The 115,343-nt window shown below is 41.2% G+C and carries 103 protein-coding genes, 1 tRNA gene and 3 other annotated features (1 of these 107 running past the window's edge); of the genes, 13 read left to right on the top strand and 91 right to left on the bottom strand.

Annotated features, from left to right (window positions below; genetic code table 11):
* From hemB to hemA, 5 genes are all read right to left on the bottom strand, one after another.
* Positions 1-299, bottom strand: the start of a protein-coding gene (gene hemB / locus BM095_RS08260; protein ID WP_091660149.1) for a porphobilinogen synthase. 688 nt of this gene lie to the left of the window's left edge; 299 of the gene's 987 nt are visible here — the first part of the coding sequence; its start codon is at positions 297-299; its stop codon lies beyond the left edge, outside the window.
* A 76-nt stretch (positions 300-375) separates the two neighbouring features.
* Complete coding sequence (locus BM095_RS08255; RefSeq protein WP_091660146.1) at positions 376-1,170, bottom strand: uroporphyrinogen-III synthase; 795 nt, start codon at positions 1,168-1,170, stop codon at positions 376-378.
* A complete protein-coding gene (gene hemC / locus BM095_RS08250) occupies positions 1,167-2,099 on the bottom strand; it encodes a hydroxymethylbilane synthase (protein ID WP_091660143.1) in 933 nt (310 codons plus the stop codon). The genes BM095_RS08255 and hemC overlap by 4 nt, the downstream gene beginning before the upstream one ends.
* A 165-nt stretch (positions 2,100-2,264) precedes the next feature.
* Complete coding sequence (locus BM095_RS08245; RefSeq protein ID WP_091660140.1) at positions 2,265-3,095, bottom strand: cytochrome C assembly family protein; 831 nt, start codon at positions 3,093-3,095, stop codon at positions 2,265-2,267.
* 20 nt (positions 3,096-3,115) lie between these two features.
* Positions 3,116-4,510: a glutamyl-tRNA reductase gene (gene hemA / locus BM095_RS08240; protein ID WP_091660137.1), complete on the bottom strand. Its 1,395-nt coding sequence runs from the start codon at positions 4,508-4,510 to the stop codon at positions 3,116-3,118.
* Positions 4,511-4,710: 200 nt separating this feature from the next.
* On the opposite strand from hemA, the gene BM095_RS08235 reads away from it, so the two are divergent.
* Positions 4,711-5,193 carry a LiaI-LiaF-like domain-containing protein gene (locus BM095_RS08235; RefSeq protein ID WP_091660134.1) on the top strand — a complete coding sequence of 161 codons (483 nt, stop codon included), beginning with the start codon at positions 4,711-4,713 and terminating at the stop codon, positions 5,191-5,193.
* Position 5,194: 1 nt separating this feature from the next.
* On the opposite strand, the gene yihA is transcribed toward BM095_RS08235, so the two are convergent.
* From yihA to BM095_RS08105, 25 genes are all read right to left on the bottom strand, one after another.
* Positions 5,195-5,776 (bottom strand): ribosome biogenesis GTP-binding protein YihA/YsxC, encoded by a 582-nt coding sequence (gene yihA / locus BM095_RS08230; protein ID WP_091660131.1) that lies wholly within the window; start codon positions 5,774-5,776, stop codon positions 5,195-5,197.
* Positions 5,763-8,096 carry an endopeptidase La gene (gene lon / locus BM095_RS08225; protein ID WP_091660128.1) on the bottom strand — a complete coding sequence of 778 codons (2,334 nt, stop codon included), beginning with the start codon at positions 8,094-8,096 and terminating at the stop codon, positions 5,763-5,765. Before lon ends, yihA begins: the two co-directional genes overlap by 14 nt.
* Before the next feature lie 190 nt (positions 8,097-8,286).
* Positions 8,287-9,987: an ATP-dependent protease LonB gene (lonB, locus tag BM095_RS08220; RefSeq protein WP_091660125.1), complete on the bottom strand. Its 1,701-nt coding sequence runs from the start codon at positions 9,985-9,987 to the stop codon at positions 8,287-8,289.
* Between the two features lie 122 nt (positions 9,988-10,109).
* On the bottom strand, positions 10,110-11,384 hold the full coding sequence (gene clpX / locus BM095_RS08215) for an ATP-dependent protease ATP-binding subunit ClpX (protein ID WP_091660122.1): 1,275 nt from the start codon (positions 11,382-11,384) through the stop codon (positions 10,110-10,112).
* 361 nt (positions 11,385-11,745) lie between these two features.
* Entirely contained in the window at positions 11,746-13,077 is a 1,332-nt protein-coding gene (tig, locus tag BM095_RS08210; protein WP_091660119.1) for a trigger factor, read from the bottom strand.
* Positions 13,078-13,218: 141 nt separating this feature from the next.
* The gene (locus BM095_RS08205; RefSeq protein ID WP_091660116.1) at positions 13,219-14,241 is read right to left on the bottom strand and encodes a tetratricopeptide repeat protein; all 1,023 of its coding nucleotides are present in this window, start codon (positions 14,239-14,241) and stop codon (positions 13,219-13,221) included.
* Positions 14,242-14,531: 290 nt separating this feature from the next.
* A complete protein-coding gene (gene leuD, locus BM095_RS08200; RefSeq protein ID WP_091660113.1) occupies positions 14,532-15,119 on the bottom strand; it encodes a 3-isopropylmalate dehydratase small subunit in 588 nt (195 codons plus the stop codon).
* A 30-nt stretch (positions 15,120-15,149) separates the two neighbouring features.
* Entirely contained in the window at positions 15,150-16,568 is a 1,419-nt protein-coding gene (leuC, locus tag BM095_RS08195) for a 3-isopropylmalate dehydratase large subunit (RefSeq protein ID WP_091660111.1), read from the bottom strand.
* 40 nt (positions 16,569-16,608) lie between these two features.
* Positions 16,609-17,685, bottom strand: coding sequence for a 3-isopropylmalate dehydrogenase (gene leuB / locus BM095_RS08190; protein ID WP_091660108.1), 1,077 nt, complete (start codon positions 17,683-17,685; stop codon positions 16,609-16,611).
* 110 nt (positions 17,686-17,795) lie between these two features.
* A complete protein-coding gene (locus BM095_RS08185) occupies positions 17,796-19,343 on the bottom strand; it encodes a 2-isopropylmalate synthase (protein WP_091660105.1) in 1,548 nt (515 codons plus the stop codon).
* Complete coding sequence (gene ilvC / locus BM095_RS08180; RefSeq protein WP_091660103.1) at positions 19,330-20,352, bottom strand: ketol-acid reductoisomerase; 1,023 nt, start codon at positions 20,350-20,352, stop codon at positions 19,330-19,332. The genes BM095_RS08185 and ilvC overlap by 14 nt, the downstream gene beginning before the upstream one ends.
* 29 nt (positions 20,353-20,381) lie before the next feature.
* Positions 20,382-20,903 (bottom strand): acetolactate synthase small subunit, encoded by a 522-nt coding sequence (gene ilvN / locus BM095_RS08175; RefSeq protein WP_091660100.1) that lies wholly within the window; start codon positions 20,901-20,903, stop codon positions 20,382-20,384.
* Entirely contained in the window at positions 20,900-22,627 is a 1,728-nt protein-coding gene (gene ilvB, locus BM095_RS08170; RefSeq protein ID WP_091660095.1) for an acetolactate synthase large subunit, read from the bottom strand. The genes ilvN and ilvB overlap by 4 nt, the downstream gene beginning before the upstream one ends.
* Before the next feature lie 113 nt (positions 22,628-22,740).
* Positions 22,741-22,999, bottom strand: a binding site (T-box leader).
* Positions 23,000-23,324: 325 nt separating this feature from the next.
* Positions 23,325-23,401, bottom strand: a tRNA-Arg gene (locus tag BM095_RS08160).
* Positions 23,402-23,548: 147 nt separating this feature from the next.
* The gene (locus BM095_RS08155; RefSeq protein ID WP_091660091.1) at positions 23,549-24,067 is read right to left on the bottom strand and encodes a metallophosphoesterase family protein; all 519 of its coding nucleotides are present in this window, start codon (positions 24,065-24,067) and stop codon (positions 23,549-23,551) included.
* A gap of 16 nt (positions 24,068-24,083) precedes the next feature.
* Entirely contained in the window at positions 24,084-24,671 is a 588-nt protein-coding gene (locus BM095_RS08150; protein ID WP_091660087.1) for an XTP/dITP diphosphatase, read from the bottom strand.
* On the bottom strand, positions 24,672-25,433 hold the full coding sequence (gene rph / locus BM095_RS08145; protein ID WP_091660084.1) for a ribonuclease PH: 762 nt from the start codon (positions 25,431-25,433) through the stop codon (positions 24,672-24,674).
* 183 nt (positions 25,434-25,616) lie between these two features.
* Positions 25,617-26,747 (bottom strand): GerMN domain-containing protein, encoded by a 1,131-nt coding sequence (locus BM095_RS08140; RefSeq protein WP_091660082.1) that lies wholly within the window; start codon positions 26,745-26,747, stop codon positions 25,617-25,619.
* 93 nt (positions 26,748-26,840) lie between these two features.
* Entirely contained in the window at positions 26,841-27,662 is an 822-nt protein-coding gene (racE, locus tag BM095_RS08135) for a glutamate racemase (RefSeq protein WP_091660079.1), read from the bottom strand.
* Between the two features lie 236 nt (positions 27,663-27,898).
* Complete coding sequence (locus BM095_RS08130) at positions 27,899-28,114, bottom strand: helix-turn-helix domain-containing protein (RefSeq protein ID WP_177194777.1); 216 nt, start codon at positions 28,112-28,114, stop codon at positions 27,899-27,901.
* A 185-nt stretch (positions 28,115-28,299) separates the two neighbouring features.
* Positions 28,300-28,770, bottom strand: coding sequence for an acyl-CoA thioesterase (locus BM095_RS08125; RefSeq protein ID WP_091660073.1), 471 nt, complete (start codon positions 28,768-28,770; stop codon positions 28,300-28,302).
* 346 nt (positions 28,771-29,116) lie between these two features.
* On the bottom strand, positions 29,117-29,881 hold the full coding sequence (gene sdhB, locus BM095_RS08120; protein WP_091660071.1) for a succinate dehydrogenase iron-sulfur subunit: 765 nt from the start codon (positions 29,879-29,881) through the stop codon (positions 29,117-29,119).
* Complete coding sequence (sdhA, locus tag BM095_RS08115) at positions 29,881-31,653, bottom strand: succinate dehydrogenase flavoprotein subunit (RefSeq protein WP_091660068.1); 1,773 nt, start codon at positions 31,651-31,653, stop codon at positions 29,881-29,883. The genes sdhB and sdhA overlap by 1 nt, the downstream gene beginning before the upstream one ends.
* Before the next feature lie 35 nt (positions 31,654-31,688).
* Complete coding sequence (locus tag BM095_RS08110) at positions 31,689-32,300, bottom strand: succinate dehydrogenase cytochrome b558 subunit (RefSeq protein ID WP_091660065.1); 612 nt, start codon at positions 32,298-32,300, stop codon at positions 31,689-31,691.
* Between the two features lie 433 nt (positions 32,301-32,733).
* The gene (locus BM095_RS08105) at positions 32,734-34,074 is read right to left on the bottom strand and encodes a TrkH family potassium uptake protein (protein ID WP_091660062.1); all 1,341 of its coding nucleotides are present in this window, start codon (positions 34,072-34,074) and stop codon (positions 32,734-32,736) included.
* Between the two features lie 112 nt (positions 34,075-34,186).
* On the opposite strand from BM095_RS08105, the gene BM095_RS08100 reads away from it, so the two are divergent.
* Positions 34,187-34,567, top strand: coding sequence for a DUF2507 domain-containing protein (locus tag BM095_RS08100; protein WP_091660059.1), 381 nt, complete (start codon positions 34,187-34,189; stop codon positions 34,565-34,567).
* A 37-nt stretch (positions 34,568-34,604) separates the two neighbouring features.
* Here the strand turns inward: BM095_RS08100 and uvrC are convergent, their stop codons facing one another.
* The 12 genes from uvrC to BM095_RS08040 form a co-directional block, all read right to left on the bottom strand.
* A complete protein-coding gene (gene uvrC, locus BM095_RS08095) occupies positions 34,605-36,374 on the bottom strand; it encodes an excinuclease ABC subunit UvrC (RefSeq protein WP_218151621.1) in 1,770 nt (589 codons plus the stop codon).
* A 288-nt stretch (positions 36,375-36,662) separates the two neighbouring features.
* Positions 36,663-36,977: a thioredoxin gene (trxA, locus tag BM095_RS08090; protein ID WP_091660053.1), complete on the bottom strand. Its 315-nt coding sequence runs from the start codon at positions 36,975-36,977 to the stop codon at positions 36,663-36,665.
* Between the two features lie 228 nt (positions 36,978-37,205).
* Positions 37,206-38,183, bottom strand: coding sequence for an electron transfer flavoprotein subunit alpha/FixB family protein (locus BM095_RS08085; RefSeq protein ID WP_091660050.1), 978 nt, complete (start codon positions 38,181-38,183; stop codon positions 37,206-37,208).
* Positions 38,180-38,968 carry an electron transfer flavoprotein subunit beta/FixA family protein gene (locus BM095_RS08080; protein ID WP_091660049.1) on the bottom strand — a complete coding sequence of 263 codons (789 nt, stop codon included), beginning with the start codon at positions 38,966-38,968 and terminating at the stop codon, positions 38,180-38,182. The genes BM095_RS08085 and BM095_RS08080 overlap by 4 nt, the downstream gene beginning before the upstream one ends.
* A 129-nt stretch (positions 38,969-39,097) precedes the next feature.
* The gene (locus BM095_RS08075) at positions 39,098-40,774 is read right to left on the bottom strand and encodes an AMP-binding protein (protein WP_091660046.1); all 1,677 of its coding nucleotides are present in this window, start codon (positions 40,772-40,774) and stop codon (positions 39,098-39,100) included.
* 267 nt (positions 40,775-41,041) lie between these two features.
* Positions 41,042-43,399, bottom strand: a complete 2,358-nt coding sequence (locus tag BM095_RS08070) for an endonuclease MutS2 (protein ID WP_091660044.1) — start codon at positions 43,397-43,399, stop codon at positions 41,042-41,044.
* Between the two features lie 22 nt (positions 43,400-43,421).
* Positions 43,422-45,146, bottom strand: a complete 1,725-nt coding sequence (gene polX, locus BM095_RS08065) for a DNA polymerase/3'-5' exonuclease PolX (protein ID WP_091660041.1) — start codon at positions 45,144-45,146, stop codon at positions 43,422-43,424.
* A gap of 339 nt (positions 45,147-45,485) precedes the next feature.
* The gene (locus BM095_RS08060; protein WP_091660039.1) at positions 45,486-46,028 is read right to left on the bottom strand and encodes a CvpA family protein; all 543 of its coding nucleotides are present in this window, start codon (positions 46,026-46,028) and stop codon (positions 45,486-45,488) included.
* Positions 46,029-46,031: 3 nt separating this feature from the next.
* Positions 46,032-46,295, bottom strand: coding sequence for a cell division protein ZapA (zapA, locus tag BM095_RS08055; protein WP_245757851.1), 264 nt, complete (start codon positions 46,293-46,295; stop codon positions 46,032-46,034).
* A gap of 267 nt (positions 46,296-46,562) precedes the next feature.
* Positions 46,563-48,986 (bottom strand): phenylalanine--tRNA ligase subunit beta, encoded by a 2,424-nt coding sequence (gene pheT, locus BM095_RS08050; RefSeq protein ID WP_091660036.1) that lies wholly within the window; start codon positions 48,984-48,986, stop codon positions 46,563-46,565.
* Positions 48,987-48,999: 13 nt separating this feature from the next.
* Entirely contained in the window at positions 49,000-50,034 is a 1,035-nt protein-coding gene (gene pheS / locus BM095_RS08045) for a phenylalanine--tRNA ligase subunit alpha (protein WP_091660033.1), read from the bottom strand.
* Positions 50,035-50,115: 81 nt separating this feature from the next.
* Positions 50,116-50,345: a binding site (T-box leader), on the bottom strand.
* Between the two features lie 62 nt (positions 50,346-50,407).
* On the bottom strand, positions 50,408-51,178 hold the full coding sequence (locus tag BM095_RS08040; protein ID WP_091660031.1) for a TrmH family RNA methyltransferase: 771 nt from the start codon (positions 51,176-51,178) through the stop codon (positions 50,408-50,410).
* A gap of 101 nt (positions 51,179-51,279) precedes the next feature.
* Between BM095_RS08040 and sspI the strand changes: the two genes are divergently transcribed.
* Complete coding sequence (gene sspI / locus BM095_RS08035) at positions 51,280-51,489, top strand: small acid-soluble spore protein SspI (RefSeq protein WP_091660028.1); 210 nt, start codon at positions 51,280-51,282, stop codon at positions 51,487-51,489.
* Between the two features lie 254 nt (positions 51,490-51,743).
* Here sspI and BM095_RS08030 read toward each other — a convergent pair whose 3' ends face one another.
* Both BM095_RS08030 and BM095_RS08025 read right to left on the bottom strand, forming a co-directional pair.
* A complete protein-coding gene (locus BM095_RS08030; protein ID WP_091660025.1) occupies positions 51,744-52,829 on the bottom strand; it encodes a M42 family metallopeptidase in 1,086 nt (361 codons plus the stop codon).
* 111 nt (positions 52,830-52,940) lie between these two features.
* A complete protein-coding gene (locus BM095_RS08025) occupies positions 52,941-53,420 on the bottom strand; it encodes a dUTP diphosphatase (RefSeq protein ID WP_091660023.1) in 480 nt (159 codons plus the stop codon).
* A gap of 76 nt (positions 53,421-53,496) precedes the next feature.
* Here BM095_RS08025 and BM095_RS08020 point away from each other — a divergent pair, with 76 nt between their 5' ends.
* A complete protein-coding gene (locus tag BM095_RS08020) occupies positions 53,497-53,889 on the top strand; it encodes a sigma-w pathway protein ysdB (RefSeq protein ID WP_091660020.1) in 393 nt (130 codons plus the stop codon).
* 247 nt (positions 53,890-54,136) lie between these two features.
* On the opposite strand, the gene rplT is transcribed toward BM095_RS08020, so the two are convergent.
* From rplT to dnaE, 28 genes are all read right to left on the bottom strand, one after another.
* On the bottom strand, positions 54,137-54,493 hold the full coding sequence (gene rplT / locus BM095_RS08015) for a 50S ribosomal protein L20 (RefSeq protein WP_091660018.1): 357 nt from the start codon (positions 54,491-54,493) through the stop codon (positions 54,137-54,139).
* A 28-nt stretch (positions 54,494-54,521) separates the two neighbouring features.
* On the bottom strand, positions 54,522-54,719 hold the full coding sequence (rpmI, locus tag BM095_RS08010) for a 50S ribosomal protein L35 (RefSeq protein WP_091660015.1): 198 nt from the start codon (positions 54,717-54,719) through the stop codon (positions 54,522-54,524).
* Positions 54,720-54,737: 18 nt separating this feature from the next.
* Positions 54,738-55,262: a translation initiation factor IF-3 gene (infC, locus tag BM095_RS08005; protein ID WP_143083203.1), complete on the bottom strand. Its 525-nt coding sequence runs from the start codon at positions 55,260-55,262 to the stop codon at positions 54,738-54,740.
* Between the two features lie 88 nt (positions 55,263-55,350).
* Positions 55,351-55,490, bottom strand: a sequence feature (ribosomal protein L20 leader region).
* A gap of 97 nt (positions 55,491-55,587) precedes the next feature.
* A complete protein-coding gene (gene thrS / locus BM095_RS08000) occupies positions 55,588-57,525 on the bottom strand; it encodes a threonine--tRNA ligase (protein ID WP_091660012.1) in 1,938 nt (645 codons plus the stop codon).
* Positions 57,526-58,008: 483 nt separating this feature from the next.
* Positions 58,009-58,857 carry a sporulation protein YtxC gene (gene ytxC / locus BM095_RS07995; RefSeq protein ID WP_177194750.1) on the bottom strand — a complete coding sequence of 283 codons (849 nt, stop codon included), beginning with the start codon at positions 58,855-58,857 and terminating at the stop codon, positions 58,009-58,011.
* Positions 58,858-59,344: 487 nt separating this feature from the next.
* Positions 59,345-60,289 carry a primosomal protein DnaI gene (dnaI, locus tag BM095_RS07990; protein ID WP_091660007.1) on the bottom strand — a complete coding sequence of 315 codons (945 nt, stop codon included), beginning with the start codon at positions 60,287-60,289 and terminating at the stop codon, positions 59,345-59,347.
* A gap of 11 nt (positions 60,290-60,300) precedes the next feature.
* A complete protein-coding gene (locus BM095_RS07985; RefSeq protein ID WP_091660005.1) occupies positions 60,301-61,713 on the bottom strand; it encodes a replication initiation and membrane attachment family protein in 1,413 nt (470 codons plus the stop codon).
* A 63-nt stretch (positions 61,714-61,776) separates the two neighbouring features.
* A complete protein-coding gene (gene nrdR, locus BM095_RS07980) occupies positions 61,777-62,244 on the bottom strand; it encodes a transcriptional regulator NrdR (RefSeq protein WP_091660002.1) in 468 nt (155 codons plus the stop codon).
* A gap of 247 nt (positions 62,245-62,491) precedes the next feature.
* The gene (locus BM095_RS07975) at positions 62,492-63,520 is read right to left on the bottom strand and encodes a glyceraldehyde-3-phosphate dehydrogenase (RefSeq protein WP_091659999.1); all 1,029 of its coding nucleotides are present in this window, start codon (positions 63,518-63,520) and stop codon (positions 62,492-62,494) included.
* Positions 63,521-63,658: 138 nt separating this feature from the next.
* Positions 63,659-64,258, bottom strand: coding sequence for a dephospho-CoA kinase (gene coaE / locus BM095_RS07970; protein ID WP_091660946.1), 600 nt, complete (start codon positions 64,256-64,258; stop codon positions 63,659-63,661).
* Positions 64,259-64,299: 41 nt separating this feature from the next.
* A complete protein-coding gene (gene ytaF / locus BM095_RS07965; RefSeq protein WP_091660943.1) occupies positions 64,300-64,926 on the bottom strand; it encodes a sporulation membrane protein YtaF in 627 nt (208 codons plus the stop codon).
* Positions 64,927-65,066: 140 nt separating this feature from the next.
* Complete coding sequence (gene mutM / locus BM095_RS07960; RefSeq protein ID WP_091659996.1) at positions 65,067-65,903, bottom strand: DNA-formamidopyrimidine glycosylase; 837 nt, start codon at positions 65,901-65,903, stop codon at positions 65,067-65,069.
* Positions 65,904-65,917: 14 nt separating this feature from the next.
* Complete coding sequence (polA, locus tag BM095_RS07955; protein ID WP_091659993.1) at positions 65,918-68,542, bottom strand: DNA polymerase I; 2,625 nt, start codon at positions 68,540-68,542, stop codon at positions 65,918-65,920.
* Positions 68,543-68,779: 237 nt separating this feature from the next.
* Positions 68,780-69,718: a protease modulator HflC gene (hflC, locus tag BM095_RS07950; RefSeq protein WP_091659991.1), complete on the bottom strand. Its 939-nt coding sequence runs from the start codon at positions 69,716-69,718 to the stop codon at positions 68,780-68,782.
* Positions 69,708-70,721: an FtsH protease activity modulator HflK gene (gene hflK, locus BM095_RS07945; RefSeq protein ID WP_177194776.1), complete on the bottom strand. Its 1,014-nt coding sequence runs from the start codon at positions 70,719-70,721 to the stop codon at positions 69,708-69,710. The genes hflC and hflK overlap by 11 nt, the downstream gene beginning before the upstream one ends.
* Positions 70,722-70,778: 57 nt before the next feature.
* Positions 70,779-72,524, bottom strand: coding sequence for a two-component system histidine kinase PnpS (gene pnpS / locus BM095_RS07940; RefSeq protein ID WP_091659985.1), 1,746 nt, complete (start codon positions 72,522-72,524; stop codon positions 70,779-70,781).
* Positions 72,521-73,234, bottom strand: coding sequence for a response regulator transcription factor (locus BM095_RS07935; RefSeq protein WP_091660941.1), 714 nt, complete (start codon positions 73,232-73,234; stop codon positions 72,521-72,523). The genes pnpS and BM095_RS07935 overlap by 4 nt, the downstream gene beginning before the upstream one ends.
* Positions 73,235-73,546: 312 nt before the next feature.
* The gene (gene mdh, locus BM095_RS07930) at positions 73,547-74,491 is read right to left on the bottom strand and encodes a malate dehydrogenase (RefSeq protein ID WP_091659982.1); all 945 of its coding nucleotides are present in this window, start codon (positions 74,489-74,491) and stop codon (positions 73,547-73,549) included.
* 23 nt (positions 74,492-74,514) lie between these two features.
* On the bottom strand, positions 74,515-75,828 hold the full coding sequence (gene icd, locus BM095_RS07925; RefSeq protein WP_281243881.1) for an NADP-dependent isocitrate dehydrogenase: 1,314 nt from the start codon (positions 75,826-75,828) through the stop codon (positions 74,515-74,517).
* Between the two features lie 69 nt (positions 75,829-75,897).
* A complete protein-coding gene (gene citZ / locus BM095_RS07920; RefSeq protein WP_091659977.1) occupies positions 75,898-77,016 on the bottom strand; it encodes a citrate synthase in 1,119 nt (372 codons plus the stop codon).
* A 267-nt stretch (positions 77,017-77,283) separates the two neighbouring features.
* Positions 77,284-77,757 carry a DUF441 domain-containing protein gene (locus BM095_RS07915; RefSeq protein WP_091659974.1) on the bottom strand — a complete coding sequence of 158 codons (474 nt, stop codon included), beginning with the start codon at positions 77,755-77,757 and terminating at the stop codon, positions 77,284-77,286.
* 84 nt (positions 77,758-77,841) lie between these two features.
* The gene (locus BM095_RS07910) at positions 77,842-78,237 is read right to left on the bottom strand and encodes an FxsA family protein (RefSeq protein ID WP_091659971.1); all 396 of its coding nucleotides are present in this window, start codon (positions 78,235-78,237) and stop codon (positions 77,842-77,844) included.
* A gap of 142 nt (positions 78,238-78,379) precedes the next feature.
* Positions 78,380-80,137 (bottom strand): pyruvate kinase, encoded by a 1,758-nt coding sequence (gene pyk, locus BM095_RS07905; protein ID WP_091659969.1) that lies wholly within the window; start codon positions 80,135-80,137, stop codon positions 78,380-78,382.
* Positions 80,138-80,201: 64 nt separating this feature from the next.
* Positions 80,202-81,161, bottom strand: a complete 960-nt coding sequence (gene pfkA / locus BM095_RS07900; RefSeq protein WP_091659966.1) for a 6-phosphofructokinase — start codon at positions 81,159-81,161, stop codon at positions 80,202-80,204.
* A 55-nt stretch (positions 81,162-81,216) separates the two neighbouring features.
* Positions 81,217-82,200 carry an acetyl-CoA carboxylase carboxyl transferase subunit alpha gene (accA, locus tag BM095_RS07895; protein WP_091659964.1) on the bottom strand — a complete coding sequence of 328 codons (984 nt, stop codon included), beginning with the start codon at positions 82,198-82,200 and terminating at the stop codon, positions 81,217-81,219.
* A gap of 7 nt (positions 82,201-82,207) precedes the next feature.
* Positions 82,208-83,071 carry an acetyl-CoA carboxylase, carboxyltransferase subunit beta gene (accD, locus tag BM095_RS07890; RefSeq protein ID WP_091659961.1) on the bottom strand — a complete coding sequence of 288 codons (864 nt, stop codon included), beginning with the start codon at positions 83,069-83,071 and terminating at the stop codon, positions 82,208-82,210.
* Positions 83,072-83,176: 105 nt separating this feature from the next.
* Entirely contained in the window at positions 83,177-84,412 is a 1,236-nt protein-coding gene (locus tag BM095_RS07885) for an NAD(P)-dependent malic enzyme (protein ID WP_091659959.1), read from the bottom strand.
* A 105-nt stretch (positions 84,413-84,517) separates the two neighbouring features.
* Positions 84,518-87,835: a DNA polymerase III subunit alpha gene (dnaE, locus tag BM095_RS07880; RefSeq protein ID WP_091659956.1), complete on the bottom strand. Its 3,318-nt coding sequence runs from the start codon at positions 87,833-87,835 to the stop codon at positions 84,518-84,520.
* Positions 87,836-88,028: 193 nt separating this feature from the next.
* Here dnaE and BM095_RS07875 point away from each other — a divergent pair, with 193 nt between their 5' ends.
* The 3 genes from BM095_RS07875 (at position 88,029) to BM095_RS07865 (ending at position 89,245) form a co-directional block, all read left to right on the top strand.
* The gene (locus tag BM095_RS07875) at positions 88,029-88,367 is read left to right on the top strand and encodes a YtrH family sporulation protein (protein ID WP_091659951.1); all 339 of its coding nucleotides are present in this window, start codon (positions 88,029-88,031) and stop codon (positions 88,365-88,367) included.
* A complete protein-coding gene (gene ytrI / locus BM095_RS07870; RefSeq protein WP_091659948.1) occupies positions 88,364-88,870 on the top strand; it encodes a sporulation membrane protein YtrI in 507 nt (168 codons plus the stop codon). The genes BM095_RS07875 and ytrI overlap by 4 nt, the downstream gene beginning before the upstream one ends.
* A 174-nt stretch (positions 88,871-89,044) precedes the next feature.
* A complete protein-coding gene (locus tag BM095_RS07865; protein WP_091659945.1) occupies positions 89,045-89,245 on the top strand; it encodes a hypothetical protein in 201 nt (66 codons plus the stop codon).
* Positions 89,246-89,462: 217 nt separating this feature from the next.
* Here the strand turns inward: BM095_RS07865 and BM095_RS07860 are convergent, their stop codons facing one another.
* Positions 89,463-90,416, bottom strand: a complete 954-nt coding sequence (locus BM095_RS07860; protein ID WP_245757849.1) for a DHH family phosphoesterase — start codon at positions 90,414-90,416, stop codon at positions 89,463-89,465.
* Positions 90,417-90,506: 90 nt separating this feature from the next.
* Between BM095_RS07860 and BM095_RS07855 the strand changes: the two genes are divergently transcribed.
* Entirely contained in the window at positions 90,507-90,818 is a 312-nt protein-coding gene (locus BM095_RS07855; protein WP_091659941.1) for a YtpI family protein, read from the top strand.
* Between the two features lie 48 nt (positions 90,819-90,866).
* Here the strand turns inward: BM095_RS07855 and BM095_RS07850 are convergent, their stop codons facing one another.
* From BM095_RS07850 to BM095_RS07835, 4 genes are all read right to left on the bottom strand, one after another.
* On the bottom strand, positions 90,867-92,177 hold the full coding sequence (locus BM095_RS07850) for a CBS domain-containing protein (protein ID WP_091659939.1): 1,311 nt from the start codon (positions 92,175-92,177) through the stop codon (positions 90,867-90,869).
* A gap of 221 nt (positions 92,178-92,398) precedes the next feature.
* On the bottom strand, positions 92,399-93,082 hold the full coding sequence (locus BM095_RS07845; protein ID WP_091659936.1) for a metal-dependent hydrolase: 684 nt from the start codon (positions 93,080-93,082) through the stop codon (positions 92,399-92,401).
* Positions 93,083-93,219: 137 nt separating this feature from the next.
* Positions 93,220-93,594 carry a hypothetical protein gene (locus BM095_RS07840; RefSeq protein WP_091659934.1) on the bottom strand — a complete coding sequence of 125 codons (375 nt, stop codon included), beginning with the start codon at positions 93,592-93,594 and terminating at the stop codon, positions 93,220-93,222.
* A 48-nt stretch (positions 93,595-93,642) separates the two neighbouring features.
* Entirely contained in the window at positions 93,643-94,401 is a 759-nt protein-coding gene (locus tag BM095_RS07835) for an SDR family oxidoreductase (protein ID WP_091659931.1), read from the bottom strand.
* 187 nt (positions 94,402-94,588) lie between these two features.
* Between BM095_RS07835 and BM095_RS07830 the strand changes: the two genes are divergently transcribed.
* Entirely contained in the window at positions 94,589-95,023 is a 435-nt protein-coding gene (locus tag BM095_RS07830; protein WP_091659929.1) for a universal stress protein, read from the top strand.
* 204 nt (positions 95,024-95,227) lie between these two features.
* On the opposite strand, the gene argH is transcribed toward BM095_RS07830, so the two are convergent.
* The 12 genes from argH to BM095_RS07770 all read right to left on the bottom strand — a co-directional run bounded on the left by argH (position 95,228) and on the right by BM095_RS07770 (position 108,534).
* Complete coding sequence (argH, locus tag BM095_RS07825) at positions 95,228-96,622, bottom strand: argininosuccinate lyase (RefSeq protein WP_091659926.1); 1,395 nt, start codon at positions 96,620-96,622, stop codon at positions 95,228-95,230.
* On the bottom strand, positions 96,619-97,824 hold the full coding sequence (locus BM095_RS07820; protein ID WP_091659924.1) for an argininosuccinate synthase: 1,206 nt from the start codon (positions 97,822-97,824) through the stop codon (positions 96,619-96,621). The genes argH and BM095_RS07820 overlap by 4 nt, the downstream gene beginning before the upstream one ends.
* Positions 97,825-98,320: 496 nt before the next feature.
* Positions 98,321-99,310: a class I SAM-dependent methyltransferase gene (locus tag BM095_RS07815; protein WP_091660938.1), complete on the bottom strand. Its 990-nt coding sequence runs from the start codon at positions 99,308-99,310 to the stop codon at positions 98,321-98,323.
* Positions 99,311-99,489: 179 nt separating this feature from the next.
* Positions 99,490-99,912 (bottom strand): GerW family sporulation protein, encoded by a 423-nt coding sequence (gene ytfJ / locus BM095_RS07810; protein WP_091659921.1) that lies wholly within the window; start codon positions 99,910-99,912, stop codon positions 99,490-99,492.
* A complete protein-coding gene (locus BM095_RS07805; RefSeq protein WP_091659919.1) occupies positions 99,912-100,595 on the bottom strand; it encodes a DUF2953 domain-containing protein in 684 nt (227 codons plus the stop codon). Before BM095_RS07805 ends, ytfJ begins: the two co-directional genes overlap by 1 nt.
* A 190-nt stretch (positions 100,596-100,785) precedes the next feature.
* Entirely contained in the window at positions 100,786-101,289 is a 504-nt protein-coding gene (locus BM095_RS07800) for an RDD family protein (protein ID WP_245757848.1), read from the bottom strand.
* Between the two features lie 11 nt (positions 101,290-101,300).
* The gene (gene sppA, locus BM095_RS07795; RefSeq protein WP_322787602.1) at positions 101,301-102,308 is read right to left on the bottom strand and encodes a signal peptide peptidase SppA; all 1,008 of its coding nucleotides are present in this window, start codon (positions 102,306-102,308) and stop codon (positions 101,301-101,303) included.
* A gap of 26 nt (positions 102,309-102,334) precedes the next feature.
* Positions 102,335-103,927, bottom strand: a complete 1,593-nt coding sequence (locus BM095_RS07790) for an amidohydrolase (protein WP_091659915.1) — start codon at positions 103,925-103,927, stop codon at positions 102,335-102,337.
* Positions 103,928-103,954: 27 nt separating this feature from the next.
* Positions 103,955-105,160 (bottom strand): tRNA uracil 4-sulfurtransferase ThiI, encoded by a 1,206-nt coding sequence (gene thiI / locus BM095_RS07785; protein WP_091659912.1) that lies wholly within the window; start codon positions 105,158-105,160, stop codon positions 103,955-103,957.
* The gene (locus tag BM095_RS07780; protein ID WP_091659910.1) at positions 105,157-106,311 is read right to left on the bottom strand and encodes a cysteine desulfurase family protein; all 1,155 of its coding nucleotides are present in this window, start codon (positions 106,309-106,311) and stop codon (positions 105,157-105,159) included. The genes thiI and BM095_RS07780 overlap by 4 nt, the downstream gene beginning before the upstream one ends.
* Positions 106,312-106,465: 154 nt before the next feature.
* Entirely contained in the window at positions 106,466-106,816 is a 351-nt protein-coding gene (locus tag BM095_RS07775) for a hypothetical protein (protein ID WP_091659907.1), read from the bottom strand.
* 35 nt (positions 106,817-106,851) lie between these two features.
* Positions 106,852-108,534: a septation ring formation regulator EzrA gene (locus BM095_RS07770; protein ID WP_091659905.1), complete on the bottom strand. Its 1,683-nt coding sequence runs from the start codon at positions 108,532-108,534 to the stop codon at positions 106,852-106,854.
* Between the two features lie 223 nt (positions 108,535-108,757).
* Between BM095_RS07770 and hisJ the strand changes: the two genes are divergently transcribed.
* The gene (gene hisJ, locus BM095_RS07765) at positions 108,758-109,555 is read left to right on the top strand and encodes a histidinol-phosphatase HisJ (RefSeq protein WP_177194749.1); all 798 of its coding nucleotides are present in this window, start codon (positions 108,758-108,760) and stop codon (positions 109,553-109,555) included.
* On the opposite strand, the gene refZ is transcribed toward hisJ, so the two are convergent.
* Positions 109,552-110,226 carry a forespore capture DNA-binding protein RefZ gene (gene refZ, locus BM095_RS07760; RefSeq protein ID WP_091659902.1) on the bottom strand — a complete coding sequence of 225 codons (675 nt, stop codon included), beginning with the start codon at positions 110,224-110,226 and terminating at the stop codon, positions 109,552-109,554. The genes hisJ and refZ overlap by 4 nt on opposite strands.
* Before the next feature lie 175 nt (positions 110,227-110,401).
* On the opposite strand from refZ, the gene BM095_RS07755 reads away from it, so the two are divergent.
* The 3 genes from BM095_RS07755 (at position 110,402) to BM095_RS07745 (ending at position 113,396) form a co-directional block, all read left to right on the top strand.
* Complete coding sequence (locus tag BM095_RS07755; protein ID WP_091659899.1) at positions 110,402-110,887, top strand: GAF domain-containing protein; 486 nt, start codon at positions 110,402-110,404, stop codon at positions 110,885-110,887.
* A gap of 350 nt (positions 110,888-111,237) precedes the next feature.
* Positions 111,238-111,840, top strand: coding sequence for a 30S ribosomal protein S4 (gene rpsD, locus BM095_RS07750; protein WP_091659897.1), 603 nt, complete (start codon positions 111,238-111,240; stop codon positions 111,838-111,840).
* An 89-nt stretch (positions 111,841-111,929) separates the two neighbouring features.
* Complete coding sequence (locus BM095_RS07745; protein ID WP_091659894.1) at positions 111,930-113,396, top strand: MDR family MFS transporter; 1,467 nt, start codon at positions 111,930-111,932, stop codon at positions 113,394-113,396.
* 72 nt (positions 113,397-113,468) lie between these two features.
* Here the strand turns inward: BM095_RS07745 and BM095_RS07740 are convergent, their stop codons facing one another.
* Positions 113,469-114,995, bottom strand: a complete 1,527-nt coding sequence (locus BM095_RS07740) for a BCCT family transporter (RefSeq protein ID WP_091659891.1) — start codon at positions 114,993-114,995, stop codon at positions 113,469-113,471.
* Positions 114,996-115,343: the final 348 nt, after the last annotated feature.

Below are 115,343 nucleotides of genomic sequence, written 5' to 3'. Positions count from 1 at the left end.
ACGATCCCTTCTCTTGCATATGCTTCACTGCCACAATCATCTTTATGGTCAGGAACTCCGAACACAATGACAGCCAAAATGCCGTTGTCCTCAAGTTTTTTCATTTCTTCTGATAGATTGTCCAATGAGACATGAAACACACCAGGCATAGAAGGGACTTCTTTTCGAATATTTTCCCCTTCTACAACGAAAATGGGATAAATAAAATCCTCTTTTCGGACGACATTTTCTCTAATAAGTGCTCTCATGTTTGCTGTCCGGCGAAGACGGCGGTGTCTTTTAAACTTTATATCACTCATACTGCTCCTCCTTTAACCTATATAAATACGGTAGTGTCTCGATATCGTTAGTCCCCTTATTCCGATGCCAGGATAACTATTTCCGTTTTTTGCCATTTCCGAAATGTGTCATCAATACATTCATCATCCCTTCCATCGTATAAGGACTCGACATATATCGATGTTTAAAACCTTGGTCTGCCGCTTCCTTTTCAGTAACGGGTCCGATACAAACTGCAGGTTTTTCATTCCAAGACGACGGAGGCAGGGCTTCGTTCACAAACGTTGTAAATGTCCTCACAATAGACGGACTGGTGAAAGTAAAAATATCTATCTTTTGTGAAGCAATAACTCGCTGTAACTTTTCTTTATTTTCTTCGAAAGCCGTACTTGTATAAAGCGGCATTTCATCTATAGCGGCTCCTGATTCTCTTAATATGGCAGGAATAACGTCTCTCGCCAACTCGCTTTTTGGGAAAAGGACTTTGTCTCCTGCCTTCACTTTTGTTTTTAAGACGCTTGCTAAATCTTCCGCCACATATTGTTTTGGAACGACTTCTGGTTCCCAGCCTTCTTCTTCTAGAGCGAGCATTGTCTTTTCTCCAATGGCTGCAATTTTTGCGCCTGAAGGAAAAGAAGAGCCGCTTTCTTTTAATGCTTTTTTAAAAAATGCTACAGTATTCACACTCGTAAAAACAATCCAGTCATATCTCAAACTTTCTTGCAGCCGCCTGACTTGATTATCCCACTGAGATGGTAAAGGAACTGTCTTAATAAGCGGAATAGTCTCTGCTGAACCGCCCTCTTCTTCAATCAACCGTACAAAAGAAGGAGCTTGTCGTGACGAGCGTGTTACTAGTATGCTGCGGCCTGCAAGCGGCTTCTCAATCATTGGTCCAGCTCTTCTTTCACCTTATCTAAAATATCCTTCGCTCCTTGAGACAGGAGAGACTTTGCAGCTTCTACTCCTACTTGTTCAGGATCTGTTCCACGCTTCATTTCTTTTAGAATCGTCTTTCCGTCCGGTGTCCCGACAATGGCAGTTAATGTGACTTCATCATTCTTTTCTAACGTGGCATAACCACCTATTGGAACTTGGCAGCCACCTTCTATTTCTTGGAGAAATGCTCTTTCGGCAGTGACTCTCTTGGCTACTTCCGCATCGTTTAAGTGCTGCACCAATTCAATGACTTCCTTGTCATCTGCACGGCATTCCAGTCCTAAAGCTCCCTGACCTACTGCAGGTACGCAAATGTCCTCGTCTAAGTATTCCGTTACAATATCATCGCTCCAACCCATCCGAGAAAGTCCAGCTGCTGCTAAAATAATAGCATCAAAGTTTTCTTCACGAAGTTTGCGGAGTCTTGTTTCTATGTTTCCGCGTATCCATTTTATTTCAATGTCAGGTCGACGGGCCAGTAGCTGTGCGGAGCGTCTGAGACTGCTTGTTCCAACTACAGAACCTGATGGCAGGTCCTCAAATGGAATATTGTCATTAGAGATAAACACATCTCGTGGGTCTTCTCTATTTGTAATCGCACCTAAAGTAAAACCCTCCTGCAGTACTCCTGGAACATCTTTCATACTATGTACTGCGATGTCGATTTCTTTATCAGCCATGGCTTGTTCAATTTCTTTCACAAATAAACCTTTTCCGCCTACTTTGGATAACGTCTTATCCAGAATCTTATCTCCTTTTGTAACGATTTTCTTTATATCGTACTGAAAAGGAAGCCCTAATTTTTCAAGCTCTCCTATCACCCATTCTGTCTGTTTCATGGCAAGGCCGCTCTTTCTCGTCCCAATTACTATCGTACGCATTCTTCATAACCTCCTATTATAGGAAAACGACCTGTCGCAAGCTTTTGTGACATGAGTCTTTTCCTCCTGCAGTTAACATTCCATCGGGTAACATATCTGTTTTATTCCACTTAACCATCCGTCTCAAAGGTTCTACCCCATTCTTGTCCGGTGATTTCCTACGTGCTAAAAATACCAAAAATGGAAATTGGTCAGTTCAGCAGACAAGAAATAATTAATTAACACGAGCAGAAAGCCTGCGATATTTAGCAACGTCATGTTATATCCTCGCTGCTGCTTCACTACCCAAAAATATAAATATACCCCATAGAGCAATAATACAGCCATAGAGCCAAGCACTTTCGCATCGAAAATTGGAAAGAATGGCAGTTGAATAGATGCCCATACAAACCCTAAGATGAGCCCAAGTAGTAAACATGGTACCCCAAGCGTGGTCATCATAAAAGTAAATCGTTCCATTTTAGGAAGGTTTTCCAGTCTCAAGAGTCGTTTCCCCCATTGTTTCCGCTTTAATAACTGATGCTGGAAGAAATAAAGGGCGGAAAATACAAAGGCAAGCGTAAATGCTGCATAGGATAACAAAATTAAAGCGATATGAACGACAAGCAGCTCTGAAATAAGCAGTTCATTCAAAGCTTCCGGTACATCGCCACTCGGTGTGAAGAGACTGAAAGACAACATGATAAACCCTAGCACATTCGTAAAAAAGACAAAAAAATCTACTCGAAAAAAACGATTAATCACTAAAGATAATGTAACCAATAACCAAGCATAAAAAAATAAACCTTCAAATGGTGTAATAACAGGTAAGCGATCAAACTGAAGGGCGCGCAGGATAAAAAATACCGTCTGCAGCACCCAGACAATAGAAAGCAACCAGAAGGCGAATCGATTCACCTTCCGGTTGTTCTGTAAGAAATCAATAAAATAACCAAAAACACTAACACTGTATAACACGATGGTTACAACATATATTATACCAGCCGCGGCAACCATATGTTACAACCACTCCTCTCCTATGAGCGGATTTTTACATCGGTGGCGTAACTGTATGGGAGAAGAGGCTTTTTCTTCTGTTTTCCCCATTTATTTTCCGCTTCCTCCACTCTCACTTGACGTTGTTCTTTTTCCTTTGCTGCTTCTACCTCCTCCTCTAAGGAGAAGATTTCAGTAAATAGCTGTAATGAATCTTCAGCGTCTGGTTCAGCAGCCAATTCCTTTGCTTTCGTAATAGGATCACGCAGCATTTGATTAATGATGCTTTTCGTGTGCTTGCGAAGGACCTTTTTCTCTCGTTCTGTGAGATCGGGCAATTTGCGTTCTATGCTATCCATCGTTTCAGACTGAATGCTTAACGCCTTTGTCCGTAACGCAGTAATGATAGGGACAACTCCTAATGTATGAACCCACTCTTTAAATGCGGCCAATTCCTCTTGCGCCATTTCTTCGATCTTGGCTGCTTCTTTTTTACGCTCTTCTAAATTGGCAGCTACAATCCCTTGTAAGTCATCAATGTCATAAAGGAATACATTATCCAGTGATGCCAATTTCGGATCTAAATCCCTAGGCACAGCAATATCCACCATGAACAGCGGGCGTCCTTTTCGCTTCTTCACAGCTGTGACTGCCATTTCTTTCGTTACTACGTATTGGTCTGCCCCAGTAGAAGAGATAAGAATATCAGCTTCTATCATGTGCTCCTGTAAACGGTCCATGCTCCCCGCTTGTCCAAAAAACTTTTCAGCAAGTTCTACCGCTTTTGTGTATGTTCTATTTAAGACGGTGACCTCGGCAGCTCCATTTGAGTGCAAGTGCTTGGCAGTTAACTCACTCATTTTTCCTGCTCCCAGTATAAGCACTTTCTTGCCATGAAAATCACCAATGATTTTCTTTCCTAATTCAACAGCAGCGTAACTCACTGACACCGCATTATCATTTATTTCTGTTTCACGATGGGCTTTTTTTGCAAAAGTGACTGCTTGCTTAAACAGTTCATTAAATACTGTTCCTGTTGCTCCCTCTTCTTGCGCTCGCAGGAATCCATCTCTGACCTGTCCTAATATTTGTGTTTCTCCAAGCACCATAGAGTCAAGGCCCGTCACGACTCGCAGTAGGTGCTGAATTGCCGCATCATTTTCTCGAATATTTAAAAATGAGCCGAACTCGCTAACTTCTAGTTCGAACCATTCCGATAAGAATTTTTTAACAAAGTGACGTCCCGTGTGGAGTTGATCTACAACCGCATATACTTCTGTACGGTTACAGGTTGATACAATCGTACATTCCAGGACACTTTTCATGTTTCGCAGCTGTTGCAATGCTTCTGAAAGACTGTCTTCCTGAAACGCCAAACGTTCTCTTATTTCCACAGGGGTTGTTTTATAATCTAATCCTGCTACTAAAATATGCACGTTGTGTTCCCCCCACAAAGTAATAGCAACTTACCTATTATGACTTATTCCCAGATCTTCAAGCAATTACTCTGTATTTCCGTCATTTAAACAACCTTTATTATAACACGCCTGCCTGTCAGCGCCAAAAATAATTGTGAATTCCAACTGACATTTATGATAAGATCAATAGTTGAGATCGCATTAACCAGGAGGTATAAATGGGAAAACATCGATTGTTCTATGGTATTTTGTTGTCCGGTTTAGGCCTTATTCTATTAATAGAAAAATGGGATGTAACAGAAACAGCTTGGTGGTATGACTGGCCGACCATTTTAATCATAGTGGGAGCCGCGTTTGTCATAGAATCCATGCGTGCTCATTTTCCTCTATATTTTTTGCCTGGTCTTCTGATGGTGTTTTTCGGTATTCAGTTCCACCTTGCCGATTTTCTAACGAATTGGCCTGATCACACTGCAATGTACATAGCTCTCATTGGGTTAGCTATCCTTACTGATTCTGTAAAAACAAAAAACAGCAGTCTTGTGATTAGTCTTTTCTTAATCTTGGTCAGCCTCTTTTATTTTTTTGAACAGGAGATTTATGAGCTGACCGTGTCTACATTTATCTCTCCTGCCCTTCGGTTCTTACCAATACTATTAATTGGTATTGGTCTATATTATCTCTTAGTTAAGAAAAGATAAATTACATTAAGTTCTGTATCGCACTCCATCCTTCATCCTTACCTTGCCCTGTTTCGGCGGAAAATAGTATCATTTTGTCTTCTTTATCCAGCTGAAGATCATTTTTTGCCTGCTTTACATGCTTGGGACGTTTGTTTTTCGATACTTTATCCGCTTTCGTTGCAATGACAATTACTGGCAGCTCATGATATTTCAAATACTGATACATTTGAATATCATCAGCTGTCGGCGGATGTCTTACATCAATAATTTGAACAACTCCACGGAGCTCCTCTCGTACGGAAATATACTCTTCCATCATTGGTCCCCATGCAGCTCTTTCTTTTTTAGACACTTTAGCATAACCATATCCAGGAACATCCACAAAAATAAGCTCATCATTGATATTATAAAAGTTAAGAGTTCTAGTTTTCCCCGGTTTGGACGAGATACGAGCCAATTTTTTGCGTTGTACCATAGTATTGATAAAAGATGATTTACCAACATTAGAGCGGCCTGCCAGTGCAATTTCTGGCAAGCCATCTTCCGGGTATTGTTTTCGTGAGACTGCACTAATTAGCAGCTCTGCCTTATTCACTTTCATGTTTCTCCTCCAGTGCGTGCTTTAATACCTCATCTAAATGTGACACCGGTATAAATGTTAAGCTTTTCCTAACACTTTCCGGTATTTCTTCTAAGTCTTTTTCATTATCTTTCGGAATAATGACTGTTGTTAGTCCTGCTCGATGGGCACTCATGGATTTTTCTTTTAATCCACCTATTGGCAGCACTCTTCCCCGTAATGTAATTTCTCCAGTCATCCCGACTTCTTTTTTTACTTTTCTACCTGTTAAAGCAGAAATTAAAGCAGTAGCCATGGTGATACCAGCCGAAGGACCATCTTTCGGCGTTGCTCCCTCAGGAACGTGAATATGGATATCGTACTTCTCATGGAAATCCGTATCTATTTCTAACTCGTCAGCCCGTGACCGAATGTAACTAAAAGCGGCTTGTGCGGACTCCTTCATGACATCACCAAGTTTTCCGGTTAACGTAAGTTCTCCTTTTCCTTTCGCTAGAGAGACTTCAATAGAGAGTGTGTCTCCACCGCCTGTCGTATAAGCTAATCCAGTAGCGGCTCCGATTTGGTTTTCTTTTTCGGCAAGCCCGTATCGGAACCGCGGTCTTCCCAGCATATCTTCTACTGTGTTCTCGGTAACAATGACACGTTTCTTGTCTCCGGAGACGATTAACTTTGCTGCTTTTCGGCACACATTCGCAATTTCACGTTCTAAATTCCTTACTCCTGCTTCCCTCGTGTAGTACCTAATTAACTTAAGGAGAGCGTCTTCTTTTACTTGAATTTTTCCTTTGGATAGCCCATGCTCTTCAATTTGTTTTGGAAGCAGGTGACCTTTCGCTATTCCCATCTTTTCTACTTCCGTGTAACCCGCAATTGAGATGATCTCCATGCGGTCTAGCAGTGGCTCTGGTATCATACCTACATTATTCGCAGTAGTGACGAACATTACCTTGGATAGATCATACGGTTCTTCGAGGTAATGGTCACTAAAGCTGTTATTTTGTTCCGGATCCAGAACTTCAAGCATAGCTGCCGATGGATCCCCTCGGAAGCCGCTGGCCATTTTATCTATTTCGTCCAATAGAAATACTGGGTTAACAGATCCTGCTTTCTTCATACCCTGGATGATTCGGCCAGGCATTGCTCCGACATACGTCCGCCGATGGCCGCGAATTTCAGCTTCATCCCGTATCCCCCCCAGGGAAATACGTACAAACTTTCTCTCTAAAGCCCGGGCAACCGAGCGAGCGAGAGAAGTTTTCCCAACTCCAGGAGGGCCGGCTAAACATAGGATTGGTCCTTTTAAGGATTCTGTTAATTCTTGAACGGCTAAGTATTCAAGGACACGCTCTTTGACTTTGTCGAGACCATAGTGATCTTCATCAAGGATTTTCTGTGCATTATTTATATCCAGGCGGTCAGCAGTCTCTTTTTTCCATGGAACCGTTATTAACCACTCAATATAATTACGAAGCACCGAACTTTCTGCAGCAGCCGAAGGCATCTTTTCATATCGATCTAGTTCTTTTAATGCTTTTTCTTCTACATTTTCAGGCATATCTGCTTCTTCTATTTTTTTTCGAAGCTCTTCTACCTCTCCGCCTTTTCCATCCTTGTCCCCAAGTTCCTTTTGAATTGCTTTCATTTGTTCACGCAAATAATACTCTTTTTGCGTCTTTTCCATCGATTTCTTAACACGTTGCCCTATTTTTTGTTCAAGCCCCAGAACTTCTTTTTCATTATTTAATATTTCCAGGATATTCATGAGGCGCTCATGTACAGGGATGGTTTCCAATAGTTTTTGTTTTTCCGACACTTTCAAAGGAAGATGAGAAGCAATGACATCGGCTAATCGGTAAGGTTCTTCTATGTCCTGTACAGTTTGCATTGTTTCCACTGTTACTTTTTTTGAAAGGTTTACATATTGTTCAAATTGATCCAGAACATTTCTCATAAGTGCTTGTACTTCAGGCTCTGGTTCTTGGTCCTCGCCATTTATTACTTCCATTTCTACTTCGAAATAATCATCCCGATCTAAAAAGCGTAACACCTTTGCTCGTGCCAACCCTTCCACAAGCACCCGAATCGTGCCATTTGGCAGCTTTAGCATTTGCTTAATTTTCGCTAGCGTACCGATATGGTAAACATCTTCTTCCGTTGGTTCATCGATAGATAAATCGACTTGACTCGTTAATAAAATTTCGCTGTCATCCACCATTGCCTGCTCAAGCGCCTGTACTGACTTTTCTCTTCCCACATCTAGGTGTAGTACCATCGTCGGGAAAACGAGAAGGCCTCTTAGCGGGAGCAACGGGATATTTCTTTTTTTCTTTTCACCCAACAGCTAACACTCCCATCTATTTAGAATACTATGTATAAAATGTAATGAATGGTAACGGTTAACGAGACGCCAAAACTGTGAGTCTTCACCTACTGGCCATTGACTCCCAGTTTGACGTCTGATTTAACCACTATACTTTATCGCCGATCATGGTTCTTCCATTATTCTATCCTATTGCAAAGTCGTTTGTCTAATGACCGGCATGGAAGGTATCTTCCGGTTCGGATGCAATAAAGGGCAAGTGATAATTCGGAAACACCTGTTCTTTTCGATCGTTTCCATCATAAGCGTAGAGAGCATGCTGCAACAATTCTTCAATTCTCTTAATCGGATGTACTTTTACCTCTCGATAAGAATGAAGTGAAGATTGATCATTTTCTTCAGGGATAAAAATGTGCGAAGCACCAGCTTTCACAGCCGCCTCCACTTTCGCTGTAATTCCTCCTACCGGCTTAATATCTCCATGTATTCCTATTTCTCCCGTTACGGCAGTCCGCTCTTTTACTTTCATTTTCTTGATCGAAGAATATACCGCTAACGCCATAGCGGCCCCCGCTGAAGGTCCATCAATAGGGATTCCTCCAGGGAAATTGACATGAATGTGATATTCCTTCACCGGCAAGTATAAAGATTGCAGCACTGTCATTACATTTTCAAGAGAACTTTTAGCTAAACTCTTTCGCTTGACTGAATAGGAAGGGTTGCCTTGGTTTTCTTCCTCTACAATGCCTGTTACCGTTAGCTCTCCTCCCGACATCACCCTTTTTGCAAACGCTTCAATCTCAAGGATCATACCTGTTCCAGTCCCTGTGACTGCCAGTCCGTTCACAATACCAATGTCTGGTTGTTTTCTTATTTCTTTCTCTAACCTAGGTTGGAGACGACTAGCCCTTACCACCCAGTGTAAATCTTCCTTTGTAATTTCATTCCTGTTATGTTCTGCCGCTAAACCTGCTGCAATTTGCACCATGTTGACTGCCTCTCTACCGTTGCTGGCATATTTTGCAACGAAATCGGCAGTTTCAGGAACAAGCGTCATCTTACTTTTTTCTGCTGCATTTTTGGCAATGCCTTTAATCTCTTCTGCATCCAAACTGCGAAAATATATTTCCATACAGCGTGAACGAAGCGCAGCAGGGAGTTCTTCGGGACTACGGGTAGTTGCACCTACTAACCGAAAATCTGCCGGAAGACCATTCATAAAAATATCATGGATATGGGTAGGGATTTGTTTGTTTTCCTCACTGTAGTAGGCACTCTCTAAAAATACTTTCCGATCTTCCAGCACTTTCAGCAGTTTGTTTAACTGAATAGAGTGCAGTTCACCTATCTCATCAATGAATAACATTCCGCCATGAGCTTTCGTGACAGCGCCCTGTTTAGGCTGTGGAATTCCCGCTTGTCCCATTGCGCCAGCACCTTGATAAATGGGATCATGAACAGACCCAATCAAAGGGTCAGCTATTCCACGATCATCAAATCGAGCCGTCGCTCCATCCATTTCAATGAACGGAGCATGTTCTGTGAAAGGGGAAAGGGGATTGTTTTTAGCTAGTTCCAACATTAATCGTGCCGCTGCGGTTTTTCCTACCCCCGGAGGGCCATAAATCAACACGTGTTGAGGATGTTCTCCGCACAATGCTGCTTGAAGGGCTTTTACTCCTTCTTCCTGTCCCATCACTTCCTTTAAATCAGCAGGACGTACTTTTTCTGAAAGTGGTTCAGACAACGACATAGACCGCAATCGTCTTAATTGCTCAATTTCTTTTTTTGAATCACGTTCTACAACGACTTTTTGTGAACGCTGGTTTCGTAGTAAATTCCAAAAGTACAACCCTATGATGACTCCAAAGAAACCTTGGACTAACAACGCAATGGTCGTAAAATTCATAGTGATCCCCCTTCTCGCATCGTTCCCTTCCTTTTAAAATTAGTATGGATGCTAAAGGGGGAAAACATACAAAAAAGCGTCTGGCTTTCCAAATAAGCCAGACGCTTTCGTGTTTTATAACATTAAGCACTTTCCTTTGGTTTATCTTTTTTCAGTTTGACTTCTTTTCCTTCTTTTGTTTTCAAAATAGGAGAAGCTCCTTCGGTCACACTTTCTGCTGTTATGGTACACGTCGCTACGTCATCTTTTGATGGCAGATCGTACATGACGTCCAGCATGATTCCTTCAATGATAGAACGGAGTCCGCGAGCACCTGTTTTTCTCTCAATGGCTTTGAGAGCTATTTCTTGGAGAGCGTCATCTGTAAATTCGAGCTCTACATCATCAATTTCAAGAAGCTTTTGATACTGCTTCACAAGCGCGTTCTTTGGCTGTGTCAGTATTTCAACCAATGCTTCTTCATCCAATTGATTTAAGCTGGAGATAACAGGTAGACGACCAATAAACTCAGGTATTAACCCGTAGCGAAGAAGGTCTTCGGGTAAAATTTTGCTCATATATTCATCTTTATCTAATTCAGATTTTTCCGCATCTGCTCCGAAGCCGATCACTTTCTTACCTAAGCGTTGCTTTACTATTTGATCAATCCCGTCAAAGGCACCGCCACAAATAAACAACACATTGCTAGTGTCAATTTGAATAAACTCCTGATGAGGATGTTTTCTGCCACCCTGCGGAGGAACACTTGCAGTAGTTCCCTCTAGTATCTTCAAGAGAGCCTGCTGCACACCTTCCCCCGAAACATCGCGTGTGATGGAAGGGTTTTCGGACTTACGAGCTACTTTGTCGATCTCATCAATGTATATGATCCCTTTTTCGGCTTTTTCCACATCAAAGTCAGCCGCTTGAATTAACTTCAGCAAAATATTCTCTACGTCTTCCCCAACATATCCTGCTTCTGTAAGAGACGTGGCATCCGCAATGGCGAAAGGTACGTTTAATATTCTTGCCAATGTCTGAGCCAACAAGGTCTTCCCGCTCCCAGTCGGTCCGATCAAGCAAATATTACTTTTAGAAAGCTCAACATCTTCCGATTTAGAAGCAGAATTCACACGTTTATAATGATTGTACACAGCGACAGCTAGTGACTTCTTCGCGCGCTCCTGCCCAATGACATAGTCATCTAAAATTTCATTAATCTCGTATGGCTTTGGAATGTCCTCAAACTCAATTTCTTCTTCCGTACCTAGTTCTTCTTCTACAATTTCCGTACACAATTCTATACATTCATCACATATATAAACGCCAGGACCGGCCACTAACTTTCGAACCTGATCTTGAGTTTTTCCACAAAAGGAACATTTCAATTGTCCCTTATCTTCGTTAAACTTCAACATGTGATATTCACCCCTTACTTATATATTGTACACAAACACATAGCCTTCAGTACAACAATATGGCTTCTTCATTGATCTTTTTCTTTCCTATCCCCTATTGCCATTCCTTTCAAACAATCATGCTTTGCATTGTACCACACATCCCTCGGGAGACTAAAATAAAAAGTCTTATGTATCCTTCATGCACCACTGCTATCTACTATTCCCTTTTTTACCATATTTATAAAAGAGATTAGCTTTTCATCTGTTTTTATGTAAAAACAGAATTATTATATATACACATTCGATAGGAAGAGTCCATATCCCTTTTTTCATAGAGAAAACCCTAAAAGTACTCCGTCTTTTAGGGTTGTAATACATCCTATTCTTCTTCTGCTTCTTCATTACTCTCTTCTTGTTTTTCAACAGTCTTGCTTTCTTCCACAAGGAAGTCAATCGCTTTCTGAATGCGAAGATCTCCTTTGATAGCCTCCGTGCCACCTTGCATGGCAAGCAAAGAACGAATTTCTTCTTTATCTCTCTGATATGCTTCTGCCATTTTGTCTAGTTCATTCTCAGCGTCTTCATCTGTCGCTTCAACTTCTTCAGCATCAGCAATAGCTTCTAACGTTAAGTTCATTTTTACTCGCTTTTCAGCTTCCGGTTTAAACTGTTCTTTCATACCTGCTTCGTCAGTACCTGCCATTTGATAATACATATCCAAGGACATACCTTGAGCTTGTAGACGCTGATCAAACTCTTGCATCATACGATCTGATTCATTTTCGATCATGACATCCGGAATATCAATAGTGGCATTTTCTGCTGCTTTTTCAACTACGGTATCACGCTCGTGATGTTCTTTAGCGTGTTCTTTATCCTGCTTTAGCTTTTCTTCTTGAGCTTTTTTCAGCTCTTCTAATGTTTCTACTTCTTCGTCCACGTCTTTTGCAAACTCATCATCTAGTTCTGGAAGCTCTTTACGCTTCACGTCATGAACTTTCACTTTAAACGTTGCTTCTTTCCCCGCTAGCTCCTCTGAATGATATTCTTCAGGGAAAGTGACATTTACTTCTTTCTCTTCACCTGACTTCGCACCAACCAATTGTTCTTCAAAGCCAGGAATAAATTGTCCTGATCCAATTTCAATCGTGTAATTTTCTGCTTTTCCGCCTTCAAACGCTTCTCCATCCACAAAGCCTTCGAAGTCCATAACAACTGTATCGCCTTCCTGAGCTTCTCCCTCTTCTACTACAACGAGCTCAGCATGTCTTTCCTGTAAGGACTTCAATTGTTCTTCTACCTCTTCGTCCGTAACAGAAGTATCAAACTCTTCTACTTCAAGTCCTTTATATTCTCCAAGCTCCACTTCTGGCTTCACAGTAACCGTAGCCTTAAACACTAGGTTTTTCCCTTTTTCGATTTCTTCAATGTCAATTTCCGGACGCCCTACAGGTTCAATTCCAGTTTCATCCACCGCACCCGCATAAGCTTCTGGAAGTACAATGTCCACGGCGTCTTGGTAAAGAGATTCTACACCGAAGCGTTGTTCAAAAATCTTACGAGGAACTTTGCCTTTCCGAAAACCCGGCACATTCACTTGTTTTCTAACTTTTTGAAACGCTTGGTCGAGCGCATCGTCAAATTTTCCGGAATCCACTTCTACAGTTAAAACGCCCTCATTTCCTTCGAGCTTTTCCCAATTTGCACTCATTTATATTTCCCTCCATGTAACATAGGTTATGTCCGTTTTTACAACCATTACATTATAACATATCACTATTCCTTTTCAATAAGAAAAGCATAAGCGCCTTTGCAGCGACTCGTTCTCACATGACAGCAACCGTGATACTATTTACAGGTCGAACATATATTTTTTAATCCTTTGGTACTCTTTCATCATGTTTTGTATATACATTTCCTCCGCCTTGTAGGTTGCGACGAGTTCTGACATTGTAATATCATTCCCTGTTTGCAGTGCCGCATCATGATGTATGACTGCAGCTAAGGCTTCCAGTTCTATGGACGGCGGGAATGGGTAATAAAATAAGTATAGCTGCCTCATCAAATGATATGAATTCTTTAGAAGGACAGGGTCTACCTGACCTAGCTTGTCTTCAAGCAGCTGAGATGATTTTATGTACGAAGCACTTTCTTCTATTAAAGACAAGGACACCGGTGAAAATTCTCCTTGTCTGTCCAGCTTATGAACCCAAACATCTTTCTCTATCCGCCAATCTTTTAACAGTAATAATAAAATGCTTTTTAATAAGGGTGAAGCATGGTTGTCGGCCAATACACTTTCGATTGCGGGCAGTACAGTGTCCGGTTCTTGCAAGCGAAGTTCTCTTAAAGCTGCCATCTTTTGATCAGGCGTCCCCCTCATTAATTTATCTTTCCAATCAACACATGTATCAATGGAAGCCTTATCACTATCTACTCTCACATACGGCTCCATGTCAGATCGAATCATGGAATGTGAGAGCTCTAACAGTTCATACAGTTTATCGGCCATATGCGGAGGAAATTTTTCTTCTTCCAGGATTGCTTCGAGGACGGAAACTACCTGCTCATACTCTTCTAGCTGAGCAAGAATAGAAACATACACTTGGAGAACTTCAAAATAATTTGCCTCTCCTGTTCTTAATAGCTTTTCTGCCCACTCTCTCCCTTCCTGAAGTCGTCCGCTGTCAGCGAAAGCTAATAACAAGCCGTAGGATGCCTCTTCATGGTGAGGGTCATGAGCTAAAGCTTCCAGAAAATATTGCAGTGCCTCTTCACAGTCTCCTGCTTTTAATGAACGAAGACCAAGAGTTACCAACTTACCTGCCGATCCAGGAAAAGGAATGATATTATTATCTTTATCTCTTTCGTTCACTATCTGATCTCCTCCTTTACCGGCGACTCACCATAATAAGGACGGGCTTTTACACATGTGAGGGTGAGCTGATGAGATGACATCTATGTTTGGTCTTTACTAATTTCTATAGAAGGAAACGCGTTATTCTTTAGTGTTTATCGGTTGATCCTTACTGCAATACGTCCTTCCACAGCATGCTCTAGAAATATGTACGCTACACCCAAACACTTCCCATGACAGTGAAACGTTTAGCTTCGTATAGAAGAAAGGTACAAAAAGGCGACCTGGTTACAGGCCGCCTTCCTGTTTTACAACGTTACTTTATCCTCGTACTCTGTAATTTTATTCTCGTATTGAAGAGTTAGGCTGATTTCGTCCCATCCATTCAACAACATTTCTTTCCAATAAGAGTCGATAGTAAAGCTGGCTTCAAAACCATCCTTGTCTGCTATTTTCTGATTCTCCAAATCAACAGTCAAGTTATATACTTTATCTTTCCCGTTTTCCATTAATTCATAAACCTTTTCTTCCTGTAAACGAATCGGTAAAATCCCATTTTTAAAACAGTTATTGTAAAAAATATCAGCAAAGCTCGGAGCGATAATCACCCGGAAGCCATAATCCTGTAATGCCCATGGCGCGTGCTCTCTCGATGAACCACAACCGAAGTTATGATCCGCGATGAGAATGGTAGCGTTCTCTGCGGAGTCCTGATTTAACTCAAAATCCGGGTTATCTTTCCCATTCGCAAGAAAACGCCAATCAAAGAATAAGAATTGTCCAAAACCACTGCGTTCTACTCTTTTTAAAAATTGTTTTGGAATAATTTGGTCAGTGTCTACGTTGACACGAGGAAGTACAGCTGTATTTCCTTCATGTTTTACTAATGGTTCCATAGTTTCACCCTCTTTACCTACAGGAGTATATTATTGTGTTACAGATGGTTCTTCTAATTTTCGAACGTCGACAAATTTACCTGAAATAGCCGCTGCAGCCGCCATAGCGGGGCTAACAAGGTGAGTTCTCGCTCCTTTTCCTTGTCGACCTTCAAAGTTACGGTTTGATGTTGAAGCACAGCGCTCTCCTTCTGGGACGAAGTCAGGGTTCATGCTAAGACACATACTGCAGCCTGATTCTCTCCAGTCGAATCCTGCTTCAATAAATATCTTATCCAAGCCTTCTTTTTCAGCTGCTATCTTTACTTTTTGAGAACCTGGTACAACCATAGCGCGAACGCCTTCGGCTACTTTTCTTCCTTTGGCTATTTCCGCCGCTGCACGTAAGTCGCTTAGGCGAGAGTTCGTACATGAACCAATAAATACATGTTCAATAGAAATATCTGTCATTTTGGTTCCAGGCTTTAAATCCATATAATCTAACGATTGCTGGATAGCCTTACGACCTGCTTCATTCTCAGCGTCTTCAGGAGATGGCACGGTTCCGTGGATGCCTACCCCTTGTGAAGGGTTCGTACCCCATGTCACCATCGGCTCAATTTCTTCGCTGTCAATCTCAACGACAGCGTCATACTGTGCACCCTCATCGGTAGACAACGCGAGCCATTCAGAAGCTTTTTTATCAAATTCTTCACCAGAAGGTACTTTTTCACGACCTTTTAAGTAGTCCACTGTAACCTGATCGGGGCTGATCAAGCCAGCTCTAGCTCCAGCTTCGATGGACATATTACAGATGGTCATCCGTTCTTCCATCGTAAGTCCACGGATAGCTTCCCCCGTATACTCAAGTACATAACCTGTACCAAAATCAACACCATATTTAGCAATAACGGCTAGGATGATATCTTTTGCTGTCACTCCTGGCGCAAGACGGCCATTCACTTTCACTTCCATTGTTTTTGGTTTGGACTGCCAAATGGTTTGTGTAGCAAGCACATGTTCCACTTCACTTGTTCCTATACCAAACGCTAGCGCTCCAAAAGCTCCGTGAGTAGACGTATGACTATCACCGCACACAATTGTCTTACCTGGCTGTGTCAATCCAAGTTCAGGTCCGATAACATGGACAATTCCATTGTCAGGACTGTCAAGGTCTGCGATTTCAATTCCAAATTCATTACAGTTATTAGATAAAGTTTCCATTTGCTTTCTCGCAATAGCATCTTTAATGGATGTTCTATTATCTGTTGGAACGTTGTGGTCCATCGTCGCAAATGTTAAATCTGGGCGACGTACTTTTCGGTCCGTTAAGCGAAGCCCTTCAAAAGCCTGAGGTGATGTCACCTCGTGTACCATATGCAAGTCAATGTACAATAGATCAGGCTTTCCCTGTTCTGAAAGTACTGTATGCTTTTCCCATATTTTTTCGATAATTGTTTTAGGTTGCATAACCTTCCCCTCGCTTCTCAAAAGCTTTCTTACTTTATGATTATTTCTTGATTGCCTCTACCACCTTAGTGGTCATTTCTTCTGTCGATAGAATATTATCATTGTTCTGTGCAATGTCTCCAGTACGATAACCAGCGTTTAAAACTTCTGAAATCGCAGTGTCAATAGCGTCAGCTTCTTCATGCATATGAAAAGAATATTTTAGCATCATGGCTGCAGATGCGATTGCCGCCAATGGATTGGCTTTCCCTTGTCCTTCAATATCAGGAGCGGAACCGTGGACAGGTTCATATAAACCTGGTGCTTCACTCCCTATACTTGCAGATGGGAGCATCCCAAGTGAACCTGTAAGCATCGAAGCTGCGTCACTAAGGATATCACCAAAAGTGTTTTCTGTAACCATAACATCAAATTGCTTCGGATCACGAATTAACTGCATAGAAGCATTATCTACTAACATATGCTCCACTTCGACCTCTGGATAATCCTGTTTCATTTCTTCTACTGTTTCTCTCCAAAGGCGGCTTGTTTCCAAGACGTTTGCTTTATCAACAGATGTTAGTTTCTTGCGGCGGACTTTTGCCATTTCAAAAGCTTGACGAACTATTCTTTCAATTTCAGATTTCTTATAAATGAGTGAATCAACCGCGCCCTCTTCTCCGTCGATCTCTCGTCGTTCTTTTGGCTCACCGAAGTAAAGGCCGCCTGTGAGTTCCCGAACAATAACAAGGTCTACTCCATCTACTACTTCTTTCTTTAATGTAGAAGCTTCTGTCAAACTCTCATGTCCTGTAACCGGACGTAAATTTGCAAATAACTGCAAGGCCTTTCGAATCCCAAGCAACCCTTGTTCTGGACGGATACCGCCAGGAAGATTATCCCATTTTGGTCCTCCAACTGCACCTAGTAAAACTCCGTCACTTTTAAGGCAAGTATCGATTGTTTCTTGCGGAAGCGGATCATTATGTTTATCAATTGAGTGTCCGCCTATATCGCCATATTGATATTCAAATTGATGTCCGAATAGTTCTGCTGTTTTATCTAAAACGGTAGTTGCTGCTTTTACAACTTCCAAGCCTATTCCATCACCTGGAAGAACTGCAATCTTTTTTTTCATCAAACTCTCTCCCCTATGCTATGAAAACATCAGTGCGTAAGGCCAAAACAACCCACTGATAGGTATGTTTTGGCCGAAACGCTGGTTTTAAGCTACGATATCTTATCTATTTAGACATGTATCTTTTCTATATTCTTTCTCGGCCACTTTTTTTGGTTCAGCACTCGGTTAACCGCATTGATATAAGCTCTTGCGGAAGCTTCCAACACATCATTAGCGGTGCCTCGGCCCGAAGCTTCATCGTTGTCAAACTCAATCTGCACATAAACTTCCGCCAACGCGTCGCGGCCGCCTGTAGTCGATTGAATTCTGTAATCTTTGAGAACAATTTCTTTCCCAATAATTCTTTCTATTGTGTTATAGATAGCCTCCACGCTTCCAGAACCGGTGGCTGCTTCCTGGAGTGTCTCCCCATCTGGGTTAGTCATTGTGATTGTGGCAGTTGGTATATTTGTTGTTCCATAGCTTACTTGTAATGTTTGCAGGTCGTAATGCTTTATCGTTTCTCCCGCTTTTTCTTCCGTCATTAAAGCGAAAATATCATCATCTGTAATCTCTTTCTTCTTGTCAGCCAGTCTCTTGAATTCTTTGAACACCCGGTTAATTTCTTCCTCTGTTGCATTATAACCAAGTGATTGAACTTTTTCTTTAAAGGCATGGCGGCCTGATAATTTGCCAAGCACCATCCGATTTGAGCTGACACCGACAAGTTCTGGAGTGATAATTTCGTAGGTTGTCGTCTCTTTTAAGACACCATCTTGGTGAATTCCAGATTCATGCGCGAAAGCATTATCACCGATAACAGCTTTGTTATTCGGAACGATCATACCAGTCAGCTTACTAACCAAGCTGCTAGTGCGTTTAATTTCGTTCAACGTAAAGCCAGTTTCTGCTTGATAATGATCATTTCTTATCTTGAGCGCAACAGCTATTTCTTCCAAAGCTGCATTTCCAGCCCTTTCACCGATACCGTTAATCGTACCTTCCACTTGACCGGCTCCCGCTTCAATAGCTGCCAATGAGTTAGCAGTAGCCATTCCGAGGTCATCATGGCAGTGGGTGGAAAGGATGGCTTTGTCGATATTCGGCACATTTTCTCTTACGTACGTAAAAATGTGACGAATTTCTTCTTGTGTAATGTAGCCGACCGTATCCGGAAGATTAATAACTTCTGCCCCGGCATCTATTACTTTTTCTATAATCCGAACGAGAAAGTCCAAGTCCGAGCGGCAAGCGTCTTCAGCAGACCACTGAACATGAGGAAATCTTTCACTCGCATATTTAACCGAGTCTACGGCATTTTCGATGACTTGGTCCGGTGTCATACGAAGTTTATGCTCCATATGGATAGGAGACGTTGCAATAAATACATGAATCCTTGGCTCCGTACCAACTTTCAATGCATCCCAGGCGGCATCAATTTCTTTTCTAACAGACCGGGAGAGGCCTGTTACAGAACTGCCTTTTACTGTTTCGGCAATTGTTTTTACTGCCTGGAAATCTCCTTCCGAAGCTGCCGGGAAGCCGGCCTCGATGATGTCAACACCGAGGCGTTCCAGCTGCACCGCGATTTGTAACTTTTCTTCAAAGTTCAAATTTACACCCGGTGTTTGCTCCCCGTCGCGAAGTGTCGTGTCAAAGACATTAATTTTTCGCACCACTCAACACTCCTTTGTGTTTGCCTTTCACAAATGGCATCATTTCACGCAGCTCTCTACCCACCTTTTCGATAAGATGATCATTTTCAATACGGTTGATCGCCTTAAACTCAGGACGGTTTGCCTGGTTTTCAAGAATCCATCCCTTAGCAAATGTTCCTGTTTGGATATCTTTCAATATCTTACGCATTTCTTCTTTTGTATCCTCATTAACAACACGTGGGCCAGCAGTAAAGTCACCCCATTGAGCAGTGTCAGATACAGAATAGCGCATTCCGGCAAGTCCGTCTTCATAGATCAAGTCAACAATCAATTTCATTTCGTGCAAGCACTCAAAGTAAGCCACTTCCGGTTGATAGCCTGCTTCTACGAGAGTTTCAAACCCTGCTTTAATTAAGGAAGAAATACCTCCGCAAAGTACAGCTTGCTCACCAAAGAGATCTGTCTCTGTTTCTTCTTGGAAAGTAGTTTCTAGAATACCAGCGCGTCCGGCACCAATTTGTTTCGCATATGCAAGAGCAATATCTTTAGCGTTACCTGTAGCATCTTGATATACAGCTATAAGTGCTGGTACTCCAGCTCCATCAGTGTATACACGGCGAACAACATGACCTGGTCCTTTTGGTGCAACCATAAATACATCTACGTCAGAAGGTGGCTCAATTTGTTTAAAGTGAACGTTAAATCCATGTGCAAACGCAAGTGTCTTATCTGCATTCAATTCTGGTGCGATTTCATTTTCATATATAGTGATTTGGTGCTCGTCCGGAGTCAAGATCATAATGATGTCTGCTTTTGCTGCAGCTTCTCTTACAGAAACAACTTCAAATCCGTCTTCTACTGCTTGGTCCCAGGAATTACCTTTACGAAGACCTACCACTACCTCATTGCCGCTGTCTCTCAAGTTTTGAGCATGCGCGTGACCTTGTGAACCATAACCAATGATTGCTACCGTCTTTCCTTGAATAATTCCTTCGTTTACGTCTCCATTGTAAAATATCTTTGCCATAGTAAATTCTCTCCTTTAATGAAATTAATTTAATTAATGATTGAATACTTAGGGGTTTCAAAGTCACTCTTCTTAGTACCGCGTTTAAACGCAGTGATGCCTGTACGAGCCAGTTCTTTAATCCCATAAGGCTTCACTAGGTCAATCAGTGCCTCAACTTTTTGCTGATCTCCTGTTACTTGAAGAGTCATGCTTTCCCTGCCCACATCCACAATGGAAGCACGGAAAGGCTCTACTAGTGCCGATATTTCTCCACGATGCTGGGGAGCTGCAACTACTTTAATCAGTGCTAGCTCTCTAGCTATGATCGCTTCATCGGTAATATCACGCACTTTTAATACATCGACTTGTTTGTAAAGCTGCTTTATCACTTGATCAAGCCCGCGTTCATCATCGACGTTAATGACGAATGTCATCCGGGAAATAGCCGGGTTTTCTGTCATGCCTACCGTTATGCTTTCAATGTTGAAATTCCGGCGAGCAAAAAGCCCTGTTATTCGGTTCATTACCCCGGAAGTATTGTTTACTGTTGCGATAATTGTGCGCTTCATGGCTTGATCCCCTCCATTTCATGATGACCTTTACCAGGTGCGATCATTGGATACACATTTTCATCTTTTGTTACTCGACAGTCCATTAATACAGGCCCTTCATGATCAAGTGCTTCTTTTAATGCTGCTTGCATATCATTCGGTTCTTCCACTTTCCATCCCTTGATGTTGTAGGCTTCAGCCATTTTTACAAAATCAGGCTGGATTGGGAACAATGAATTAGAGTATCTTTCTTCATAGAACAATTCCTGCCATTGACGAACCATTCCAAGCGATGCGTTATTAACAAGGATGATTTTAACAGGAAGGTTCAATTCCTGTAGGATAGACATCTCTTGGGCAGTCATTTGAAACCCTGCGTCACCTAGTACAGCAACGACTTGTTTATCAGGTTCTGCAAACTGAGCTCCAATAGCTGCAGGGAACCCAAAGCCCATCGTCCCTAGTCCACCGGAAGTAACCCAATGATCAGGCTGGTCAAATTTATAAAACTGTGCAGCCCACATTTGATGCTGTCCTACATCCGTAGTAACAATCGCTTCTCCACCTGTCTCCTCATATATCATTTCAATTAACCGTTGAGGTTTTAAGGTGTTTTCTTCCTCCTTGTACCACAGAGGATACTCTTTTTTCCATTCATTAACCTGCTGATGCCAGCTTTCGATTTGAGGAGCTTCTCCGTTCTCTTCCACTAACATTCGCAATGCCTCTTTCGCATCCCCAACTACAGGAATAGCAGTTTCGATATTCTTTCCGATTTCGGCAGGATCAATATCGATATGGGCCACCTTAGCGTTTGGTGCAAAATGTTGAAGTGCGCCAGTAACTCGGTCATCAAAACGAGCCCCGATACTGATAAGAAGATCAGCTTCATGCAATGTCATATTCGCTGTGTACGTCCCATGCATGCCTGCCATTCCAAGTGAAAGAGAATGGGTTCCTGGGAAAGACCCTAGTCCCAAAAGGGTATTAGCTACTGGGATCTGCTGCTGTTCCGCGTATTCAAGCAATTCCTTGGAACCGCCCGCATGAAGGATTCCCGCCCCCGCTAAAATAGCAGGTTTTTTCGCTTTTGTTACTGCTTCGGACAATTTTTTAATCTGTAATTTATTTGGAATTACAGTAGGTTGATAACCTGGAAGATCAACCGGCTGATCGTAATTGAAAAAACCACTTGCAATGGATACATCTTTAGGAAGATCAATGAGTACCGGGCCTGGACGTCCTGTTGTCGCAATGTGAAATGCCTCTTTTATAATACGAGGCAACTCATCTACCTCACGAACTTGGAAGTTGTGCTTTGTAATTGGCATCGTTACACCCACTACGTCTGCTTCCTGGAATGCATCAGTACCAATCACTGTTGTCGCAACTTGACCGGTAATAACGACAAGCGGGAGTGAATCTATCATTGCATCGGCAATCCCGGTTACTACGTTCGTCGCTCCCGGCCCGGAAGTCACTACACAAACTCCTGGTTTCCCGGAAATTCTTGCATAGCCTTCTGCTGCGTGAATCGCACCTTGTTCATGGCGAGAAAGAATGTGACGGATTCCCGTACGATAAATTTCATCATATGTGGGAAGGATTGCCCCTCCCGGATAACCAAAGATGACATCCACATTTTCTCTGGCAAGTGCTTGGATGAGCATACTTGACCCTGTCATTTCTTGGTTTTCTACTTTCAATTCGCGCCCATTAACCTCTTTCACTTTTGGACTCATCTTTGCTTCCTCCTTATATCTTATAAATAATGCTATTTTACAGAAAAGTCATTAAAAGTTTTTTGACATAACAAAAAAGTCTTTCCGCCCATATCGGCCGTCGTTAAACTGACCGAAGGGGCGAAAAGACTTCTTTTCACGGTACCACCCTTCTTCACGGCTGGATCAGCCGTCTCCGCGACAGGGAGTCCCTGTCTGTTTTTGATAACGGGTGGGTTCGTGTTGTTCCACCCGGCTTTTGCTACTTTACGTCCATTCACAAAAGCACTCAGAGGTGAGTTCATTCACGGTATCCCACGCTGCATCTCAGCACCTTACAGCTCTCTGTAGTGGTTAAAACCGTAAATTACTTGTCCTCGTCTTCGTATTTCTAGTATAACAAATTTCGTAATTATTTTCACCAATCATTTTATTTTTAAAAATAACAATGCTTTGTTCGTTTGATTATTTTAATTTTCTATTTGAGGTTAATAATACGCCGAAAGATTGTTTTGGTCAACCGTTTTTCAAAAAAATATTAAAACTTAACTGAGGGTCAATACCCCTTGAATACGTTTACATAATCATAACAACGGGAATAGATAGTGTTAAACTTTTCACTCGCCTGAGGACAAACATTAGTGCTTCCCTGACACCGAATGTATTTTTCATCAAAAAAACTCCAAGGCGACATGCCATGGAGTTAGTTTTATATGTATGGCGTCCCAGGAGAGATTCGAACTCCCGACCGACGGCTTAGAAGGCCGTTGCTCTATCCTACTGAGCTACTGGGACAAGTTATATAGTATCTGTGCAGCGACATTTTATATAATATAATATCTTATTCATTTAGTCAATGGTAATACCCAAAAAAGTCCATTTTCTAGTTATTGATAAACAGGTAGACAGCAGGATGTTTCTTCCCCTGTCATACCTGTCATATTATTTCGATAAGGTAAATGTTTTCCCTAGAGAGGAGACTTCCTCCCCAGTTTCAGCGTTATAGTAGCTTACCGTCACAGGACCAGTTCCTGTCATATCCACAATAGCATATGTTTTTTCCAATTGTTGTCTCGGCAGCAACAAACTTCCGGGGTTTACATAGACTACTCCGTTTTCTTCAAATGCTGCAGGGACATGACTGTGACCGAAACAGACAAGCTGTGCCTCTCGTTCCTCTGCTCGGTAAGAAAGCGGAACATACGTCATTTTCACGTTATATAAATGCCCGTGTGTAATGTATATAGATATTCCTTGAATCTTCTCTAAGATTTCTTCAGGGAACTCGGAGCTGTCACAATTTCCTCGGACGACACACACATTTTTGAGTGCAGGGTGATCAATAGAAAGCTCAGAATCACCGCAATGTATGACCCCATCAATATCGGAGGATGCTTGTTCCAACACATTAGTTATTACTTCCGTACTTCCATGACTGTCACTCATTATCAAGCACTTCATTACTTTCACTCCGAACCTATTTAAATATCTCTTTCCAGTGAAGTTTCAATTGATGCATGGCATGGTAACGATGACTGATATGATTTTTCTCATCCGATGTTAATTCTGCCATCGTCCTTCCTTTCTCGGGCAAATAAAAAATCGGATCATACCCGAATCCATTGTCGCCGTTTGGTTCTAACGCTATTTTCCCTTCACACGTACCGCGAAACGTGTATGTATTTCCTGCCACAGCAGCTGCAATAACACATACAAACCTTGCATCTCTCTTTTCAAATGGAACGCCTTGAAGCTCCTTAAGGACTTTTTCTATATTTTTCGTGTCGTCCTTCTCAGGTCCCGCATAACGTGCTGAGAAAATACCAGGCTGCCCGTGCAACGTATCAATTTCCAATCCTGAGTCATCAGCAATGGTTGGTACATCCCAAGCTTTACTTACAGCTTCCGCTTTTAATACAGCATTTTCTTCAAACGTGCTTCCCGTTTCATCAATATCAGGAAATGGACGTTCTAAAAGAGATTGAACAAGGTATTCTCCCCCTACCATGTCTTGAAACTCTCGAATTTTTCCTTTATTTTTTGTTGCAATAATAATTTCCAGCATTTACTTCTCTTCCTTGTCATCTTTTCCAATTTCATTGACTGTGTCACCTAGAACCTGGCGCTGAATCATAAATATTTCCTGAAGCCCTTTCTCCCCTAATGATAGCATACGATCAAGCTGTTCTTTTGAATAAGAAGCTTCCTCGCCGGTTCCTTGCAGCTCTACAAATTTCCCGGTTCCTGTCATTACTATATTCATATCTACTGCTGCAGCGGCATCTTCGGAATAACACAAATCTAACATTTCTTGTTCCTCCAAGTCCATTCCAACAGAGACAGCGGCAAGAAAATCGGTTACAGGCAGTGATTTTATTTTTTGTTTGTCCTTAAAGTTTTTTAATGCCATCACCACAGCTACAAACGCTCCAGTGATTGATGCAGTTCTTGTACCTCCGTCTGCTTGAATAACGTCACAATCCACCCAAATCGTGCGCTCTCCAAACCCTTCTAAATTTACAACAGACCGAAGAGATCTCCCTATTAATCGTTGAATTTCCATCGTCCGGCCGCTTAATTTCCCTTTTGCTGCTTCACGGATATTCCGCTGTTCTGTAGCACGCGGTAGCATAGAATATTCTGCGGCAATCCATCCTTTTCCTTTCCCTCTCATAAAAGGGGGCACCCGGTCTTCAATGCTTGCCGTACAAATCACTTTCGTTTCTCCTACTGTTATTAAAACAGACCCCTCCGGATGCTTTAAGAAATCAGTATCAATTATTACAGGACGTAACTCATCAGCACTTCTTCCGTCATGACGATTCATCAAACTTCCTCCTATCCTATCACTTATACAAACCTTCAAGGTTTTATTTCTGTTAAACGCTAGTTTTTCTCGAGAGCTTTTTTCTTATAAAAAACCCCAATATTGTATACTTCCTAACTTCGTACAAAAAGAGGCAGCAATGCCGCCTCTATAAGTCTCTTGAATTATAGCAGAAATTTCTAGTTAATGCGATGTCTCAGCAGCATTCACAGCTGCCGGTCTTGCGAGAGGCTCCGACAACGTGTCACCACTTACCTCCATCACATTATCCATTCCTTCCACGCTCAAATTAATATTTTCGATTCCTTCCATTTCCGTAGCTGTTAAAGCAATAGCATGAAGAGTCTCTTGTGAGATGGCTGTTCCCTCTTGTTCTGTTAACAACGATTCATTGAATACCAACGATGCCGTATCACCTTCTACCGTAGCAGCAGCTTCTAAAGCTGCTCCCTCACGGATAACACCATGTAATGAACTATTCGCATGAGGTCCTTTCACTAGCTCATTGATAGCCGTATCTAATAAAGACTTCTCTTCTTCAGTATTCACACGACGCGTAACGGGCACAAAATAAGACTCGTCCCCTGCCTGTGTTAAGAAATATAAGGTTACACTGTTACTCTGCATCATGTCTGACACATGAGAGCTTTCCAGGTTAATACCGTTCTCTCTACTGTAAGTTGTTCCTATTGGCGTATCTGCGACTGGCATTGTCTCCTGTTCATATCCATTAATTTGAACTTTCACTTCATCCACGTTCTCAAATTGAGTTAATGTCCAAGTTATAGCCTCTAACATAGCCTGTTCGTGATTTGGATCGTAATCTCTAAATTCGGGAGAAAAATCTGCAATAGCAGTTCCTTCCTCCGTTAAATGAACATCTACTTCTGTACCAGGAGGTAAAACAGCTTGAAATCCGTTAGGAAGCATGGAGGTTAAAGGGCCGTCCTTTACCAAGTATTCGAGCGATTGCTGTAACACCCCTTCTTCCTTGGGGAGAGAAAAAGTGTGTGGTACGACCAATCCAGTTTCACTCATCAAATAAAGTTCCCTTTCCACTGTTCCCTCCTCTGTCTCTTCCTGTTCTGTGGCGGACTTTTCTTTTTCTGCTTCTTCACTTTCTGCTTCTTCATTCGGCAATTCACTTGTATCCGGTTCACCTTCTATTAATTCTTCTTCCCAAAGGGCAGGATCTTCTTGAGGTGGCGGAGCATCCATTTCTTCCGAGCTGCCATCGTTTCCAAACCCGCATCCTTGCAGTAAAAATAATAGGAACAGAAAAGAAGCTGCTCCCAATAATCCTTTTGTTTTCATGGTTAGTCTCCCTCCCAGAGCAGTTTGTACTACTATTTATACGAGCTCTAGGAAGAATTAGACCACAGAATAAAAAAAGGAGATGCATTGCCCTTATGACGAAAAGAAGCTTGCATTTTCACCAAGGTGTATGGTTAATGGATGATCGATGTGTGTGTCAAGCCACCGGTTGGCAATCATGGTAAAGGAATTTGGTGAACCAGTGGTATAAAAAGTATGACAAGGGGTCCGATTTCCTGTAAACAGCATGTCATTGTGATATAAAAGAGTACTTACCTCTCTCGCGGTCTCCGTTCCAGAAGAGATCAGAAACCGTTCACTCCCTATTGCTTTCTGGATCACATCCGCTAATAGCGGATAATGAGTACAACCTAAAATAAGTGTATCAAAACGTTTATTCATTAATGGTTCCAATGTACGCTTTACCATTTGGTATGATTCGAATCCCTCATATTCCCCTCTTTCTACGAGAGGGACAAAAGATGGGCAAGCCAGACTGTGGGCCGTTATGTTTTCGTTAATCTTATAAAGTTCATGAAGATATGCTTTGCTCTTAATCGTACCTTCTGTACCGATGATAGCTACATGTTCATTCTCTGTTGCTTTCAATGCAGCTGCTGCTCCTGGACGAATGACTCCAACGACAGGAATGGACAATGTTTCTCTCACTTCTTCTAGTACGACGGCAGTTGCTGTGTTACAGGCAATAACCAACATCTTTATGTTCTGATGGATTAATCGATCGATCATTTGCCAAGTGAATCGTCTTACTTCTTCTACTGGCCGCGGACCATATGGACAGCGTGCCGTGTCACCTATATATACCAATTCTTCTTTTGGCAATTGACGTTGAATTTCTTTTACTACTGTTAAACCTCCAACTCCTGAATCTATAATACCAATTGGTCGATTCACAATGCGTCCCTCAATTTCTATATGAATTTCACTATAAATCCTTTCTTATTTTCTCTCTTTTCTACCTGTCTGACAAGATGCCGAAAATAATTCCGCTGCTAATATGTCGTTTAAACGATGTAAAAATGCTGCCGTTCAGCATTAAAAAACGGCAGCTATACCATACATATACAGTGAAGAGAACCAAGTGTGAACCATATCTTCACTTGACCCCCTCTTTTCAAAAACACCCTGTATTAAATTTTAATCTCCCCAAGCTTAATTAGTTCAATAACTGCCTGAGAACGCCCCTTAACACCCAGCTTCTGCATCGTATTTGATATATGGTTACGAACTGTTTTTTCACTTATAAATAGCTGAGCTGCTATTTCTTTTGTTGTTTTATCCTGAACTAGTAACTCAAAAACTTCCCGTTCTCGCTTTGTCAGCATCCCACGGGATCCTCTGTCCATCTCCCTCAATGGCTTCACCCTTTCTCGACAAGGCTGATCCCCGTCTTTCACTAATAGGGAAAGGGTCGGAGTATGGAAAGAATATAGTCAGCATCATTGTATGCTTATGACTAGCTTTTTGTGTCCTTCTTCCTACGAAATGAGGGGTACGATACGGCCTATTAAACAGGGCTTGCTTATTGTTTCTATACTGTTCCTTTTTTTTCAAACTCTCGTCGTAATATTGTTCTCTGTTCTTCACTCCATGCTGCTGACTTACCGTTCGCTCGATTGATTTGAACAATAGCCCCTCTAGCCGTTAAACACGCTTCCCCCAACTGGTTTTCGGCTACATAATGAATATCTATTGAAGTCCTGCCAATCCGCACTATTTTCGTATAAATTGTTAATATATCACCATATGTAATCTGTTTTAAATAGTTGCAATGCATATCAGCCACAACACACATATATTTACTATCTGTTTCTTTCAGATCCTCTCTTAAACCAAGAGACTCTAGATACTCTAAACGAGCAACTTCAAAATACACGAAGGCATTTGTATTATTCACATGACCAAAAGCGTCGGTCTCGGAAAAACGAATTTTCACTTCAGTATGAAAGGAAAATCCTTCCCGCCACTCATTCCAGTTCTTAATATATGGAATCTGCGCCATTTTCTCACCACTCTACTATTTCATTGACTTCTCGTGCTCTAATATTAAAACCTTAAAAATAAGGTGCTAAAACAAAAGTTGGGGTGAATAGGATTAGATTCTTCCATTTCTTAAATAAGGTTGATGGCGAACAGGTGAGACGCCTGCGGGACGTCTGCTGAGAAGACTCAGTGAAAGCAAGCGTAGTGTAGCTTGAACTGATGTCGCTCTTGTGCCTGTGGTACAAACGAGCCTTAGAGAGCCATCTAACCTGTAGAGAAAAATGATTAATAACCCCAAAAACTTTTACAGAACCAAAAATAAAATGGCCCCGCAGGAATGCCCTGCGGGACGATATAACCCAAACTTATAGCTTGTCACTTCCAAAGAAGTTTTTAAATGATTGCAATGCAGTGTCACGGTTCAACGCGGCAATGGAAGTTGTCAAAGGAATTCCTTTTGGACAAGATTGCACACAATTTTGCGCGTTACCACAATCGGCAAGTCCACCGTCTCCCATTAAGGCTTCCAGACGTTCTGCTTTATTCATTTCACCAGTAGGATGAGCGTTAAAGAGACGTACTTGAGAGAGAGGTGCCGGTCCAATGAAGTCATTATTATCATTTACATTAGGACAAGCTTCTAGACAAACACCGCAAGTCATACATTTTGAGAGTTCATATGCCCACTGACGCTTATTCTCAGCCATACGTGGACCTGGCCCGAGATCATACGTTCCATCAATCGGAATCCACGCTTTCACTCTCTTCAAGGAATCAAACATTCTGCTTCTGTCAATCATCAAGTCCCTTACGACAGGGAATGTTTTCATTGGTTCAAGACGAATCGGTTGTTCAAGCTGATCTACAAGCGCAGTACATGATTGACGAGCTTTGCCGTTGATTACCATAGAACATGCCCCACATACTTCTTCAAGGCAATTCATATCCCAAATGACAGGGGTTGTTGTTTTACCCTGAGCATTCACCGGATTACGACGAATTTCCATAAGGGCTGAAATGACGTTCATATTGGGACGATATTCAATTTCAAATTCTTCTTTATATGATTCACTTTCCGGGCTGTCTTTACGAGTGATGATAAACCGGACTTTTTTATTTGTGTCAGCCATTATTTATCAGCTCCTTGCTTAGCGACCGCGGACTTCTTAGAGTAGTCACGTTTACGAGGCGGGATTAAAGAAATATCTACATCCTCATACTCGAAGTCGGGACCGCCTTTCGCAGAATTGTATTTTGCTTTTGTTGTTTTAAGGAACTCTTCATCATTACGCTCTGGGAATTCAGGTTTAAAATGAGCACCGCGGCTCTCGTTACGATTGTACGCACCAAGAGTAATGACCCGAGCCAGATTCAACATACCTTTCAACTGACGTGTGAAAGAAGCTGCTTGGTTGCTCCATTTTGCAGTATCAATCATATTGATATTATTCCAGCGCTCCATTAGCTCTTGGATCTTCTCATCAGTCTTGAGAAGAGTTTCGTTATGGCGAACCACTGTTACGTTGTCTGTCATCCACTCGCCAAGCTCTTTGTGAATAACATAAGCGTTTTCTGTGCCGTCCATGTTCATGATATCATCAAAAGCTTCTTGTTCCTTCTTCAGTTCAGCATCATATATGGAAGAAGGCAAGTCCTCAGAAGATTTCTCCAATCCATTTACATATTCGACAGCATTCGGACCAGCTACCATTCCGCCATAAATCGCAGAAACTAAAGAGTTCGCACCTAAACGGTTGGCTCCGTGCTGAGAATAATCACACTCACCTGCTGCAAACAGTCCAGGTATGTTTGTCATTTGATCATAATCAACCCACATACCACCCATAGAATAATGGACAGCAGGGAAGATTTTCATTGGAACTTTACGCGGGTCATCCCCCATAAATTTCTCGTATATTTCCATGATGCCTCCGAGCTTAATATCAAGCTCTTTTGGATCTTTATGGGACAGATCCAGATACACCATGTTCTCTCCGTTGATACCAAGTTTCTGGTTTACACACACATCAAATATTTCACGAGTTGCTATGTCACGAGGAACGAGGTTTCCATAAGCTGGATACTTCTCTTCAAGGAAATACCAAGGTTTACCGTCTTTATATGTCCAAACACGACCACCTTCACCACGAGCAGATTCACTCATTAAACGAAGTTTGTCATCTCCTGGTATAGCAGTCGGATGAATTTGGATAAATTCACCGTTTGCATAATAAACGCCCTGCTCATACAGCTTTGCAGCAGCGTAGCCTGTGTTGATTACGGAGTTCGTTGATTTACCGAAAATGATCCCCGGACCACCAGTCGCCATGATGACAGCATCCGCACGGAAGCTATCCATTTCCATCGTACGAAGGTTTTGAGCAGTAATACCTCGACAACGACCTTCATCATCAATCACTGCAGAAGTAAACTCCCAGCCTTCGTATTTATTAACGAGACCAGCAACCTCGTAACGACGAACTTGTTCATCAAGAGCATATAAGAGCTGCTGACCAGTCGTAGCACCAGCGAAAGCTGTACGGTGATGCTGTGTACCTCCGAAGCGACGGAAATCTAAAAGTCCTTCCGCAGTACGGTTAAACATTACACCCATCCGGTCAAGTAAATTAATAATTCCAGGTGCTGCTTCACACATCGCTTTTACCGGTGGTTGGTTCGCTAAAAAGTCACCGCCGTAAATCGTGTCATCGAAGTGAACCCATGGAGAGTCCCCTTCCCCCTTTGTATTAACAGCTCCGTTAATCCCCCCCTGGGCACAAACAGAGTGTGAACGTTTAACAGGGACAACTGAAAACAAATCTACTTGTTTCCCTGCTTCTGCTGCTTTAATTGTCGACATTAGACCAGCAAGTCCGCCACCGACTACAATAACTTTGCTCATTATGAAACCCACTCCTTAATTATTGGCTAAATGAATCAGGAAACGAAAGCGAACAGTGCTCTCATACCGATAATTGAAAGTACGACAAACACGACTATTGAGACATATGTCATAATATGCTGAGATCGAGGGCTGACGGTAAGTCCCCAAGATACGAAGAAAGACCATAATCCGTTTGCAAAATGGAATGTAGCAGATATTACACCAATAATATAAAAGATAAGCATAAAAGGACTGCTCAATATATCAACCATCATATCATAATTCACTTCCGCACCTAAAGCAGCTTGCACACGGGTTTCCCATACGTGCCAAGCAATAAATACAACAAGAATCACGCCTGTAATGCGCTGCAAAAGGAACATTTGGTTACGAAAGTATCCATACCGTTTCGTATTGTTTTTCGTCTGAAACACAATAAAGAGACCATAAATAGCATGGAATAGAATTGGAATATAGATTAAGATAAATTCAAGGAAAATTACGAAAGGCAAATTTCCCATAAATCCTGCAGCCGAATTAAAGGCGGCTTCTCCTTGCGTTGCAAAGTGATTGATAATAAGATGCTGGGTAAGAAACACCCCTATAGGAATGACGCCCAGCAAGGAATGAAGTCTGCGATTCATAAATTCACGGTTTTCTGCCATGCCAACTTTTCCCCCTAATAATTTTTTTCCTTTTTCTACGTACTTCTTTTAGGTTGCAGTAAATTACTTTATTAAAACGACCTCCCCGTTCTCTTCCAGAGGGTAAGTTTCATGTTCCTCATGCCTTTACCGTACTATTCCCAAAAGAAAAACAGTCTATGTTTGCGCTCGGCAGACTGCTTATCGTAACAAAATTTTATGTATCAGGAACACCCTATCCTCTGGAGCCATTCGTATTCATTTACCCCGCCAACCGGGAAGAATGTCGAAAAAGGAATTGATAGAAGACTGATTGGTCTGACGAATCAGCATTAATCAACGTCCCTTTCATAAATCCGACAAATTTATTGTACTCCCAGTTTTATAGCGAGTCAAGATTCTGTCATCTATTATCATCTTTTCTAAAGCGTTCGTGATCATTCCTTACATCAGATTAGCCAATGATGATTCGCTCGGTAGGGTACCTGTAGTGTGATTCTGTATCCTTCCTTTTCACAGAAAACAAAAACGCTATGATTCCAACACGCCCAATAAACATGAGAGCCATCAACACAAAATGACTTCCGGTGGACAAATTTGCAGTAACCCCAGTAGACAATCCACACGTTCCAAACGCAGAACTAGTCTCAAAAATTATATCTATTAAATCTACAGATTGGTTCCCTTGTTCCAACGCACTGATAACGGTAACTGCTGTGAAAAGACCAAAAATAAAGAAGGAGATAACCATAAAAGCTTTCTGTTTATCTTCCGGATCTATTTCCCTGCCAAATACTTTGACATCGTTCTTACCTAGGGCAAAGCTTTTCAAGGACAAAAACATAACGGCTACTGTCGTTGTCCGTATCCCTCCCCCCACACTAGAAGGGCTTGCTCCTATTACCATTAACGATGACATAAATAGTAAGGTGGGCAGCGTGAATTCCGAGACATCCAACGTTGACAATCCGGCACTTCTCACAGTAGCCGAATTAAACATAGAGTAAAATAACTGCTGGTGCCAGGCCAGGCCGTCAAAATACATGCCATTTTCTAAAAGCCAAATTCCAATGCCTCCAATAATAAAAATGAAGAAATAGGTAGTAACCGTTACTTTCGTAAAAAGACTAAAATTATAATGCCTCTCTTTTGTGATAAAATACTCTCTTACTTCCATAAGTACCGGGAAACCTATCGCACCAAGAAAAATTAACAAGATAACAATAAATTGTACATAATAATCGCTTGCAAATGGAATTAACGATTGACCTGTAATGTCGAAACCAGAATTCGTGAAGGCACTTAACGCTGCAAAACTTCCTTGATAATAAGCATCCCCAGCTGTTTCAAAATATTGCAGATAGTATGTTCCCAAAATGAGGGCGCCGACAAATTCAATCGCCAATGCGAGCAGCATAATTCCCCTCATTAACTTCACCATTCCAGAAAACTGATATTGGTTTTGGTCAACCATGATAAGCAGACGTTGAGATAAATTTATTTTTCTTCCAAATAACATCCACACCAATGTTCCAAGGGTCATAATTCCAATCCCGCCCACTTGCATTGCAAGTGCTAAAAAGATCACTCCTGTGACACTTAGTGATTCTGAAACATTCACAATCGTGAGCCCCGTTACGCTGACAGCTGATACAGAAGTGAAAAGAGCTTCCATGTAAGTTAAATCTATACCTGGCTTGTGTGATACAGGAAGCCATAATAAGATACTAAATAAAAATATTGAAAGAACGTAACTTATAATAATCATTCGAAAAGGTGTCAGCAAATTTTTCATAGCAGTACCTCCGGAAGAATTCGGGCTTAAGTATATCATTTCTTTCCAAGAGAGACCATAGAGTTTTGAGTGATTTGCGGTTATAATAATTTTGGGGAAAGGATGGTCTTTAATGGATTACACCGGGAATGAGGAATCTGATTTTGGTTATAAACTTCTCCGTTACACCTTGCTTCCCGAATTATTTGGGAGCGAGGAAGATGACATATTGTATTGGGGAGGAAAGACAATCGCTCGCAAGTATCCTCTCGAGAAACTGGATGACATTGTTACTTTTTTTAAAAAAGCCGGCTGGGGTGAACTTCGACTTGTAAATGAGAAGAAACGCTCTATTTATTTAGAAATGAAAATTGAAAAATCGAACCAAATTAGTCGTCACTTAGAGGCAGGTTACATTGCAGAGCAGATAGAACAAATCAAAGGCAGACCCGCTGTTACTTACATATCAAGAGAAAAAAACAAAGTGACATTTCATGTCCAATGGGACAAATAATAGTAAAAGCCCTTTCCGCCAATGGAAAAAGGGCTTTTTAATAGCTTTTTTTGAGAGCATCCATAAGATCTTTCGCGACTGTTTCAGGAATCGACAATTTTTGAAAGTCTTCTATTGTAGCTTCTTTCATTTTAGCTACGGATCCGAAATGACGCAGTAATCGTTTTTTTCTTTTCTCGCCGATTCCTGGAATGTCGTCCAAAACAGACGTAAACATACTCTTTTTTCGAGTCTCTCGATGGAATGTAATGGCAAAGCGATGCACTTCGTCTTGAATCCGTTGCAGCAAATAAAAGCCCTGGCTGTTTCGTTCGAGTTCAATCACCTGTACAGGCTCCCCAAATACTAAGTTAGATGTTTTATGCTTGTCATCTTTTGCCATGCCAGCTACAGGAATATGGAGGTTGAGTTCATGAACGAGCACATTTTTGGCTGCGCTTAATTGCCCTTTGCCTCCATCTACAAGAATTAGATCTGGCATAGGCGCATTTTCCTTTAACAGCCGAACATACCTTCTTCGAATCACTTCTTCCATAGAGGCATAATCGTCCGGACCCTTGACGCTCTTCACCCTGTATTTTCGATAATCTTTTTTCGCAGGTTTACCATCAACAAATGCGACCATAGCTGACACCGGATTCGTTCCTTGTATATTTGAATTATCAAAGGCTTCGATACGCCGAGGTGGATCTATCTGCAAAGCTTCACCAAGCTGCTCCACAGCTTTCACTGTTCGCTCTTCATCTCTTTCTATTAAAGCAAACCGCTCACGCAAGGCTTGGTCCGCATTTTTTTCTGCAAGTTGGACTAATTCTTTTTTCTTTCCTCGTTTTGGCTGCAGGACCTTTACATCTAGTAATTGTTCAGCCAATTTAGGATCAATGGATTCCGGAAGCAATACTTCTTTTGGCTTCATGTGCTCTTCCTTCAAATAAAATTGACCGAGAAAAGTTAAAAAGTCATCTTCCGGTTCCTTGTAAAATGGAAAAATCGATACATCTCTTTCTATTAGCTTACCTTGACGAACGAAAAAAACTTGTACACACATCCAGCCTTTATCGTACGTATAAGCGAATATATCACGGCTGACTTGGTCATTCATTGTCATTTTCTGCTTTTCCATAACGGCATCAATATGCTGAATTTGGTCTCTTAATTCTTTTGCTCGTTCAAAATTCAAATCCTCTGAGGCTTCAATCATCTTTTCTTGGAGGTCTTTTTTCACTTTCTGATGGCCATTATTTAAGAACCGTACTAATTGTGCAACCAATTCACTATTTTGTTCTTTCGTTACATTGAACTCACATGGAGCAAGGCATTGTCCAATATGATAATAAAGGCATACTCTATCGGGTAAAGTCCGGCATTTTCGTAGCGGATACAAACGATCCAGAAGCTTTTTTGTTTCATTTGCTGCGCTCGCATTGGGATAGGGACCAAAATATTTCCCGCCATCTTTTTTCACTTTGCGAGTAATAATTAAGCGAGGATGTGTTTCATTGGTAACTTTTAAATAAGGATAAGATTTATCATCCTTTAAAAGTACATTATACTTCGGTTCATACTTCTTAATTAAATTCATTTCTAGGATAAGTGCTTCTAAATTAGAAGAAGTAATTATATAATCAAGATCTGCGATTTCATTTACCAGGCGCTGTGTTTTTCCATCATGAGTTCCTGTGAAATAGGACCGTACACGGTTTTTTAAAACCTTTGCTTTCCCAACGTAGATAACAGTTCCATGTTTATCCTTCATTAAATAACAGCCAGGCTGATCCGGAAGAACAGCCAGCTTCTCTTTCACCATACTAATTTCCCTCTCCTTTTTGACAAGAAAAGCGCAAGCGCCCTGACTCGCACAGGATGTGCTGACTTCTGCGTCGGCTTACGCAGGAGGCATGAACGTTTACATAACAAACACGTAGTTTTGCGCTCTCAGCTGAAAAACCATAAGTGTTAAAAGGTTGCAGCGAAAGGTCCTTTCCTTACGTTGTCTGTGCCGTAATTGAATAGGATAAGAAAAACTGCTGATTTCCTTATCAGCAGCTTTTCTCCATATAGAAACATGCTCAGTCTCGAAGTTTCCAATGATCAATTACATGTGTTTATTGAGTAGCTCGACAAGTTGCTCTTTTGGCTGGAACCCCACTACTTGGTCCACTACTTCCCCATCCTTGAACACTAAAAGCGTGGGAATACTCATAACTCCATACTTTCCAGCTGTTTCTTGATTCTCATCTACATCCAGCTTTGCAATTTTAACCTTGTCACCCATATCAGAATCTATTTCTTCCAACACAGGAGCAATCATTTTACATGGTCCACACCATGGTGCCCAAAAATCTGCAAGTACTACCCCTTGTGAAGTTTCTTCTCCAAAATTCTGATCCGTTACATTGACTATTGCCATTTGAATACCTCCTTTTACATTCTGTACCGAAAACTCATTGCCATTATAGCATCAGGGTGTATTTCATGCGAATAACTTGCTTCATTTAATATTCCCACTCCACCTCCCCTATAAACAAAAGAACTGAAGCCATATATCGACTCCAGTATGAGTGGCTTGCGTATTTTTCCTCTATTTTTGATGGGCCCGCCTCTTCTTCTATTCCTCCTGTGTATCGCATCCTAAGAGTTAACTTTCAGAAGCATCGTCTTTTAAATGTTTTGTTATGTGTGGCACTACATCAAATAAATCTCCCACAATTTTATAATCAGCCACATCAAAGATAGGAGCCTCTGGATCCTTGTTTATGGCGACAATTACTCTTGAATGAGACATTCCCGCTAAGTGTTGAATAGCTCCTGAAATACCTGCAGCAATATAGAGATCCGGAGTCACTACTTTTCCAGTCTGACCAATCTGCAACGCATAATCACAATAACCGGCATCGCAAGCTCCACGAGAGGCTCCCACAGCTCCTCCTAATACATCAGCCAACTCCTCAAGTGGTTTAAATCCCTCCGCACTTTTTACACCTCGCCCTCCTGCAACAATGATTTTAGCCTCTGATAAGTCCGTCCCTCCCCCCGCTTTCTTCATCACATCCTTCACGACTGTCCTTATATCTTTTATGTTCACTTGCACATGACTCTTCTTTCCGTGACGGGATTGGTCCTTTGGTAAAGGTTCTACATTGTTTGGCCGTATCGTTACTAACCCCGATGTTTCTTTAAATGTTTTCTTTTCAAACGCTTTTCCTGCGTAAATAGGTCGGGTAAAAATAGGTTTTCCATTTACCACCTCTAAGGAGACAATATCAGTTATTAAGCCCATACCTATCTTTGCCGCCACTCGGGGTGATAGGTCTTTCCCTATTGCAGTGTGTCCTATTACAAGAACAATCGGCTGGTTATCAGGAAGCACTTGTAATAACGCTTGACTATACCCGTCTGTTGTATATTGACGGAGAGCTTGATGATCGGCAGTGATTACTTCGTCTGCTCCATGTTGTATCATGATATCGCTGTTTTCATTAGCATGCTCTCCAAAAAGAATACCTGTAACTGGATGATTTCCAGCTATTTTCCTGGCTGCGGCTAATGCTTCTATTGACACTGAACGAACGGTCCCGTCTTTCATTTCACCTAAAACAAAAACATGGTGTGTCATGAATCCTCCCCCCGTCCTACCACTTTTATCTCTTTCTTTAATACTCGTGCCAGTTCTTTTGCTTGTTGCTCGGCTTCCCCTTCAATATCTTTCCCTTCTTCTTTTGGAGGAGGAAGAAAACGCTCCACTGTTTCTGTTTTTGGCTTCCACTGACTTTCTCCTATATCTAGGTCCTTCAGCTCTATTCTTTCCAGTGGTTTCTTTTTTGCTTTCATGATCCCTGGAAGAGAAGGATAGCGAGGTTCATTTAATCCTTGTTGGCATGTCATTAATATAGGAAGAGATGTTTCAATCTTCTCTACATTTCCTTCTACATCCCTTTCTATCTGAACATTGTTACCCGCTAACTTCAAACCGGTAATAGCGGTCACTTGGTTTATTCCAAGTTTTTCCGCCACGTGAGAAGCAACTTGGCCTGCTCCATCGTCCACAGATACATTTCCACCAAGTATAATATCTACATCCTGCTTGCTTAAATAAGCTGCCACCAGTTCACTAATCGTATGGTGATCTGCTTCTTGTACGTCTTCTAAATTAATAAGAATAGCTCGGTCTGCCCCCATAGCTAATGAAGTGCGTAATTCTTTTTCGCAACTCTCTGTTCCGGCCGTCACTACGGTTACCGTGCCGCCATGTTTCTCGCGCAGTGTGATGGCTTCCTCAATAGCATATTCATCATAAGGGTTGATAATAAATTCTGCGCCTTCTTCTATCACAAGTCCGTTCTTTATTTCAATATGCTCCTCTGTGTCAAATGTCCGCTTCAGTAAAACGTAAATATTCATTATTATCCCTTCCTAACGTACTATCGTTCCCTGCCATTCACAGAGAAAATAAAAAACAGGTTTGGGATCATTTATATTCATAGGATAATATGTTATTCGTTTTGTATAAGGACATACACATTGTCTTCCTTACTCATTGTGAGATTCTTCCTCTAACAGTTTTCGCTTTAGAACTTTTCCAATTGTCGTTTTCGGTAAACTCTGACGAAATTCGAATAAGCGTGGTATTTTATATACCGCTAAGTGTTCTCTACAAAATGCATCTAATTCTTCTTCTGTAACTGATTCTCCTTTTTTCCTTACAATACATGCTTTTACCGTTTCCCCCCGGTACGGATCCCTCACACCGATCACTGCCGCTTCCTGAACGGAAGGATGTTCATAGAGAACTTCTTCGACTTCGCGAGGAAATATATTAAACCCGCCTGCCACGATCATATCTTTTTTACGATCTGAGATATAGAAATAGCCATCTTCATCCATGTAGCCCATATCCCCCGTTAATAACCAATCATCTATAAAAACGGATGTTGTCTCTTCTGGGTGATTCCAATATCCTTTCATCACTTGAGGTCCTCGAACAGCTAGTTCTCCAATCTCTCCGGCAGGGAGAACCGATGTACCATCGGAAGAGTAGACACATACATCTGTATCCGGCCACGGGATGCCAATGCTTCCTGTTTTTCTTCCCCCCCAAATGGGATTTGCAGTAATCACTGGAGAGCCCTCTGTTAAACCATATCCTTCCACAAGCCTACCGTGCGTTAAAGCTTCAAACGTGTCCTGTACTTCACCTGGCAAGGGGGCTGAACCACTAATACAAGCTTCAATAGAAGACAAATCATACTTTTTCAAGGACGATGTATGAATAAGCCCCACATACATCGTAGGAGCGCCTGGAAATAAAGTAACTTGATGTTTATGAATAGACTTCAACACGAGATCCGCGTCAAATTTAGGAAGAATAATCATTTGACACACATGCATAATAGAAAGATTCATTACTACTGTCAGCCCATACACGTGAAAAAAAGGCAGAACAGCAAGCATTTTTTCTTCCCCTTTTTTCATTTTGGACATCCAAGCCTGACATTGTAGAGCGTTAGCTACTAAATTGTAATGAGTAAGCATGACTCCTTTAGCTGTGCCAGTTGTACCTCCTGTATATTGCAATAAAGCCAAATCTTCCTGTGGATTAATGACCACATTTGTTTTTAAAGTAGTTCCTTGCTTTACCAAGGAGCGAAAAGAATGAACATTCTTATCGTTGTTCGTGTCACGATTCCTATTATTATTTTTCTTCTGAGAAAGTGGGTAGAGGACATTTTTAGGAAAGGGAAGATAGTCTTTCAAACTTGTTATGATGACGTGCTGGAGAGAGGTAACATTACGTATTTTTTTTATTCGAGGATAGAGTAAATCAAGACATATGATCCATTTAGCACCTGAATCTTTCATCTGGTGTTCTAATTCCCGTTCCACGTATAGAGGATTGGTTTGCACCACTATGGCACCTGTCATTAAAGCAGCATAATAACTGATTACTGCCTGGGGTGAATTGGGAAGCATCACAGCTATACGCTCTCCTTTTGTCACTCCAAGCTTTATTAAGTGACCACATAGATTCGATGCCTCCTGGTACACTTGTGAATATGTCATTTTTTTACCCATAAAATGAAGTGCTGTTTTATGAGGATATCGATCAGCTGCCTCCTCCAGATATGAATGAAGCGGTTTCTCGTCATACTGGATAGAAACAGGTACATCCTCAGGATAAGAGTCATGCCACCTCTTTCGTTTCGTCATTTTTTCTCCCCCTTAAGGAAAATGTTCAGCTCAGCTTCCTAAATCTTCCTCCTTCCCCTTATTCCTTTTTTACTCAGTTTATGAAACACGGGGTCAAACATTACGACATATTGTATCTATACTTTATGATCTTCCAATAGAAAAAGCGTAAGCACACAGCTTACGCAAAGAATAGTAAGTAAATCGCTCCAGCCAGCAAGAATAAAATACAGCAAGCGATTAATATTTTAGCTAGTCTTTCCAAAACGCCTCTCCTCCATGTAATGCCTATTTCAAGCGTGCTACTGTATTACCAAGGCCACCCTCGTTCATCCCGCCGTCTCTCGTTTCCTTGACGCTAGGATGCTTCTTCAACAGTTCCTTGACTCCTTTTCTTAAGGCGCCTGTCCCTTTTCCATGGATAATATGGACTTGAGGGTATCCAGCGAGTACAGCATCATCCAAATACTTCTCTACTTGCCTCATTGCATCTTCATAACGAACACCACGTAAATCAAGCTCTGGCTTTACTGCTGGTTTACTGGAGACAGATGTGATTGGACGTGAAGGCTGTTTCACCGGCTCTTCTTTTATTTTCACCATGTCCTCGGCTTTCACATTGACTTTCATTATTCCGAGCTGGACCTGGTACTCACTATCACTAATTTTTTTGAGAACTTGTCCTTTCTGCCCGAAGCTGGTGACTTTCACGTCATCTCCTGGGGCAAAGGTTCGGTTCTTTTCCGCTTGTTTTTTGATTGCTTGTTGACGTTTTGTTAATTCAGGAGATGCCGTTTCCATTCGTTTTTTTGCATCGATTAATTGATGCTCTTTAATGCTTCGTCCTTCTTTTTGAAGCTGACGTAAATCACTGATGATCTCTTCGGCCTCTTTTCTTGCTTTTTCCAGTTCCGCTTCTGCTTTCTCTTCCGCTTGTTTTAAAATGTTCTGCTTGTTCTGTTCTAATTCTTTTAGTTTCTGATCAAGCTCGCGATGAAGTTGTTCCGCTTGCTGTCTGATATCCTTCGATACTTCCATCTCTTGTTCTGCTTCGCGTCTCTTCTCATCAAGAGACGTAATCATATTCTCGATTTGACGACTTTCTGTGTTAATCTCTGCTTCTGCCGATTGGATAATTTTTTCCTCTAACCCGAGGCGTCTTGATATCGCAAAAGCGTTACTTCGTCCTGGAACTCCAATAAGCAGACGATACGTAGGTCGCAAAGTGTCGACATCAAACTCCACACTTGCATTCATTACGCCTTCTCGGTTATAAGCATACCCTTTTAACTCGCTGTAATGGGTGGTAGCAACAATCTTGGCTCCTCGTTCGTACACATCGTCTAATATGGAAATAGCAAGCGCAGCTCCTTCCGTTGGATCAGTGCCTGCTCCTATTTCGTCAAACAATACAAGACTTTCATTGTCTACTTTCTTTAAAATATCTACAATATTTGTCATGTGGGAAGAAAATGTACTTAAGTTTTGTTCAATGGACTGCTCGTCTCCTATATCTGCAAATACGTTTTTGAAAACGGCGGCTTCTGAATCTTCATCTGCAGGAATATATAAACCGGATTGCACCATCAAAGTTAATAGTCCTACTGTTTTTAAGGTAACCGTTTTTCCTCCCGTGTTAGGTCCAGTAATGATTAGTGAAGAAAAGACATCTCCTAATTCTACGTCGATCGGTACAACTTCCTCTTCATTAATCAATGGGTGACGAGCCTGTTTAAAACGAAACCGGCTCTCGTCATTTAAACGAGGGGGTACAGCCTTTTGCTCTTCGGCATAGTATGCTTTTGTAAACAAAAAGTCCAATTCACCTAAGTAGTCTACATTGATAGATAATTCATCCGTGTGACCGGCTACATGTTCAGATAGCTCTTCAAGTATACGTTCTATCTCTTTTCGTTCTTTCACCCTTGCTTCACGCAATGCATTATTTATATTTACTACAGACTGAGGCTCAATAAACAGAGTCGCCCCTGAAGCGGATTGGTCGTGAACAATACCACCAAAAGACGATCGGTATTCTTGCTTAACCGGGATAACGTATCGATCATTACGTATCGTCACGATGGCATCCGAGAGCTTTTTTTGTTGACCTGTAGAACGGATAAGTTGTTCTAGCTTCGAACGCACTTCCGCCTCACTCGTACGTATTTGCTGACGGATGTTTCTTAGCGTATGACTAGCGCTGTCCATGATCTCCCCATGATCGTCGATGCACTGTTTAATAGCACGTTCTATTTCTTGTAACGGTACAATGTAGCTTACCATTTCTCCTAATAACGGCAGCTCAATTTCGTCTTCTATCATTCCTTCGATGAAGGATTTCAAACGTCTTCCCGCGTACAAGGTATCAGCTATTTCTAACAGCTCACCAGCATTCAGCATGCCCCCTATTTGAGCCCGTTTAATATGAGGGGTAATATTACGTATCCCTCCTAAAGGCGCTTTCCCTTTCAACCGTAATACTTTCGCTCCTTCTTGCGTACGGTCTAATTCACGCTTCACGGTTTTATACTCTGTATAAGGGGCTAATTGATCAATTTTTTTTAATCCTAATGAAGAAGCCGCATGTGCCTTCAATTGTTCTTTCATCTTGTCATATTCCAATACACGCAGCACTCGTGCATCCATACACTTCATCCTTCCAAATGACTTATGTTAGCTCTTGTCGTTTATGAGTAAAGAATGCAATCAAGTCTGAATAAGTCCATGTATTTATAACTTGTTCTGGCGTAAGGAGCGCTTTTTTACCAATACTAACTCCAATTTCCATATGATTCATAGTCCCCGTATGATGGGCATCTGTGTTTATCGTTATATTTGTTTGGTGTTCAGAGGCTTTACGCAGCCACTCCGCAGACAGATCGAGACGATTTGGATTAGCATTAAGCTCTAGGGCGGTACCTGTCTCACCGGCTCGTCTGATTAAACTATCGACATTTACTTTATAACCTTCTCGACGGCCTATCAGCCTGCCTGTTGGATGCGCAATTATATTTACATATGGACTGTTCAACGCTGCTTCAAGCCTATTCATGATCTCTGTTTCAGATTGATTAAAGGAGGAATGAATGGATGCAATCACCACATCCAATTCTTTTAACACATATTCGTCAAGATCGAGGGTTCCATCGGGACGGATATCCATCTCAATTCCCGCTAATAAATGAAAATCATCATACTTATTATTGATTCGTTTAATTTCTTCTATTTGACGAAGGACTCTCTCTTCATTAAGGCCATGAGCGACTTGAAGGAATTTCGAATGATCCGTAATCGCCATCCATTCGTATCCTTTTTCCCGACCTGCCTCTGCCATCTCTTCAATCGATTCAGCACCGTCGCTCCACGTTGTATGCATATGAAGATCCCCGCGAATGTGAGATAGAGACAGAAGCTCATAAGGTTTCTCAAAAAGGCGCAACTCATCTTTTCCTATTCGTGCCTCAGGTGGAATATAGTGAAGCCCGAAGTGCGAAAAGAACTCTGACTCTGTCGAAAAAGTATAAAGTTCTCCCGTTTCCGTGTCTTCAATCCCATACTCACTCACTTTTTGGCCAAGTTTTTTTGCCAGCTGTCTTATTTGAACATTATGTTCCTTGGAGCCAGTGAAATGGTGAAGCGTAGTAGCAAAAGATTGATCATCTACTAAGCGAAAGTCAACTTGTACAGGCATACCAAAGTCACACTCAATGGAGACTTTAGATAAACCATCCGCTATTATCTTCTGAGCAAAACGTGACTCGGTTAATGCTTTTCGAACAGGTTCTGGATCATCTACTGCTATAATATAGTCCAAGTCTTTTATCATTTCCTCCATGCGGCGCAGGCTCCCTGCTCTTTCATATCGCTTCACTTCATGAATGTTATTCAATTCTTGTTCCAATTGTCTTGCTGCTTCTAGCATAAAACTAATCGGCAGTCGTTCTGGACGTTTGTTCATTTCTTCGAGAGCTTTTGCTATATTTTCTTCTGTTTTCGCTCCAAAGCCAGCCAATTTCTGTATTTTCTTTTCTTCACAAGCTTTCTGTAAAGTAGCTGCATCAGTAATTTCCAATTCTTTATACAACTTCGCAATCTTTTTACCACCGAGGCCCGGCAACTGTAACAACGGAATTAAACCTGACGGCACTTCAGCTTTTAACGTCTCTAATAAATCTGATGTACCCGTCGTTCTTATCTCTTCAATAATAGCAGCAGTCCCTTTACCTATACCGGATAGCTTTGAAGGGGCTTCGATTTGTGCCAATGAACGCTCATCTTGTTCCAGAGCTTGAGCGGCTTTTCGATAAGCAGAAACTTTAAAAGAATTCTCCCCTTTTATTTCCAAATAGACCGCTATTGTTTCTAAATGTTTGATAAGTTCTTTCTTATTCATTTCCCAGACCTCCTACTGGTCAAGAGAACAAAAATGTATAGATACTATGCGTACAAAGGGTTGTAACAAAGAGGCTGGGACAAAACTAGAATAGTCAACTCTAAAGACGAACGATCACATGTCGAAGGAGTCACCCGTTTCATAAACGCAGTGTATCAGCGTAGTCAAAATACGTAGACTCCAGCGGGAACAGCACGAGCTGAAGATCCCGCAGGAAAGCCGTTTTCGCTTTCCGAGGAAGCTGAAGCCGTGCCCGCGGAAAGCGAAGTATTTTGACAAAGCGACAACATAAGTTGTTCGGATTTATCTTTCATTTAAATACTTTTGTCCCAGCCTCTTTTAAATCCCTTCTGACCATAATTGTTTCAACCAGTCCGATAGAAACGGAGTATGATTCACCATAAGACTGGCAACCCACGACTCATTTATTGTCTGCTGCACATAATCTATAGGTATAAGAGCTGCTGTAATAAGTAAGATAAATAAAATTAAGTACGTCTCTGCTAATCCAAATAGAGCTCCTAGCCACCGGTTCATTGTTCGTAGTACAGGTATATGAGACACAAAGTCCAGCATGGATCCAATAATTTGCAGAAGAATTTTAGCAGCTATAAACAATAGAAAAAAAGATATGCCAGCATAATAAACAGTTTCCATATCGAACGCTTCTATCATCATAGAGATAACATTATCTCCATCTGTTGATATTTGGGGATAAGGAAGCCAGAGGCGCAAGTATTCAGCTACATCCCGATAGAAATAAAAAGCAACAAATAAAGCAATAAAAAAGCTGACAAAATGGATGAGCTGCAAGACAAAGCCTCTTCTTAATCCCACAAAGAAACTTCCAACCAAAATCAAAAGCAGCAATAAACTAAGCATGATTTAACGTTCCCCATCTCTCTTATTACTCTCGTCCTCTTTCAGCTTTTCTCTTAGTGTTATATATTCATCTGCTGTGTTTAACGCAGTCAAGACTGCCAGCTTCGTCGTATCCAGATATGGATTTTTCTTCTTAATCTCTCTCATTTTCGAATCTACGTACTCAGAGACAACTTTCACGTGCTCCGAAGGCGACTCACCCTTTATGGTATATTGTTGTCCATATATGCTAACGGTCGTACGATTTATATTCTTTTCTTCGTCCACCGGAGAAACCCCCCGTCCTCTGCGAAAATACCTACCCATTATCATAGCAGAATCAATCAAGAATGAAAAACGATTTAAGATGTTACGACCAGGACGTATGTACCTCACGTGAAAATGAGTCGCCTCCTGCGGTTTCTCATGCCCGCAAGAGGCGGTAAGCTTTGCATATGACTTATAATCCCATTTCTTCTAGAGGGACACAGAGACAAATTTCTACAAATGATACTTTCTTGTTTCGTATGGTGTATAACCTTCCCTTGATTGGATCTATCTTCTCAATTCCACATCTAGCTTTTCTTTTAGGTCGACAAGTACATTTTCGTGTGTTTTTGTTACTTCTTCATCCGTCAATGTACGCTCAGGATCTAAGTAAACAAGGGAAAACGCTAATGATTTCTTGCCGGCTTCTAATTTTTCCCCTTCATACAGATCAAAGAGAGTTACATTTTTCAGTAGAGTTCCTCCCGCGTTCTCTATTACTTCTTTCACCTCTGCAGCAGGAATATCTTTATTAACTACTAATGCAATGTCTCTGGCAATAGATGGATAACGAGGAAGCGGTTCATATGAAAGAGTATTAGTCTCTTCCGTTAAGAGAAGATCCAAATCTAATTGAAATACATATGTTTCTTTAAGCCCCCATTCCTTCGCTGTTCGTGGGTGAACTTGGCCGATAAACCCAATATTCCGATCGTTGAACAGAATGTCTGCGCTACGTCCCGGGTGAAGCTCACCCTTTTTAGAAGGAGTGAACGAAAGAGCATGGGAGAATTGTAGTTCTTCAAACAATCCTTCAATTATCCCTTTCACTACATAAAAGTCAGTTTCTGTCTTTTCTCCTTGCCATAATTGCACTTCCCATGTACCGCTTATGGCTGCTCCAAGCATTGTTTTTTCTTCCGGCTGTCTTGTTAGTTCGCCTTCTTCTCCAATAAATACTGACCCTAATTCAAATACTGCCGTATCATTCATTTGTCTGTTCTGATTATATTGAACAGCATCCAATAGATGAGGAATCAAACTAGTCCGCATCGTGCTACGTTCTTCGCTCATTGGTAAAGATACTTCGACGGTTCCTGAAACATCATTCAATAAAAATTGTTGTGTCTTTTTCTTACTTGTTAAGGAATAAGTAATGGCTTCGTGTAACCCACTTGCTTCCAAATATCTGCGTACTTTACGTCTTTTTTTCTGCACAGGGGTTAGTGACCCAGGCGTGGTTATTCCCTCTGGCAACGTAACAGGAATACGGTCATAACCATATAACCGTGCCACTTCTTCGGAAAGATCTTCTTCAATTTCTAAATCTGGCCGCCGTGACGGGATGTTTACTACTAAACGATCCTCTGTTTCTGTTTTTGCCTCTAGACGTAAACGCCTGAAGATGGAGAGCATCTCATCCGCTTTTAAATCTGTGCCTAAGATTTGATTCAATCTTTCTGAAGTAGTAGTTATTGTCCGGTGCTCTTTCGGGCGATAATCCTCATGCACTTTTCCTTTTAGGACCACCCCGTCTGCATACTTTTCTAACAATGATACCGCTCGTTCTGCTGCTTCTTCCACCCGTCCTGAGTCAATCCCTTTTTCAAATCGGATACTTGATTCACTACGGAGTCCTAAGTCCTTTGAAGCTTTTCGCACTCTGGATGGGGTAAAATATGCGGCTTCTAATAAAATGGTGGTGGTGTCATTTTGCACTTCCGAGAATGCACCGCCCATGACACCGGCTAAGGCTGTTGGTTCTGTACCATTCGTAATGACCATATGATCTTCCGTTAACGTCCTAACTTCGTCGTCTAAGGTCGTTATTTTTTCTCCGTTCTCTGCTCGCCTAACAACAATCTGGTTGGAGCCGAACCGATGAAGATCGAATGCATGAAGCGGTTGACCGTACTCTAGCAATACATAGTTGGTGATATCCACGACATTATTAATCGGACGAATTCCAGCTGCTGTTAAACGATTTTGTATCCACATTGGAGAAGGCTTAATGGTGACATTTTTAATGACATGTGCGCCATAGTATGGGTTATCTTCCGGTACGTCGATATGAACCGATACCACGTCGGATGCTGCTTCTTCAGACTCGTGAAAATCATTCCCTGGGTGACGTACTTCTCGATCTAATAACGCTGCCATTTCATAGGCAACCCCGATCATGCTAAGACAGTCAGCACGGTTAGGTGTTAAATCTAGCTCTAACACCGTATCGCGGAGACCCAATTGTTCGACAGCATCTTCCCCTACCTTGGCCTCTTCCGGGAAGACATAAATCCCATCTATAAATTCTTTCGTCACTAGTTTTTGCTCAATTCCTAACTCTTGCAGGGAACAAATCATTCCTTCTGAACGTTCCCCTCTTAGTTTTGCCTTCTTTATTTTGATTCCTCCAGGCAGCCGCGCTCCTGGTTTGGCTACAGCAACGCGCTGCCCAGCTGCCACGTTAGGAGCACCGCATATGATCTGTGCCGTTTCTTCCCCTGTATTGACCTGACAAATATTCAATTTATCTGCGTTAGGGTGTTGTTGACACTCTTCTACATAACCGACGACTACGTGATCAAGTCCTTCGCTTCGCGGAATAATCACATCTACTTCTACGCCGCCGCGGGTCAGCTTTTCAGCTACCTCTTCCGGAGTCAAATCCCCTATTTCTACGTATTCTTTCAACCATTCATATGATACAAGCATGTTTTTTGCCTCCTTACACCCGTTTAAATTGATCCAGAAAACGTATATCATTTGTGTAGAAATGACGGATATCATCAATGCCATACTTCAATAATGCAAATCGCTCCACACCCATTCCGAATGCAAATCCACTATATTCTTTCGCATCAAAGCCGCTCATCTCTAATACACGAGGGTGTACCATTCCTGCTCCCAACACTTCAATCCAGCCAGATTGCTTACAGACACGACATCCTTCACCCGCGCAAATACCGCATGAGACGTCCACTTCTACGGAAGGCTCTGTAAAAGGGAAAAAGCTTGGCCGTAGACGTATATTCCTTTCGGCTCCAAAATAGTTCTTAACAAATGTATTCAAGATTCCTTTTAAGTCACTCATTCTTACCCCTTTATCTACGTAAAGCCCCTCTATTTGCATAAATTGATGGGAATGAGTGGCATCATCATCATCCCGACGGTACACTTTGCCGGGGCAGATAATTTTAACCGGTCCCACTCCGTTATGTTTTTCCATCGTCCGCGCTTGTACGGGGGAAGTTTGCGTCCGTAAGAGCATATCATCTGTTACATAAAACGAGTCTTGCATATCACGCGCCGGATGGTCGGGAGGTAAGTTTAAAGCTTCAAAATTATAATAATCAGTCTCCACTTCTGGACCTTCCGTAACCTGAAAGCCAAGACCAATAAATATATCTTCAATTTCCTCTATGACTGCAGTTAGAGGATGACGAGCTCCTCTTTTCACTTCTCGGCCAGGCAGAGTAACATCAATACGTTCCGATGCTAGCTGCGCTTCTAAAGCTGCTGCTTCCATTTCTTCTGTTTTCTCTTCCACTTTCGCTTGTATATCTTCACGTACTTCGTTTGCTAACTGCCCAACTTTTGGTCTTTCCTCTGCCGACAGCTTCCCCATACCACGCAGGACTTCCGTGATTGGTCCTTTTTTTCCTAAGTATTTCACTCGTACTTCATCAATATCTTTAACAGAACTTGCTTTCTCCAATTCTTGTAAAGCTTCTTCTCTCAATTCTTGCAGTCGGTCAATCATAACAATCCTCCTATCGTTGTGATAACGTTATACGAAATATCTGGACTAAAAAAACAGCACAAAAAAACCCTCATCCCAAATAGAAGGGACGAAGGTTCGCGGTACCACCCTTGTTAACTGTCAGCAGATCAGACAGTTCACTTCATTTTTCAATAACGGGACGTCCCGGGTCACCTTTACAGAGATCTGTGTTTCCGGTGCCAGCTCCAGAGCGAATTCGATCAGCTTTTCTATAGAAATGCTTTCAGTCTATGACATTTCTTCCCTGAATAGAACACTACTGATGTACTACTCTCTTTCACAGCCTTTGTACTATAAAATAATTTAATCAACGTTAAGTATAAGAAACTTTCAAGTTGTTTGCAAGCTTCTCTTACAAGGAAGCCTTTAAATGATAAAGCAGTATACCGGTAGCTACAGAAACGTTTAATGATTCCGCCTCACCGTATATGGGGACATAAATAATTTGGTCGCAGCGTTCCAGCCACTCGGAATTGACTCCTGCCCCTTCATTGCCAACTATTAACGCAAACCCTTCTTGAGAAGCAATGGCAGAATGCGTTGTTCCTTCTTCTAACGCACTGCCAAAGACAGGAATTCCACTTTCTTTACAACGTTTGATCCAATCCTCCAAGTCTCCTTTTATTAACGGAATATGAAATAGAGACCCTTGTGTTGCTCGGATGACTTTATCATTATATGGATCAACCGTGCCTTCCCCCAATATGACTGCCGTCATTCCAGCTGCATCTGCCGTACGAATCATCGTTCCGAGATTGCCAGGATCCTGCACACCATCTACAAACAGAAAGCTATCTTCCTTTTGTAATTGGATACTGACAGAGTCATCATCCTTATGCTCACAGACTGCCAAGATTCCTTGCGGCGTTTCCGTCATACTCATTTCTTTCATGACTTGATGGGAGACGAGCGTCAAATGGACATAGGAAAAGTCGAAGCCTCCTGGCAATTCTGCCTCATCTTCGAGAAAAATTTCTTTTACACGGGCATTATGTTTAAGGGCTTCTTCCACTAAATGAAATCCTTCTACAATGAAGAGCTGCTCTTTTTCCCGATATTTTCTTTTATGTAGGCGCTTCACTTTCTTAATCAGTGGGTTTTTAACAGATTCAATTCGATTCACTGGTTTTCCCTTCCCCTAATATACATATATTTCATTTTCACAGCCATACTAGGTCTATAAGTAAGTATTTTATATTTTATCACAATTAGGAGGTTAGCATGATGTCTTTTAACTTAAGAGAAGCGATTTTACAAAATATTTCAGGACATAATGCGCAGCAAGTAGAGGCGACTATTCAAGATGCCATTCAAAGTGGCGAAGAGAAAATGCTCCCGGGTCTAGGGGTTCTCTTTGAAGTATTTTGGAGCCAAGCAGATGAGAATGAAAAAGATAAGGTGATCTCTGAAATAGCACAAGGGTTAAATTCATAGAGAGCCTCTTTTGGACAATACGTATCCTTACACGGCCCAAAAAAAGTGCAAGCTTATTTCTGTGAGAGTAGCGCGTAACAGGGTGGTAAGCATTGCCGCGGTTCCACAGACCGCGGAGTTCTTAAGATATCGTTCGGATACGCTGAAAAATGGATGACGCTTCGTGCTACATTCTGAATACACCCATTTTAAATACGTTAAAAGGGCTGTCAAAAGGTCATGTGTGATGACCTTTTGTTACCAGCCCCTTCTTTTTAATCAAACGTGATTTGTTTTACCTTTTCTTCATCTAGAGATTTCGTCACTTCCACTAGTAATTGAACTGCATTTTCAAAATCATCACGGTGGAGAATAGCAGCATGAGTGTGAATATAACGAGTAGGAACTGTGATTGCTAACGTTGGTACTCCGTCACCAGAAAGATGAATGGAACCGGCGTCTGTTCCACCTCCGCTCATGGCCTCAAACTGATAAGGAATATTGTGTTTATCTGCAATGTCCGTTACAAAATCGCGAAGCCCTTTATGAGACACCATGGAACGGTCGTACACCAAAATCTGAGGGCCTTTTCCTATCTCCGCAGTAGCATCATTATCGGAGATTCCAGGTGTGTCACCTGCTATTCCCACATCTACTGCAAAACCAATATCAGGTTGGATTTTATGAGCTGCCGTTTTCGCACCACGTAATCCGACTTCTTCTTGTACAGCTCCTACTCCATACACTTCATTGGAGTGAGTTTCATTTTCCAGTCTTCTTAGCACTTCAATGGCAATAGCGCAGCCAATTCGATTATCCCACGCTTTCGCCATTAACAGCTTCTCATTATTCATCACTGTAAAATCACAAATTGGAACCACTGAATCTCCTGGACGGACTCCAAACTCTTCAGCCTCTTCTCTGCTGGAAGCACCTATATCAATGAACATGTCTTTAATTTCCACTGCTTTTTTCCGTTGATCTGCCGGCAAAATATGAGGAGGTTTTGAGCCAATCACACCTACTATATTGCCTTTCCTAGTCATGATCGTCACGCGTTGTGCAAGCATCACCTGACTCCACCAGCCACCAACTGTCTCAAACTTCAAAAAACCTTTCTCGTCAATATGGGTAATCATAAAGCCGATTTCATCGAGGTGGCCCGTGATCATTACTTTTGGCCCGCCAGCTTTTCCTGTTTTCTTTGCAATCAAGCTGCCAAGATTATCAGTCGTCATCTCATCAGCAAACGGAGAGATATGTTTATTCATTATTTCACGCGGCTCTTTCTCATTACCTGGAATACCTTTAGCATCTGTTAGTTCTTTAAGCATAGTAAGTGTTTGATCCATTTCTGCCAATGTATACTCCTCCTTTAATGTTCCATTGCTATTTCTTTATTGTAGAATGACAACGCTAAAATAATCAAATGCTTCGAACCGTACCGCTACCATTATTTCTTTGTTCTTCCTTTAATATCCTTCTATTTGTCTCTTATGATTCATTTTATTTTTCGAATAATAGGCCGTTTCTATTTCTTCCATAGTAAACCCTAGTTGTTTTCCTAATTGTAAGTACTCACGGAACACTGTCAAAAACCTCTCTTTTCCGGGCTCTTGTTGGAAGTTCATAATTTCTTGGTGGACGCGGATAAATTGCTCTGTCCACGATATGTTACTTTCCACAGGCTCATCTGGAGTTTCTTCCCAGCCTCCGTCTATCCCAAGAGAGAGAATAAAATGGATACCATCCACGTACTCTTCCAATATCACAGGTTTTTCAGAAGCAGGTTTGTTGCTCCAAAATTTAAAGCAACGCGTCTCGTTTGCAAGTTCTCCCACCTCTGTCAACAAAGCAAGTACTTTTTCAAAAAACAGGTCATCCCGTCTCAATTGGTGTTTTTGTAAGATGCGATCATCCAATTGCTTCTGAATAGAATATAGTTGTTTCATATTATCTTTTCCCTTCTGAGTCATTTTCTATTACAATGTAACTAACAAGAAGTGACGTAAAGAGAGGGGATCATACATGGCGCTTTTGTTTCGTCTTTTAATTCTAATCGCACTAATTATCTTAATATACGCGGTCATTAAATATATTCTGAATCCCAAACGTAAGCTTGAACTGGCACATGAAAAAAAGCAATTTTATTTTTTTGATGAACCGAAAAATGTAAAAAAGAATTTTCTAATCACTTATAAGGGTGTCATGTTTGAAGGAAAAAAATCCTTAGGAACGACAGAGAAGTCATTTGATGTTGTAGCTATAACCATTTGGGTAAAAAACAAACACCATTTGCAAGGATTAGAGGTGCGTGACTTCCGCTTTTTAGAAAGAGAGATTCAAAGGTATTACCCGAATGCCAGACTGGAATGGGAAAGCCCTGTGAAAGAATTTATTGAAACAACGAAGAATAAATAAGAAATCAGGCCTGGAGAAATAAGCTATTCCCCCAGGCCTGATTCATGTTTCCTGTTGTCCGATGCGCTGCTGTTTATATACAGAAACAGATGGTGCGGACGCTTTTATCATAGGTTTTCTCTTCCCTAACACGTACTCGCTTTGCGGCCTCAACACCTATGCTCTCCTAAGAGATAGGATCTGCACTTATCTGTATTCATCTCTGCCTCTTCACTGAACAACCTCTTAGACAACAGTGTATATTTTATTACTTAAGATTCGCTTTCGCCTTTTCAGCTAATTCAGCAAAACCTTTTTCGTCATTTACAGCGAGATCCGCAAGCATTTTTCGATTCATTTGAATGTCCGCTTGCTTCAATCCGTACATAAGACGGCTGTATGAAAGTCCGTTCATGCGAGCAGCAGCATTAATTCTTGTGATCCACAGTTTACGGAAGTCACGCTTACGTTGACGACGGTCACGGTAAGCATATTGAAGTGACTTCATCACTTGTTGATTCGCTGTTTTAAACAGGCTGTGTTTTGAACCTCTGTATCCTTTTGCTAGTTTCAGTATTCTATTACGACGACGACGTGTAACATACCCGCCTTTAACTCTTGCCATCGTCTATCCCTCCTTCATGTTCGTTAAATTAGTCGTTTGGCATTAAGTTTTTGATACGCTTGAAATCTGAGTTATCAACCATTGCTTGCTTGCGAAGGTGACGTTTCTGCTTCTGAGACTTGTTAGCAAACAAGTGACTAGTGTACGCATGGCTGCGCTTTAATTTGCCTGAACCTGTTCTTTTAAATCGTTTTGCTGCACCTCTGTGCGTCTTCATTTTTGGCATAGATGTGTTCCTCCTTATTTACTGTTTGTCATCTTTCGTCTCTTTGTCCGCTTTAGGGGCCAACATTAAAAACATACTGCGGCCTTCCATTTTCGGCTTCGTTTCTACTGCAGCAATATCCTCACATTCCTTCGCAAGACGTTCTAACACATCTCTCCCGATTTCAGAGTGAGTAATCATTCGGCCGCGGAAACGAATCGCTGCTTTCACCTTATCCCCTTTAGAGAGGAATTTACGTGCATTACGTAACTTTGTATTAAAGTCGTGCTCTTCGATGTTCGGGCTCAGGCGCACTTCCTTAACGTTAATAACTTTTTGTTTCTTTCGAGCCTCTTTATCTTTCTTCTGCTGTTCATACCGATATTTCCCGTAGTCCATAATACGGCATACAGGAGGCTTCGCATTGGGAGCCACTAACACTAAATCTAGGTTAGCTTTTTGAGCCAAATCCAGCGCTTCATTTCTTGATTTCACACCAAGCTGGTCGCCATTTGCGTCAATAAGACGAACCTCACGCGCACGGATTCCATCATTCACCTTCATGTCTTTACGAATAATGAGCCACCTCCAAATAAATTTACAAACCCAAGCTAAGCAGTTGATGCTGCCCCTCCGACAGCAGTTGTGCTTCCAGGCACAAAAAAAGCGGGCGCACATAAGGCGCCCACTGGTATTTATCATCGTCATTCCGATAATTAAATAATTACCATCCTACCTGCCAACAGCTATGTGCGTCGATCAGGTGAGAAGCGGGCGCTTCTGCTTGCGTTGGTTTTAGTATTTGATCACTAAACAACTGTATCATACGTCTGCGTCTCTGTCAACTTCCCACCCTGATAGGAAATGAAGCTTCTTAAACGACTTCGTTTTACTGATGATCATTGATTTCTTCTTGTATCTCTTGGATAAAATCACGTAACGAAACGGATTTTGATTCCTGTTGGCCATAGCGACGAACATTAACAGCTTCTTCTTCAATCTCTTTATCACCTAAAATGAGCATATAAGGTATTTTTTTCGTTTGAGCCTCTCGGATTTTATAACCTATCTTTTCGTCACGGACATCTGTTTCCACACGTACTCCTGCTTTACGGAGGTCATCTTCTACTTTACGAGCGTAATCTAAATGTGCTTGAGCAGACACAGGAATAACTTTTACCTGGACAGGAGCCAGCCACGTTGGAAATGCCCCCTTGTATTCCTCGATTAAGAAAGCAATAAAACGTTCCATTGTCGAAACGATTCCACGGTGGATAACAACTGGTCGGTGCTCTTGTCCATCTTCACCGATATACGTGAGATCAAAACGTTCCGGCATATGGAAATCCAGCTGTGCTGTGGATAATGTTTCATCTTTACCGAGAGCTGTTTTTACCTGAACATCAAGCTTTGGTCCATAAAAAGCAGCTTCTCCTTCAGCTTCTACATAATCAACACCCATGTCGTCCATCGCTTCTTTAAGCATCGACTGAGCCTTGTTCCACATTTCATCGTCATCCACGTATTTTTCTTTATCTTCCGGATCCCGGTAAGACAAACGGAAATAATAATCTTCAAGGCCAAAATCTTTGTAAACATGCTGAATTAATTCAACCACTCGGATAAATTCTTCTTTTAATTGGTCGGGGCGAGCGAAAATGTGCGCGTCATTAAGTGTCATAGCACGAACACGTTGCAGCCCGGCCAACGCACCTGATTTCTCATAACGGTGCATTAATCCAAGTTCAGCAATTCGCACAGGCAGATTGCGATAGCTATGCATCTGGCTTTTATACACCATCATATGATGAGGGCAATTCATTGGGCGAATGACTAGAGTTTCATTGTCCATCTCCATCGGTGGAAACATGTCATCCTGATAATGTCCCCAATGGCCAGATGTCTTGTAAAGTTCAGAGCTCCCTAGCACTGGTGTATAAACATGGTCGTAACCAAGTCGTTCTTCTAAGTCAACAATGTAGCGCTCAATGGTACGTCGAATGGTCGCGCCTTTTGGCAACCAGAGCGGAAGACCTTGTCCCACCTTTTGATTCAGCGCAAAGATATCAAGCTCTTTCCCAAGCTTACGATGATCTCGTTCTTTCGCTTCTTCACGTAATCTTAAATACTCGTCTACATCTGATTGTTTAAAGAAAGCTGTTCCATATATACGTTGAAGCATTTTATTATTGCTGTCACCACGCCAATAAGCACCAGAAATATTCAAGAGCTTAAATTTTTTCAGTTTCCCCGTACTTGGTACATGGACGCCACGACAGAGATCAAAAAATTCTCCCTGGGTGTAAATCGATATCTTTTCATCTCCCGGGATATCGTCAATGAGTTCTAACTTCAGGTCGTCCCCTAGGTCGCGATATTCCTGTTTGGCCTCTTCCCGGCTTACTTCTTCTCTTACAATTTCCAAATTCTCATCCATGATCTTCTTCATTTCTTTTTCAATCTTTGGTAAATCTTCCGGGGTTAATTGATGAGGCATATCAATGTCATAATAGAACCCATTTTCAATCACAGGGCCTACCCCCAGTTTCACGTCGCTGTACAATCTTTTTATTGCTTGTGCCATTAAGTGAGCTGTACTATGACGTAATATTTCAAGAGCTTCTTCATTTTTGGGGGTAATGATTTCAATTGCTCCGTCTTCCTTAATAGGTGTTTTTAAATCAATCAACTTCCCATTTAGCTTGCCGGCAAGTGCCTGCTTCTTTAGACCGGGGCTGATGGAAGAAGCGATTTCTTCCGTCGTCACACCTTCGTCGAACGATTTCACGTTTCCATCTGGGAATGTAATATTTACCTGATTAGCCACCAACAATTCCTCCTGCTTATCATAATTTTTACAAAAAGAAAAAACACCCCTTCTCATCGAAGGGGCGTTAAATACACGCGGTTCCACCCTAATTCAGACAAAAAAATCTTAGCTTTCCATTAAAGTCTCTTGGCAAAAGCTTATGTTTGTCTTATACTGTCTTTCTTACTCACAGCATAAGGAATGTCTGATCTTTAAAACCGGGATAACGTCCGGCATCCGTCAACGATTAGTAAGGGAGCATTGGCTGCGTCTACTCATTCCGCTCACCGTTTCCTCGCTGCTGCTCAAAGGTGGTGAGATAGCAATCCCTTCCAGGAAGGCTCTCAGCCTGCGGCCTTCTTCTCTGTGTAAAAGGTGTACTGCTTCTCTTGTCCTCGTCATCGCATCTTCTTCATGTTGTAAGATACTTTACGAATCTAATTATAGAAACATTCCCTTGAAAAATCAAGATCTATTCTTTTTCTTTATACGTATGCCCTATTAGGAAGGCAGCGGCCACTCCTTCATGGGGTGAACTATCACGTTCTCTTGAAAGATCATTCGTAACGTTTCCACAGTCCCTTCTTCCATATCTGTATAAACATGGAGGAGGTCAGGAGCGAAACTGACTAAAGGACTGACCACCATATATTCAAACGGCAAACTTTTTTCAAAAACAAGAGCTGGCTTTAAGTAATGGAGTCTTGTCCATTGATCAATGGGCTCTTTTTTTTCATTCAAAAAAACAGGCTTATCCGTTAATTGGACATGGATCATTGAATAAACCGGAAGATGATGTTTGAGGTAATGGCGACATTCTTCTACCATTGTTTGATACTCTTGCTCCCATTTATACTCATCAATAGCTGCCGCTGCAGCTTTCATCAACAAATGATGGTAGTTGCCGAATCTAAAGGTTAATAGAGGAGCCCAAGCAATTTCTGAACGGTCTTTAATTTCTTCAAGCAGTTCTCTATACACAAAATGTTTTCTTTTTTGCAACAAATTAGCTTCCGGTATTTCCAATCTTTCTCCTTCTAACAGAGAATGGGCAATATCCGTAATGGCCGGTGATTCTTCTTTATATAAAAAAGCGTGTTCTATATATCGTTTCACCCATTTTAGCTCGTGTTTTTGGATTAAATAATCACATAAAGAAGAGGCCAAGTATGGAAGCATGCTTTCCTGCCACTCTGTCTCCGTTCCAGAGAAATCCCACCATATTTTTTTTCTATTTATATATAGGCAGCCAGTTCGAATTCCTTTCTGTTCCCATTCCTGCTTTTCGTTAGAAAACCATTGGAAGACGGCTTCGCTATCCGTTTCACATTCAAAACCTATCGAGAACAATGTTACATTCCTCCCAGCGTCCAAGGTATCTTTCTGCCACCACATTTGTGTCCTTATTTATACCTATGGACTCCCCGCATAAAACATGCATCGATTCATAAACTTCCTTAGTTTGTCTACCCATTTCGTTCCTTTTTCTTAAGGATTTCTCCTCGTTTTCTACTGCGAACTGCACAAAAAGGTCTCTGAAAAAGAACAAAAGCGCAAAACGACGACAAGCGTTAGATCCTGCTGAGGAGGCTTACCGCCACAATGCGGGTTGAAGCTATCTCAAGCCGATGGTGCCTGGAGCAAGACGCAGCTAACCCTTTCACAAAAGTTACACACGCGATTTCCTCCACAATAAAAAACGCTTTCGATTACCGACAGGGGTAATCGAAAGCGTCAGATTGGATCGAGCTGACCGGCTGCGACTGCTTGAACTGTTATTGCGCTAGGACCTCATAGTAAGTAAGGGACTTTTCATTTACCTGGTGTGGAGCGGGCCTCAACTAAATTGATTGTTTTCCCGTCTGTTCTTTCCGTCTAAAAATACAGGAGTGGTTAAATGTTTAATACGCTCCATTATCCGCTTAGCCTTCAATTGCTCAATTCCGCCTTTCTGGGAATATGATAAGTGGGTTTCAAGCTCTTCATAATCATAATTTGATGTATACAATGTAGGCAGCTTTTCCATCATACGGTAGTGTAAAATCACTCCAAGTATATCATCCCTTACCCAAGCTGAAGTCGTTTCCGCTCCAATGTCATCTAGTATAAGGACTTCCACTTTTTTTACCTGGTCGATTTTTTCTTGAACACTTCCATCCGACAAAGCCTGTTTCATCTCTCTAAAGAAATCCGGCACATAAACTAGCATCGTAGATATATCTCTTGCTGCCAGCTCATTTGCAAGGGCTCCCATCATATACGTTTTACCAACACCAAATTTACCATGAAGATATAATCCTTGGCCACTCTCCCCTGGAAGCGTCTGCAATGCAAATTTTAAGCAGAGATTGCTTGCCGATAACCTGCTGGCATGATCCTGCTCTATATCCTCAAACGTCGCGTTTAATATCTCTTTGGGAATATACATGCTTTTAATGAGCTTCTGGTGGCGGATGGTCTCTTCTTCCTTTACTTTTAGGCGACACGGATGATACCGGATAGAAAGTGTGCCGTTATCGGCTGACAATTCCGGTTGATAACCACTCATAATATTAGGGCAGTCTTTTAAGCCAGGACAAGCATCACAATGTTGCCATTCCTGCTTGTACTCAAATAGCTGAGACAAATTTTTGTTGATTTCTTCCTGTTTCACATCTTCGTTTTCTTTTAAGAACGATTGAATTCTTGGATAGTGGAGCACTTCTTGTTTTAATTTTTCATAACGGTTTCGCCATGGCGTGTCTCCCATAAAATGATCCAAGGACGATCGAATAGATTGCATGATCAGTCACCTCATTTTTGACGGATGCTTTTTCGCATTTTTAACATTTCCTCAAATTCCAGCTTTTCTTCCTGTAAGTCAGAATGTTTCTCAAGCGCGGAAGTCTCCTTGCCTTTATTTTCACTTTGCAGCCATTTTGGAAGCTTATCTTTTCTAACATAAGGAGATACTGTTTTAGAGGAAGGAGAAGTTTTCCAGTTGGCTCCTGCTTGTTTTCTGTCCTTTTGTTCCTGATATTCTTTTTTGGCAAGCTCCATTGCGTCTTCTACAGTATGCACTTTTTTCCGTGACCAATGACCAGCAATTTTTTGGACTAAGTTTTTATTTAACTTCATGTTGTTGGTCTGCATAATAAAATCAATCAGCACGTTCACCACACCCGGCGGGAGCTGGTAATCAAACACAAGCATTTCAACAAGCCTCACATCAGGATGGGGGACTTGCGCACCGTCAGAAATGCTTTTCAGGAAAGTGAGAGGTGACGTCTGTTCATAAAACCATTTCATTTTTTCTTTTTCATTTACCGGAGGTTCATTTAATTCTTTGTTTTCTTTGGATGGAGTACGCAGGCCCAAAGCAGGGGGTTCATTGCTATGTTCAAACCGATACCATTCTTGGACTCTTTTACGCAGCTCTTCTTCATCTAACTGGTCATCTCCCGTTAACGATTGTTGTATGAGACGGCTCATATCCAATGGAGCGATGTTATACACAAATGCTAACCGTTGAATGACAGTGCATGCTTTTTTGTTTAATAGCTTTTCTTTATTTATAAATACTGGTAAATCAGCTCTTAACAATGAAAAATCAAAGGAATCCTCATCTATTACAAAAGCATGACTTTGTCCTTGGCCAACCAAGTCTTTTTCCAAATCTGTGGTTTTTTCCATTTCATCATTTGCCATCATTTCCGAGTAATGCAATGACGAAAATACTTCATTAAAGGAAGCTGTTATTTCATCAAACGATTGTAGATCTATTTTATCAATTAAAAAACGACTGCGCAGGTCTCGATAGCGATCTTTTCCTAGTCGATTGTACAAATAGACGCTTAACACATCATCACGAAAAAATTGCGCTGGAGATAGAGGCTTTTGTAATTCATATACAAACGAAGCAGACGTATCACCCGTATGACGAAATGTTCGCAGGAGACCAATTCCTTCTAATATTCGCCGTGCATCAAAGATATCATCTAAAGGCAGGTTCAATAAAACCATCAATTCATGATGGGTGCCCTCATCACTCCAGTAACTATCTCTTTCCAGCCGACTCCAAAATGTGTGATAAAGCGAGATAGCCGCTGTCCCTATTAACGGCTGGTACAGGAGGGTTAATGTCTTATGTTCACGTTCTCCAAGCTGTTCATTCGTACGCACAGAAAAGCGATCCACCGGGAGAAGTTCTGTCCAATGAAGTTTCATTAAAACCCCCTCTTTTCTTTGTCGGACGAGCGGAAAAAGAGCTCAAGTCTGACCTTAAGCTCTTTACTTCGTCTCCTCATCCTTATTAATTAGCTCTTTTAATTCGTTAATAAAAACATTGATGTCTTTAAATTGACGATATACAGAGGCAAACCGCACATAAGCAACATCATCTACATCAGCTAACCGTTCCATCACCAGTTCACCGATTTCTTCACTTTTGATTTCTGACTTACCTTCGCTTCGCAGCTGATGTTCTGTATCACTTACTATGTCTTCTAAAGTTTCTAAAGGGACGGGTCTTTTTTCACAAGCCCGTATCAATCCTCTTAATATTTTTTCCCGACTGAATTCTTCTCGGGTACCATCTTTCTTTACAACAATGAGAGGTGTTTCTTCGACAACCTCAAAGGTAGTAAAACGATAGTTACAGCTTTCACACTCCCGGCGTCTTCTAATGGATCGCCCTTCATTGCTTGGCCGAGAATCCATTACTCTTGTTGTTTGGGAATGACAGGCAGGACATCGCATGAAATCAACTCCACTATTCAAACCGTTAGGCAGTCCGCTTTTTATATTAAATTATACATTCTATACGCCACAAATGAAAGACCTCTTCCCTTGCTATATGGAAAGTTCCCACTCTCCCTTCTGAAATAAGAGCAGGAGAATGCAATAAAAAAATGCCTTCTCATTGTACAGAAGGCCGAGGACTTTTAAATAGATTTCCAGCCTCGACCATGACACTGATCGGCATTTCTTAACAAATATTATTTTTTTATGCGCCTACCATTGATTCCTTGCGAAGTCTTTTTCCTACATATTCTACCAAGTCAACGACTCGACATGAATATCCCCATTCATTATCATACCAGGCAAGCACTTTAACTTGATTGTCATTAATTACCATGGTAGATAATCCATCAATGATAGAAGAATTTTCATTTCCATTGTAATCAACTGACACAAGAGGATCTTCGTTATAGCCTAAAATCCCATCTAATTCTTTTTCAGACGCCTCACGGAAAGCCTTGTTTACATCCTCTGCCGTAACATTTTGTTTCATATCTACAACGAGATCAACGAGTGAGACATTTGGAGTAGGCACGCGAAGCGCCATTCCGTTCATCTTGCCTTCTAACTGGGGCAGCACTTTCGAAAGAGCCTTTGCTGCACCTGTTGATGTTGGAATGATAGATTGACCACATGCACGAGCGCGGCGCAAGTCTTTATGAGGGTTATCAATATTTTTCTGGTCATTGGTATAGGAATGAACAGTAGTCATTAATCCGCTTTCAATGCCAAACGACTGATCCAACACTTTCGCTACTGGCGCGAGACAGTTCGTTGTACAGGAAGCATTGGAGATAATATGGTGATCTGCAGGATTGTAATCCTCCTCATTAACCCCCATCACAATAGTGATATCTTCATCCTTTGCTGGAGCTGTGATAACAACTTTTTTCGCTCCGGCCTCTATATGATAACTAGCTGTTTCTTTTGATTTAAATTTCCCCGTAGCTTCTACAACAATATCGACACCTAATTCTTTCCAAGGTAGATTACGTGGGTCGCGATCACTTAACAGCTGAATTTTTTTTCCATCTACATAAAGGGCATCGTCTTTCCCTTCAATCTCTTTATCAAATAAACCGTGAACAGTATCATATTTTACTAAATGGGCTAATGTCTCTGCAGGATAGCTGGCATTAATAGCTACAACATCTAATGCATCATTGGCTACCGCTTTCCGGAATACCATCCGGCCAATCCGCCCAAATCCGTTCACTGCTACTTTCGCTTTCATATTTGAAAAGCCTCCCCTGCTGTTTGTGATATACTAAATTAACCTTTTTTATATAAATAGTATATCACATTAATTGTTTTTGGTACTATTCATTTTTTATTTTTCATTTCTTTTTCATAAAAAGGCTTGTCCTATATATTACCCGTCTACCCATTTTTCTAACAGTCGTTCAAGTTGATGGATGGCCTGTTCCTTCGTGCCATTGTTGTCAATGATTGCATCGGCGTGATGTTTCTTGTCTTTTAACGGCATTTGTGAAGAAATTCGTTGGAGAGCATCTTCTTCCCCTTGTCCGTCTCGTTTCATTAATCTTTCCTTTTGTATCTCTTCATTTACGTACACAAGGAGTACCTTATCTACCATAAACTGAAGCTTATTTTCAACTAAGAGAGGAATGTCGAAAACAATCGTTTTCACTCCATCTTCGAGCAATTCCTCTTTTCTTTCTAGCATCCGCTTCCGAATAGAGGGGTGCATAATTTGATTTAGTTGCTTTCTTTTTGATTCATCTGTAAAGATAATTTGCCCTAGTTTTTTTCTTGCTATTTCTCCATTTTCCTGAAGGATTTCTTTGCCGAATTTGTTAACGATTTGATGATATGCTTCTTCCCCAGGCTCTACAATTTCCCGGGCAATGTTGTCGGCATCTATAACGGGAAAACCTCGTTGTTTTAACTCTTCGGCGATCATACTCTTACCGCTTGCAATTCCACCAGTTAGCCCTATAACCATAACTATCTCCTTTCTTAAAAAGAGGATAGGGCACGCTGCAGGCTTTATTACAAATTCCATATCCCTAAAGCAATGAGCAGCACACCCGGGAGGATAGATACTTTTTGAATGATGGCAAATTGTGACAGTTTTTGACCACCTTTCATGCCGCCTGCTAAAAATACGGCACACATTACCGCCACAGTACCTGCTAAAAGCCACGTCGATAAACCGATTAAAGCAGCTCCAATACCGGCTCCCAATGCATCAAGAGACAACGCTGTACCAAGTAGAATTGCTTCCTTAGTGGAAATAGTGCCCGATTTGTCTACATCAGCATTGTCAGGTTTTTTTAAAATAGAGATTAATTGAGCTGGCAGCCCTTTTTTTGTGTTCGATTCTGTTACATCTACCTCTTTTTTATTTTCCGTCAGTGTATTAATGAGTGTCCATAAGCCAATGCCTATCAGTAATATGCCACCAATCATTTCTGTAACCATCGCTGGTACATATTCCACCATAAGTACAGCGGCAGCTCCTCCAATTACAACAGATACCGCTGAACAGAGACTAATAAAAATCAGAGAAACCACAGATAGTTCGAGTCCACGTATCCCATAAGCAAGCCCAGTCCCAAAGCTGTCAATACTAACTGCAAACGCTAATAAAAACAGAGTGAATAACGAAGCTGTCATAGGAGATAGCTCCTCCCCGCTAATGCCTTCATCTGCGATAGTATATGGGAGGACCTTATACAGTGTTACCCTGCCTTTTGCGAACAAAAAATAAGATGATCCCCTCACCACCTTCTGTCACATGGAGGGGATCACAGACGTCACAGATAAGATACAGGCTGACAAGTTGGACAATAACGTGTACCTCGGCCCGCCGTGACGGTCTTCTCTATATCACTGCCGCATCGACGGCAAGGTTCTCCTTCACGTCCATAAACGGACAGTTCCAGTTGATAACTTCCTTTGTCACCTGCCCCGTTCACATATGAACGAACAGAACTTCCACCTTTGCTGATAGCTGCAGCAATGGTGTCTGTTATCTGTTTGCTTAACGATATTGTCTGATCTTTATCCAGTGTTGAGGCTCTTATATCAGGTCTTATACCCGCTTTAAACAAAGCCTCGTCCACATAAATATTTCCTAGACCTGCTATCACGCATTGGTCTAATAAGACAGCTTTAATATTTCGAGTCGTCTTCTGAAAAACGCCGTATAAATATTCAGGAGTGAACGATGCATCTCCCACAGGTTCAGGTCCTAATTGTTTAAGGGGAAGAGATTTCATCTCCTCTCCTTTTTCGAATAAATGCATCGTTCCAAACTTCCTAACATCCCGGTATCGTAATTCTGTATCATCTTCAAAAAAGAAGCGAACGTGGGTATGCTTATCAGGCGGTTCTTCTTTTACTACTTCATATTTGCCTTCCATCCGTAAATGAGAAACAAGACTATAGTCATTCAAATAAAAAATTAAAAACTTTCCTCGTCTCCCTATCTTCTGGATGACTTGGCCGCCAAGCAACAGACAAAACATTTCCGTATCATCTGGCTTCTTGATGATTTTTGGCCAAGAGACTAACACTTTCTCCAGCCGTTTACCAATGACCATTTCCTCAAGTGTTTTGCGTACAGTTTCAACCTCCGGAAGTTCCGGCATTTCTCCTTCTCTCCTTACTTTGCATCATACCAAGTTGGACCATAAGCTACGTCTGCTTTTAATGGTACCTCTAAATCGATTGTTTGCTCCATGACTTCTGGGACGAGTTTCTTCATTTCTTCTGTTTCTGACTCAGGTACCTCGAATATTAATTCGTCATGTACCTGAAGCAAAAGCCGGCTCATCAAGGATTTTTCATCTAACGCTTTACTGATGTCAACCATAGCTTTTTTTATAATATCTGCGGCTGTCCCTTGGATAGGAGTATTCATAGCCGTTCTCTCCGCAAAAGAACGCCGGTTAAAGTTTTTACTTGTAATTTCCGGCAAATACCTTCTTCGATGTAAAAGAGTGGTGACATACCCCTTTTCTCTCGCTTCCTCTTTAATAGTATCCATATACTCTCTCACTTTCGGATAACTATCTAAATATTTATCAATAAACTCTTGGGCCTCTTTACGAGTAATTCCGAGACTTTGGGATAAACCATAATCGGATATACCGTACACAATTCCAAAATTAACAGCTTTTGCGCTTCTTCTCATGTTATCTGTCACTTCATCTTCACTGACATGGAAAACATCCATAGCCGTTTTCGTATGAACGTCCATGTTCTTTCGAAACGCCTCACGTAACCCCTCATCTCCTGAAATGTGGGCAAGGACACGTAGTTCTATTTGCGAATAATCTGCCGATACGATAGACCATCCTTCTTCAGAGGGAATAAACGCTTTACGTATTCGTCTACCTTCCTCCAAGCGAATAGGGATGTTTTGTAAATTTGGTTCAGTCGAACTTAATCGTCCGGTTTGAGTAATCGCTTGATTAAACATCGTGTGTATTTTGTTCGTGTCTTTGTGGATCACTTTCAGCAGGCCTTCAATATAAGTTGACTTTAACTTCGATACTTGTCTGTATAAGAGAAGTTTAGGAATAATGTCGTGAGTGCCTTCCAGCTTCTCTAAGACGTCTGCTGCTGTGGAGTACCCTGTTTTCGTTTTTTTGATCACTGGTAAGTTTAATTTCTCAAATAAAATAGGACCCAACTGTTTTGGTGAGTTGATATTAAACGTTGTCCCGGCTAAGTCGTAGATCTCTTTTTCCAGTGTTTCTAATTTCTCATCTAGTTCTTTCCCCATTTGGTTCAATTGTTCTTCGTCCACGTATACCCCTGTCGTTTCCATTTTCCCTAAAATTAAGGAGAGGGGCATTTCTAATTCTGTGAAAAGTTGGAACTGATCATTTTCAATTAATTGATCTTCTAATGACTGTTTCAACTTGTATATCGCCTCTGCCTTTCTGACAAGGTGTTCTGAAAGTACTTCTTCAGAAGGACGGTGTCTTTTTGCCCCTTTCCCATAAACCGCGTCATCCGTGTGAACCAATTGTTCTCCTTGGCGTGTAACGATATCTGCTACTTCATGGGAAGATAAAGATGGATCTATTAAATAAGAGGCGATAAGCATGTCGTGAATGACACCGTTAATATCTACTCCCTGCCATCCTAAGGCAACGACGCCACGCTTTGTATCGAACATGTATTTCTCTTTTGTTTCATCTTTTGCCCATTCATGAAAAACTTCAGAGCGTAATGCAGTTTCTGAGGTCATGTAATATCGTCCCTGGTTGTTAACGATCGCAATACCCCAGATCGACGCTTGATGATAATTCTCTTCTGGAACTTCTACTACAAGAGAAGAAGGACTCTGGAGCATGTCCTCAGTCACCGTATCTACAACTTCAAATTCAATGTCCTCCAGTTTTTGTTTTGTTTCTTCTCCGTGATCGAATCGATTCATTAGAGATTGAAATTCAAGCTCTTTAAAGAGAGAGGTTATTTTTTCCGTGTCGTATTCTTTTGTCGTTACGTTCTCAAGTTTTGTATCTATGGGCACCTCTCTATAGATAACAGCTAAATCTTTGCTCATTAATGCCTGCTGCTTATGTTCTTCAAGGCGCTCCTTCATTTTTTTACCAGAAATCTGATCGATAGATTCTAACACTTTTTCTACCGTTCCATATTCTTTCAGCAGCTTTAAAGCCGTTTTTTCCCCGACCCCGGGAACTCCAGGTATATTATCTGAGCTGTCTCCCATTAGTCCTTTCATATCTACTATTTGTTCGGGAGTAATGCCATACCTGTCCTCTATTTCCTTTTTTCCGTATGCTTCTACATTGGTTATTCCTTTTTTTGTAAGAACAACAGTCGTTTTGTCAGAAACGAGCTGGAGCAAATCCTTGTCACCGGTATATACTTTAATTTCCATGTTTTCTTTCTCTGCCTGTTGCGACAAGGTACCAATAATATCATCCGCTTCATAATTTGGCAGCTCCGTGTGAGTAATTTCAAAAGCATCAAGAATTTCCCTTATTAAAGGAAGCTGCTCCGATAATTCTGTAGGAGTTTTTTGGCGTCCTGATTTGTATTCGTCATAAGTCTCATGGCGGAAAGTGGTTTTCCCTGCATCAAAAGCAACTAAAATGTGACTAGGTTTCTCTTCTTCTAATACTTTTAATAACATGGTAGTAAAGCCATATACCGCATTTGTATATACACCTTTATCATTATTCAACAGCGGTAAAGCAAAAAACGCACGATAAGCAATACTGTTACCATCAATTAATACAAGCTTGCTCAATGAGAAAGCCCCTCTCTGTCCGAATTATTATCCTGTATCATTTTATCATACCCAGCCATCTCTAGCAGATGTGAAAAAGTCAGTTCCCGAGCACACATTGCATCACAACTAAGAAATTGGGTGGCGAAAACGCCAAAAAGTATACATCTCGTACCTTTTAAAAAAGAAATGCCCTACTACTCCAAGCATGGAGCGTCAGGCATTCCTTTTTACGTAAATTTAAGCCGTTGTTTCTAATTAATCAACATATCCCATTAAAATGCGGGCATATGGAGAATCAGATGGCAGAACAATAACCGTTTCGTCATTAATCGTAGTTTCATACGTCTGCAACGTCTTGTACAGTTCGTAGAACTCCGGATCACGGCTAAATGCATCATTATATATTTCTGCTGCTTCTGCTTCTCCTTCCCCGATAATTTCTTCTGCATCCGCTCTTGCTGTCGAAAGCACTTCAGTTACTTCTCTGTCTGTATTCGCACGAATTCGATTTGCCTCCGCGTCCCCTTCTGACAAATATTCTTGTGCCGTAGATTCACGTTCAGAGATCATCCGGCGGTATACTGCCTTCTCGTTATCTTCCGGTAAATCCGTTCTTTTCATACGAACATCCGTTAATTCGATTCCGTAATTACCCTCTACTAACAACTCATTCACTCGTTCTGTCACCATTTGGTTAACATCTCCGCGAGCAGAGTCTTCTTCATTAATAATTTGTTCGAACTCCATTTGACCTAGTTCTGAACGAATCACGGAGTTAATAAAATTGGCCATAATTGATTCTGCATTCTCAATCGTTCTTGCATTCGATATCATCGCATGTGGATCTGCGACTCTCCAAACAGCATAATTATCAATGAGTACTCTCTTTTTATCGAGTGTATTAATCTCCGCTGATGTGATATCGTAGTTCATTTGATACTTAGGAAGAGACATCACTTGCTGAATGAATGGAATCTTCATGTTTAATCCTGGCTCATCTTCAATTCTTACTACTTCCCCAAATTGGGTAACCACTTTGTATTCCCCTTGCTTCACAATAAATATATTCATTAATAAAGCAATAACTAGAAACAGTAAGACAGCGATAATAATACCAGTACGAATCCATTTTGCCCAGTAGCCTACCGATTTTTTGTTTTTCATGTCAAACACGTTATTATTATCATCGGCCATCCGTTTCGCCCCCTTCTCCGCCTTCACCGTTGTCGGAATTAGAGTTTTCTGTTGAGTCTTCGATAGCGGCCTCGCCTCGCTGCCTGTCTAATGGGCGAATCGGTAAATAATTTACCGTGTCTTGCTGACTGTCAATAATATACAATTCAGTATCAGGTAATACATCTTGAAGAGTTTCTAATACAAGGCGTTCTCTTGTAACCTCGGGCTCGTTTACATACTCATCATATAAAGCCGTAAAACGGGAAGCTTCACCACGAGCCGTTTCAACTCTTTCTGCTCTCTGTCCTTCTGCTCTTGAAATGACGGCGTCTTTCTCACCTTCCGCTTCATTCATTTGCTGATTTCTGTACTTTTGGGCTTCATTAATCTTTGTCAATCTTTCCTCACGCGCATCTGTTACAGCTGTAAATGCTTGTCTCACCTCTTCGGTAGGAAGCTCAACGTTTTGAAGCTTAACATCTAATACGGTAACACCTATTTCATACTGTTCCAAAAGAGCAGTGAGTGTCTCTAACACTGTACCTTCAATTTCAGCTCTTTGATCTGTCAGAACATCATCCACCTCAGAATTACCTATGACGCCGCGAAGAGAAGCAGAAGATGCTTGGTATAGTATGTTTTCCGGATCATCGGCATTAAATAAGTATTGCTCTGGGTTCGTAATTCTCCATTGGACCACGAGATCAACGAATAAAATATTTTCATCACCGGTAATCATTTTCGCTTCATCATTATACTCTGTGACTTCTCCGTCTTCGGTCGTTTCATAGCCCACTCGTAAACTATTAGTAGATACCGGCAGTACTTCCGCCGTTTGAATTGGCCATGGCAGCTTAAATTTTAGACCTGGTTCTGTGATTGTCTCATCTACACGCCCAAACGTTATCAAAGCAGCTTGTTCTGACTCGTCTACCGTATACCAGCCCGTTACTAAAAATAACGTTAAAATGGCAATCCCGATTAATGAGAAAAAACCAAGAATTATTTGTTTTATACTTATCAAAAGCTTGTCCTCCTCTATCCTCTATTTACTGCTTATCCTGCTTCTCTTCTTGCTTTAATCTTTCGTTTCTACATAGATAGGAAAAGTGAGTATAAACGTTGTTCCTTCCCCTTCTTCACTTTCCAGTTGAATGACCCCATCGTGAGCTTCTGTTAGGTGCTTGACGATAGCGAGCCCTAACCCGGTCCCGCCCGAGTTCCGGCTTCTATCCTTATTGACACGGTAAAATCTTTCAAAGATACGTGGAAGCTCACTTTCAGGAATTCCAATTCCTGTGTCTTGAACAGTGAGAACCGCTTCATTTGCCTGTTTGCTAATCTCTAATTTTACTACTCCTCCCTCTGGAGTATAAACGATTGCATTGTTTATGAGATTAATAAGTATTTGCTTCAACCGTGCATTATCTCCAATGATATGAACGGTATTTTTCGTGTCGATTTGTAAAGCAATGTTTTTTTCTTCTGCTTTTGGTTGCAGAAGCTCAGTTGTCTCCTTCGCAATGTGGGAAAGGTTAATAACTTGTCTGTTCAGGTGAAAGTGCTGTTGTTCTATTTTTGAGAGCTCAAGCAAATCATGGATCAAATGCTGAAGACGATCACTTTCTTTCCAAATAATTTCAAGAAATTGAGCACTTGCTTTTTCATCCTTCATTGCGCCACCAAGCAAAGTTTCAGCAAATCCTTTTAAAGAAGTAACCGGTGTCTTCAATTCATGAGAAACATTCGCAACAAAATCTTTACGTACTTGCTCTAGATTTTTCAACTCCGTAATATCATGAAAAACTAGCACGATGCCCCTTAGCTTATCATTTCTTCCTAAAATCGGAGCACCATATATTTCATAATGATCCACCGACGACTGGTGCGTGAGCTGTATCTGAGAACGTACTTTGTTTTCAGTTAAAAATATCTCTTGAATCAACTGTATTATTGCTTTATCTTCCATCACTTCATGATACAAATGACCGATCCACTTGTCCGTGTCTGTGTTAAAAATATCTTTGCAATATTGGTTAATTAAAGAAATGTCCCCTCGATTGTCGATGAAAATTAATCCGCTTCCCATGTGATCAATTAAAGCCTCTAACCTCTCATGTTGTGTATTATATTCACTCGTTACTTTCCCTAAATTATAAGCCAATTGGTTAATTGACCATGTTAGCTGACCGATTTCATCTTTGCTGCTCTCTTCTGCGCGAGCACTGAAATTTCCATTAGCTAATTCTTGAGCCACTTCTTTGACTTGTTCAATCGGATATGTGAGTTGGTTGGCAATTCGATAGCTTAGCGTAGTGATCAGAATAAAGGCGAGCGAAAAACTGACACCCAAGAAAGACCATATTTTTCGATTAACTTCATTGATCCTTTCCATAGGTAAAGACAATCTTAGGTAGCCTTCTTCCCCTTCTCCGTACTCAAAGGGATAGGCGTAAAAAAGAAAGTCATCCCCGGAACTTGGATGATACCGTATAATAGAGCCATTCTCCACCTCTGGGAGGTCTTCAAAACTAGATTGCCTGAACTCATCGGAAGTTTCTGTTACGATATCTCCGGTGCTATTAATAACAGCTGCATGGACATCTAAAGTATTGCTTAAACGATGGGCAACACTTTCCCAATTATCTTCACTCTCGGTTTCAAGCATAACCGCACCTAGAGCTGCTTCTTTTCCAATACGCTGCTCTAATTCTTCACTATAAAACCCTTTTAGCAGCTGTCCAATCACAATCCCTAAGGAGGCTAGCACAAAAAAAACCGAGATAAGTATGCCAAATATAAGGCGGGTTCGGAACTTCATCATACGGAGCGTGGTTCCTCAAATTTATATCCCAATCCCCTGACTGTTTTTATATAGGTCGGCTTTTTTGTATTAGGCTCAATTTTCTCACGCAGATGGCTAATATGTACATCCACAATCCGTGTATCTCCTACAAATTCGTAATTCCATACCGCGTTTAGCAACTGATCTCTTCGCAGTACTTTCCCTTCATTGTTCGTTAAATATAATAGCAGTTCAAACTGTTTAGGGGTTAATTCTATCAAGTCTCCATTTATGTATGCTTCATAACTTTCCGGATAAATGGTAAGGTGTCCAATCGAGATTTTTTCTGTATTTTTTTCTTCGGGCACCGGTCTGACTTCATAATCAACACGTCTCAAAATAGCTCTTACCCTTGCTGTTAGTTCTCTTGGACTGAACGGTTTTGTCATATAATCATCAGCCCCTAGTTCAAGACCAAGTACTTTGTCGAACTCTTCATCTTTTGCGGTAAGCATAAGAATCGGTGTTTTCAATTGTTCTTCACGTATTTGCCTGCAAACTTCTAACCCATCCATTTCTGGAAGCATGAGATCTAGGACCACTAAATCGTAATTATTTAATTTAATCAGTTGTATTGCCTCATGCCCATCTGAGGCATTATCGACTTGGAAGCCAGCTTGTTCCAAGTTGTATGTAATCAACGTTACGATTGACTCCTCATCGTCTACAACTAGTACCTTTTGCGGCATACTCATCCAATCCTCCATCCTAAACCTAGAACAAAATGCTGTCCTATCCTTTTCATGTCTTATTATAACATGACTCACCCTTTTTACTTTAGTGAAAAATAAAGAAAGGATAGAAGATCAGAAGTCTTCTTTACGTTGTAAAACGTATTTCCTTTACAAATATCAGGTTACAATATCCAAAATAGAAGCGCTCCCTCTCATTTACTGGTTTTGGAAGATCCTAATGCGACAGTATTTAATACAGGTTGTATTAAGAATAGATATAAAAAAAGACAGCCGTCTGTTCACAAAGAACAATCGGCTGTCTTTTCTTTAATCTTGTGGGAGGGCCTGCATAACACTGCGAACAGAGTTAACAGATTTAGCAAATGATTCTTTTTCATCGTCAGTGAGATCTAACTCAATGATTTTTTCAATGCCATCGCCACCTAATACTGTAGGGACGCCAACATAAATATCTTCATACCCATATTCTCCTTCTAACAGGGCGATGGTGGGCAACACTCGCTTCTTATCTTTTAAAATTGCCTCTGTCATCTGAGTTAGTGAAGCGGCAGGAGCATAGTATGCACTTCCATTTCCAAGAAGCTGTACAATTTCTCCTCCGCCTTTTCTTGTGCGTTCGACAATGGCATCAATTCGATCCTGAGACATTAGCTTCGTTAATGGTACACCACCGACATTTGAATAGCGGATAAGTGGTACCATATCGTCCCCATGTCCTCCAAGCACAAAGCCTTGTACATCTTCGACAGAAAGATTTAATTCTTTGGCTATAAAGGTACGGAAACGAGAAGTATCCAACACTCCTGATTGTCCAATTACACGATTTTTAGGAAATCCTGATTCTTTGTAAACAGCATATGTCATGGCATCGGCCGGGTTTGTGAGCACAATAATATAACAGTCCGGAGAATACTTCACAATCTGTTGGGTGACAGATTTCATAATCTTCGCATTGGTGTTCACGAGATCATCGCGGCTCATTCCTGGCTTTCTGGCAATACCAGCCGTGATAATGACTACATCCGACCCGGCAGTATCTTCATAGTTAGCTGTGCCAGTTACATTGACGTCCGAGCCTTCGACGGGCGTAGACTCAAGCATGTCGAGTGCTTTCCCTTTCGTTGGATCCTCCATATCAGGGATATCCACAAGCACCACATCCCCAAGTTCCTTTTGAGCTGTCATTAGTGCTGTAGTAGCGCCTGTAAAACCGCTGCCAATGATAGATATCTTCCTACGTGTAATTGCCATGTCTATACCCTCCTCATTCTTGCTTACATATTTTTGATAAGCTCATCACCAAACTCGGAACATTTCACTTCTGTTGCACCATCCATTAAACGCGCAAAGTCATAAGTAACTACTTTACTTCCGATTGTCTTATCCATAGAAGCAAGAATAAGATCTGCTGCTTCGTTCCAACCCAAGTGTCTTAACATCAATTCACCGGACAAGATGACAGAGGAAGGGTTTACTTTATCCAACCCGGCATACTTTGGAGCAGTTCCGTGAGTAGCCTCAAAAATCGCGTGACCCGTTTCATAGTTGATGTTTGCTCCCGGAGCAATCCCGATTCCGCCTACTTGAGCTGCGAGCGCATCAGAAATATAGTCACCATTCAAGTTCATAGTTGCTACTACATCAAACTCTTTTGGACGGGTTAAAATCTGTTGTAAGAAAATGTCTGCGATAGCATCTTTAATGATAAGCTTCCCTGCTTCTTCAGCTTTTTGCTGCGCTGCATTTGCCGCGTCTCTTCCTTCTTTTTCTGCAATCTCATCATATTCTCTCCACGTAAATACTTTATCACCGTATTCACGCTCAGCGAGGTCATAACCCCAAGCCTTGAAAGCTCCTTCTGTAAACTTCATAATGTTACCTTTATGAACGAGCGTTACACTTTTTTGCCCTTCTTGAAAAGCATAATCAATAGCGGCACGGACAAGGCGTTCTGTCCCTTCTTTTGAAACTGGTTTTACACCAATACCGGATGTTTCCGGAAAACGGATATTTTCGGATCCCATTTCATTCTGGATGAAGTTAATCACTTTTTTCGCTTCCTCTGTACCTTCCTGGAATTCAATCCCAGCGTAAATATCCTCAGTGTTTTCTCGGAATATAGCCATCTTGACGTCTTCCGGCTTTTTAACTGGGGAAGGAACTCCAGTGAAGTGACGTACCGGACGCAAGCACGTATAAAGATCCAACTTCTGACGCAACGCGACGTTCAGAGAACGGATACCTCCACCAATTGGAGTAGTTAAAGGACCTTTAATAGCAATTAAATATTCGCGAATCGCTTCTAATGATTCTTCTGGAAGCCACTCTCCCGTTTCATTATAAGCTTTTTCACCTACGAGAATTTCTTTCCATTGAATTTTCTTTTTACCGTTATATGCTTTTTCTACAGCAGCATCGAGTACTCTGCTAGCTGCAGCCCAAATGTCCGGTCCTGTTCCATCACCTTCGATAAAAGGGATAATAGGCATATCCGGAACGTTTAGAGCTCCATTGTTTGTTGTAATTTTTTCACCGTTTGCCATAGTAAAAACCTCCTGTATAGTAAAAAGTAATACCGTTTTTTCCATCTGTTATATATAAACAGATGTTGGAGCTAATGCTTGCAGAGAGGGCCCACAAAGTTATTGTTGCACTATTTAGGACCTTTCATCAAGAGGAACGTAATGTTGCTTGTCCGGCCCTACATATTCTGCACGTGGGCGGATGAGACGGTTATCACTGTATTGCTCGAGAATATGAGCCAGCCAACCTGAAACACGGCTCGTTGCAAAAATAGGGGTAAAAAGATCATGATCGATCCCGAGACTATGATATACAGAGGCAGAATAGAAATCAACATTTGGCGGAAGGCCTTTTTCTCCTGTAACCATGTCTTCAATTTTCACTGACATCTCGTACCACTTCGATTCACCGGTAATCTTAGTTAGTTTTCGAGACATTTCACGTAAGTGTTTCGCACGCGGGTCTCCTTTTTTGTATACGCGATGTCCAAATCCCATAATTTTTTCTTTATTATCGAGAGCTTTTCTAATGTATGGCTCTACGTTATCCACTTCGCCAATTTCAGATAGCATAGCCATTACTCGTTCATTCGCTCCACCGTGCAATGGACCTTTCAGAGCTCCAATTGCTGAAGTAATACCAGAATATACATCAGACAGAGTCGCTACACACACACGGGCCGTAAATGTAGAAGCGTTCAGCTCATGGTCTGCATGAAGTACGAGCGCTTTATTGAATGCAGTGATCGATGTTTCATCCGGTTCTTGCCCAGTTAACATATACAAGAAATTTGCTGCAAAGCTCAAATCTTTTTTCGGTGCCACTGGTTCCTCACCATTCCGGATTCGACTGAATCCAGTTACGATAGCAGGTATCCTAGCTTGAAGACGGACAGCTTTTCTTTTGTTCGCCTCTTCACTCATCTCATCTGCTTCATCATCGTATAGAGCGAGCTGTGATACGGCCGTCCTTAGTGCTGCCATAGGATGAACCTTATCTGTCGGATACGCTTTCATGTAATCAAAAATTTCTTTCGGTACATCCATATTGGCAGCCAAGTCTTTCGTTAATTCATCGAGTTCGCTTTTGTTCGGCAGCCGACCATTCCACAGTAAATAAATAACTTCTTCAAACGATGCATTTTCAGCTAAATCATCGATGTTATAGCCTTGATACGTCAATACATCATCGATAATAGAGCTGACACTGGAAGTTGTCGCTACTACACCCTCAAGACCGCGTGTTGTGCTCATAGCAATCTCTCCTTTACCTAATAATTAAAATTCATTTCTTCTCTCGCTAAACGGATATTTTAACTAGAACGAGTAGTCTGTTTCGGGCATAAAACCCCATCCGAATACGAGTATGTTACTTAACTAATCCAATGACTATGTAGGAAGGAAAATATTGAAGCCTTTTTCATTATAAACATTTTCAACAGTTTTGTGAACGATGAAAACTTATAAAAACGCTGGATGTAAAAAATGGCTGGACACGAAGCTTGTAAGGGATTACATTAATTATCCGCCTGAAGCTGAAAATAATTCCACCACTTTCATTACCGCATAAGCAATCCCTGCACCTATGAGTGGACCAACAGCTACTCCATTAAAGAAAGCAACGGCAAGAATTGTACCTATCACCAGAGCCGCAGTGATGTGAGGATCGCTTTGTAATAACTCCACTCCGCCTTTTGCAATTAAGGCTACTAATACACCGGATGCCAAGGCTATCCAAGCATAATATGACTTTAGGGCATCTTTTAGCTGAGTAAAGCCAATTTCCCCCGTAGCAATGGGAACCAATACAGCAACTGTCAAAATCGTGATCGCTATCGGTAATCCTTTCGCTTGCATAAAAGGGAAAACCTTGTCCCCCAGCCCAACCCATTTAACAAGTAAAAGTGCTAGCACCGCAATAATAAGCGAGGAATTTTTCCCAATAAAACCGATCACAAGCAATATCATTAAGAAAAGCGTTGCCTGCGATAACAATGATCGTTTCATCCTTCCCCATAGACTTTATATTCATCCTACCACAATATGACTGTATCTGTCATGTAACACATAAGACAGTGTTCACCTTCTATTGATAAATACAAACCTTCCGCTTTTTACCAATGTATCAAATAGCCTTTGTAATATCGCTTTAAAGAAACTTCGGCTATACGGAATTAACAAGAGAAAACCGATGGCATCAGTTATAAAACCAGGGGTTAATAATACGACACCTCCGACTAAAATGCAGATTCCATCTAATAAAAGACCGCTTGGGACTTCTCCATTTTGCATCCTTAGCTGTGCTGTCCGTATTGCTTGTGTTCCTTCTCTTTTTGCAAGCCAAGCGCCAAGCACACCGGTTATAATAATGAGTAATACAGTTGGCCAAACACCTATTAAATTCCCTGATAAAATAAGTATCCCAATCTCTAGGGCAGGAACAACTATTAATAATAAAACGATCCATTTACCCATGATTTGGCTTACCTCCAATCATAGAAATGTACTGCTTTCCTAACAACCATCTCTAACCAGTTTCCCGTTCTAACATCATTTTACGCCTTTCTGACATAGATTAGGAAACATAACGCCCTGGGATTAACCCAGAGCGCTGCTTTTATAGTACACTAGCGTGGCCTCGGTAAATATCTCCACGAGCCGCGTCCACGGTAATTTCTTCTCCATCTTTCAGCTTATCCATTGCTTGATTGACTCCAACTACCACAGGAATTCCTAGGTTCAAGCCTACGACTGCGGCGTGTGATGTGAGTCCTCCCTCTTCTGTTACGACGGCGGCTGCTTTTTCAAACGCTGGTACCATTTCTTTATCAGTACTGTATGTGACTAGTATTTTCCCTTCCTCCATCTTTTCCATAGCTTCTTGCGGATTCCGAGCTTTAATAACCTTTCCTAGCACTGTTTGACGGCCAATTCCTTGACCTTTACCAATTATTTCTCCAATTACGTGCACTTTCATAATATTGGTTGTTCCCGTTTCGCCTACAGGGACACCAGCTGTAATAACCACAAGATCTCCATGTTTTACGAGCCCTGCTTTTAATGAAGCACGCACGGTACTATCGAGCATTTCGTCTGTGCTTTTTGCTACGGAACCAAGAAGTGGAGTAACACCCCAGACTAAAGATAATCTTCTTTGAACTTTCTCGGTATTAGTTACAGCTATAATAGGAGATTCCGGACGGTATTTGGACACTACCTTTGCCGTGTAACCACTTTCCGTTCCCGTTAGTATAGCGGCAGCATCTAAATGAAAGGCCGTATGAGAAACCGACTGGCTTATTGAATTTGTGATAGAGCGCCGGCTCTCTTTCGTTCTTTGGGATAGTATTTCTTCATATTTAAGAGCAGTTTCCGCTTTTTTTGCTATGTTGCTCATCGTCTGTACTGACTCGACCGGATAATCACCTGCAGCGGTTTCCCCAGAAAGCATGATGGCATCTGTTCCATCGAATATGGCATTAGCAACATCACTTGCCTCTGCTCGAGTAGGGCGTGGATTCCATTGCATCGAATCCAACATTTGAGTAGCTGTGATAACCGGCTTTGCACGTGTGTTACATTTTTTAATAAGTTCTTTTTGAGCTAAAGGAACTTCTTCAGGAGGAATCTCTACTCCTAAATCACCGCGCGCTACCATCAATCCATCAGACACTTCTAATATATCATCAATATTATCAATGCCTTCCTGATTCTCAATCTTAGGTATAATTTGAATATCTTCTGCCTCATTAATTTCCAAAATTTCTCTGATTTCTAAAACGTCAGATGGGCGCCTTACAAAAGAAGCAGCGATGAAGTCAACTTCATTTTCTATTCCAAATTTAATATCATCCGCATCTTTCTCTGTAATTCCAGGCAAGTTGAGTTTAGTGTTTGGTATATTTACACCTTTTCTATTTTTAAGCTCCCCGTTATTCAAAACTTTTGTTCGCACATCCGAACCAACAATCTCGATTACTTCCAATTCAATCAGTCCATCATCTAAAAGTATCAATTTACCCGGCTCTAGGTCGTCAGCTAGATTTGAGTAAGTGACAGATATCTTCTCTTTCGTCCCTTCCACTTCTTCACTGGAAACTATGAGCTCTTGGCCTTTTTCCAGCTGAATGGATCCGTTTGTCATCTGATGTGTGCGAATTTCAGGACCTCTAGTATCAAGCAGGATACCGATGTTTTTTCCTGTCTCTTCGGCAATCTTACGTATCGAAATGATGCGCTCTCGATGCTCCTCGTGAGTCCCATGTGAAAAATTTAAGCGGGCAACATTCATACCAGATTCCATTAGTTCTTTTAGCACACCAGGAGATTCACTTGCGGGACCAATCGTACAGACAATTTTAGTTTTTCGTACCATACTGAATTCACTCCTGTATTATAGTAGTTCCTTTCCTCATCACAGTGACGGGAGGAAAGCGACGCTATATAGAAAGCTCCTGAGACAGCTTGTACATCATATCATTAAAGCGATGATTCCCAGAAAATACATAGGAAAAACTTGTCCGGGCCAATTCATTATTAAGAATCCCCTCCATTTGACCGCTAATCCCTTCTAATAATTGCTCGACAGCAGAACCACCCAATCTACTTGCAAGCACTCGATCAAAGGCCGTTGGCGATCCGCCGCGTTGAATGTGGCCAAGAACTGTCATGCGTGTCTCGATATTCATTTTTTCTTTTAGGAGACGTGCCATTTCGGGAGCCGTTCCCGCACCTTCGGCTATAATTATTATACTATGACGTTTACCTCTATCGCGCCCTCTATTTAAACGGTCGATAATATCCTGCATGTTGTACGAAGATTCAGGAACAATTATTGTTTCTGCCCCGGCAGCTACACCTGCCCAAAGCGCTAAGTCTCCCGATTCTCTCCCCATCACTTCAATCACATACGTACGGTCATGGGAAGTAGCCGTGTCACGAACCTTATCCACTGCCTGAACAACCGTATTCAATGCCGTATCAAAGCCAATTGTAAAATCGGTGCCAGCTACGTCATTGTCTATCGTTCCAGGTATGCCAGCAACAGGAAACCCCATGTTTTCCAACTTTTGTGCCCCGCGAAGCGATCCATCCCCCCCGATGACGATGAGCCCCTCTATACCGCGAGCTTTTAAATTTGATATCGCCTGCTGCTGCCCTTCAACTTCTTTAAATTCTTCACAGCGGGCAGTATATAGAATAGTTCCTCCCCGATGAATAATATCTCCTACATCACCGAGAGACATTTTTTGAATATCATCTTCTATTAATCCAGCAAAACCGTTTTTGACTCCAAAGACTTCGATGTCATGATAAATAGCTTTCCGTACTACCGCTCTGATAGCAGCATTCATTCCAGGTGAGTCCCCTCCACTTGTCAACAAAGCAATTTTTTTCATTATTTACCTCCGTTACATAGGTTAATGAAAAAATGCTTTCCGATATCAGAAAGCATTATTTATTCATATCTTCGGGGTTTTGAGACGCTGTTACCGCTCCGCCAATTCCTTTAAACTTCTCGTAACGATCCAATGTTAATTCTTCTTCACTTTTCTCGCTTAAGAAGGTTAAAGAGGTTAATAGCACCTCGTCTATATAAAGTGCCTGCTGAGAAAGATCCTTATGCGCCCCTCCTCTGACCTCTGGAATAATTTCATCGATAACGCCCAGCTCTTTTAAATCAGGGGCAGTAATCTTCATTGTCTCTGCTGCTTTTCTAGCATGACTTGCATCTTTCCACAATAAAGCAGCCGCGCCTTCAGGGGAAATAACGGAATAAGTAGAGTTTTCCAGCATGTGGATATGGTTGCCCATCCCAAGACCGAGTGCTCCGCCACTTCCCCCTTCACCTATGACAATACTAATTACTGGAGTACGCAAACCTGCCATCTCTATTAAATTACGGGCAATTGCCTCACTCTGCCCTCGTTCCTCAGCGGACTTCCCAGGATATGCTCCTTTTGTATCAATAAAACAAACGATGGGGCGGTGAAATTTCTCGGCTTGTTTCATTAATCTCAATGCTTTTCTGTATCCTTCTGGGTGGGGCATACCAAAATTTCGATGTATGTTCTCTTTTGTATCTCTGCCTCTTTGGTGGCCAATTACAGTTATTGGTTTACCTTTGTATTTCGCTATACCGCCTACGATTGCTGGGTCATCACCATATAACCGGTCTCCATGCATTTCTATAAAATCGGTAAATAAAAGGTCTATATAATTAAGGGTGGTCGGACGCTCATTATGTCTTGCGATCTGCACGCGCTGCCACGGAGTAAGGTGGGCGTATATGTCATCTTCCAATTGTTCCAGACGACCTTCTAGTTTGTTAATTTCCCCTTCAAGGTCCATCTCTTTTTCCTCTGCAAATGCTTTTAGTTCGGCAATTTTTTCACGAAGCTCAATCACCGGTTTTTCAAAAGGCAAATAATTAGGCAAAACTTTGTCACCTCTTTTTGTATCCATGAATGTCGAGTACAGCTGCTATCGTTTCTTTCATTTCCGCACGTGGAACTACACGATCCAGCTGGCCGTGCTTTAATAAAAACTCAGCAGTTTGAAAATCTTCCGGAAGCTCTTGGCGTATTGTCTGTTCTATGATGCGTCTGCCAGCAAATCCAATTAACGCACCTGGCTCAGCGAAATTGTAATCCCCTAAAGAAGCGAAGCTTGCAGACACTCCTCCTGTGGTCGGATGAGTCATAACCGATATATAAAGTAAGCCAGCTTCGTCCATTTTCTTCAAAGCAGCACTCGTTTTTGCCATTTGCATAAGACTAAGGACTCCTTCTTGCATCCTTGCCCCGCCTGACGCTGAAAACATAATAAACGGTCGTTTTTTTTCTAAAGCATGTTCAATAGCCCTTGTAATCTTCTCTCCAGCTGCTGTGCCCATGCTTCCCATCCGAAACCTTGCATCCATCACACCAAGAACGACCGGACTCCCGCCAATGTACCCTTCTCCAGTTACTACCGCTTCATTCAATTGTGTTTTCTCTCGGTCTTTTTCAAGTTTCTCCGGATAATCTGGAAACTGTAAAGGGTCTTGAGCGGTCAAATCTTTATCATACTCAACAAAGGAATCGTCATCACAAAGAGAGTCCATTCGCTCATAGGCTGTTAAATTCATATGGTGGTGACAATTGTTGCAAACCATCAGCTGCTTTTTTAACTCTTTTGTATATAAGATGGTTTTACACTCAGGACATTTTGTCATCACGCCCCCATCTCCATTGAAATTGGCAGGCTGCTGGCGTTCCGCTGGAATTGTCGCATATTTTCTTTTTTTACTAAAAAAATCTTTTAACACGAAAACACCTTCTTTGCTTCAGCTTTTCACACTCGCTCACTTGCAAAGAGAAGCGATCGACTCGAAGACGATCGCTTATCCCTTTGCAGTTATCTATCTAACCTTTTATTCCTTCCCAATGATAGACAAATGACGAGTTTTGTCCGCTACTTCCGCTGGGTCCACTTTCTTTCGGGCCACGCCACTGTCCATGGCTGCTTTTGCTACGGCAGAAGCTACCGCTGGTGCTACTCGCTCATCAAATGGAGCTGGAATAACATAGTCTGCATTCAATTCACTTTCATCAATCAGTTCAGCGATAGCATAAACAGCAGCTTTTTTCATTTCTTCATTAATATCCGTGGCACTTGTATCCAAGGCTCCACGGAAAACACCAGGAAATGCCAGAACGTTATTTACTTGGTTTGGAAAATCAGAACGTCCCGTACCAATTACTTTTGCTCCTGCTTCTTTTGCTTCGTCGGGCATAATTTCAGGGTCAGGGTTAGCCATAGCAAAAATAATAGGGTCCCGATTCATAGAAGCTACCATTTCTTTCGTCAACGCACCAGCAGCTGACACACCAATAAATACATCCACACCAGAAATGACATCTTCCAGCTGACCTTCTGCCTTGTGCTTGTTTGTCCGTTCCGCGATTGTCTCTTTCATACTATTCATCCCATGTGAGCGCCCTTCATAGATCGCTCCTTTTGAATCGCATAAAATAACATCGTTAACCCCAAGTTCTAATAATAACTTGATGATCGCAATTCCTGCCGATCCTGCACCGTTAATTACTACCTTTATATCAGAAATTTTCTTGTTATTTAATTTTAAGGCATTTATCAACCCTGCAGTGGTCACGATAGCTGTTCCATGTTGATCGTCATGGAAGACTGGAACACTTAGTTCTCTCTTTAACTTTTCTTCAATAACGAAGCAATCTGGAGCTGCAATGTCTTCTAAGTTAATACCTCCAAAAGAGGGTTCCATTGTTTTCACTGTCGCTACAAAGTGGTCGATATCTGTAGTATCTAAACAAACCGGAAATGCATCTACACCGGCGAATGATTTAAACAAAACAGCTTTTCCTTCCATAACTGGAAGGGAAGCTTCCGCGCCAATGTTTCCAAGACCTAAAACTGCTGTACCATTCGATACAACTCCGACCATGTTACCTTTCATTGTGTATTCAAATACTTTCTCTTTATCTTCGTGAATTTGCTTACATGGTTCCGCTACTCCCGGCGAGTATGCCAAGCTTAAATCCTGTGCATTTTTTACAGGAACTTTTGATTTCGATTCCAACTTCCCCTGGTTTTCTCTATGAATTCTCAAAGCATCTTCCTTGAGCGTCACAAATCTCCACTCTCCTTCAAAGAATTTCTATTTAGTTTATTTACTAGCTGTTACTAACTCCAAAGCTCATTTTATTATAACAGACGAAAATAACATCTTCACCCTTTATCGCTTTAAAACAACGGATTTTTCAGAAAGAATACGTTTTAATTCTCTTAAACATCCCGCAGAGGCAAAGGTTCGGAACCGATCCGCTAATTGTATTGTTTTATTAAATTTCTCATAATAAATCAACACACGAACGTTACCTGGGTACGCATTTAAAATCTGTTTCACCTTATCAGCACATTGTTTTTCATTCATTTCTTTAGGAATTTTTAAAAAGAGTGTTTGATCTCCCTGTTTAAGCAATTCTTCTAATGACAACACATGATCCGCCAGTATTTTTTTGTCATCCTTTTTATCCTTGCGGCCTTCTAACAATACAGGGACTTGCTCTTCAATATAGGAATGAACTTTTCGATGAACACTCGGAAATATAACAACTTCCGCTTCCCCAGCTCCATCCGTAATGGTAAGAAAAGACATTGCTTCTCCATTCCGTGTCCGTATTGCTTTCACACTGTCAATGATACCTGCTGTCCAAAATGCTCCTTTTTGCGGCAGTTCTTTATGTAGAGGCAAAGGTGAGAACGGCTTCAATACACGTTGAAATTTTTCAAGCGGATGGCCTGTCAAATAATGGCCTGTCGCCTCTTTTTCAGCTTCATAGCGCTCTTGGTCACTAAAAGGCTCGGTATCCACGTAACGAAAGTTATTCTCTACCCCTGTTAATAATCCACCTAAATCTTTTTGAAACTCTGCGTATTCGATTGCCTGGTCTAGGGAAGCTAGTAATTTTGCTCGGTCGTTCTCCAATTCATCAAAAGCCCCTGCTTTGATTAAAGATTCTATCCCTTTTCTTTCTGTCTTATTTATAGAAATTCTCATTAAGAAATCAATAAAACTCTGGTAATATCCATTGTTTCGTTCGGAAACGATGGCACGTGCCAGGGAGATGTTTACATACTTCAGAGCAAGGAATCCATAATATATATCCTTCTCTTTTGCATAGAAACCGACTCGGCTTTTGTTAATTGAGGGCGGTCGTATCTTTACATTTTTATTTGCGGCTTCTCTTTGATAAGACCCTATCTTAAGAGAGTTATTTTGATTCATAGTCAGGAGGGCTGCATAAAAATGAGACGGATAATGAGTTTTTAAATATGCTAATTGATAAGCGATATAACTATACGCTACAGCGTGAGAGCGATTGAATCCATAATTGGCAAACCGGAGAATCAAATCATAAACATTAGAAGCTGTTTCTAGAGTGTACCCTTGCCCCGTTGCTCTATCGATAAAACGAGCACGTTCTTCCTCTAAAACATCATGTTTCTTTTTACTTACCGCTCTTCGGAATAAGTCAGCTTCTCCATAAGAGTATCCAGCCATAACAGCGGCAATTTGCATGATTTGTTCTTGATAAATGATCACCCCGTAAGTAGGAGAAAGTATTTCTTTTAAATCATCATGAAGATAGGTTAATTCTTCCTTCCCATGCTTGCGTCGAGCATAAACAGGAATACTTTCCATCGGTCCTGGCCGATATAAAGCATTAACCGCTGCAATGTCCTCAAAAGCTGTCGGCTTCACTTGTCTTAATGCCTCTCTCATACCAGCTGACTCCAACTGAAATATCCCAGTCGTGTCTCCTGCAGCCAATCTCTTAAACGTCTGCGGATCATCTGTTGGAAGTTGTCTTATATTTATCTTTTTCCCTTCTTCGCGCCTTATAGAAAACATAATGTGCTCTAATAGACTAAGGTTTTTCAGACCTAGAAAATCCATTTTAATTAAACCGATGTCTTCCAGTATATCCATTGGATACTGAGTCAATAGCACATTTTCATTTTTTTTCATTAATGGAACATGAGTAGTAAGCACCTCTTCACTCATGACTAAGCCCGCAGCGTGAACAGAAGTATGTCGCGGAAGTCCTTCTATCTTCGACGCTAATTGCATCAAGAGCTGAGCTTTTGGCTCCTTATCCATAAGTCTTTGCAGAGTAATTTCCGATTCAATTGCTTTCTTTAATGTTACCCCATGGTCTTGGGGGATAAGAGAAGCTAATCTGTCAACTAATGCTGACGGGGCTTCTAAAACTCTTCCTGCATCTCTGACAGCTGCTCTGGCACCGAACGTTCCAAATGTAACAATTCGCGCAACACGTTCATACCCGTACTTTTTCCAAACATATTCAATGACCTCATCGCGCCTGTAATCAGGAAAATCTATATCTATATCTGGTAAACTTACTCTTTCTGGATTTAGAAAGCGTTCAAATAGCAAATGATGAGCGATTGGATCAATATCTGTTATTTCTAACACATATGCTACGAGTGACCCTGCAGCAGACCCTCTTCCGGGCCCTACGAGTATACCTTTTTCCCTGGCATACTTTACAAAGTCGGCAACTATTAAGAAATAGTCTTGAAAACCCATCTGCTCAATAATCTCCAGTTCGTATTCAAGACGTTTCTGAACCGTAGTGTCTATATTTTTATAACGTTTTCTCAGCCCTGAGTCACACCATTTGCGTAACGTATCTTTTGCTGTATTCCCCTCTGTTAACGGGTATTTTGGCATATGAGTATCATTAAATTGAAGCGTAACGTGACACTTGTCTGCTATTTCTGCTGTTAACTTTACAGCCTGTCTATCTTCTGGAAGTTCTTTTTCCATTTCATCCATGCTTAAAAAACTACCATCCAACCCTGAGTCGCTTTGTCTAACATCACTCAAAGATACCCCCTGATCGATGGCTCTTAACGCAGACAGTGGCTGCTTCTCCGTCTTATTCATCATATGAACATTGTTACCTGCGATCATAGGAATTTCATTTTCCACGCTCAGTTGCTTCCATATATTCAAAATGTTAGTGTCTTGACCCACTGATTGTCTCTCCAAAAATAATGGCTTCTGTCCCAGTGCCTGTTTCCATTGATGAAGGACAGCCCTACAATCATTCAGCCTGTCTGTTCTTAACAGGGAAGCTGGTTCACTGTCCGCATAAGGAATAATGACTATGCAGTGTTCTATTTCCTTCATAACAACAGAAAAATCAACATAACCTGTTGTTTGTTTCATTGTTGATAATCTAATAAGTGACATATAACCCGTGTTATTTTCAGCTAACAAAATAACCGGAAAGTCATTATCTAATTTTATTCCCCGCACCCATAATTCCATTCCTATAATTGGCTTTATTTGAAGTGATTTGCATTTTTTATAAAAAGGAATCACACCATGCAATACATCCTTATCCGTAATAGCCAGTGCTCTCATTTTATACTGAAAAGCCTTTTCTACCAGCTCTTCGATTCTAACCGTACTATCAAGCAAACTGTATTCTGTATGTATGTGTAAATGGACGAATTCCATAATGATACTCCTTTGTTTTTAAAGCTCAAGTCGGACTGGACTACCTTTCTCTATTATGAATCTCACGAAATGATAAAACAAGCATATCAGGCTCTCTCTCTTCTTATATTGTTAGTACGGGTTTATTAGCTGGAAGAATAGCTTCTTCTTGCATGACAAACGATAGCTATTTTTTGGAGAGGAGAATCACTTCATGATAAGCCGAGAATTTGCAGGCACGTTAATTATGGATTTCTTTGTTGCATTTGGTGTTATTATTGGCGGCTCTCTTATTGGCGGTATGGGGGCTTTCTTAATCGGCAAACCTCCTCTATCAACTGTCCACGACTTAGCGGCAAGCTTAAAAATATGGGCTTTAGTGGCGGCAATCGGTGGGACTTTTGACGCGATCACCTCCTTAGAAAGAGGGCTGTTTTACGGTACTCACGCGGATGTTTACAAAACAGTAGGTATGATGTGTGCGGCTTTAGCTGGTGCTAATGCTGGCACTCTTCTTATTCAATGGATTACCCAGGAGCAGATTTCTCCATGAGGATACCTCCCTATTACCGCCGGCCAGGTTGGCAGCGTTTTTTTGCCGGTGTGTTTATTGGAGTACTCGGTGGATGGGCGTTCTTTCTCTTTCAATTTGGGGCCGTACACGAAGAGTTAGTAGTAGAGATAAACAAACAAAAACTTCAAATAGAACATCAAAAAGAACAAATTGAAATCTTACGAAGTGAAGAGAAAAAACGAAACGAAGAAAATGAAAAGAAACTAACCGTTCAAGAAATAAAAATACAGTTTGCCAACGAAAAAGAAATGCGATTAAATGAATTAGCCCTTTTTGAATTAAAACAACAGGCAGAAGAAGAAATTAACTTTTTAAAGAACAAAAATATCGAAAGTGTCGTAGACGGAAAGGATTTAATACGGAAAGCCATTGAAAATAAAACGTATGAGGTGGGAGACAATGAATGGAATCTAGTTATTAAAGAAATGTATATATACACTAATTTAGAATTAGTAATTGCAATTAGGACTCCAGGATCGTAAAAAAAGCAATCACCCCGGATTGCTTCTCTGTCCCTGACACATTAAGAAAAGAGGAAACTTTGTCATCCGGTAAGAAAAGGTGACAAAATTTTGTTTTCAAAAGGTTTTGCAAATAATGTATAATGAAGGTATCAATTGTATAGCTACACAACATTCTCCTTAGGAGGCGATTCTATGGATGTAGCAGGAAAAGGAACGCAACATGAACTTGTATCTCAGAAGGTGGAAAAAATAAGGGCAGGGTACTCTGCCTTTGCAGAAACAAAGGACATGATCGACTCTATCCGGTCAGAACTTCACACCGAGAATATACCTGTAACAGAAGAACAAACAGATCAAGGATGCTGGTTCATACCTGTAAACAAAAAAGAATAGGATCAAAAAATGAGTAGGCGCTATAGCTAGACGACAAGAAATGCACAAGGCGCCTGCCTATCGGCGACAGGCGCTGGAGACCCGACGAGGTGGCTTTGCCGCCAAGAGAAGGGTTGAAGCGACCTCGAGCCGATGGCGCCTGTAGCTAGACAAAACTCCATGAATGTTATGCTAAGCACAAAAACAGCCGTACTTTTCCCGGCTGTTTTTGCGTTAGCTACACAGTTTTGCAGACCTTTTCTAGTTCGTCAATAATCGCTTCCGTTTCTTGTTTGTCTTTCGCCTTAGCACCGGCAGCAAGCGGATGACCGCCGCCTCTGTGATTTGCTGCAATGCCATTAACCACTGCTTTTTTCGAGCGGAGTCTCACTCGGTAAGTACCTTCCTCTTCTTCGACGAAAAAGACCCACGCTTTTAACCCCTCTGTATTGGAGAAGGCATTAATTAATGCCGCTGATTCTGCGACAGTGACGTCATGCTCCTCTAGCATGTTTCGCGTTAAATACATAATACCTAAGCCATTTTCTGTTAAAACAAATTCCTGTAACACTTTTCCTTTTAGACGAATGAGTGATTCACTGTTTTCATACAAACTAGTAAATAGTTCTGTCGTGTCAAAGCCATACTGGAGCATGTTGGCAGCAGATCGTAACGTTTTTGGTGTTGTGTTTGAATGTTGGAAGCGACCAGTATCTCCCACTATTCCTGCGTACAATAAACGGGCTGCTTCCTGCGTCCATTCCCACCCAAACTTATCGCTGGCGACAGTTCCCAACTCTATAATCATTTCAGAGGTAGAGCTGGCTTCCGTTTCTACCCATGACAAGTCCCCAAATGTGTCTGTTTCGGGATGGTGATCGATCTTAATCACTTGATCTCCCTTTTCCCATTCCTCACCGTCAATCCGTTCGGTGTTGGCTGTATCGCATATTACCACTAAACTTCGGTTAATATCATCACCCTCTTGTTCTCCGACCACGCTCTCAGTCAGGAACGCTAACGAAGGCTCTTCTTCCCCTTTAAGGATGATTGCTTTATCAGGGTAATTATGTTGCAATAAAGCAGCTAACCCCACTTGTGAGCCAATGGCGTCCGGATCTGGCTTTTCATGACGATAAATATAAATGGTTTGGTAATTATTTATTTGTTCCAAAATTTTTTCGTGCATCATAAGGATCCTTTCTGTAAGTAAAGTTTGCTATTTGCTCTTCTTTCTAGGTAAAATAGAAAGGCAATAGTTTATATTTTTCAGGAGGTATTCATGATACAGCTCACTCTTATTTTCATCGTGTTCTCTCTTGTCATGTATTTATTTTATAAGATAAAAACATTTCGTACGAAGGCACCCGTTATGAAAAGATGGGTACAGACAAAAGCTAATATGAGCTTAGGTGTCTTTCTAACCGCTTTCGGGGCGAATCTTTTAATCACGAGCCGCGGTTCTGTAGATATTATTGTTGGTACTGTCTTTTCTTTACTAGGTTTAGCTAATATTATTTTGGGATTTAGAGCTTATAAGCTATATTTACCCTACGCTGCAAAGGAAGCGGAAGAACAACGTGTGAACGCTTAATAGGAAAAACGGTCTCTATCCTTAGAGGCCGTTTTTGTATCTTGAGATTTAACGGTCAAGCAGCTGCGCCATCATTAATGCCTTACCTACAATCTCTCCCTCGTGATATAATTCCACATCCACTTTACCATGCCTACGCCCAACCTCTAATAATTTACCTCTCATGTCAATCGTACTTTCGATTTGAACCGGCTTAATAAAATACATTGTTACATTTTCGACAACGATATCCCCTCTTTTATAGGCTTTAAGTAAACGGCTTCCCGTCTCTGTCACCAACGTTGTCAGGACGCCGTATGAAATCATCCCTAAGTGATTGGTCATTTGAGGAGCGACGTCACACTGAAAATCATATTCTGAATCGGGACCTGTCTCGTGAAAACGACCGGTTACTAAATCGTCTAATGTTTCCCCCACGTGTGGTTGTTTTTGAGTCATTTGCAGTGCTTTTAACACGTCCTGACGACTGATCACTCCAAGTAAGTGTCGTTGATCATCAATGACAGGAAGTAACTCAATCCCCTCCCAGACCATAATGTGAGCGACAGACGCTACTGATGTCCTTTCGTTAACCGTAATTGGCTTCTTAGTCATAATGCGTTCGATGGGCGTGGGCATTTGCTTGCCTAATACATCTTTAGCTGCTACCATCCCTTGCACTTTCATGTTAGAGTCAATAACAGGATAACGACTATGGCCTGTTCTTCTGTTCATTTCATGCCATTTTTCCACTGTGTTTTCTGTTGTCATAAAATACGTATCCTGAAGAGGAATTAAAATATCACTAACCAGTACGATTTCCTTTTTTATTAATTGATCATAAATAGCACGGTTAATCATCGTCGCAACGGTAAAGGTATCATAACTCGTACTGATCACAGGTAAATCAAGCTCATCCGCTAATGAGATTACATTTTCATTTGTATCAAATCCTCCGGTGATCAGAACAGCGGCCCCTGCCTCTAAAGCTAATTTGTGTACTTGGTAACGGTTACCGACGATTAGTAGGTTTCCTGGTTCGACATACCTCATCATCGCTTCTAGTTTCATCGCCCCAATTACAAACCGGTTAAGCGTCTTATGCAACCCATTTCTGCCTCCGAGAACTTGTCCATCAACGATATTTACCACTTCTGCATATGTTAGTTTTTCAATGTTTTCTTTTTGTTTCTTCTCGATTCGTATGGTACCTACCCGTTCAATCGTACTAACGAGACCTTGATTTTCAGCCTCTTTAATAGCACGGTATGCTGTGCCCTCACTAACGTCAAGAGCCTTGGCAATTCCTCGGACTGAGATTTTCTCTCCTACATTTAAATCTGTTATATATCTCAATATTTGCTCATGCTTTGTTGCCATCACTTCCACCTCTCCGACAGCCGCTGATAATCTAAACTGTGTCACTACACGTAAACAACTGTTATATATTTTATTATACGGTCTGAGGAAAAACAAAGCAACCTTGAAATATACCTCATTCTCAACAACAACAACAATGTAAACGCTTTCCACCATGAGTGAGCTTCACAAAAAAAGCTGTCCCAAGTGTCTTCACATAACACTGGAACAGCTAAAAAGATTTATAGATCAATAGACTCTCCCGGCTTTAAAGCTTTCCCTTTTCTAGGTGAAATAGAATCAATAAATGCCTCTCCATCCTGCTCAATCGCTGGAAACGTATTATAATGAATCGGGACCACAAAGTCTGGGCTTATCCATTCTACTGCCTGCTTTGCATCTTCGGGCCCCATAGTGAAATTGTCTCCTATGGGCACAAACAATAAATCAAAAGAGTGTCGTTCTCCGTACATTCTCATGTCTGTGAACAAACCGGTGTCTCCCATATGGTAAATCTTTTTTCCTTCTGCTTCGAAAATAATTCCTGCAGGCATCCCTGTGTAAATAATTCTTTTATTTTCTTCTTCAGTATAGGAAGATCCGTGGAAAGCTTGAGTCAAAGACACGCGGCCGAAATCGAAAGTATAGCCCCCTCCTATACTTAGCGGGTGAGTCTCTATACCTTGCCAGCTTAAGTAAGTGGCCAACTCAAAAGGCGCTACCACTAAAGACCCATTTCGTTTTGCAATATCAACTGTGTCACCAACATGGTCATTATGACCGTGAGTGAGCAAAATAACATCTGCTTTCACGTTATCAGCTTGAAGATCACAATTCCCATTGCCAGTAATAAAAGGGTCGACTAAAATATCTTTTCCATTTGCTTCAATATGAACAACAGAGTGTCCATGATATGTTACTTTCATGAAACAGTGCCCTCCTTATGTTTTTCTGTGCTGCGCTTTTACAGCACCTAAGTATATGACTTCGTTCCTCTTATACGTTTTCCTGCTATAAACATGAAATAAACGTCATATCTGAGAAGGGGAATATTATCATATATCTATTTTGATTTCCAGTGCCACGTGTAAAGCTCTCGCCCTTTCTCTTTCCATCGAATGTCTACACGTTCAACTGGGGAGGAGAAATTATTTTTAAACGCTGTGATTATTTCTTTTTGGGAAGTTTTTTCATTTGGGCTAAGTAACTTATACCAATTCATTACTTCCTGTTTCGCACTCTTTCCCGTACTTTCTTCTTGGGGCTGTTCATAGTGAAAGAGAGACGGCTCTTCATACTCCCAATGATATGTACCTTCTTCCGCAGCAGCGGTAACTTTAAATAAAGAAGTATCTTTTAACGTGTGAGCAGAGACGGGCTGAAAAGTTGCCAGTAAACAAACAACCATCATACTTGAAATGAATATTTTTAGAGTCATTCCTATCACCTCAAGTCTTAGCATGCTACTTGAAGTTAAATTTATACATTACCTTCTTTTATGTAACACATCTGCTCCCCCCGTCACTTCCACCACAGCACCTGTCAACATATCGGAATTCTCGTCGCAAAGAAAAGCAATAGTACGAGCAATGTCTTCTCCAACAGAAGGCCGCCCTATAGGAATATTGTGATCTAACTGTCCTCTCACCTCGTCTATAGACGCTTCCTTGTATTCTGCCGTTACTTCCCCAGGACAAACCATGTTCACAGTAATACCGTTTTCTGCTTCCTCCACTGCCACCGTTTTTGTTAAAGACACAAGACCAGCTTTGGCAGCCGCATAGGCGGAGCGGTAAATCCAAGCTGGGGCATACTGAGCATTCTGAAAACCGTATGTAACAATTCGGCCATAATTCTGTCTTCTCATAATCGGTATTACTTCTTTAAATAAATAAAACATGGCCGTTAAATTACCATTCACCATTTCATCCCATTCTCTTACAGAGTAATCCATAAGCTTTTTACGCTCAAAGATGTATGGACCAGCATTATTGACGAGCACATCAACTCGGCCAAACGATTGGTAGGCGGAATCGACTAAATGCTTTAAATCTTCTGCTTTTGTGACATCCCCCTGTATGAATTGTATTCGGTCGATAGCTGAACCCCACTCTTCTTTCATTTTTTTTACCGACTGAACATCATTCCTGTAGCTAAGAGTTACTGAATAGCCTTTCTTCAAAAATTCTACAGCTGCTCTCTTTCCCAAACCTTTCGTTCCAGCCGTCACAATTGCATGACGCATCGGTAATCCTCCTTCAAGTTATCTATCTTCATATTACTACGAAACCATGTAACATAAAAGGAATCCACGTTTATATCGGAAATGACGAGGGTATATTATTAAAATAAGATATTTTTTTCATTGAATGAATGGATTACCACATAGGCCCTAGATAATAGATGGAAATTATGTAAAGGGGGAATGAGCAATGTCCAAGTACCATAACATTCTCGTTGCTGTCGATGGCTCAGATGAAGCGAAACGGGCGTTTACGAATGCAGTTAATATCGCAAAAGATAATCATGCCCATTTGATCATTGTCCATATTATTGACACAAGAACCTTTGCTACTATTGAACAGTATGACCGTACCATTGTTTCTCGAGCAGAAAACTATGGACAGGAATTGTTAGACGACTATCAAGCGGAAGCAAATCAAGCAGGAGTTGATAACGTCACCACTGTGATTGATTTCGGCTCTCCTAAAGTAAAAATACCAAAAGATATTGCTCAAAAATATGAAGTGGATCTCATTGTTTCTGGAGCGACTGGCTTGAATGCGGTCGAACGGATGCTAATCGGAAGTGTTTCCGAGTCAATCACTCGTCATTCTAAGTGCGACGTACTTATTGTTCGCTCCTAACATTAAGAACAAAAGCGCAAGGCGCCCGCTATCTGCGACAAGCGCTGGAGACCCTCCTAGGCTTTACGCCGCAGAGCAGGTTGAATCGACCTCGAGCCGATGGCGGCTTAAGCTGGACGTAGCTGACCCATTCACAAAAGTTATTCACCAGCGGATAAGCTTTTATCATTTCCTAGACTATAAAAGAAAAGCAGACCGCTTTTTTTAGCGGTCTGCTTCTTTCTTTCGGGACATCTTCTCTTTCCCCAATGCTATTGCTTTTTTCACCTGCTCAAACCCTGTCCCCCCTGCGCTGTTACGGCGTTTCACGACGGTGGCAGGTTTTAGCACTTCATAAATATCTTGTTCAAACAGTTCACTGGCTTCTTTATAGTCTTTTAATGGCAAATCTAATAGGAAAATATTTTTTTGTATACATAAGAGCACTAGTTTCCCCACTACTTCATGCGCTTCCCGGAAAGGCATCCCTTTGGATGCTAAGTAATCGGCAAGTTCTGTAGCATTAGAGAAGTCAGAATGAGTCTCTTTCTCCATTACTTCCTCATTTACTCTCATTGTATCAATCATACCGGCGAAAATCCGTATGGATCCTTTTACTGTAGTTACTGTATCAAACATTCCTTCTTTATCCTCTTGCATGTCTTTGTTATACGCTAGAGGAAGGCCTTTTAATAACGTTAATAAGGACATAAGATTTCCATAAACACGACCAGTCTTTCCACGGATAAGCTCTGCCATATCAGGATTTTTCTTTTGAGGCATGATACTGCTTCCAGTAGCGAACGTGTCATCCAGTTCGATAAAGTTAAATTCTTGGCTCGACCACATAATAAATTCCTCAGCTAGGCGGGATAGATGCATCATGATCATCGACGAGGCACTCATGAATTCAAGAATAAAATCTCGATCACTAACCGCATCCAGGCTATTTTCATAAATACCATCAAACCCTAAAAGGTCCGCTGTGTAATGTCGGTCGATCGGAAAAGTCGTCCCTGCAAGAGCCCCAGCACCGAGAGGAGATATATTTAGCCGTGTTAAACTGTCTTCTAAACGTGTATAGTCTCGTTCCAGCATCCAAAAATAAGCTAGTAAGTGATGAGCAAACGAAACAGGCTGTGCTCTTTGAAGATGAGTATATCCCGGAATTATGGTTTCAATGTGTTTCTCCGCCTGTACTAAGATGGAATCTTGCATCTTCTGGATTTCACTCATGATCTCTTCCGTTTGCTTGCGCAAATATAAATGCATATCTGTGGCTACTTGGTCATTCCTACTACGTCCCGTATGTAGTTTCCCTCCAACAGGTCCAATCTCATCTGTAAGAAACTTTTCGATATTTAGATGGATGTCTTCATTTTGGATAGAGTACTCTAGTTCGTCTTTTTTTGCTTTTTCTAATATTTTTTTTAGTCCTTTAGTAATAGAGTCTGTCTCGTCTTGTGACAAAATATCACAAGCAGCAAGCATTTTGACGTGCGCGAGACTTCCTTCAATATCTTCCTCTACAAGCTCTTTATCAAAAGGGATGGATGCCCCAAAGGCATCCACCCACTCTTCTGCACTTTTTGTAAATCTGCCACCCCACAGTTTGGTCATACGTTGACACCTTTCTTATTCACCATGCTGTGAACTTTAGTCGGAAGTCCCCATAATTCAATAAAGCCAACAGCTGCGTTTTGGTTAAATTCATCTTCTGGAGTGTATGTTGCAAGCTTCTCGTTGTATAGGGAAAGCTCAGATTTTCTTCCCTCCACGATCGCATTGCCTTTAAAGAGCTTCACTCTTACGACACCTGTAACATTTTTCTGAGTCTCTGCAATGAAAGCTTCCAATGCGTTTCTAATTTGTGAGAACCAGAGTCCATCATAAATAACCTCGGATAACTTTTTACCGATGACTGGTTTGAAATGAGCTACTTCTTTCGGAAGTGTGAGATCTTCAAGCTCTTTATGAGCCTTGATAAGCGTCATGGCGCCAGGGCATTCATACACTTCTCTTGACTTAATTCCAACCATTCTATTTTCTACATGGTCAATTCTTCCTACCCCGTGCTTCCCTGCTATACTGTTTAACTCAAGAATAAGATCATCTAACTGATACGTTTTTCCATTTATTGCGACAGGTTTTCCTTGTTGGAATTCAATCTCCACGATTTCAGCTTCATCAGGAGTTTTTTCGATTGGGTTAGTTAATTCATAAGCTCCTTCTGGAGGTGTTGCCCATGGATCTTCAAGGATGCCGCACTCATTACTTCTTCCCCAAAGGTTTTGGTCCACGGAGTATGGGTTATCCAAATCAATTGGAATCGGAATCTCATTCTTCTTCGCATATTCAATTTCCTCGTCTCTCGACCAACCCCATTCTCTAACAGGAGCCAGAACTTCAAGTTCCGGATTCAACGCTTGAATAGAAACTTCAAAACGTACTTGGTCGTTCCCTTTACCTGTACAGCCGTGAGCAACTGCGTCAGCATTTGTCTGCTCGGCAATTTCTACTAGCTTTTTTGAAATCAAAGGTCTAGAAAGAGCGGAAACTAATGGATATTTTTCTTCATACAAAGTATGTGCTTGAAGTGCAGGAAGAACAAAATCCTCTGCAAATTCTTTTTTTGCATCAATTGTATAGGACTGAATAGCACCAACTTTAAGTGCTTTATCTTTTACAAATTCTAGATCTTTTCCTTCTCCTACATCCAGCCCTACTGCGATTACGTCATATCCACTGTCTTTTAACCACTGAATTGCTACGGATGTATCAAGTCCTCCGGAATATGCAAGTACTACTTTTTTATTAGCCATGTAAATACCCTCCATCTTCAGGTTGAATATTCATACTGAAGTTATTATTTTTATACATTTATTTGTAAAAATATGAGAGGCTTTAGCCTCTAGTTTTCCCGCTGTCTTCATAAATGATTTATCGATAATCATACTTTACCAATTGACTGTTCATTTTGCAATACTTATTCATAAAAAAGCATAAAAATTTATTTATTGGTTTTTTAAAAAATACATGAGATAGCGCTCAAAAGCTGATGGAATCAAGCTTATAAGAAATTTTTCTATGATACGTTGTTTCTGCATTAATTCAAGACAGATGAATACGTTGAATAGTTTTCTTTTTATATTATACGTTTCCCAAGAAGTAAGGGTACGATGATATTGGCTATTTTTTACGTGGCTATGAATAGTTTGTTTTCTGTGGCAAAGCGATGCTCCCCCCTTGTTTGGAGGCCTAAACAAGAGGGGGTTCGCTCGCTGAACGTGTCATTTTTTTAAATACATAAAATGAATTCTAGCTGAGTCCCTGTTCCTTAAACCATTTGTCAATTTGTACAATCATGTCAGCTAGTGCTTCATGTTTTACGAAGGATGGAAGTTCCGCAAACAATGCCTGGCTCGGCTGTATAGCGTCCTTTCCCTTCTTTTGCAGCATCCAAATGCTTTTCCCATACTGATTTGACTTAAACATGGATTCTGGTAACTGAAGCAATCCAAGAGTGGTAGCGTGCTCTTTTATATATTTATTCAACGCTGGAGCTTCCTCGCTCTCAAACATAAAATTAGGAATTAATAAGACAAAGAATCCTCCATCTTTCACATGCTCCATACATTTTTCTATTATAAGGTGGTGCACATAAGAACGACCTTTCGACGATTTTAACTCAAAATTCTGCGCCACTTCATCTTTGGGATAATAACCAACAGGAAGATCGGCTGCTACTACATCCACAGGTGGTACAGCAAGCTGTTCAATGGCATCTTGGTGGAAAAATTCTACTTGGTGCTCTTGCAAATCAGCTAAAACGTATGCAATATGAAGCAAGGTCTCATCAACTTCCACCCCATAAGCTGCTGTATTTTTTGTTACGGAATTTAAGACAGCGCTAAGCAGATTACCGGTTCCAGAAGCAGGGTCTAAGATGACTGCACTCTCTTTTTTGGACACGAGCTTATCCACTAGATAACCGATAAACAATGCTACAGCGTCTGGGGTCATAGCATGGTGAGGTTGTACTGCCTCCTTCATTCCTTTGATAACCGCCAACTGAAATGCTTTTCTAATTCCTTCCCTTTCCATTTCCGGAGGAATATCTTGCGTTATCTTCTTTTCAAGACGAATACTCTCTTCTCTTGGAAGATCTTCTGAAACAGATTGGTTTAAAATAGCCTCACCTGCTTCAGCTAATGCTTCTAAATATGTTTTATCTGCATGCTTTTGGATGGAAACAGCTATGTCATCGACTAACGTGTATAACTTCTCAACATCTGTTATTGGCTCCATATCTACCTTTCTTCCTTTCCCCTCATATATTCTCTCTCCTTGGAAGTATAGCAAAAGGAATCTCACCTGTAATCCGTAAGGAATGATAATGATGACAAAATAACCCCCGCTGCCTTCTTCAGACACGGGGGGGGGGATATCTTAACATGAAAAACCGAGCGGGTTATATCCCAGCCCGGTCAGCTGTAATCAGTAAATGGATCGCCACTATTGGAATTGCTGTTACGTCCTTTCATCATCTCCTGAATTTTTTCCACGACTTGAGGAGTGAATTCTAACAGCTTTTCGTAAAGATGGGTGTTTTCATCTAAGTGGACCATTTTTACCCCTGCCCCACTTACAACAAGGAAGGCAATAGGTGTAATAGATACCCCACCACCGCTTCCTCCTCCAAATGGGTAGTCTGCACTCGTGTCATTTTGTCTGTCACTTGTAAATTGACTTCCCCCTGCTGCAAAACCGAAACCTACCCGAGTGACTGGGATGATCACACTGCCATCCGGTGTTTCAACCGGCTCACCAACTATTGTATTCACGTCTACCATATCTTTCAAATTCTCCATTGCTGTACGCATTAACCCCTCAATTGGATGGTCCGACATCAAGACGCCTCCTTACTATTTGTATTTAATTCCCGTGCCTTTCTCCATAACGAGAACATGCTGCCATTTAATTGTCTCAACACACTTAAACCAGCAATGATAGCATGCCCTAGTTTAAAAGCGACAATACACTTAAATTCCGTATTAAATATTGCTTTATTAAAATGAGGGAGGACATCCAGTGCAGGAGAGCATTTCATTTTCATACATGAACTTCCAACACCTGCTACCATACTTTTGGTGGACCAGAGCATCCCAGTGAGAATCCCTGCCCATGCTGCATCCCCTGTACCGATTTCGCTTCTCCACTCTAGCTTTTCAAGTTTCATTTTTCCTAACAGCCTTTTCCCGATTTTCAGCAACCCACTGACATGATTGACCAGTAACCTCAATGTATTTAATTGTCTTTTCACATCTTCTGGAGTTTCTTCAATATCTTTCTCCACTGTATCTGCGAGCGTGGAAGACGTTTTTTCTTTTATAACTAGAGAAGGAGTTTCTTCATCATATGAAATAATTGGGATCTCAAAATTCTTTGTGTAAATATACCAGATTTTCAAACTAGCCATTATATCTTGTCTCTTATTTTTCCGCACCAGCCGGAAAGAAAGCTGGACAGGCGTAACCATAATCATAACTACGATGCATATTAAAATGAGACCTGTTGTAATCACCCATTCCATACAAACTCCCTCGCTTCAGCTTGGTGTCCGTACCATTATGTCCAACATTTTCCCTGAATAACCATAAACATGAAACTTAGGAAAGGGACCCTCCTATAGGCTAAAACACGCTCAAGCTTTATTACGCTTTATCGTATGAAATAAGAAAGGGACTGCCAGGTCATAAAAATGACTTTACAGTCCCTCCGTATTATTTCTTCACATGAATTACTCTTGTCTCACCAAAAATATCATGGATGCCCTGCTTTTCTTCCATAAAGCCAACAATCAGATAGAGCACATTAGTAATGACTAAACTGCGATGAATAAACCTGCCGATAATCTCACGGAAAATGAGATCGGACCATTTAAGTGTAGACTCATCTTCTCGTATCACTTTAATCCCTAAAATCATTTTTCCTAACGTCTGACTGAAAAACTTAGTCATTAACAAGAAGTATACATAGGACACTACCGTGCTCAACAATCCCTGAATTGTGATGAATCCTAATACAGGGACAGAGGTATCTTCTCGAAATAAAAGCGGGCTAAGAATGATACCATTCACACTAAAGATAATAATTAAATCGATGAGATACGCCCAGAATCTCATCCAGAAACCTGCGTAGACACGTTGGGGAGATTGAGATGGATCTACTCGGTCATTAGCTGATTCTGTATGATTATACTCGTTGCTATACGAATTATCATCCACTGAGATCCCCCCTATTCTGTATATAAATACATAGCACGCGGTGTTTCGGAATCCATAAGAATCTCTTTTATTCCAAGCAACTCTGAGTCACTCACCATCAAACTGCGTGCTGTTGCACCTATAAATTGATTGAAGCCGAGCCCGCCATACTGGTATTTAGTAACAAGTGGATTATCCAAACCTAAATCTTCTTTCATCATGGTAATTGTATCTTCAAGTGTACCTAAGTCATCAACCAAGCCTACTTCATGTGCTTGAGTTCCCGAATAGACACGTCCATCCCCAATTTCTCGGACGGTTTGCTCATCCATTCCACGTCCTTCTGCAATTATATTGACGAAATCACCATAAAAATCATCAACCATAGACTGTAAGATCTCCTCTTCCTCTTCTGTCATCGGACGATCTCCAGCCATTATATCCTTGTATTCTCCACTCTTTAAAGTGTTAAATTCTAAACCAATATTATCAGCTAATTCTGAGTAATTAATGCTCTGCATAATGACACCAATTGATCCTGTCACCGTTGCTGGATGAGCTACGATTTTATCAGCTGGTGCTGAGACGTAATATCCGCCGGACGCTGCTGTATTCCCCATTGACACATAGACAGGTTTACCAAATTCTTCTTGAATCGTTTTTACTTTGTCATGGATTTCATCACTTTCTACTACCCCACCGCCAGGCGTGTTCACCCGCAAAATGACACCACTTACCGTATTGTCTTCTCCTGCCCTGTCAAGTAAGCGTAAAAATTGCTGGTGATGATACGTAGCGGAATTAACGAATGATGGTGCAGTGCCAGTGTCCTGTATGACCCCGTCCAGATTCAAAATAACTATTTTCCCTTCTCCTTGACCTCTTTCCACTACTTTTTCCTGAACCCCGTCTTCATTGCCTCCTGCGAATAATTGGTCAAAGTCGGCTGTAGCTATCGATGCCACTGTTTGAAAACCAACGGAAACAATTAACAAAAATGCTGCGATTGCTAAAGCAATCCAGCGTTTCGCGCTCATCATCTAAATCCTCCTCACTTCTTCTACGACTACTCTTCACTTTTGAATTGAAACTCTGCGTTCACTACTGTTCCTGTCACCCTCACACTATGAATGTCTTCAGGAGCAATGGTCAATAAATCTTTATCTAAAATGGTAAAATCAGCTTTGAAGCCAGGTGATATTTTGCCAAATACGTTTTCTTTACCAATCGCTTTCGCACTGCCCGTCGTATATAAGGAGACTGCTTCAAATGGTGTAAGCTTTTGTTCTGGCAAATAACCTCTATGTTGATCACTAGGGTGCTTTCTATTGACTGCCGCATCAATCCCTATAAGGGGGTCGACCGGCTCAATTGGCGCATCAGAGCTGCCTGCACATGAAACCTCACTATGTAACAAAGTTTTCCATGCAAACGATGTCTGTAGGCGTGTATTACCTAGTCTTTCATTTACCCAAGGAAAGTCCGATAGAACGAAACCGGGCTGCAAATCTAACACGACCGGAAGACGCGCTAACCTCTCAATCAAATCAGGGGGCGTTATTTGCGCATGGATAATTCTATCTCTTTTTCCCTCTGAAGGATGCAGCTCCAAGGCTTCGATTGCATATTCTAATGCTAAATCACCAATTGCATGGATAGCCACAGGCATTTGAGCGTCACGTGCTTTTTTGACGAGAGCAAAGAGTTCTTCCCGAGTCTGAATGGCTACACCAGATGTATGTCTCATGTCACAATACGGTTCTCGTAATAATGCCGTTCTTCCCCCAAGTGCTCCATCCGCGAAAATTTTCATCGCTCCGAAAGATATATTCTCATTGACATCTCCATACGTAAAACCCAGCTCCAGCATATCCTCTAACACTTCGTGATGGACAAGCAAATTAGCTCGGAATTTAATCTCTTCTTCCTTTAAGACGTCCTGAAACACACTAAACGTCTGGCGAAAGCTCTCGTAATAATTTAAGTCTTCTGTGTGCCCTCCTGTTAGCCCTTTCTTAAGCATGAGCTGCACAGCTTTCTTTAATGCGGCTCGTAACTCATTGCTGCTAACTTGTGGCTGGACTTTTTTAACCATGTCGCACGCTTGGTCCAGCAAATAACCTGTCTCTTCTCCAGATGGTTTTCTGACAATCACTCCCCCATCGGGATCCCGTGTATTTCTGTCAATTCCCGCCATGCGAAGAGAAACGGAGTTAGCTAAGGCAGCATGACGACAAATCCTTGTAAGAAATACTGGGTTTTCAGGGGCGATGTCATCTAATTCTTCTTTCATCAAAATTCGTTGATCTGAGAAATTATTTTCATTCCACCCTTCACCAACCAACCACTGTCCCGGAGTTAATGAAGCAGCTTCCCGACGTAACATCTCTTTCATCTCCTGAGCAGAAGTCGCTGAAGATAAATCCAGACGAAGCATCGTTTCGCCAAGGGCAACCATGTGAAGATGACTGTCAACAAAGCCTGGAAACATAGTGTTTCCTTGAAGATCCTCGTATTTTTCTATTCTTGTATGTTTGTCCTCCAAATCTTCTTTACTTCCTGCCTCCACCACATGCCCATTTTCCGTGTAAACAGCCTCGACATGCTCTCCTTCTTTTCTCATCGTGTAAATTTTTCCGTTAAACCATAATGTGCCCACTCTTTCACCAACTTTTCCGTGCTATCCTCATAAAAGGTCATCCATTTCTTCTTCAATCGCAGCCTTCTCTTCCATTTTTACCGTTTCCACTCTGTTGATAGCATCCTTTATCAATGGTTCAAAATCGAATCCTTCCTCAAAGTAAGCCGCCTTATCTCTGCGTGGTTTTGTGACTGAATCATCCGGTAAGAAGATAGTACAACAATCTTCATATGGGAGAATAGAGATAGAATACGTTTCGATACCTTTCGAAATATCAACCACTTCCTGTTTATCCATCGTTACTAGCGGACGTAAAATAGGTGTGTTAGTTACTTCATTTATCGTATACATGCTCTCTAACGTCTGAGATGCCACTTGTCCCAGGCTCTCACCATTCACAATCGCTTTCATGTGCCTAGCTTGAGCCAGTCGCTCTGTAATCCGAAGCATCATTCTCCGCATAATAGTCATCGCATAATTAGAGGGGATTTCTTTGTGTATGGCTTGCTGTAATTCTGTAAAAGGGACAACATGCAATGTAATAGGGCCACCAAATCGAGTCAGTACCTTCGTCAAGTCTTCTACTTTTTTCCTGGCCCGTTCATTCGTGAAGGGAGGACTATGAAAGTGCACTGCTTCTATTTCTGCTCCCCTCTTCATTGCTAAATATCCAGCTACAGGGCTATCAATTCCTCCAGATAACATTAATGCAACTTTCCCTGCTGTACCAACGGGAAGCCCTCCGGCTCCTTGTGTACGCCCACACGTTATATACGTACCCTGCTCTCTTACTTCCACAGTAACTTCCACATCGGGATGATGCACATCAACACGGACATCTTCCGTGTTTCTCAATATGTGGGCGCCTATTTCTTTATTCAAATCCTGGGACCGTACGGGAAACGACTTGTATGAACGCCTAGCGCTCACTTTAAACGTATCTTTTCTGCCCTCGGTCTGTTCAAATGCTTGTAACGCCGTCTCTTTTATCTCATCAAACTCGTTTGGCGACTTCATTGCCAAGCTAAAAGAAGAAATTCCAAATATCGGCTTAATTTTCTCCATGACAGGCCCTGGTTCCTCACCGCGAAGCTCAATTACCATTCTCCCATACGTCCTTTTTACCTTACAGGAAGAATGGCTTCGTAATGCATGCTGAATATTACGCCTTAGCCTCTTTTCAAAATCGTTTCGATTTTTCCCTTTCAAAGCGAGTTCACCGTAGCGTACTAAAATATGGTCATATCTCATGAACGTTTCGCTCCTAACACTTTATTCATTTCAGTCAACGTTTCTTTCAATTGGTCTACAAACTCCTTAACATCTTGCTCTTCTGTGTCTATAGACAGGCTTATCCTGACCGCACTTTTTGCTCTTTCTAATCCTAACCCGGCAGCCTGTATAACTTCACTTGGCTCTTCTAACTTAGAAGAACAGGCTGACTTTGTGGATATATGAAAACCTCGTTTCGTTAAGGACTGGACGATTACTTCGGGCTTCATACCAGGGAAAGACACATTTACAATATGCATCGCTGATGATTCGATCGGTGTATTAACTTTAGCTTCTTCTAGATTCAGAAGGGAGTCCATTAAATAATCCTTCATTGTGACTAAACGATTGCTGTTTGATTGGAGTTGTTCACGAGTTAATCTAAGAGCTTTTGCCATCGCTACGACACCGGGTACATTTTCTGTTCCTGGCCGTAACTCTTGCTCTTGACCTCCGCCGTGAAAAAGTGGAGACAAAACGACTCCTTCTCTTTTGTATAAAAGACCTGTCCCCTTCAGTCCATGGAATTTATGTCCAGATATAGTAGCCATATCTACGTAACAATCTTGAAAGTTTAACGGGAGCAGCCCTGCCCCTTGCACATGATCAGTATGAAAATATAATTTAGGGTATTTTTTTAGTCTATTGCCGATTTCTTCGATAGGCTGAATAGTGCCCATTTCATTATTCACATGAATAATGGAGACGAGAATGGTGTCTTGTCGTATTGCTTTTTCCACTTCATCTGGATGTACTTTTCCTTCTTTATCTACAGGCACATATGTTACTTCAAAGCCGAACGCTTGCAAATCTGAAAAAGCTTCTTTGACAGATGGGTGTTCTACTGATGATGTTATAATATGCTTCCCTCTGTTTTGGTGCTGAAGTGCAATTCCTTTAATAGCTAAATTGTTTCCTTCTGTACCCCCAGAAGTGAAAATTAATTCCTCAGATTTCACCTGCAGAAGTGAAGCCAAGGATTCTCTTGCTTTCTTCAATAAAGTCTCCGCATCAGAACCTAACCTATGTAAGGAGGATGGGTTCCCAAAATAAGATACGGCAGCTTGTTCATATGACTTCATAACAGCAGGCCACGGTTTCGTTGTAGCACTATTATCTAAATAAACCATTTGCTCTTCCTCTTTTCACTTTGGTGAATTACTCTCTGTCCACTAAAATAGGTTGATGCAACAGTTAATCTTATCACAAATATACGGAGAAAAAAATGTAAAAACTAGCATAGAAAAAAGCTGCCCCTCTCCCTATAAGGTGCAGCTGTTTCTATTACTCCATACTATCCATTAACTCTTCAAGTGAGATGCTTCCATCTTCAGGAGCAACATAAATGGCTGTGGAGGGGTATTCGTTATCTATTAAATGGTCTTTCTCTACTTCGGTATCAGATGCGTATGACACGTCATCCTCTGTTTCTCCCTCGCAGCAAACCTCCGTATCACTCGGTTCTTGCAATGTATCTACTCCTAAAGATTTATCTAACTCCGACGCTAACTCTTCTATTGATTGTTGATCATACGTATGTTTCTCCGGTTGATTCCAAGGGATTGATATAAAAACAACTAACCACACAGACAGACATAGCACTGCTGATAATATAAGGATGAATATGTTCTTCATCATACATGACTCCTTTAATCCGGCTGCAATCTGTCCTATTCCCCACTGATCTTCCCTACTGCATTAGGCTCTTTTTCTTCAATAGCCTGAAGAGCAACGTTCACTGCCTCATCATAATATCCTTTACGAAAATGCTCTTCAGCCTGAAGCAAAGCTTTGTTAACTGTTTCTGAGTTTCGTCGGTATTTATTCCCATATTGGATCGCTCGTTCCGCCAGCTTGGCCTGTCTCATGGTAGCTTGGATTTGTTGGTGAACTTTCGTAACGTATTGTTCCGCTTCTTCTGATAATGCCGAAACTTTTCCCATCTCGACCGGTACTTCCTCAATAGCTTCTTTCGCTGCTTCTAACCTCTCTTCGGCTGCATCCAGTTCATTTAGCAAACTAGAAGGGACCTTAGGAAGAAATGATTTTTGCAGGCTTAACTTATCCTGCAAAAGTTGACGACGTTGCTTCTTCAACGTTTCCATTGCTTTCAATTCATCTTTTCTCAACATATAAAGTTTTTCCTTCGATTGCTGCATGTCTTTCTGCAATGATTTGACAGCTTTCTCTAGCTCTTCTAAACTCTCTTTCATTCCGAGAAAGGAAAGTTTCTGATGAATTGCCGCGTCTTCAAACACATGCCACTTCTTCACTTGCTCTTCTATCCCAGCCGCTGTTTCTAGTTGACGTTTATTTTCTTCATCCGGAATCCGATAACTGACTTCGACCTTTTCACGTTCTGAAGCTAATTCATCAAGCTGGTCCTCTAGACGATCAAGACTTTCTCTAACGAGTCCTGTCTTTTCTTCCACAAACAGTCTGGCTTCTGCCTCTTGCTCGAGAGAAATATAAATATGCTCCAAATACGCTTTTATTTCTTTCGTGCGGTCTTCCACTCTTTCTAATTCCAGTTGATAGATATGTTTCTTTAATTCAGGAAGCTCCTTCTTTACTTCCTTTAATTGATGGTGGAAATCAAAATGGTCAAGACGATAACCATCTGTCTCCATTTCTGACATACCCATCTCTACTTCTTCTATCTCTTTCGGCAAGTTAGAGTCCACCTCAACAAGCAGGATAGGTACTTGTTTTAATCTTTTTTCTTCCTCACTAACCGCGTTACTTAATTCCTTTATGATATGACTTGCTTTTATGTAATTGCCCGCTTCTGTTTCAGAATCGAATTGGGCAAATGTTTCTTTAAATTCCCGCAAGCGCCCCTCAAAAATGTTAGCTGTTTCTCCCAATGAACGCCAATTTTGAGAAATGAACTTTTGCATGGTGTCATATCTTTCTCTCAATTCAGATATTCCTTCTCGACTCTCTTCTTCGCTGTTTACTAGTTCTTCCACTTCAGCGAAAATGGTCTTCACCATTTTATCTATGTCATCTAACTGGTAATTGACCCCGTTAATGAACTCTTTTGCTTTTTGAAAACGATATTTATTCGCTAATTCTTCTATGTCAAAAAGAGCTTCATCAATATCTGGAAGATGAACTCCTAGGATTTCCTCCCATTCAGAGCGCCACTCTTCAAATTTCTCCTCCGTCTCCCCTGACATAATGAGTCCTTTGACCTTGCTTATTTCTTCAGCTACCGGTTCATTTGCAATCATTGTTTTCCGCTTTTCCAATAGGTCAACATCTTTATATATTTTTCGTCGGAAAACAGCTCCATAAATAATAACCGCAGCAATAATGACAGCTGCTGCAATAACAATGTATACCATCATGAGTCTTCACTCCTGTTTTCCAGCCATTCTTCATCCTAATAAAGGTGAATACGTGTATTTTCGAGTTTTGTAGCAATAATCCTGCTTATGTAAGGTTAAATTCTGTGATTTTACGTCATATATCTCAATTTCTTACTTTATGATAACATGGAAATGCTTGTTATGTAGATAAATGGTTAAAAAAATGAAATTTTACCTTTTCCCTTAGAAAGGAGTTTGAAGGATGAGAATAAAAAAGGATGGGCATATACATACTCCCTACTGTCCTCATGGATCCTCTGATACATTTAAAAAGTATATAGAACGGGCAATCGAAGAGAACGTAACGACAATTACCTTTACAGAGCACGCCCCGCTTCCATCTGGATTTACAGACCCCGTCCCTAATCAAGACAGCTCTATGCCGTTATCAGAGATCAATAACTATTTCAATGAGATAGAACGGTTAAAAAATTACTATAAAAACGATATAACCATATTAACAGGACTGGAAGTAGATTACATTGAAGGGTTTGAAAAAGAAGTACGATCATTTCTTAACGAATATGGCCCATTGCTGGATGATAGCATTTTGTCCGTACACTTCTTAAAAGCAAACCAACAATATATCTGTCTCGATTACAGCCCAACTTCTTTTCAGGAACTAGTTTCCGAAACAGGCTCGGTAGAAAAGGTTGTTCAACTTTATTTCGATACGCTTCTATTATCGATCCATAGTGACCTGGGTGACTTTAAACCAAACCGGATTGGACACATGACACTTGTTCGTAAGTTCTATAAAAAATATGGTGACTTAGACATAAAAAAACAAGCCATTCACGTATTAGATGCTGTTAAAACAGAAGGAATGGAATTAGATTACAATGGAGCGGGTACTGCAAAGCCGCTTTGTGGCGAACCCTATCCTTCCGACTATATTGCATTAGAGGCAAAAAAAAGAGGCATCCCTCTCGTTTACGGTTCGGATGCACACCAAGCAAAAGATATGATGCAAGGATTGAATCAAATGATTACTATTTAAGGTTTGACCGCACCGTATTCACGAATCTCTGCGATGAGCGGAAAAGCCTTCTCAAGTTCTTCTTTTTGGCGAAGAAGAGTTTTAGAAGCCCAGGTTCGTAATTCTTTTTTATAAACAGAAATAAAATGGGATTCTTGGGGGTGCAATTGAAACACTTCTCTAACATATTGGTGATGGAGAAACGGCATCATTACCATCCCGCGAAATTGCATAATAGTCCAACTGAGAGGAAGCTTATGAAACACCCCCTCCTGCATCCCCTTTTTTAAAATAATAGAATATAAATGTTTTTCTTTCATTAAATAAGTACTCGTTATTTCGCGAATCAACATGGAATCGAGCGTCATTTCTCGCAATACAAAGCGTGCTCGTAAATGGTTATCTTTCATATAATGCAAGCTTTTCTCCGCCATATTCATAATCTTTTCAAAAGCACTGTCATTCTTTTCTTTTACTTCTGCTTCTAGTACATCTAAGTACCCCTCTAAGTAATCAATCATTAGAGCTTCTAACAAACCTTGTTTTCCACCGAAATAATAGGAAATGAGAGAGACATTTCCTCCTGCTTTTGAAGCAATTTCTCTCACTGACGTCCCATTAAATCCTTTATTTGTAAATAGTATGGTAGCCGCATCCAACAACTTCTCTCTCATACTTTCAGCAACGGACATCTTACCCCTCCCTTTCCAGTTCCAGTAATTGAGGACTCATTATTTAACTATTTTCCTTTTATAACAAGGGTTTTCCTGCCAGAAGTTATCGACACTTTCTCTATTTTTTCGCCTCCTGCTATTTTCATAGAGGGACGGATGCTATACTAGGTGGTATGCAAAGGGAGGAGATATAGTGTTTGAACAATCCGCATATACCGGTAATACAAAAGAAAACAATGAAGCAGTACTCACTCAATTAACCGCCCTTTTAAAAGGAGAGAATAATCAAGTAGCTAACTTAGCTAACGCTTCAGCGCTGTTGCACCAATATTTGACAGACGTGAATTGGACTGGCTTTTACTTATATAACGACGGAGAACAAGAGCTGACACTTGGACCGTTCCAAGGGCTTCCAGCATGCGTGAGGATTCCTCTAAAAAAAGGAGTTTGTGGCACAGCTGCCGATGAAAGAAAAACAATTAGAGTCAATGACGTTCACCAATTTCCTGGTCATATTGCATGTGATGCAGCTAGCCGGTCAGAAATAGTCATACCTCTTATAAAAGGAACTCACCTTCTTGGTGTTTTGGACATTGACAGTCCTTCTTATCATCGATTCACAGAGGAAGATGAAAAGTTCCTGGAAAAATATGTCGCTACATTAATAGAATTTTTATAAGGTACTGTTTTAGAGACATAAATGTTCATACGTAGTCTAACTAATTTCATTGCAAATGATTTTCAAATTGCAGTTATTTTCCTTAGTATGTCCTCTCGCTATATTTACATTGACTTTGTTCATGCAACTCGTTTATAATGTACTTTGTGTAAAAAGACAGCCTGGACAAACTTAATGTGTACACCCTTTTCATTTTGTTCCTTCTGTCCGCGGCTGAATGATAGACAGAAGGTGTATCACGTAACCTCTAGCTGTCGAGGCGAAGATACATGAAAACGAAATGAGCATGTTAAGAGATTGTCATTGTTGTTCTTTTTCCAACTACTTTTAATATAAAAGGAGGCACTTGTATGGCACGCTATACAGGACCATCTTGGAAAAAATCCCGTCGTTATGGAATCTCCCTGAGCGGGACAGGGAAAGAACTAGAAAAACGCCCTTATGCACCAGGAGAGCACGGACCAACACAAAGAAGAAAACTTTCAGAGTACGGTCTTCAGCTTCAAGAAAAGCAAAAACTTCGTTATATGTATGGATTGAATGAACGTCAATTCCGCCGTACTTTCGAAGAAGCAGGTAAAATGCAAGGAGTTCACGGTGAAAACTTCATGATTCTCTTGGAGTCTCGCCTGGATAATATCGTTTACCGTCTCGGTCTCGCTCGCACTCGTCGTGCGGCGCGTCAGCTTGTTACTCACGGCCACGTCACAGTGGACGGTGGAAGAGTTGACATTCCTTCTTATCGCGTGAAGCCAAACCAAACAATTGGTCTCCGTGAGAAGTCTCGTAACCTAACTGCAGTAAAAGAGGCACTAGAGGTAAATAATTTCGTACCAGAGTATGTGACGTTTGATGAAGACAAGATGGAAGGAACATACAATCGTTATCCTGAGCGGTCCGAACTTCCTTCCGAAATTTCCGAGGCGCTCATTGTTGAGTACTACTCTCGTTAATTTTGTTTTTTATTATTTACGATTTTCTACCCTGAAAACGATACGTTTTCAGGGTTTTCTATGTCTTAATTTTGAAAAGGGGAAATAACATGACTGACGATACACATTCTTCCTCGTGGGGCCTGCCTCCTAGACAAAAAGGGGCAATGATTGCAGCGTTATTGACAGGGGCTTTTATGGGAATTATCAATGAAACTCTTTTAGCTACAGCATTACCCTCCATACAGAAAGCATTCTCTATCAGTCAAAGTGAGGTCCAATGGTTAACCACTGCTTTTTTAATGGTAAATGGGATTATGATTCCTATATCCGCTTTTTTAATTGAACGATTTTCCACGCGACAATTATTCCTGACAGCAATAGGTTTATTCGGAATGGGCACCGCGATTGCAGCATTAGCTCCGACTTTCACCGTTCTATTGCTAGGTCGAGTCGTACAAGCAACTGGATCTGGCATCATGCTTCCGTTACTTATGACCGTTTTGCTTGCTGTTATCTCCGTGGAACGTCGAGGAACAGCTATGGGCATGATCGGAATAGTCATTGCTTTTGGTCCAGCGATCGGCCCTACTTTATCCGGCTGGCTTCTCGCACATTTCACTTGGAGATCTCTATTTATTACGGTACTTCCGGTTGTAGTCATAACTATATTGGTGGCCTATTTGTTTTTAAGAAATGTTACCGAACTCCGCAAGCCAAAAATAGATGTCTTATCTATTATTCTTTCTACGTTGGGATTTGGTTCCTTTCTATACGGCTTCAGTGTGCTCTCAGAAAAAGGATGGAACAGCCCTATCGTTATAGCAAGTATAGCAACAGGAGCTATCGTAATTAGCCTTTTTGTTTGGAGACAATTTTCTTTAGACACTCCTATGTTGGAGTTCCGTGTCTTCAAGTTCCCAATGTTCACTATGTCTATTGCCATAACAATGGCTGTTTTAGTTTCACTTATTGGAGCAGAAACATTGCTTCCTTTATTTATGCAAAATGTTCTCCACTTTTCCCCATTAGAATCAGGTTTAATGCTTCTCCCTGGAGCTATTGTAATTGGAGCCATGTCACCAATCACAGGGAGACTATTTGATAGATTTGGGGCCAAGTGGCTTGCTATTATAGGACTTACCGTAGTAACGATTACTACCTTTATGTTCACACGCATTTCATTAGAAACGACTTTCACTTATTTAACCATTATATACGCAATCCGGATGTTCGGACTTTCCTTTGCTTTGATGCCGGTGATGACTTCTGCCTTAAACCAGCTGCCTCCAAAATGGTATGCTCACGGATCAGCTCTAGCTAACACATTGCAACAAATTTCAGCATCGATAGGGACTGCCATTTTAGTAACATTGGTAGCATTAGGGACTCAACGGTTTGCTCCTACAACTGCAGTCCCTGAAGAAAACTTTCAACTGCTTGCAGAGATTTCTGGTTACAAATGGGCATTTATGGGCAGTACTTTACTGGCTTTTGTAGCATTGATTATAGCCTTGTTTCTGCACCCGCCCTCTAAAGAACGAGAGATTGTGAAACAACTTCACAAGAAAGTATAGAGGAAGAGGATGGGAAAAAATATAGATGCCTAGGCAAAAAGCGGAGTGTTTTCATTAGAGAACACTCCGCTTTTACCAGTCTTCCTCTTCTTTTACCTTCTTTTTCACTTTCCCTTCTGTTTTTAAGGACTTAAAAATCGCCCTCATTAATACAAGCATAATAATAGTAAAAGGGAAAGCAGTAATAGTAGCGGTAGCCTGAAGTCCTTTAATCCCCCCGCCTGTTAGTAAAACAGCTGCAATTGAAGAGATGAGTAATCCCCAAATAATCAACGTTCGATTCTTAGGCTCCATATCCCCTGCGGATGAAAAAACTCCAAGTACATAAGTTGCTGAGTTGGCAGATGTGATAAAAAATATTCCTATCAAAAGGAGTGCCGCGAGGTTAAAAAGGAATCCTCCTGGGAGTTGTTCCAAAACTAGAAAAAAGCCTATCTCAGGTGTTTGCAGTACTGAGCTTGCAATATTTGCGTCCGTGTACATTTCTAGTTGTAATCCCATTCCTCCAAAAGTAACAAACCACAAAACGGTAACCAACGTGGGCACGAATAACACTCCAATGACAAATTCCTGCAGAGAACGACCTCTAGACACTCTTGCTATAAACGTACCAACAAACGGACTCCATGAGATGACCCACGCCCAATAAAACATAGTCCAGTCGCCCATCCATTGATTGTTTGTATAGGGAGTCGTATTAAAACTTAGTGAAATAAAACTAGAAACATATTCTCCTAATGTTTTCGAAAAATGCTCTAAAATAAAAACAGTTGGTCCAAGTATAATAGCTAACACTAACAATATCCCCGCTAGTCCGAGGTTAGATATACTTAAGTACTTCATCCCTTTGTCTAATCCCGTAACAGCAGAGGTTAAGAAAATAATTGTCACAGTACCTATGATAACTAGTTGTGTAACGACTCCGCCACTGAGCCCGAAGACTTGAGATAACCCACTTTGTACCTGTAATGTACTTAATCCTAAGGAAGTTGCGATTCCTACTGTGGTAGCCACAATAACCACAATATCGATTACACGTCCTGGCCATTTATTAATGCGATCTCCAATAAGAGGGTAAAAAGAGGAACTAATAAGGCCAGGTAAATCCTTACGATACTTTGCAAAAGCCAGCCCTAAGGCTACGATAGCATATACTGCCCATGGATGAATGCCCCAATGGAACACGCCAAACAACAATCCTTTTTCAGCCGCCTCTTGTGTTTCAGATTCTACTCCTGGTGGAGGAGACACGTAATGAGATAACGGTTCGCCGACTCCCCAAAATACTAGTCCCACACCCATTCCCGCTGCAAACAACATACCAAGCCAAGTTAGAAATGAATATTCTGGTTTGTCCTCTTTTTTACCAAGTTTCATTCTTCGAAAGGGACCGAAACCTAAGTATAAGCAATATCCAACAAATAAAGCAGTTGAAATGACATAAAACCAGCCGAAATTAATGATCATTTGATCCATAACCCAAGTCATAGTGCTAGTCATTTGCTCGGAAGCTATTAAGCCCCATAAAACAACACTAAATATTATAATCGCGGAAATGATAAAGACGAGATGTGGTTTTAAACGTTGCTTCACATTCATACTGTCTATCGACCTCCCTTTGTCCTATACCACTGTTGGGAGGGAGTAAACTAAGAAGGGCTGTATCAAAAGGTCATAAAAAATGACCTTTTGACAGCCCTTTTTTCAATTCTGTAAGCTTCGTTGTTAAAATGAAATTCTCCCCTTTCGTATAAATGGCTCTTCAGGTTCGCTTGCCGCGGGCAAGGCTTCAGCTAACCGACGGAAGACCGCCGTCGGTGGATCTTCAGCTCTTGCTTTTCCCGCAGGCGTCTCACCTGATCGCCAACCAAAAATAAGGGATGAAAAAAACTTCAACATTCTTTTTTTATATCAAAAACACAAAAAAATCGCCGCTTTCAGTATAAT

This window comes from Alteribacillus iranensis (genome assembly GCF_900113025.1).
Taxonomy (GTDB): Bacteria; Bacillota; Bacilli; order Bacillales; family Marinococcaceae; genus Alteribacillus_A; species Alteribacillus_A iranensis.
Note: the sequence above shows the minus strand (reverse complement) of the source record. Positions and strands in the feature narration are given on the sequence as shown.

Coding starts and splice junctions, on each gene's coding strand:
- mutM (WP_091659996.1), bottom strand. CDS start 65,903: ATGCCGGAACTTCCGGAGGTTGAAACTGTACGCAAAACACTTGAGGAA.
- BM095_RS08025 (WP_091660023.1), bottom strand. CDS start 53,420: ATGAAACAACTATATTCTATTCAGAAGCAATTGGATGATCGCATCTTA.
- argH (WP_091659926.1), bottom strand. CDS start 96,622: ATGACCAAACTGTGGGGTGGCAGATTTACAAAAAGTGCAGAAGAGTGG.
- leuB (WP_091660108.1), bottom strand. CDS start 17,685: ATGAAAAAAAAGATTGCAGTTCTTCCAGGTGATGGAATAGGCTTGGAA.
- BM095_RS07985 (WP_091660005.1), bottom strand. CDS start 61,713: ATGAAACTTCATTGGACAGAACTTCTCCCGGTGGATCGCTTTTCTGTG.
- BM095_RS08130 (WP_177194777.1), bottom strand. CDS start 28,114: ATGGACAGAGGATCCCGTGGGATGCTGACAAAGCGAGAACGGGAAGTT.
- BM095_RS08075 (WP_091660046.1), bottom strand. CDS start 40,774: ATGACGAAACGAAAGAGGTGGCATGACTCTTATCCTGAGGATGTACCT.
- lonB (WP_091660125.1), bottom strand. CDS start 9,987: ATGAATTTTACGACCATTGCGTTGTTAGTCCAAGGTTTCTTTGGAGTC.
- BM095_RS07850 (WP_091659939.1), bottom strand. CDS start 92,177: ATGGCAACAAAGCATGAGCAAATATTGAGATATATAACAGATTTAAAT.
- BM095_RS07830 (WP_091659929.1), top strand. CDS start 94,589: ATGTCCAAGTACCATAACATTCTCGTTGCTGTCGATGGCTCAGATGAA.
- BM095_RS08105 (WP_091660062.1), bottom strand. CDS start 34,074: ATGAAAAATTTGCTGACACCTTTTCGAATGATTATTATAAGTTACGTT.
- BM095_RS07745 (WP_091659894.1), top strand. CDS start 111,930: ATGACTGACGATACACATTCTTCCTCGTGGGGCCTGCCTCCTAGACAA.
- rph (WP_091660084.1), bottom strand. CDS start 25,433: ATGAATCGTCATGACGGAAGAAGTGCTGATGAGTTACGTCCTGTAATA.
- BM095_RS08235 (WP_091660134.1), top strand. CDS start 4,711: ATGGGAAAACATCGATTGTTCTATGGTATTTTGTTGTCCGGTTTAGGC.
- clpX (WP_091660122.1), bottom strand. CDS start 11,384: ATGTTGAAGTTTAACGAAGATAAGGGACAATTGAAATGTTCCTTTTGT.
- BM095_RS07975 (WP_091659999.1), bottom strand. CDS start 63,520: ATGAAAGCGAAAGTAGCAGTGAACGGATTTGGGCGGATTGGCCGGATG.
- BM095_RS08255 (WP_091660146.1), bottom strand. CDS start 1,170: ATGATTGAGAAGCCGCTTGCAGGCCGCAGCATACTAGTAACACGCTCG.
- infC (WP_143083203.1), bottom strand. CDS start 55,262: ATGAAGGTGAATGATGGAATCCGTGCGCGTGAGGTTCGTCTTATTGAC.
- BM095_RS07775 (WP_091659907.1), bottom strand. CDS start 106,816: ATGAAGAACATATTCATCCTTATATTATCAGCAGTGCTATGTCTGTCT.
- BM095_RS07835 (WP_091659931.1), bottom strand. CDS start 94,401: ATGCGTCATGCAATTGTGACGGCTGGAACGAAAGGTTTGGGAAAGAGA.
- thiI (WP_091659912.1), bottom strand. CDS start 105,160: ATGAGATATGACCATATTTTAGTACGCTACGGTGAACTCGCTTTGAAA.
- BM095_RS08080 (WP_091660049.1), bottom strand. CDS start 38,968: ATGAATATTTACGTTTTACTGAAGCGGACATTTGACACAGAGGAGCAT.
- rpsD (WP_091659897.1), top strand. CDS start 111,238: ATGGCACGCTATACAGGACCATCTTGGAAAAAATCCCGTCGTTATGGA.
- sdhA (WP_091660068.1), bottom strand. CDS start 31,653: ATGAGCAAAGTTATTGTAGTCGGTGGCGGACTTGCTGGTCTAATGTCG.
- BM095_RS08155 (WP_091660091.1), bottom strand. CDS start 24,067: ATGAAGTGCTTGATAATGAGTGACAGTCATGGAAGTACGGAAGTAATA.
- BM095_RS07935 (WP_091660941.1), bottom strand. CDS start 73,234: ATGCCGCAAAAGGTACTAGTTGTAGACGATGAGGAGTCAATCGTAACG.
- pheS (WP_091660033.1), bottom strand. CDS start 50,034: ATGATTGACCGACTGCAAGAATTGAGAGAAGAAGCTTTACAAGAATTG.
- BM095_RS07910 (WP_091659971.1), bottom strand. CDS start 78,237: ATGGGTAAATGGATCGTTTTATTATTAATAGTTGTTCCTGCCCTAGAG.
- BM095_RS08100 (WP_091660059.1), top strand. CDS start 34,187: ATGGATTACACCGGGAATGAGGAATCTGATTTTGGTTATAAACTTCTC.
- BM095_RS08150 (WP_091660087.1), bottom strand. CDS start 24,671: ATGCTGGAAATTATTATTGCAACAAAAAATAAAGGAAAAATTCGAGAG.
- BM095_RS08140 (WP_091660082.1), bottom strand. CDS start 26,747: ATGAAAACAAAAGGATTATTGGGAGCAGCTTCTTTTCTGTTCCTATTA.
- BM095_RS08020 (WP_091660020.1), top strand. CDS start 53,497: ATGGCGCTTTTGTTTCGTCTTTTAATTCTAATCGCACTAATTATCTTA.
- pyk (WP_091659969.1), bottom strand. CDS start 80,137: ATGGTACGAAAAACTAAAATTGTCTGTACGATTGGTCCCGCAAGTGAA.
- ilvB (WP_091660095.1), bottom strand. CDS start 22,627: ATGAGTCCAAAAGTGAAAGAGGTTAATGGGCGCGAATTGAAAGTAGAA.
- icd (WP_281243881.1), bottom strand. CDS start 75,828: ATGGAAAAAACGGTATTACTTTTTACTATACAGGAGGTTTTTACTATG.
- BM095_RS07865 (WP_091659945.1), top strand. CDS start 89,045: ATGGATGTAGCAGGAAAAGGAACGCAACATGAACTTGTATCTCAGAAG.
- yihA (WP_091660131.1), bottom strand. CDS start 5,776: ATGAAAGTGAATAAGGCAGAGCTGCTAATTAGTGCAGTCTCACGAAAA.
- BM095_RS07740 (WP_091659891.1), bottom strand. CDS start 114,995: ATGAATGTGAAGCAACGTTTAAAACCACATCTCGTCTTTATCATTTCC.
- pnpS (WP_091659985.1), bottom strand. CDS start 72,524: ATGATGAAGTTCCGAACCCGCCTTATATTTGGCATACTTATCTCGGTT.
- BM095_RS07875 (WP_091659951.1), top strand. CDS start 88,029: ATGATAAGCCGAGAATTTGCAGGCACGTTAATTATGGATTTCTTTGTT.
- hisJ (WP_177194749.1), top strand. CDS start 108,758: ATGAGAATAAAAAAGGATGGGCATATACATACTCCCTACTGTCCTCAT.
- citZ (WP_091659977.1), bottom strand. CDS start 77,016: ATGAGCACAACACGCGGTCTTGAGGGTGTAGTAGCGACAACTTCCAGT.
- ilvC (WP_091660103.1), bottom strand. CDS start 20,352: ATGGCAAAGATATTTTACAATGGAGACGTAAACGAAGGAATTATTCAA.
- dnaI (WP_091660007.1), bottom strand. CDS start 60,289: ATGCAATCTATTCGATCGTCCTTGGATCATTTTATGGGAGACACGCCA.
- ilvN (WP_091660100.1), bottom strand. CDS start 20,903: ATGAAGCGCACAATTATCGCAACAGTAAACAATACTTCCGGGGTAATG.
- rpmI (WP_091660015.1), bottom strand. CDS start 54,719: ATGCCAAAAATGAAGACGCACAGAGGTGCAGCAAAACGATTTAAAAGA.
- BM095_RS07780 (WP_091659910.1), bottom strand. CDS start 106,311: ATGGTTTATTTAGATAATAGTGCTACAACGAAACCGTGGCCTGCTGTT.
- BM095_RS07860 (WP_245757849.1), bottom strand. CDS start 90,416: ATGATGCACGAAAAAATTTTGGAACAAATAAATAATTACCAAACCATT.
- BM095_RS07815 (WP_091660938.1), bottom strand. CDS start 99,310: ATGGAGCCAATAACAGATGTTGAGAAGTTATACACGTTAGTCGATGAC.
- polX (WP_091660041.1), bottom strand. CDS start 45,146: ATGAATAAGAAAGAACTTATCAAACATTTAGAAACAATAGCGGTCTAT.
- refZ (WP_091659902.1), bottom strand. CDS start 110,226: ATGTCCGTTGCTGAAAGTATGAGAGAGAAGTTGTTGGATGCGGCTACC.
- mdh (WP_091659982.1), bottom strand. CDS start 74,491: ATGGCAATTACACGTAGGAAGATATCTATCATTGGCAGCGGTTTTACA.
- sspI (WP_091660028.1), top strand. CDS start 51,280: ATGTCTTTTAACTTAAGAGAAGCGATTTTACAAAATATTTCAGGACAT.
- BM095_RS07805 (WP_091659919.1), bottom strand. CDS start 100,595: ATGGAATGGGTGATTACAACAGGTCTCATTTTAATATGCATCGTAGTT.
- pheT (WP_091660036.1), bottom strand. CDS start 48,986: ATGCTTGTATCATATGAATGGTTGAAAGAATACGTAGAAATAGGGGAT.
- leuD (WP_091660113.1), bottom strand. CDS start 15,119: ATGGAACCATTAGTAAAACATGAAGGAAATACAGCTGTACTTCCTCGT.
- sppA (WP_322787602.1), bottom strand. CDS start 102,308: ATGATGAGCGCGAAACGCTGGATTGCTTTAGCAATCGCAGCATTTTTG.
- BM095_RS07840 (WP_091659934.1), bottom strand. CDS start 93,594: ATGACTCTAAAAATATTCATTTCAAGTATGATGGTTGTTTGTTTACTG.
- uvrC (WP_218151621.1), bottom strand. CDS start 36,374: ATGGTGAAAGAGAAGCTGGCTGTTCTTCCGGATCAGCCTGGCTGTTAT.
- hemC (WP_091660143.1), bottom strand. CDS start 2,099: ATGCGTACGATAGTAATTGGGACGAGAAAGAGCGGCCTTGCCATGAAA.
- ytfJ (WP_091659921.1), bottom strand. CDS start 99,912: ATGTCGGACCATCCAATTGAGGGGTTAATGCGTACAGCAATGGAGAAT.
- BM095_RS07855 (WP_091659941.1), top strand. CDS start 90,507: ATGATACAGCTCACTCTTATTTTCATCGTGTTCTCTCTTGTCATGTAT.
- sdhB (WP_091660071.1), bottom strand. CDS start 29,881: ATGGCTGACACAAATAAAAAAGTCCGGTTTATCATCACTCGTAAAGAC.
- BM095_RS08110 (WP_091660065.1), bottom strand. CDS start 32,300: ATGGCAGAAAACCGTGAATTTATGAATCGCAGACTTCATTCCTTGCTG.
- BM095_RS08060 (WP_091660039.1), bottom strand. CDS start 46,028: ATGCTTAGTTTATTGCTGCTTTTGATTTTGGTTGGAAGTTTCTTTGTG.
- ytrI (WP_091659948.1), top strand. CDS start 88,364: ATGAGGATACCTCCCTATTACCGCCGGCCAGGTTGGCAGCGTTTTTTT.
- BM095_RS08085 (WP_091660050.1), bottom strand. CDS start 38,183: ATGACACACCATGTTTTTGTTTTAGGTGAAATGAAAGACGGGACCGTT.
- BM095_RS08070 (WP_091660044.1), bottom strand. CDS start 43,399: ATGGATGCACGAGTGCTGCGTGTATTGGAATATGACAAGATGAAAGAA.
- tig (WP_091660119.1), bottom strand. CDS start 13,077: ATGAGTGCAAATTGGGAAAAGCTCGAAGGAAATGAGGGCGTTTTAACT.
- pfkA (WP_091659966.1), bottom strand. CDS start 81,161: ATGAAAAAAATTGCTTTGTTGACAAGTGGAGGGGACTCACCTGGAATG.
- trxA (WP_091660053.1), bottom strand. CDS start 36,977: ATGGCAATAGTCAATGTAACGGATCAGAATTTTGGAGAAGAAACTTCA.
- hflC (WP_091659991.1), bottom strand. CDS start 69,718: ATGGCCGATGATAATAATAACGTGTTTGACATGAAAAACAAAAAATCG.
- leuC (WP_091660111.1), bottom strand. CDS start 16,568: ATGCAACCTAAAACAATTATCGAAAAAATATGGGAAAAGCATACAGTA.
- ytaF (WP_091660943.1), bottom strand. CDS start 64,926: ATGACAGCTTCGTTATTCACTCTGTTTTTATTAGCGTTTGCAGTTAGT.
- dnaE (WP_091659956.1), bottom strand. CDS start 87,835: ATGGAATTCGTCCATTTACACATACATACAGAATACAGTTTGCTTGAT.
- BM095_RS07820 (WP_091659924.1), bottom strand. CDS start 97,824: ATGGCTAATAAAAAAGTAGTACTTGCATATTCCGGAGGACTTGATACA.
- BM095_RS07845 (WP_091659936.1), bottom strand. CDS start 93,082: ATGAAAGTAACATATCATGGACACTCTGTTGTTCATATTGAAGCAAAT.
- BM095_RS08245 (WP_091660140.1), bottom strand. CDS start 3,095: ATGGTTGCCGCGGCTGGTATAATATATGTTGTAACCATCGTGTTATAC.
- BM095_RS07770 (WP_091659905.1), bottom strand. CDS start 108,534: ATGATGGTATACATTGTTATTGCAGCAGCTGTCATTATTGCTGCGGTT.
- rplT (WP_091660018.1), bottom strand. CDS start 54,493: ATGGCAAGAGTTAAAGGCGGGTATGTTACACGTCGTCGTCGTAATAGA.
- nrdR (WP_091660002.1), bottom strand. CDS start 62,244: ATGCGATGTCCTGCCTGTCATTCCCAAACAACAAGAGTAATGGATTCT.
- BM095_RS08125 (WP_091660073.1), bottom strand. CDS start 28,770: ATGGCGCAGATTCCATATATTAAGAACTGGAATGAGTGGCGGGAAGGA.